Source organism: Shimia sp., from assembly GCF_049116215.1.
Taxonomy (GTDB): Bacteria; Pseudomonadota; Alphaproteobacteria; order Rhodobacterales; family Rhodobacteraceae; genus Shimia.
The window spans coordinates 115,344-229,456 of the sequence record NZ_JAGDZB010000007.1; the positions used below are offsets into that span (position 1 = coordinate 115,344).

The window sequence follows — 114,113 nt, forward strand, 5'->3', positions numbered from 1 at the left end:
GCATTGGGCGGAGCGTTGACCGCCGCCAGACTGTCCGCCTCTGCCTTCTCCGGCGGATGCAACAATTCCGCGCCATCCTCGACAATCACCCGACAGGTGGTGCAGCGCCCACGCCCGCCACACAGCGCCATATGCGGCACCCCGGCCACCCGCGACATCTCCAGCAACGTCATGCCTGGCTGGCCCGAAATCTCCGGCCCATCGACATAGCGAATACGCACCGCTCGACGCGCGCCAATAAACCGCCGCCCGTAATGTATCACCATGGTCAGCACCACGAGCCCGACAAATATGCCCAGCAAACTGCGGTTGATCTCCGCCAACCGGGCAAAGGTCTCCGCCGTCGGGAAGCCATAACTCTCCCGCAAGGCCGCGCCGCCTTCCGGATCAAACAACCGCATATTCTGCAACCGCCCCTGCACCAGAAACCCGGCCAGCGCAAAGGCCGGCACCAAGGTCGCCAGCGACAACATCACCGGCAACACCCGCCGCCACGCCGGCAGCACCCGCAACCACATATGCAGGCCAATACAGGCATGGATCCACACCACCAAAAGCAACGCCGCCTGCTGCCAGCCTGTGGGCGAATTCCAGATCAAACCGGCAATGAAGCCCATCTCCGGCTCGACCTCAAACCGGTTCTCCGCCACCCGCGTGTGCACAATATGGGTCATCAACAAGAGCGGGATCGTCAGCCCCAACAGCACCTGCCCCGCCTCTGACGCAGGCATCCGCAGCGTGCGCTTGCGCGCCAACCGATATAGCGCCAGCCCCATATGGGTCAGCAACGCGCCATAGAGCACCAGCCCGCCAAACGGACCCTCGGTAAGCTCCTCCAGAAGCTCCTGCCCGCCCTGCATAAGCTCGAGGGAAAACAACCCAAGCCCTACATTGGTGAAGTGCCACAACACATAACAAAACAAGATCAATCCCGACACAATGCGCGCCTTTGTGCGCCAATTGCCCTGCCACAATCTGTTCACCGGTACCGTCCTTTACCTGAGGTTCCTCAGTCAAAGACTGACCAACCCCATCCCCGCGGTCAAGGCGCAGCCTTCTGCGCATTTCCGCACAACCCAAAACGAAAACGGGGCCGCAAACACGACCCCGCCCCGATCTCACTTTCGCAAGAACTTATTCGTTTTCAGCGATAAACTTCTCCGCATCCAGCGCCGCCATGCAGCCCATGCCCGCCGAGGTCACCGCCTGACGGTACACATGGTCGGTCAGATCACCGGCTGCAAACACACCTGGAATGGAGGTCTTAGACGTGCCCGCCTCAACCTTCACATAGCCCCCGTTGTGCAGCTCCAGCTGGTCTTTCACCAACTCGCTTGCAGGCGCGTGGCCAATCGCAATGAACACACCTTTTGCCGGGATCTCTTTGATCTCGCCCGTCTCCACGTGCTTCACTTTCACACCGGTCACACCCTTGGGCATGTCGTCGCCAACCACCTCTTCCAGCTGGTGGAACCACAGCGTCTCGATCTTCTCATTTTTGAACAGGCGGTCCTGCAGGATTTTCTCCGCCCGAAGCTCGTCACGACGGTGGATCAAGGTCACCTTGGAGGCAAAGTTGGTCAAAAACAGCGCTTCCTCAACAGCGGTGTTGCCACCACCGACAACCACAATCTCCTGCCCCCGGTAGAAGAACCCGTCACAGGTCGCACAGGCAGACACACCAAACCCCTTAAACGCTTCTTCGCTCTCCAGCCCCAGCCACTTGGCTCGTGCGCCGGTCGCCAGAATGACCGCATCCGCCGTGTACAACGTGCCGCTGTCACCTTTGGCCTTAAACGGACGCTCGCTCAGATCCAGATCCGTGATGATATCGCCGATGATCTCACAACCCATGGCTTTGGCGTGCTCTTCCATCTTCTGCATCAGCTCAGGGCCCTGCACCTCCACAAACGACGGGTAGTTCTCCACCTCGGTGGTGGTGGTCAGCTGCCCACCCGGCTCAATACCTTGCACCAGCACCGGCTCCAGCATCGCGCGGCTCGCATAAACGCCCGCTGTGTAGCCCGCAGGCCCGGAGCCAATTATCAGAACCTTGGTGTGTTTCGTCTCGGCCATGAAAGGCACCTTTCCGCGTTGCAAAGTCTAAGTCGCTAGCCGATATAGCCCTCCACACACGTCAGGAAAAGCCCAAGACCAAAAACCAAAACGTGTGGTCCAAAAAATCAGCAGTCGGCAGAAAACCGTAAAAGGATATTGCGCTAACACGAAATATAATTGCGTGCCTGCCCTTTGATGCTATAACAACCGCAAAATTGACCAACGAGACGAGCTACATGCCCGGACACCGGCTTGATCCCATCGATCGCAAAATCCTCGCAGAGTTACAGGCCGACGGCCGCATGACCAATGTGGAACTCGCCAAGCGAGTCGGCATCTCCGCGCCCCCCTGCCTGCGCCGCGTGCGTACGCTGGAAGACGCAGGCTACATCCGCGGCTATCACGCCGACGTCGACAGCCGCGCATTGGGCTTTGAGGTGCAGGTCTTTGCCATGGTGGGCCTTGTCAGTCAGGCCGAAGCGGACCTGTCCGCTTTCGAGGAACGCTGCCGTGATTGGCCCTTGGTACGCGAGTGCCACATGCTCAACGGCGAGGTGGATTTTATCCTGAAATGCGTCGCCCCGGACCTCAGCACTTTTCAGACCTTCCTGACCGAAGATTTGACCTCCGCCCCCAATGTGGCCAGCGTTAAAACTTCACTGGTGATCCGCGGCGCCAAAGACACGCCGGGCGTGCCGTTTGAAGTGCTCGAAGAGCGGCTCAGCCGCGACGCCTAAATCCTCACATTCGGGTTTTGGGAACGCCTCACGTTGCAGCGAGGCGTTGTCCTTCTTATCGACCGCGGTTTAAGGCTGCCAGTCCTGAAACGGCGCGTGCACTTGCTCTGCCGCCGCTGCATAGCGCGCGTCAGATTTCGCTGCGACCACCGCCGCAGACAAGGCCGCGTTCAACGCATCCCCCTCAGCGCCTGTCGGCACAATCAAAGTTGAATCCCAAACGGCATACATGGCGCGGTGTAAATCGATCATGTCCCCGGCTTTGATCAATCCATCCACAGCATCCTGCTCCATGATGAAAGCATCGGTGCGCCCTTTGGCCAGTTTTTTAAGCCCAATTTCGATTGATGCGACCTCATCTACGGCAAAATCAAAGAAATGCGCATGTCCAATCATGGTCTCGACCCGCAATGCAGAGAAATCTGAGCCCGCATCCAAAGGCGCATCTTTACGCGAGTACACCACAAACGTGACATCCAAGAGCGGCTCATCAATATATTGGAATTCCGGCGGACTGCCTGCACCGGTATCTATCAACGGCGCATGTACATCTGATTTACGCGTGGCCACATTCTGGATGGACCGGCCGAACGGAAAAACTTGATAGCTAAAGTCGCCCCCGTCGTAGTGCTCGTCCACAATGCGCAACAGATGCGGCAACGCCCCTTCCGCCCCCCCATTGCCATCTGATGCGGCCAAGCCGGGAATCTCCGCCAAGCTGACGGACAACTCCGCTGCATATAGGGGGGTCATCAGGCACATCATGCCCAAAGTGGCTGCCAATTTTTTCATGATTTTTCTCCTTCTCCAGAAATCGAGAAGGAGGCTAGGGTCGAAAATCCTAACCAAGTTTAAAAGAAAAAACCTTCGCGTTGGTGCTTTTTCGCGGCATTTTAAACTGCTCACCATGCGATGCAAAAGCACCCCCAAAACTGACATTTTTAGCAGTCTAAATACCTTCCTGAATTTGGTCATTTACGTTTGGCCGCCTTCGACCTGGACCAACTATGAGCCGAATCATCCAATACACTCCATACAGGCGCCGCAATGCAAAATCTGGACAAATCACCTCCCATCGAACCCACTTAAATCGATTATCATATTGTTTTTAAATTATTATATCAATTTGCCTTCAAGATTACTTGAGATCTTAACCTACCTCAAACGACCTCAAGAGGCTTTTATGCACGTTCTCACCGTTATCGATCATCCCAACCCCAACTCTTTCAGCCACGCCGTCGCCACCCTCTTCATGGCCGGAGCAGAAGCCGCAGGGCACAGCACCGAGCTGGCCGACCTGCACGCCGAAGGCTTCAATCCTCTCTGGACCATGGCGGACAGTGAGAGCAACGGCGTGACCAACGTGCCCGCTGATGTGATCCGCGAGCAGGCGCGCATTGCCCGCGCCGATGCCATCTGCCTGATCTTCCCGCTGTTCTGGTGGGGCATGCCGGCCATGACCAAAGGCTGGCTCGACCGCGTCTGGAGCTGGGGCTGGGCCTACGATCAGCTCGACGACTCCGAAAAATCCCTGCAACGCAACCGCAGCGGTCTGCTGCTGATCCCAGCTGGTGCGCGCTCTGATGAAGTAGAAGGCAAAGGTTACCGCGCCGCGCTCGACACCTGCTGGACAAAAGGCACCTTTGGTTTCTTTGGCTTCTCGCCCCGCCGCATGGAATTGCTCTATGGCTCCAAAGGCTCAGAGCCTCGCCGCAAGGCCCTGCTCCAACAAAGCTATGATTGCGGCATTGCCCTACCTCCGCCAGCGACAGAATGAGGCCGCACGGCGGAAAACGTTAAGAGGTGCGGATGCTGGCATGAATCCCAGAACCGCACCTCCACATAACAGCCGTGATACCGACGCTATACCGACGTGCTTTTCAAAATGCGCAAAAGCAGCCGGGAAAAGTTAATCGCGCGTCACACGTGGCTGGTCAGCCCGCCATCCACACGCCAGTTCTGTCCTGTTACATAGCTGCCTTCTCCAGCCAGATAACTCACCAGGGAAGACACCTCCTCGCTGCGCCCATAGCGCCCCATCGGAATACGCGCCTTGCGATCTTCGGTTTCCGGCAGGCTGTCGATGAAACCCGGCAAGATATTGTTCATACGCACATTTTCGGCAGCAAACTTGTCGGCAAACAACTTGGTGAAACTCGCCAAACCCGCCCGAAACACACCAGACGTCGGGAACAGCGGGTCCGGCTCAAACGCTGCAAAGGTAGAGATATTGATGATCGATCCGCCCCCTTGCTTGGCCATAATCGGCGCCACAATCCGTGCAGGCCGGATCACATTCATCAGGTAATACTCCATCCCGAGGTGCCAATCGTCGTCACTGATCTCCAGAATGTCCCCTTTGGGACCATGCCCCGCAGAATTCACCAGAACATCCACCCGTCCCCACGTGGAAAGCGCTTTATCCACAAACACTTGCAGATCTTCCTGCACAAGATTGGACCCGGTCACCCCAACCCCGCCCAACGCGTCAGCCAAAGCTTCCCCTTTTCCGGAAGAGGACAAAATCCCCACCTCAAAACCGTCTGATTTCAATCTCTTAGCCGCATCCGCGCCCATGCCGCTGCCACCAGCGGTGATCAGTGCCACTTTGGTCATATCAAGCTCCTTTTAAGGCTCGACATTGCCCAATAAAACGACTTTTGACCAATCATGCTTCATCGCCTAGGGTGTAGAAAAGCTATATTCGAGACCAATGACCCGCATCAATCTCAACAGCCTGTCCATGTTTGTCGCCGCCGCCCGCCATGGCAGTTTTCGACGTGCAGCTGAGGCGCTGCATCTGACGCAAGGCGCCGTGGCACAACAGGTGCGCAACCTCGAAAAACAGACCCAGATACAGCTGTTTCACCGCTTGCCGCAGGGGCTGTCCCTGACTGAAGAAGGCCGTGCCTATCACGAGACTGTCTCTGCCGCATTACAGCAGATCGAAACCGCCACCCGTGCCCTGAAACCCGCGACACAGTCTATCACCCTGTCGGTGCCGCCCTCTTTGGCCTCAAAATGGTTGGTGCCTCGTTTGGCGAACTTCGCAGCTCAGCACCCGGACATCTCCCTGCACATCCATGCATCGGAAACCCGTACGGATTTTGCCAAAGACCCGGTCGACATTGCCATTCGACAAGGGGAGGCGCCCACAGTGCCCAACACACACTGCGAACCGCTGGCGCCCTTGGATCTGGTCGCCGTGGCGAGCCCTTCGACCAGCGCCACGTCGCTCTCTCTAACCGACACTGTGGCGCTCCCCTTGATCGAAGATGGACACAACCGTTGGAAAACCCTCTGTGAAGACAATGATTTACCGTATCCAGACACCGTACTATCCTTTAACCAAACCGCACTAGCCATTGACGCTGCGATCACAGGCCAAGGCGTTACCTTGGCCCCGCGCCTGCTTGTTCAAGACGCGTTAAATCAAGGCCACCTGATCGTTCTTTGGCACCCCACCGAAACCTCAGAGGCTTACCACCTGCTGCACCCCACGTCCCGTCACAGACACCGCAATGCGGTTGTGTCCTGGCTCAAACAAGAGGTCGCTACTGGGCCCAACACCACACCTCTTGCCTGAGGGCGCAAAAACCCCTTTCCCCATGATGCTTCACATGGCAATTTCCTGCCATGACGCAGACAATTTCCAGCCCCGACGGCACCCCGATCAGCCGCTTTGCATTCGGCACCATGCAGTTTGGCGGCACCGCCTCCGAGCGCGACAGCGCCGAGATGTTCGAGGCCTGCCTAGACGCGGGCATCACGCATTTTGACACGGCCTACCTCTATACCGACGGCGCCAGCGAAGAGATTTTGGGCAGGCTTATCGCACCACATCGCGAGCGATTGGTGATCGCCACAAAGGTTGGCTACCGTGGCGGCGCGGGTGCAGAAAATCTACGATCGCAATTTGATGCCTCCCGACAGCGGCTCAACATGGATCACGTCGACATTCTCTATTTGCACCGCTTTGATGCGGACACGCCAATTGAAGAAACCCTTGAAACTTTTGCGCAATTCAAAGCCGACGGGCAAATCTCTCACGTCGGTCTTTCCAACTTCGCAGCCTGGCAAGTTGTAAAAGCCGCCTGGGCGTCCTCAAAACTGAACCTCACAATCGACCTGTTGCAACCAATGTACAGCCTTGTGAAACGTCAAGCCGAAGTCGAAATTTTGCCAATGTGCGCCGACATTGGCATCCTGCCCGCCACCTATTCTCCCCTTGGCGGCGGGCTGCTCACCGGCAAATACAGCGCCCAAAACGCGCAGGGTCGCCTTGCCACAGATGAGCGCTACGCCGCCCGTTATGACGTGGACTGGATGCACAAAACCGCTTTCGATCTCGCCAATCTGGCCGCCGCACGGGACCTGCACCCCGCCACATTGGCCGCCGCCTGGGTCGCCAATCACAGCGCCGCGCCCAGCCCGATCCTCTCCGCGCGCAACCTCGCGCAGCTCGCCCCCTCGCTTGCCGCGACACGTTTTGACATCGATGACGCGCTCTACGCCGAGATCACCGCGCTCAGCCAAACACCCGCCCCCGCCACCGACAGATTGGACGAAGCATGATTGATTTCCTCATCATCGGCGGTGGCATCGGCGGCATCTCCGCCGCCGCTCGTCTGGCCCCTCTCGGCAAAACCGTTGTTTTGGAACGAGAATCTGCCCTCGGCTACCATGCGTCTGGACGGTCAGCGGCGATGTTTGAGCCCAACTACGGCTCCCCCAGCACCGTGGAACTCAGCCACGCCAGCGGCGATTTTTTCAAGCAAGAAGATGGTGGCTTCCTGTCACCACGCGGGGTGATGTTTCTCGCGGCCAAAGGCGAAGACGAGGCCTTCCAACGCTGCTGCGAGAGCTTTGACGCTGCGCAAATGGACCTACAGCAAGCCGTCGACATAGTGCCAATCCTCAACACGGATGCCATTGGCAATGTCGCGCATCACCACTCCGGTGAAGACATCGACACGGACCGGCTGATCCAATGGTTTGCCAAGTTGTGCCGCGCCCACGGTGGCGCCATCCACACTGGGCAAGAGGTGACAAAAATCACCAAACTTTCAGATGGCTGGGAGGTGCACACCAAAGATCAGGTGTTTCGTGCCAAAATGCTCCTGAACGCTGCGGGTGCATGGGTGGACGAGATCGCCAAGCTGGCAGGCATCACGCCTCTCAACGTCACGCCCCTGCGCCGCTCCATGGCGCGTATTCCGGCCCCGGGCGGGCATGACGTCAGCACCTGGCCCATGCTGCTGGACATCCACGAAAACTGGTATGCCAAGCCAGATGCGGGCAGCCTGATTGTCTCCCCCGCCGAAGAAGACCAAATGCAGCCGTTTGACGCCTGGCCGGACGATATGGTCATTGCCGAAGGTCTGGCGCGGTATCAGGAGTTTGTCACCGAAGAGGTCACCCGCGTCGAAGCCAGCTGGGCTGGCCTAAGGACGTTTTCACCGGATCGCAATCTGGTGATTGGCCCTGACGCGGCGGAGCCAAGCTTCTTTTGGGTCGCTTGCCAGGGCGGCTACGGCTTCCAATCCTGTCCTGCGGTCTCGCAACTGGTCGCGGACCTGGTCACCGGGCAAGCCTCCCCCATCGATCCAAAGGTCATCGCCGCCCTTGCTCCCGCGAGGTATGCCTGATGCCCCGCCGCCTCAACCTGCCGGACAGCGCCTCTGTCGCTACGCCAGACAGCGATGGCAAACTCTTTGCCCCCTCTGCCGCGCGCAACGTTGAACCACTGGCCAAAGCGCTGGCGCCTTTTGTACCACCCTCCGGCCGCGCCTTGGAGATCGCCAGTGGCACAGGGCAGCATGTGGTCGCCTACGCACAGGCGTTTCCAGACACTCATTGGCAGCCCACCGAGATCGACACCAATCGTATCACCAGCATCGCGGCCTATCTTTCAGAGGCTGCGCTCCCCAACGTGCAAGCGCCGATCCTGCTTGACGCAACCTCGCGGGGTTGGGGCACACAAACTGCCCCTGTTGATCTGATCCTGCTCAGCAATCTGCTGCATTTAGTCAGCCAATCCGAAGCCGAAGTGCTCATCTCAGAAGCCGCGCAAGCCCTGGCGCCCGGCGGATGCCTTGCCATATACGGGCCATTTTCGCGGGACGGCGTGTTGGTCAGCGACGGCGACGTGCAGTTTGACGCCAGCCTGCGTGCCCAAGACCCTGAGCTAGGCTACAAATCGGACTCCTCCATCCAAAACTTCGGCGCGTCCTGCGGCCTCACACAGAATGAACCAATCGAAATGCCCGCCAACAACCTGCTCCTGACGTGGCATGCCCCCACCTAGAACGCTACGTCACACGTTCTCTTTTTGCGCCACACCTGATCGAAATCAAATTCACATTCTCCAAGCGGAATATGATGCGCACAAACCAAGGAGATTCCCATGAGCTGGACCGACAAGATTTCTGAAACCCGCAACCAATTGCGCGGATTGAACAAAGCCATCCCCGACACCGCCCGCGCGTTTGGCGGTTTGAGCAAATCCGTGAAAGAAGGCGGTGTACTGGACGTTAAAACCAAAGAGTTTGTCGCCCTTGGAATGGCTGTGGTCAGCCGCTGTGAGCCCTGCATTTCGTTGCACTGTGACGCCTTGGTGCGCGCGGGTGCCACCAAAGAGGAAGTCGCCGACGTATTGGCCATGGCGATCCAGATGGGGGGCGGTCCCGCAATGATGTATGCCGCAAAAGCACAGGAATGCTTTGAGGAGCTTTCCGCGGGCTGACACTCTGCAACACGCCACTTATGGTGGGCTCAAATTGATCCACAACACATTGGACCCACCATGCGACGCACCCTTGTCTTGGCCAGCTTTCTGGCTTGCACTTCCGCTGTCTCCGCACAGGCTTCTGACATCTCAAGCTGGAACTTCGGCTCCGGCGACACCATCACTTGGGGCGATGTTGAAGAACTGCGCAAAACCATCTTTGAGACCTTTGACGCAGACGGTGACGGCGCGTTGAGCAACGAGGAGTACACCGCCTTTGACAAATCTCGCGCAGAGGCTGCTGGCAAAGACGCCTCCTCCCTGCTGCTCCGTGCGGTGTCCGGCTTGGGCCGTGAAAACACCGACTTGAACCTCGATGGCTCAGTGACACGTTCCGAGATGGAAACCGCCCTGCGCAGCTGGTTTGACCGGATCGACCGCGACAAGGACGGCGTGATCACCAAAGGCGAATACTAAACCCAAAAACGCCCCGCACATTGGCGGGGCGCTTTCTTTTGATCTGAGATACTTAGCCGTTTTGACGGATGGTCTCATTTTTTGGATCATAAGGGCTGTCGCAGGTCACGGTGGCATCCCACAACTGGTCCAGCATTTTCACTTTAAGCTTGGTGCCTTCCACCGCCAGCTCCGGCTTGACGTAGCCCATGCCAATGCTCTTCTCAAACGCCACCGAGTATCCGCCGGAGGTCAAACGTCCGACCCGCTCACCTTCCGGCGTATAAAGCACTTCACGGCCCCATGGGTCCGCATCTTCCGGCCCGTCGATCAGCAACGTACAACACTTCACCCGCACGCCCAGCGCTTCCATCTCGGCTTTGCCGTGGAAGTCTTTGGACAGGTCGATAAAGCGCGGCAGGTCAGCCTCAGCAGGCGTCGCATCACGGCCCAGCTCGGTGCCAAAGGCGCGGTAGCTTTTTTCCTGACGCAGCCAGTTCTGCGCCCGCGCGCCGACCAGCTTCATGTCAAACTCCGTCCCCGCCTCAGTCAGCAGATCCCACAGGTAGTTTTGCATCTCAATCGGATGGTGCAGCTCCCAACCAAGCTCACCGGTATAGGCCACACGGATCGCATTCACCGGACACATGCCCAGCTCGATCTGGCGCGCCGACAGCCAAGGGAAGCGCTTGTTGGACAGTGCGGTGTCCGGCTCCGCATCGCTGATGACCTTTTTCAGCACATCCCGAGATTTTGGACCGGCAATGGCAAACACACCCCATTGCGTGGTCACATCCTGGATCTCGATGTAGCCAAACTCCTCCATCTTGTCCTCGGCCGCCTTGCGCAGGAAATCCGCGTCATATTCGGTCCAAGCCCCTGCGGACACAAGATAATAGGTATTCTCGCCATTGCGCACGATGGTGTATTCGGTGCGCGTGGTGCCCGCCGCCGTCAACGCATAGGTCAGGTTGATGCGACCGACTTTTGGCAGCTTGTTACAGGTGAACCAATCGAGGAACTGGGTGGCACCGGGGCCTTTGACCACATGTTTGGTAAACGCCGTCGCGTCGATCAGGCCCACACCCTCACGGATCGCCTTGGCCTCATCCACGGCATATTGCCACCAGCCACCGCGACGGAAGCTGCGAGACTGCTCGTCAAAGTTGGATGGCGCGTCCAGCGGGCCGTAGTAGTTTGGACGTTCCCAGCCATTGACCCAACCAAACTGCGCGCCTTTGGCTTTCTGCCGGTCAAACGCTGGCGACGTGCGCAGTGGACGCGCCGCAGGGCGCTCCTCGTCTGGGTGGTGCAAGATGTAGACGTGCTCATAGCACTCTTCGTTTTTGCGCGCGGCAAATTCGGTGGTCATCCAGTTGCTGCTGTAGCGTTTGGGGTCAAGGCTTGCCATGTCGATCTCGGCTTCACCGTCGACCATCATCTGCGCCAAATAGTAGCCGGTGCCGCCCGCCGCAGTGATGCCAAAGCTGAACCCTTCTGCCAGCCACATATTGCGCAGACCTGGCGCCGGCCCAACCAGTGGATTGCCATCCGGTGTGTAACAAATCGGCCCGTTGAAATCATCTTTCAAACCGGAGTCGGCACAGGACGGCACACGCTCGGTCATCGCCATGTACTGTTCCGCAATCCGGTCGAGATCGAGTGGGAATAGATCGGCACGGAAGCTGTCCGGCACGCCGTGCTCAAACCGCGCTGGCGCACCGTGTTCATAGATGCCCAAAATCCAGCCACCACGCTCTTCACGCGCATAAGATTCAGAATCCGCATCCCGCACCACAGGATGTTCCGGATTGCCTGCTTCACGCCATTTCACCAGCTCCGGGTCCTGATCCATCACGATGAAAGTGTGTTCCACCGGGATCGCCGGCATCTTGATGCCCAGCATTTTGGCGGTGCGCTGCGCGTGGTTGCCCGACGCGGTCACAACATGCTCTGCCGTGATCACAACTTTCTCGTCGCTTTCAACCAGGTTGCCGCCTTTCTCCACCATCTTGGTGCAGCTGACTTCCCAGTTGGTACCGGTCCAGTGGAACGAATCCGCCTGCATCTTGCGCACGATCTCCACGCCCCGTTGACGGGCACCTTTGGCCATCGCCATGGTCACATCTGCCGGATTGATATAGCCGTCCTCGGTGTGGAACAGCGCGCCTTTCAGGTCGTCGGTTTTAATCAGAGGCCAGCGCGTCTTGATCTCATCCGGCGAGAGCCACTCGTAAGCGACACCACAGGTCTCCGCAGTTGAAGCATAGAGCATAAACTCGTCCATGCGCTCCTGTGTCTGCGCCATACGCAGGTTGCCCACCACGGCAAACCCCGCATTCAAGCCGGTTTCTTCTTCCAGCTGCTTATAGAAATCGACCGAATACTGGTGAATGTGGGTCGTCGCATAGGACATATTGAACAGCGGCAAGAGGCCCGCCGCGTGCCATGTGGAGCCGGACGTCAGCTCATCGCGCTCAATCAGCATCACATCATCCCAACCCGCTTTGGCGAGGTGGTAGGCGATCGATGTGCCAACGGCACCGCCGCCAACAACAAGGGCTTTTACGTTTGTTTTCATGAGACAGGCGACTCCCCTGAGCATAATCCTTTTGCGCAAACTGTACCGAAACGGCGCAAAAACGCACGGTCCAGCCGACGCTTGAATGCACAATTGCGACGCCACGTTGCCGCAAAAAGCCTTGCTGCATCGCAGCGGGGGCATTACACCCCACAACCACCTTGAAGGGAGACAGGCAAGAAATGCGTATTTGCCGCTCGATTTCGGATTGCCGCGCTGCAGTCAAAGAGCTTCGCGCCGCCGGTGACACCGTCGCGATGGTGCCCACCATGGGCTTTCTGCACGCGGGGCACATGTCGCTTGTGGAAACCGCCAAGGCCGAGGCCAACCATGTGGTGGTGTCGATCTTTGTGAACCCCACCCAATTTGGCGAAAGCGCCGACCTGGAAGCCTACCCCCGCGACGAAGAGCGCGACCTTGCAATGCTACGCGAGGCGGGTGTTGCGCTGGTCTTCCTGCCGGAAGTGACCACCATGTACCCGGCCGGTGACGAAACCATCGTGGAAACCACCCGGCTTGCCAACATGCTGCACGGCGAAGTCCGGCCCGGCCACTTTCGCGGCGTGACCACCGTGGTCTCCCGGTTGTTCAACATTGTGCAGCCCGACGTGGCTGTCTTTGGCGAAAAGGACTACCAACAGCTTCAGGTCATCAAGCGCATGGTCGCGGATCTGCACATGCCTTTGACCATTGTCGGCGCGCCAACTGTGCGTGAGACAGACGGTCTCGCCATGTCTTCGCGCAACGTACGCCTCTCTGCTGAGGATCGCCAAGCGGCGCTTGTGCTGTCTCAGTCCCTCGCCGCAGCCGAAGCCGCCGCGACGGGTGCCACCGTAGTCGACCTGCACAAGGTCATCACCAACACCATTGCATCCGAGCCCCGCGCCACTCTCACCGGACTGGACATCGTCGCAGCGGAAACGCTCAATGCCATTGAGGGGCCACTTGCCGGCCCCACCGCCATCATGATCTCCGTTGCCTTTGGCGACATTCTTCTGATTGACCAAAGGGTTGTCACACCATGAGCACACAGACCCCCATCCGCCGCACCACCGTGCCACAGATTGCCAGCCGCAAAGGCGGCGAGCCGATTGTCAGCCTCACCAGCTACCACGCGCACACCGCCGCGATTGTCGACAAATACGCCGACTTCATTCTGGTCGGCGACAGCCTCGGCATGGTCATGCATGGCATGGAAAGCACCGTCGGCGTGCCGCTTGATCTTATGATCATGCATGGCAAAGCTGTTGTGCGTGGCACCCAAAAAGCGCTGGTCGTGGTGGACATGCCGTTTGGCACCTATGAGGAGAGCCCTGCCGTGGCCTTCCGCAACGCCGCCAAAATTATGAAAGAGACCAGCTGCGGCGCGGTGAAGCTCGAGGGCGGCAAGCGTATGGCAGAAACCATCCGCTTCCTGACCGAACGCGGCATCCCGGTGATGGCCCACATCGGCCTCACCCCCCAATCCAGCCACGTCATGGGCGGTTTCAAAACTCAGGGCCGCGATGAAGGCACCTGGGCGATACACGAAGAAGACGCACAGGCGGTGGCTGAGGCCGGCGCATTTGCCATTGTGCTGGAAGGCATGGTGGAACCGCTCGCCGCCAAGATCACCAAACAGGTGCCCATCCCAACCATCGGCATCGGCGCCTCCGCCGAATGTGACGGCCAAATCCTCGTGCTTGAGGACATGCTGGGGCTCAATGAATGGACCCCGAAGTTTGTGAAAGTCTACGGCGACCTCGGCCCCGCCATCGAGCGCGCAGTGAGCCAATACGCGGACGAGGTCAAAGACCGCAGTTTCCCAAGCGAAGACGAGGTCTACCGCTAAAGACAACAAAGCCCCGGTCCTGCACCGGGGCTTTGCATTTCATCTCCAACCAACGCGGGCTTAGAAAATCTTCCCGGGATTCATGATCCCATCCGGGTCAATCGCCGTTTTGATCGCCGCCATCACATCCACGGCGCCGCCAAGCTCTTTGCGCAGATACGGCTTTTTGCCCTGGCCAATGCCATGCTCACCGGTACAGGTACCGCCCATCTCGATTGCCACATCATTGAGCCAGCTGACATAGCCCTGCGCCGCAGACACTTCATCCAGATTGTCCATATCCACCAACGGCAGCATGTGGAAATTGCCGTCACCAACGTGGCCCACCACGGTGGAGATCAAACCCAGCTCATCCGCCTTGTCCTTAGCCAATGTCACACATTCCGCCAGACGTGAGATTGGCACACAGACGTCTGTGGAAATGCCCTTCGCACCGGGGCGCAACGCCAGCGCCGCCCAATACATGTCATGCCGCGCCTGCCACAGCTTGTTGCGATCTTCGGCCTTTTGCGTCCATTCAAACCCGGTGCCGCCGACCTCTTCGGCGATATGGCCAAACATCTCGGCTTGCTCTGCCACGCCGGTTTCCGAGCCGTGGAACTCCAGCAACAGCAAATGCTGCTCCGGTAGATCGAGCTTCGAATAATCATTCGCCGCCTTCACCGCGAGCGTGTCCAAAAGTTCAATCCGCGCCACCGGGATGCCATACTGAATAGTCATCATCACCGCCTGACAGGCCGCATCAATGGTCTCAAACGAACAACGCGCCGAGGACATCGCCTCAGGAATACCCTGCAGCTTCAGCGTGATCTCGGTGATGATGCCCAATGTGCCTTCTGAGCCAATCATCAAGCGGGTCAGATCATAGCCCGCGCTGGATTTTTTGGCGCGGCTTGCGGTGCGGATCACCTCACCAGACGGCAGCACCACCTCAAGGCTCAGGATATTGTCTTTCATTGTGCCATAGCGCACCGCATTGGTGCCGCTGGCGCGGGTGGAGGCCATGCCGCCCAGCGACGCATTGGCCCCTGGATCAATTGGGAAAAACAGGCCCTGGTCACGCAGTTCCAGGTTCAGCTGCTCGCGCGTCACCCCAGGCTGCACCACACAATCAAGATCTTCGGCGTTCACCGCCACAACCGAGTTCATCTCGGTCAGATCAATACAAACGCCACCAGCAGGTGCATTCACATGCCCCTCAAGCGAGGTGCCCGTGCCATAGGCAATCACCGGCACCTTATGCGTAGCACAGGTTTTTACGATGTCGCTCACCTCTTGGGTGGTCTTGGCAAAAATCACCGCATCTGGTGCCTGTGTTTTGATCCAAGTGGTGGTGTGCCCATGCTGTTCCCGCATCGACTGGCCGGTGTGAAACGCCTCGCCAAATTGCTGTTTCAACACACCCAAAGCCGCCGCAATACCCTCTTCATTGCGCGGCAAATCCACTGCCAGTCCCATAGGCGCTCCCCCTTTTCCATGATGATTTGAGACATGGCTACGCGCGGCCTATCCCAAGGTCAAGCGCGGCTATTCGCCATAGGCAAGCCCCTCACGCCGGTTGTCCGCACCACCGTGCAAACGCCGCCCAACAGAGATCGCATGTAGTCCTGAATTGAGGTCGCGCGCGTTCACCTTGTAGCCCATTCCAGTGAGCGGCTCGCCAAACTCCATCGCGGCGCTTTCCGCCTCAATGTCATAAGTGCCAAAGCGGTTCACCAGATGTGGCAGATCAATCGCCTGCTGCACATCCATGCCCCAATCCACATGCGCGATGATGGTCTTGGCCACATAGCCAATGATCCGGCTTCCTCCCGGGCTGCCCACCACCAGCGATGGCTTGCCGTCTTTCAACACAATGGTTGGCGCCATGGAAGACCGTGGCCGCTTGCCCGGCTCTACCCGATTGGCCACCGGTACGCCGTCACGATGGGACCGGAAAGAGAAATCCGTCAGCTCGTTGTTGAGCAAGAACCCATTGGTCATCACCCGACTGCCAAAGCCGTTTTCAATCGTCGTCGTCATCGACAAGGCGTTGCCGTAGCTGTCGACAATGGAGATGTGCGACGTGGAGGGCTGCGCAAAGCTCTCTCCATCCGCATAGCGCAACGCATGGTCAAACTCAGGCGCGCCCGGCTCCACGGTCTCCAAAGCTGCACTGCCGTCCAGCAATTTTGCCCGCTCAGCCAGATAGTCAGACTCCAGCAGCCCCACGCTGGGCACCGGCACATAATCGCTGTCCGCCATATAGCGGCCCCGATCCGCAAAGGCGAGCCGCGAGGCATCCCCAATCAACCGCCAAGACTCCGCACTGTCCGACCCCAGTTCGGCAATGTCATAAGGCGCGATCAACCCAAGGATTTGCCCCACGGTCAAACCACCAGAGGACGGCGGCCCCATGCCACAGACATCATGCGCACGGTAGTCCATGCAAACTGCCGGCCGCTCCTTAATCTGATACAGCGCCAGATCCACACCACTCAGAACGCCAGGATTGTTGGCATCTTGCACGGCGTCCACAATGTCCGCCGCAATCTTGCCCGTATAAAACGGCGCGGCGCCCTCAGATGCCATCGCGCGCAAACTTGCCGCATACTTCTCATTCTTCAGAAGTTCTCCTTCCGCCACCGGCGTTCCATTGGGCAGAAAGTAAGCCGCTGTCACCGGATGGGACGCCAAGCGCTCCGCATCCCGCGCCACAGAGGCGGCCATACGTGGCGTGACGGTGAAGCCCTCCTCCGCATGGGTGATCGCTGCCTCAAACAGGCTTGGCCATTGGCTGCGGCCCCACTTGCGATGCGCCTCCTGCATCAACATCGGCGTGCCTGGCACGCCCACAGATCGCCCGCCAACAACCGCTTCAAAAAACTTCAGCGGCTCACCATCGCGCCCCAAAAACAGCCGCGGCGTTGCCGCTAAAGGCGCGGTCTCGCGCCCATCCAGCGTGGTCACTTCTCCCGTTTTGGCCTCATACCAAACCAAGAACGCCCCGCCGCCCAAACCTGAACTCTGAGGCTCAACCAGCCCCAGCACAGCCTGCACCGCCACCATCGCATCCGCCGCCGTGCCACCGTCGCGCAGCACTGCGGACCCGGCCTCCACCGCCAAAGGATGCGCTGCCGCAACCATCCAGTCTTTTGCTTTGGTGGGCTCGCCCTGCGTCTTGGACGCCAAGGCTTCTTGCAAGCTCACCGGCACACTCATACCGAGCGCAGAGCCTTCTTCCGGCGCCACACTGTCTGCTGCCTCCTGTGCCAGCGACATGGATGCCAACAGGCAAGTAACAGTAACCGCAGATAAAAATCGCTTCATGACCCACTCCCAAACCAAAAGACAATCCGGCAACCCAAGGTATTGGCCACCATTTAAAAATCAGCTTAGGTCAGGACAGCCCCTGCACCAACAGCGGATAGCTGCTCAGGATCTCATAGACCGCGCCCTCGGATGTCAAAGACGAACGATACAAGGCGATTTCGCTCACAAGAATGGGATCAATTTCCAGTGAGGCGCCCCGCGACAGCGCCGCTTGCACCCGCTCGGGCGGCTGCTTCCCATCGCGAAAGCGGCTCAGCGTCACATGCGGGCGAAACCGACGTTTCTCCAGTCCAATGCAGAGCCGCCGCGCCGCCTGCGCCACATCCGCCTGCAGTGCCATCAACACCGGATCAGGCGCGGCCAACAAACCCAACGACCGGCTGCGTGGCGCGCCAAAAATTTCCATGCCTTTGAGGTGCAGTTCAAACTGCGACTGCCGGATCAACTCCAGCTCTTCGTGCAACGCCTCCAGCATTTCAACCGGCTGATCGTCCAGAAACGCCAATGTCAGATGCAGATTGGCCACTGGCACCTCGCGCCCTACGGCAATCCGCCCCTGCACATCCAGAAGCGCTTCCGCTTCTGGCCCGTCCAACGGAATGCCAACGAAAGCGCGCATGATGGCTTAGAGCATCGCCGGAACCACAAGGTCCGGCGGACGGTGCCCATCATCAAAGGTCTTGATGTTGATGAGGACTTTCTCCCCCATCTCAATCCGCCCTTCCACGGTGGCAGACCCCATATGCGGCATCAGCACCACATTGGGATGGCCGCGCAAATCAGGATGCACCTCATGGCCGTGCTCATACACATCCAAACCCGCACCAGCGATCTCGCCTGACTTGAGCAGCCGCACCATGGCGTTTTCGTCAATCACTTCGCCGCGCGAGGTGTTGATGATCACCGATCCCGGCTTCATTAACTTCAACCGCCGCGCATTGAGCAGGTGGAAAGTTGACGGCGTATGCGGACAGTTCACCGACACCACATCCATGCGGGCCAGCATCTGATCGAGACTTTCCCAATAGGTTGCCTCATATTGCTCTTCGATTTCCGGGCGCAAACGACGGCGGTTGTGGTAGTGGATCTGCATGCCGCAAGCCTGCGCCCGGCGCGCAACGGCTGTGCCCACACGCCCCATGCCAAGAATGCCAAGCCGCTTGCCGCTGACCCGGCCACCCAAAAGCGCGGTTGGTGCCCAACCGTCCCATTCACCGGATTGCATGCGCTGCACGCCTTCGCCAACGCGACGGGTCACCCCAAGGATCAGGGCCAAAGCCATGTCAGCCGTGTCATCAGCAGACACGCCTGGCGTGTTGGATACCAGCACGCCACGCTGGCGCGCAGAAGCCACGTCAATATGGTCCACGCCGGCGCCGTAATTGGCAATCAACTTCAGTCGCTCACCGGATTGGGCAATCAGATTGGCGTCAATCTTGTCACTCAGCGTTGGAACCAAAACATCCGCCTCTTTCATCGCCTCAACCAGCTGTTCGCGGCTCATCGGCGTATCATCATGGCGCAGGCGCACATCAAAGAGTTCTGACAGTCGTGTTTCGACGGCTTCCGGTAAGCGTCGCGTAACGACAACACTCAGACGTTGCTTTGGCATGCAGGGCCTCCCAATGCTTTTCAATTCGGCGCGTTGCTGCCACACTGCCCCACAGGTCAGTCAGGCACAAGAACCTGCGAGCGCCACCAGAGCAGAAAAAATCAGGCAAAATGGTCACCTTGAGTCGAAAATCTCTCGTGAGCTTGGGCGCAGTTATGCTGTTGCTCTTTGCAACCTTCGCCGCCGCAGAGGCACCGGCGGAGAAAAAGCGTGGTCCGGTCACCAACCTGCCACTGCCGCGCTACGTGTCCCTGAAAGCCACCAAAGCCAACGTGCGACGCGGTCCCTCACGCACCCATCGCATTGACTGGGTGTTTACCCGCAAATCCATGCCTTTGCAGATCACCGCCGAATACGGCCACTGGCGCCGCGTGCGCGACATCGAAGGCGCGGGCGGCTGGATCCACTACTCCCTGCTTTCGGGTGTGCGCACTGTGATTGTGCAAAAAGACATGCTGCCTCTGGCCGTACGACCCGGTGAAAAGGTTGGCACAGCCGCTCATCTGGAACATGGCGTGATTGCAAAGTTGGAAGAGTGCAACCCAGACTGGTGCCGCCTCAATGCCGGAGGCTACAAAGGCTGGGTTTTAAAAGAAGATCTTTGGGGCGTAGAGGCCAACGAGATCCGCGACTGATCCCGCCCCAAAACCTTGCGTTTTATTGAGCTGCTTCAGCCGCCGCCCGGATGGCGCGGATGTTCTCGCCGTAGGCGTCGGCCTTATCAACAGAGCCGCCTTTGAACACAGCAGAGCCCGCCACCAACACGTCGGCCCCAGCTTCGGCCACCAAAGGCGCGGTTTCAGTGGTCACGCCACCGTCGATCTGAATGTGGATCTCGCGATCGCCAATCATCTGACGCAGACGGCGGGTTTTCTCAACACCGGAGTGAATGAACTTCTGACCACCAAACCCGGGGTTCACAGTCATGATCAACACCATGTCGACCAAATCCAGCACATGTTCAATGCTCTCAAGCGGCGTACCGGGGTTCAGGCTCACACCAGCTTTCACGCCCTGTGCCTTGATCGCCTGAATGGTGCGGTGAATATGTGGGCCCGCTTCAACATGCGCGGTGATCAAATCGGCACCTGCTTCCGCATAAGCTTCGATGTACGGGTCCACCGGCGCAATCATCAGATGCACGTCCATGAAGGTTTTGACGTGTGGACGGAATGCTTTCACCGCAGGGGGCCCAAAGGTCAGGTTTGGCACAAAGTGCCCATCCATCACATCCACATGCACCCAATCTGCGCCTTGATCTTCGATCGCACGGATCTCTTGGCCAAAGTTGGCAAAATCTGCAGACAGAATGGACGGGGCAATTTTGATTTTGCGATCAAAGCTCATGTTGGGCTCCTTTTCCGGACCTATGCCGGGCTTTGAATGCGGCCCCTGAAAGGCCACCAAACACCTGATGTCAGGCGATTCGAAACTGGCGGCAAAATGGCCTTTGAAAGCGCAAAACACAATTGGGCACGCGATACGGAAAAACCGCGGTTCTGGCTGGTGTGTCAAACGCTGCGCAACACAAGCGTTATTGGCACCCGCCGGGGCTTGGCAAAGCACGCCCCTCCGGTTCAGAGTGCCCGTATCGTTGCTCTGTCAAAGCCTAAGCATTGACGCAGCGCCCCTTTGACCATCCGGAGGCCCCATGCGCGCTGCCACTCTTGCTTTGTCCCTTTTTGCCACGCCGGCTTTTGCCCAATGCCCCACATTCGCGGACATGGACTCCGGTGTGCGGCTCACAGATCTGGACGGCATCACCGAGACCTACACGCGCGACGGTGCCCATTTCATTCGGGGCGAATGGGACGACGGCAAAGACTACGGCACGCGGTTCTTGCTGCTCAAAGGCCTCTATGTGGTGGAGCAATTTGACACCGAAGACGGCGACGTGGTCTCTGGCAGCCGCAGCACGCACGCTTACCCGCTCAAACCTGCCGACGCGCCCATTCCCGTGGCCGATGGCCGGTGGGACACCGAAGTGATCACGCTGGATTCGGAAGGCACGCTCACCACCCGCGAAAGCCACATCTTCGGCCCCAGCACCCAAGTCACCATTGGCGGCTGCACTTACGAGATGATGCCCGTCATTGGCATCTACCATGATGACGACGGCTATGAAGAAACGCTTCACTACCTGCCGGAACTTGGCTTTGCCTATCTGGTGGAAACCCGCCCGAAGGACGAAAAGGCGGAGCGTTACACCTACATCCGCATTGAATCTGTTGAAAAATAAACAAACTCTGACTCGCCTTGCAACAGATGCAAGACAGCTATGACAAATGACACACTGCACATGGCAACCGCTTTGACCCNNAGATCTACACAGAACTGAGGTTCAAAAATGGCACTGACAGCTACACACACCGAACACCACTCGCTGGGTCACATCCTGGCAACCCCTTTCCGCGCCATCGGCAACGGCCTGATCGCAATCATGGAAAGCAACAGCCGCGTGCAATATGTTGATCGTCTGAACGCGATGACCGACGCGCAACTGGAAGCCAAAGGCCTGAAGCGCGACGAAATCGTGCAGCACGTCTTCCGCGACCACATGCACCTGTAATCTGTGCACTTGGGGGGCGCCCGTTTTGAGCGCCCTTCCCACCACACACAACGACCACGCCTAAGGCCGCGCCCCGCAACAATCGCGCGTGCCCTTCGCAAACGACAAAATTGCCTCATCGACTTTTGCGGCCATCTTCGCTTGGATGCAGCCCGATACAAAGCACCAAAGGCTCTTTTGCACATGACCTGGCTCGCCACCTTCATCTCTGTCCTGCTGTTTGTCCCTGCCATGCTGCACCTGCTGTGGGCCATTGGTGCATGGGTGCCGATCCGCAACGAAGAAGCCCTTGCGCGCGCCGTGGTTGGCGCACCCGGCCTTACCAAAATGCCCGGCGCGATCCCCTGCTCTCTGGTGTTTGTCGCGCTCTCTTTTGCGGCGGCTATACCCCACCTGACAAGCTTCCCTCTGCGCACGCCGCTGCTTTTCGCCATGGCGGGCGTCTTTGGCCTGCGCGGTCTCGCCGCTTATCTGCCGGCCTGGCGCAAACGGGTCCCGGAAGAGCCATTCGCGACGCTGGATCAACGCATCTATGGCCCGCTCTGTCTCATCCTGAGCACAAGCTTCCTACTCTTCTCCCTCTTTGGTGCCTAATCCAGGTTTCCAGCCTCCAAGGGTGGACGTAACTGGCCGCATCGGGAAATTTTCCCACAGATACCCCTTTTATAGCTTTCACAGTCCCCAAATATCCCCGCCGAAGGCACCTGCCGCTTCAATCTGCATTTGTTTGCCGCTAAGAGCGCGCCAACAGCAACCAGCGGACCACCTTATGATCAAGCTTGAAAACGTCAGCGTTTCTTTTGGCAAACGCACCGTTTTGGACAATCTCTCTCTTGATCTTACCGAGCGCCGCATTGCGGTGATTGGGGCCAATGGCTCTGGCAAATCCACCTTCGCCCGCTTGCTCAACGGTCTCGCATTACCCACAACGGGTGAGGTGCTGGTAGACGGGTTCAACACCCGCAAAAAAGGCCGTGACGTCCGCCGCAAAGTTGGATTTGTGTTCCAAAACCCTGACAATCAAATTGTCATGCCCGTGGTAGAAGAAGACCTTGCCTTTGGCATGAAAAACCTCGGGTTCAGCAAAGCCGACATCGCCGCCAAGACCGATGAAATCCTGGCGCGGTACAAAATGTCGGACCTGCGCGAGCATCCTGCGCATCTGCTCTCCGGCGGTCAAAAACAACTGCTCGCCATCTCAGGCGTACTTGTGATGACCCCAGACATCGTGGTGATGGACGAGCCCACCACGCTACTGGACCTGCGTAACAAACGCCGCGTCGCCCGCGCAGTTGATGCCTTGGAGCAAATGGTCATCACCGTCACCCATGACCTGGATCTCATCACCAACTACGACCGCGTGATTGTCATCGACGAAGGCCGTATCTTTGCGGATGGCACGCCAGCCGGCGTCATTCCCGCCTATCAAGAGCTCATGGCCTGATGCTGGACCTCTACTCACCCGGCAGCTCGCTGCTACACCGCCTGCCACCGGCAGCCAAAATGCTGGCCATGCTGCTTGGCGCCACATTGCTTTTTCTCAATGAAAGCCTGCCAATCACTGTCGCTGCAACCCTTGGTATCCTCGCCCTCTATCCCATCGCACAGCTCACCCTGAAACAGGCCTTTGCGCAGATCCGCCCGCTGCTGATCATCTTTGTGCTGTTCTTCGCGGTGCAATGGTATTTCTCCGGCATTGAACTCGCCACCTATGTGGTCCTGCGCCTCGCCGCGCTGATCCTGCTCGCAAGCCTTGTGACCCTGACCACCAAATCCAGCGACATGATCGACACCATGACGCGCGGACTGGGTTACCTCCAACCTATTGGCGTGAACCCGGCAAAGGTCAGCCTCGCCATTTCCTTGGCGCTGCGGTTCATCCCGGTCCTCGCGCAAATCACCCGCGAAGTACGCGAAGCGCAAAAGACCCGCGGCCTCGAACGCTCCGTGATTGCTGTCGCCATGCCCATGGCAATCCGCGCGATCAAGATGGCGGACGAAATTTCCGACGCCATTGATTCCAGAGGATATCGTTCCTAAGATCACGCCAGTAACAAGGGCCGGGCTTGCTTCGAGCAGAACGGATTTCTACGCCGCGCCATAGTTTACATAACAAGCCCACACTCACGGAACGCACCATATGACCACCAAAGACACCGTCTACATCGCGCTCTTCGCTGCGCTCACAGCAGCCCTCGGACTGATGCCACCCTTACATTTTGCCGGCGCAGCCCTTCCCCCAATTTCGGCACAATCTCTGGGCGTCATGCTCGCCGGTTCTGTCCTGGGCGCCAAACGGGGTGGCTTGGCCCTGCTGCTGTTCATTGCGCTTGTGGCCGTTGGCCTACCACTGTTGTCCGGTGGCCGTGGTGGATTTGGCGTCCTGATGGGCACCTCCGGTGGCTTCCTGTTGTCCTGGCCGATCTGCGCAGCCCTCATTGGCTACCTTGCGGAACGGGATCGCGAAGGTGGTGCTCTGAAACTTGGCGCCTATATCGCGCTGGGTGGCATTGTCCTGATGTATGCCGTTGGCATTCCTTGGATGGCCTTTATCGGCAAACTCGGCATGGCCAAATCCCTGTCAATCATGGTGGCCTATGTTCCCGGCGACCTGATTAAGGTTGTGGTTGCCGCCATTCTCGCGGAAAATCTGCGCAAAGCTTACCCCAACCTCTGAGGACGCGTTTGCCCTTACGCCACGCATTAGATCACCACGCCCGCCAGCGCCCTGACGCGCTGGCGGTTGCCATTTGTGACACACGCCTCACCTACAGCGCGCTCTATGACCGGCTCAAACGCCTACACGCCGCGTTGGCCGCGCTGCCGCTGCAAGACCGCCCGGACCTGCCGCTGCCAGACGGCGCACGCAACTTCGCTCTCTCCATTGGCAACCACGCGCAGGCGCCAACCCTGCTGGCCACTGCCCTAGCCACCCCCCATGCCGTCACGCTACTAGACCCACATTGGCCTGACGCCCTTCACCAGCGGGTGTTGGCCAAACTGCCCCCGGACGCATTATTCTGCCTCTCAAGCCAAACCGGCCTGATCGACGCCGCCAAACGGCTCGGCATCCCGGCCATCACCGTGGACACTGACGCCTTTGAGGCCTTCCTCGCCGCGCCCGAAGACATCCCCTTCACCGATCCGCGCGCGATTTTCATGGTTGGCTTCACCTCCGGCACCACGTCCGAGCCCAAAGCCTTTGCCCGTGCACGACACAGCTGGCGCGCCTCGCTGGATGCCAGCCGCCTCGCCTTTGCCCTGACCGAGCAAAGCCACACCTTTGTGCCCGGCCCGCTCAGCCACGGCATCACACTCTACGCGCTGGCCGAAACCTTAGAGCTGGGCGCCGCTTTCCACGCTCTGCCAAAATTTGACCTTGCCGAAGCCCACCGCACCATGGCCCACACCCGCCGCATTGTGGCCGTACCCAGCCTGCTGGGCGCGCTCTGCCGCGATAAGCCTTTGGATCAGATTGTCGAGATCACCACCGCCGGCGCCAAACTTGATCCTGCCCTACTAGAGAAGGCCCGCGACTTCTTCCCCCGCGCCCGTATCCACGAATACTACGGCGCCAGCGAACTTGGCTTTGTCAGCCTCAACACCCACGGCCGAGACAGCTCTTCTGCACCAGCCCATTCGGTTGGGCGGCCTTTCCCCCACGTCGCACTCTCCCTACGCCAAAACGGACAGGAAGTGCCGCAAGGTGAGCCGGGCACCATTTTTGTCCGTGGTGATCTGGCCATTGACGGCTACCTCTGGGGCGGCCGCAACTCCGGCTTCCGCCGCGAAGGCCCCTGGGCCACTGTCGGAGACATCGGTAAGCTGAACTACGATGGCAGCCTTAGCCTCTTGGGCCGAGAAGGCGGCATGGTCATCACCGCAGGCCACAACGTCTACCCGCAGGAAATTGAAACCGCACTCGCAGAAATCCCTGGCATCACTGGCGCTGCGGTGCTCGGTGTCGCCCACCAATCGCGCGGCCAAGAACTGGTTGCCATCCTCAACGGAGACACCCCGCTCGCGGAAGTCAAATCGCAACTTGCCATCCGCTTGCCCCGCTACAAGCTGCCGCGCCATTTCTACCGCCTCTCCGAGTGGCCCCTGACCACCTCCGGCAAACCGGACCGGGGCCGCCTCATGTCGTGGCTGCACAAAAAGGACCCGCGCCTTGTCCCCACCACTGGTTGACCTGCTGCCTGAAGACCGCCAACCGGTGATCATCGCCGCCCGGCGCAGCGCCATTGGCCGCGCAGGCGGCATGTTTGCCAGCCTCGACGTGGAAGACCTCGCCGCCCCTGTCATGCAGGCCACGCTTGCCGACGCCAATGTCACAGCAGATCAACTAGATGACGTGATCCTTGGCAACGCCGCGGGCCCCGGCGGCAACATCGCCCGCCTGTCTGCCTTACACGCAGGCTTCCCAACATCCATCCCCGGCGTGACCGTGGATCGACAATGCGGCTCCGGCCTGGAAGCTGTAATGCAAGCCTGCCACCTGATCATGGCGGGCGCAGGCACCACCTACCTCGCGGGCGGCGTCGAAAGCCAATCCCGCGCACCGCTACGTATCTTGCCCGCCTGCGGCACCCGATCTGAGCACAGCTACAAACGCGCCCGCTTCGCCCCCGAGGCCATCGGCGACCCCGACATGGGTGCCGCCGCCGACACCGTTGCCAAACGATTCACCATCTCGCGCGATCGCCAAGACGCCTTTGCCCTGCGCTCACAACAGCGCGCCGCCCTAGCCCGCGACGCTGGAGCATTCGACGCTGAAATCGTGCCGATTGCAGGCCACGCCGCTGACGAATGCATCCGCGACACTATAACGGCTGACCGCCTCGCCCGCCTGCGCCCGGCTTTCGCCAAAGGTGGCACGATAACGGTCGGCAACGCCTGCCCGCTTAACGACGGTGCGGCCACTCTCCTCGTCACCACGGCAGCCAATGCGCGCAATTTGGGCCACCCCCGCGCTCTCGCCTACCTCGGCGGCGCATCGGCCGGCGTGGACCCAAACATCCTCGGCATCGGCCCCGTCGCCAGCACACAAAAGCTCTTGCGAAAAAACCCAAACCTGTCGCTCGACCAACTCACGCACCTTGAGTTCAACGAAGCTTTTGCCGCACAGGTTCTCGCCAGCCTGGATGCTCTCAACATCGACGAGCACCTGCCCAACCAGCAGGGCGGGGCCATTGCCCTGGGCCACCCCTTTGGCGCCTCTGGCACCATCCTCGTGACCCGCCTCTTCAGCCAAATGATCCGTCACGACACACCGGCAAATGCCCTTGCACTGGCCATGATCGGCATCGGCGGCGGTCAGGGTCTCACCGCGGCCTTCAAACCTATCGCCCTCTAACCCCATTCATAGTCGCCAAATATCCCGGGGAGGAGGCACTATGTGCCGGAGGGGCTGGCCCCTCCTGTCTAGGCCGCCAAAACGCAAAACGGGGCCGCCTCTGCGACCCCGCCTCAATCTCATACCGAGTGACTGACTTACTCGTCGTCTTCGTCCAACATCCGCACTGCACCCAGCGAGGCGTTGGACACATGCGCGGCATAGACTTTCAGCGCTTTGGACACCGCCCGAGGCCGCCCTTCCGCTTTCCAGAACTTCTTATCCGCCTGCGGGTGATTGGCCCGACGCTCCGCCAAAACCTCTTCACTCACGTCCAGGTGAATGGTGCGGTTTGGCACGGAGATTTTGATCTTGTCGCCATCTTCCACCAGACCAATCACACCCTTCTCTGCCGCTTCCGGCGAGGCGTGGCCAATCGACAGACCGGCGGTGCCGCCAGAGAAACGGCCATCGGTTAACAGCGCACAGGTGGTGTCGAGCTTCTTGGATTTCAGATAAGCGGTTGGATACAGCATCTCCTGCATACCCGGCCCGCCTTTGGGCCCTTCATAACGGATCACCACCACGGAATACGGCTTCACCTCATTCTGCAGAATGCCGTGCATCGCGTCTTCCATGCTCTCAAACACTTTCGCGGTGCCCTCGAACTCATACATCTCTTTGATCACACCAGCGGTCTTGAGGATACAGCCCTGCTCCGCGATGTTGCCAAACAGCACACACAAACCACCTTCTTGAGAATAGGCATTTGCAAAGTCGCGCACGCAACCGTCCTCAATATCCAAGTCCAACTCGGTGTACATCCGCGATTGGCTGAAGGCCTCAACGGTGCGCACACCACCGGGCGCCGCGATATACAAATCGCGCGCTTCATTGCCGGCGCTTTCACGGCGCACGTCCCATTTGTCGATGAACTCGCCCATGGTGCGTTCATGTACAGTCGCACAATCACGGTGGATTTTGCCTTCGCGCTCCAGCTCACCCAGAATGCGCGCAATGCCACCCGCGCGGTGCACATCTTCCATGTGGTACTTTGGCGTCGAGGGCGCCACTTTGCTCAGATGCGGGATCTCGCGGCTGAGGCGATCCATATCCGCCATGGTGAAATCCACGCCCCCCTCATGGGCAATCGCCAAGAGGTGCAGCACTGTGTTTGTGGAGCCGCCCATGGCAATGTCCAGCGCCATGGCGTTCTCAAACGCTTTGAAATTGGCAATCCCACGCGGCAGCGCGGTCTCGTCACCCTCTTTGTACCAACGATCACACAGTTCAATGATCTTGTGACCCGCGTCTTCAAACAGCCCACGGCGCTTGGAGTGGGTCGCCAGCAGCGAGCCGTTGCCCGGCAGCGCAAGGCCCAGCGCTTCGGCCAGACAGTTCATCGAATTTGCAGTGAACATACCGGAGCAAGAGCCGCAGGTTGGGCAGGCAGAGCGTTCCAGCTTGTCCACTTCTTCCTGGCTGCGGTCTTCATCTGTCGCACCCACGATCGCGGTCACAAGGTCGGCTTTGTGCTCACCGTCCTGCAGGATCACTTTACCAGCTTCCATTGGACCACCAGAGACAAAAATCGCGGGAATGTTCAGGCGCATCGCCGCCATCAACATACCCGGTGTGATCTTGTCACAGTTGGAAATACACACCAGCGCGTCGGCACAGTGCGCATTTGCCATGTATTCCACAGAGTCGGCAATCACTTCGCGGGACGGCAGGGAATACAACATCCCGTCGTGGCCCATGGCGATGCCATCATCCACCGCAATGGTGTTCATCTCTTTGGCCACGCCACCGGCTTTCTCAATCTCACGCGCCACCAACTGGCCCATGTCTTTGAGGTGCACGTGACCGGGTACAAACTCGGTGAAGGAGTTGACCACCGCCACAATCGGCTTGCCAAAGTCCTCGGTTTTCATCCCCGTCGCACGCCATAGCGCACGGGCGGCGGCCATACGGCGGCCAAAGGTCGAGGTTTTGGAACGAAGATCAGGCATCTTTTGCACTCCTGCGGATGGCTCGGGCGCCCCATCGCGCCCCTTGCGTGTCTGGACAGAACGGGTGCCACTCAAAAGGAGGGATTGCAAGAGAGTCCGGAAAGAATGTTACTCAAAATCGCGCACAAAGCTTTCACAAAGTACGATGCGCGCGACGTGCACGTAATCCATCCCTGACAGTCAGCCCAAAGCCACCGCCTGTGCGAGAAAACCTGCGCACCCCTTCGCCTTGATGTCTGCCACACTGCGCAACTTCACATGCCGCCGCGCCTTGCCTTTGCCTTCTAGGTGCCCATTCGGATCACTCAACCGTGCCCCGTGGGAGAATTCAAATGACACATGCGCATTGTAGCCAAAGTATCCTCCGACGGCTGTGGCCGCGACACCCGCCTCATGTTCCAACATCTGACCACCATACATGTGGCGGCCATGGAGCTCCGGCGCCACCTCAGCCACCATCTCTTCCAACGCATCTATGATCGCAGCTTGTGTGGTCTCGTCCATCTCAGCCTTCCAGGTTCATCGGCGTGGCAATTTCCACCAAACAGCCGTTTAAGTCGCGCACGTATGATATCGTTTGGCCCCACGGCACGCCATGCGGCTTACTCACCGGCGAACACCCCGCCACCAGCGCCTTCTCAAACGCAGCCTCCACGTCCTCAGTGACAAAGCAGATCTCCCATCCTGCCGGAATGGCGCTTTTCTCATTGGGCGCAAAGGCCAAGCCATCCAGCTCAATCACCTCTTCGGCAGAAAACGACAGCACCGTGTCCCCGGTCTCCATCTCCGCATAAAGCGTGCTTTCATGCATAAACCGCTGGGTCAGGCCAAAAGCGGTCTCGTAGAACGCCACCGTCTCAGGTACGTTTTTCACGTAAATAATTGTGTATCCAAGTTTCATAACAAGCCCCTCACATTGCTTGGCATAGACCTAAGCCCCCCAACACCAGAGCGCTTGAAGAAATCGGACATCACCTCTTAAGCCGCACGATTTCCCCACAACCCGCCGGACACGTCTGGCCGGATCAAACCCTCTGGAATGTCTGACGGCACAAACCCACCAAACCGCCGCATGGTCCGCGTCATATGGGCCTGATCGGCATAGCCTGCCTCAAATGCCGCATCCGACAAAGAGCCCCCCGCGTCACAGACCAGCCGCAACGCCCGATGAAACTGCACCAACGACGCATAAGCCTTCACCGACAGCCCCACCGTGCCTGCAAACATCCGGTTGAGATGCCGCGTAGAGCACCCCGCCCGCGCCGCCAATTCTGTCACTGAAAACCGCCCGCCTGTGATGTGTAACCGCCGAACAGTCTCTCCCACACGATGCCCCTCCGGCGTCAGCGCACACCCTTCCACAAAGCGCACCAAAGCTTGCCGCAGGTCTGTCGGCGATACGCCTGCTACACAAAGCCCCGCCAGTTCCGGCACCAAGACCTCCGCCTCACCCTCAAATGCCACCTGATCTTTCGCGCGCGCCAAGGCATCGCCCCACAAGACGCCTCCACGTTCCGGCCGCAACCGCACTCCGGTCCACCGATCTCCAGCCTCAAACGTGACCCAATAAGGCTGCGTCGCAGGCCCCGTCACCACCAACCGTGGCACCACCGCGCGATCAGCGTTGTAGCGCACAATCACGTCACAGCGCCCATCTGGCAGGATCAAACTGCGCCCGGCCCGCAGCTCCTCATGCCGCCACACCGCCTCCACGCTGCGTGCCTGCTGCGGCGTGTAAATCCGCTCCTGATATCCTTCTGGCAGACGCACGCTATTCCCTCACCCAATCGTCAACCGCGCCAACAGCTCGGTGGCATTCTTCACCTGAAACCGCTTGTGCAGCCGCGCCCGCACATCCTCAATTGTGCGCGGCGACAACCCCAACTCGCGCGCAATCTCCTTGCTGGTCAGCCCGCGCCCCAAGCCCCCCACCACCTGCCGCTCCCGCACCGAAAGCGACACTGGCGGCCCATCGTGAATGGCCGCAAAACTCATCACGAGTTGCGCCAATGGATCTTCCGGCGTCAGCGTCTGCGCCCGGAACCGACACCACACCTGCCCGCCGTCGCGCCGCCGCACCATGCGCTCATCACTATAGGCGTGATCTTGCTTCAACGGCGTCAAACCAATGTCACGCACTTGCTCAAACTCTTCGGTGCTGTCGTACAACACCCGGAACGATTGCCCCACCAGCGCGTCCTTTTCATAGCCAACCAACTGCGCAAACCCTTGATTGCACGCGCGAATAACCCGCTGCTCGGTCATCACAATGCCTACAGGCGCGGCTTCAAACGCCAACTGATCCCAATTCATTTACGCCTCCCCAACCGTAATCCTACGGTATTGATACCGTAGCCCGACGCAAGCCACTCTGTCGCCACACATCCAACCGCACAGATCAAAAAAATGTGCCGTTGGACACACTCAGAAACCGCTGCACCACTCAAGAGGCCCGCCACCATGTCCATCGACACAGATCGCCTGATGACCCGCATCGACTCAATGCGAGACGACCTGGTGCAGCTGACCCAAGACCTGATCCGCATTCCCACGCTCAACCCTCCCGGTGAAAACTACCGCGAGATCTGTGACTACCTCGACACGCGCCTGACCCGCCACGGCTTTGACACGCAACTGGTCCGCGCCCACGGTGCCCCCGGCGACAGCGACAAATATCCGCGTTGGAACATCGTGGCGCATAAATCCGGCCACCACCCCGGCGAATGTGTACATTTCAACAGCCACACCGATGTGGTCGAGGTGGGTCTTGGATGGACCTTTGATCCTTTTGGTGGCGAAATCAAAGATGGCAAAATTTACGGCCGTGGCGCCTGTGACATGAAAGGCGGTCTTGCCGCGTCTATTATCGCCGCCGAAGCCTTCATCGCTGAATTCCCCGACTTCCACGGCAGCATCGAAATCTCCGGCACGGCGGACGAAGAATCCGGCGGCTACGGCGGTGTGGCCTATCTTGCGGAGAAAGGCTTCTTTGCGCCAGAACGCGTGCAGCATGTGATCATCCCCGAACCCCTGCACAAAGACCGCATCTGCCTTGGTCATCGAGGCGGCTGGTGGGCCGAGATCGAAACTTTTGGCGAAATTGCCCACGGATCCATGCCCTTCCTCGGCGACTGCGCCGTACGTCACATGGGCGCGGTGATCGACAAATTTGAAAGCGACCTCTACCCCGCCATGGCTGCACGTCGCACCGACATGCCTGTGGTTCCCGAGGGCGCGCGCAGCTCCACCATGAACATCAACTCCATCCACGGCGGACAAGCCGAGCAGGCCGAAGACTTTGACGGCCTGCCCGCCCACTGCGTGCCAGACAGCTGCCGCATTGTGATTGACCGCCGCTATCTCGCTGAGGAAACCCACGCTGAAGTCAAAGGCGAGGTCGAAGGCCTGCTCGATGACCTCTCCGCCCAGCGCGATAACTTCCGCTATGACATGCGCGAGCTCAACCACGTGGCCCCGTCAATGACAGACCGCAAAGCCCCGGTTGTGACCACGGTCGACAAGGCCATTCAGGACATTTTGGGCAAGACTCCGGATTATGTCGCAAGCCCCGGCACTTACGACCAAAAACACATTGATCGCATCGGAAAGCTCAGCAACTGTATCGCCTATGGGCCGGGTATTCTTGAAATGGCCCACAAGCCTGACGAGTACATCGGAATCGACGATATGATCGACAGCGCCAAGGTCATGGCGCACAGCCTGACGCAGCTGCTTCTGCCTCAATAAAACAACCCGGCCTAAGGCCCAATAACAATAAAAAGCAAACAGTTAAGGGAGAGAGACACAATGACATTTTTCACGTCAAAGCTAGCCAGTGCCAGCGCCGCTGCTCTGATTGCCGGGACACTGACAGCACAAGCTGCACAAACCGACATCACGGTTGCCATGCAGCTGGAACCACCGCATCTGGACCCAACCTCGGCGGCTGCCGGGGCCATCGACAGCGTGCTGTATTCCAACGTCTTTGAGGGTCTGACCCGCTTTGCCTCTGATGGCTCCGTCACGCCGGGCCTCGCCAAAAGCTGGGAAATCTCAGAAGACGGGCTGACCTATACCTTCATGCTGAACGACGGTGTGACCTTCCACGATGGCTCTGCAATGGACGGCGAAGACGTGAAATTCTCGCTGGATCGCGCCCGCGCGGAAGACAGCGCCAACGCACAAAAAGCCCTCTTCGAAAGTATTGCAGACGTCACCGTGGTGGATCCACTGACCGTGAAAGTCACCCTGAATGGTCCCAACGGTGACTTCCTGTTCAACATGGCGTGGGGCGACGCAGTCATCGTTGCGTCTGAGAGCATCGATGACATCAAAACCACGCCCATCGGCACCGGCGCCTTCAAATTTGACAACTGGGTGCAGGGCGACAAGATCACTCTCACACGCAACGATGCCTATTGGGGCACGCCTGCGACGCTGACCGATGTGACCTTCAAATTCATCTCCGACCCAACCGCAGCCATGTCTGCGATGATGGCCGAAGACATCGATGTGTTTGCCGGTTTCCCAACCCCTGAGGCACTGCCACAGTTCGAAGCAGACCCACGCTTCCAAGTGCTCGTCGGCAACTCCGAAGGTGAAACTATCCTGTCGACCAACAACAAGATGCCGCCACTGGATGACGTGAAGGTGCGCAAAGCCATTGCCCACGCGATTGACCGTCAGGCAATCATTGATGGCGCGATGTTTGGCCTCGGCACCCCAATTGGCACCCATTTTGCGCCACATCACCCGGACTATGTCGATCTGACCGGCAACTCGGCCTATGATCCCGACCTGTCCAAGAAACTGCTGGCGGAAGCGGGCTATCCGGATGGCTTCACCACCACGTTGAAACTGCCGCCCCCCTCTTACGCCCGTCGCGGAGGCGAAATCATCGCCGCGCAACTACGCGCCGTCGGCATCAACACCGAAATCTCCAATTTGGAATGGGCGCAGTGGCTGGAACAGGTGTTCCGCGGCAAGGACTTTGGCCTGACCATCGTCAGCCACACCGAACCCAACGACATCGGCATCTACGCCCGCCCGGATTACTACTTCCAGTATGACAATCCGCAGTTCCAGCAGATCATGGACACCTTGAACAAAGCCACCCTCCCGGCAGAGCGCACCGCCCTGCGCAAAGTGGCCCAGACCATGATCGCCGAGGACTATGTCAACGGCTACCTGTTCCAACTGGCCTACCCAACTGTGGCCAAGGCGGGTGTGCAGGGCCTCTGGCTCAACGCCCCAACCCAAGCCACTGACCTAACCGCTGTGAGCTGGTCAGAGTAACACCCCCCCCGCGCTGGGGCCACACCCTGTGGCTCCGGCGCAAATCGCCTTACCGAAAGCCGCCGCCATGATTGACCACATCCCCGCTGGCACCCTGCCCAGCCGCAAAGCTCCGCCTGAATACTTCACCGGCGATGTCCGGATGGATCTGATCACGGAAAGCCGCCCCCCTTCCCAAGTTTTTGCCGCCCGCGTCACATTTGAACCCGGCGCGCGCACCGCATGGCACACCCATCCCGTGGGCCAAATCCTGCACGTTTTGTCCGGTGTTGGCCTGATTGCCCTGCGCGGTGAAGCCCCGCGCACCATCCGCCCCGGCGACAGCATCTGGATTGAGCCCGGCGTCGAACATTGGCACGGCGCCACGCCCGACACCGCCATGTCCCATATGGCCATCCAACAGGTCGAAGACGGCACCGGCGCCACGTGGCTCGAACACGTCACCGACACCGACTACCTGAAACCAGCGATCTGACCGCCCATGCTCCGCTACACTCTCAAACGCGCCCTCTCTCTGGGCCTAAGCCTGGTGGTGGCCTCGCTGGTGATCTTCTTCGTGATCGAAGTGGTGCCCGGCGATCCTGCCAGCTTTATGCTTGGCCTCAACGCCCAACCTGACACCATCGCCGCCCTGCGCAGCGAGTTGGGACTGGATGTCTCCAAACTGGAGCGCTACCTTTCCTGGGTTGGTGGCATGCTGCAAGGTGATTTTGGCACCTCCTACACCTACCGTACCCCCGTGACCGAGATGATCGGCGACCGCATCTGGGTGTCGCTGCCCTTGGCGCTCTACGCGCTCACGCTTTCAACCCTGATCGCCTTCCCCGCAGGCATCTACGCCGCCTCCCGCCGTGGCAAGCCCGGCGACATGGCCGTCATGGGCGCAACCCAATTGGGCGTCGCCGTGCCCAACTTCTGGTTTGCCATGATGTTGGTGCTGATCTTTGCCATCAACTTGCGCTGGTTCTCAGCGGGCGGTTTTGTTGGCTGGGAAAAAGGCATCCCGGCGGCGATGAAATCCCTGACCCTGCCCGCCATCGCGCTGGCCCTGCCGCAATCCGCGATCCTCGCCCGCGTGATGCGGTCCGCCCTGCTGGATGTTTTGGGCGAAGACTTCATGCGCACTGCCCGCGCCAAAGGCCTGACCCGCCGCCAAGCCCTGATGCGCCACGGCTTACGCAACGCCCTGATCCCGGTGCTGACCATCATCGGCATGCAGTTCTCTTTCCTGCTCGCAGGCGCCATCATTATTGAGCAGGTCTTCTTCCTGCCCGGCCTCGGCCGCCTGATCTTCCAGTCGATTTCCGCCCGCGACCTGATTGTGGTCGAAAGCGTGGTCATGCTTCTGGTCTTCATGGTGATCCTCGTGACCTTCCTCGTCGACCTCGCCTATGCCGCCGTTGACCCGCGCCTGAGGTCCCGCACATGATGCTTTCCCGCAATATCCTCTTTGGCGGTCTGCTCTGCCTTCTGGTGATCGCCGCAGCCCTGATCAGCTTCCTCTGGACCCCATTTGACATCACGCAAATGGACATCCCCAACAAACTGCAAAAGCCCAGCGCCACCCATTGGTTTGGCACCGATCACTTTGGCCGTGATATCTTTTCGATGATCATGGTTGGCGCCCGCACCTCGCTGGCTGTCGCGCTGGTGGCTGTCGGCATCGGCATGGGGCTTGGTGTCCCCCTAGGGCTCTGGGCCGCCGCCAACTCCGGCAGCTGGCTGGACGAGTTGATCATGCGCGGCAACGATTTGATCTTCGCCTTCCCAAGTCTAGTCATCGCCATCCTGATCACCGCCATCCTTGGCCCCGGCGCCGTGAACGCCATCCTTGCGATTGGCATTTTCAACATCCCTGTCTTCGCCCGCCTCACCCGTGCCGGTGCCCTGCCCCTATGGCAACGTGACTTCATCCTTGCCGCGCGGGTGGCTGGCAAATCTCACGCCCGCATCTCGGCGGAACACATCCTGCCAAACGTCGCCAATCTGCTGATCGTGCAAGGCACCATCCAATTCAGCCTCGGCATCCTCGCCGAAGCGGGCCTGAGTTACGTCGGCCTTGGCGCGCAACCACCCACACCCTCCTGGGGGCGCATGCTGGCCGACGCCCAAACCATGGTCGCCTTCGCGCCCCACCTCGCACTGATCCCTGGCCTCGCCATCATCACCTCTGTCCTGGGGCTCAACCTCTTGGGGGACGGGCTGCGGGACTTTCTTGACCCCAAAATTCGGGTGATGCGCTCATGAGCCTGCTCTCTGTCCAAAACCTGTCTCTCTCAATCGGCCCCTTATCAATCCTGAAAGACGTCACGTTCTCCATTGCACCGGGCGAGATCGTGGCTGTCACCGGCGAAAGTGGCTCCGGCAAATCCATGACGGCACTCGCGGTCATGCAGCTTTTACCAGACAGCGCCCACACCACCGGCCAAATCATGTTAGGAGACGAAGAGCTCACCGCGCAGTCGGAAAAAGCCCTTTGCGCCATACGTGGCAATTGTGTCGGCATGGTATTTCAGGAACCGATGACCGCGCTCAACCCGCTGCACACCATTGGCCAACAAGTGGCCGAAACCATCCGCATGCATACCGTCATGCCCAAAGCGGAGGCAGAGGCCCAAGCCGCTTCGATGCTGACCCGTGTTGGTCTGCCGCAAGACCGCTTCCCGCTGTCGCGCTACCCACACGAACTCTCCGGCGGACAGCGTCAACGCGTGGTGATCGCCATGGCCATCGCCCGCCGCCCCCGACTGTTGATTGCAGACGAACCCACAACCGCACTCGACGTCACCACACAGGCCAAGATCCTCGGCCTGCTCAAGGATCTGGTCGAAGAATTCGACATGGGCCTCTTGATGATCACCCATGACCTCGCCGTGGTGGCCGACATGGCGGATCGAATCGTCGTCATGCGCAAGGGCGAAGTGGTCGAGCAAGGTGACACCAAACACCTGCTCGCCCATATGCAACACCCCTACACCAAAACCTTGTTTGAAGCCTCCCGCCATCAAGTGGATTTGCCCTGTGCAGAAGACGGCAATGTCGCAATCCTGTCTGTGCAAAACGCGGTTCGCGACTACGCATTGCCGCGCACAAAACTCTTTGCGCCCCGCACGTTCCACCGTGCGGTCAAAGGCATCAGCTTTGACATCCACCAAGGAGAACGGGTTGGACTTGTGGGCGAATCCGGCTGCGGAAAATCGACCCTAACACGGGCGATTTTGGGTCTTGAGCCGCTGCAAGAAGGCAGCATCACGGCCTTTGGCACCGCCGTGGCCCCCGACATGCCGGCGCAGGCCCGCATCAAAACGCAGGTGGTGTTCCAAGACCCCTACAGCAGTTTCAATCCACGGCACAAAGTTGGGCGCATCCTGACCGAACCCTTCCATCTGGTCGACACGCCCCCCACCGGCGCGGCGCTGACGCAGATCATTGGCGAGGTGCTCACCGACGTTGGTTTGCAGCCATCTGACGCGCAGAAATACATCCACGAATTCTCCGGCGGTCAGCGCCAGCGCATCGCCATAGCCCGCGCCCTGATCACCAAACCCGAGCTGATCATCTTTGACGAAGCCGTCTCCGCACTGGACGTGTCCATTCGTGCGCAAATCCTCGACCTGATTGCCGAGCTCTCCCGCCGCCACAACTTGGCATATCTATTCATTTCCCACGATCTCTCCGTGGTGCGCTCTGTGACCGACCGCGTGCTGGTCATGCAAAACGGTGAAATTGTGGAGCAAGGCGAGACCGAAGCGGTCTTCACCACGCCACAACACCCCTACACCCAAACCCTGATCAACGCCGCGCCGGTGCTTCCAGACCTGACCGCGTTGAATGACAAGACTGAGACCGCCCATGCCCCTGCCTGACCTGTTTTTTGACCCGTCCAAATGCCTGATTGGCGGCACCTGGAAACCTGCTGCCTCCGGCGAAATACTGGAGTTGACCAACCCGTCGGACGGCACACATTTGGCCACCATCGCCCGTGGCACATCCGCTGACGTTGACGCCGCCGTTGCCGCCGCCCATGCCGCCCGTACCGGCGATTGGGGCCGCGCCACCGCTGTGGAACGTGGCCGCATCCTCACCCGCATTGGCCAGTTGGTTCTGGAGCACACCGACACGCTGGCAAAACTCGAAGCTTTGGATGTGGGCAAACCGCTGACACAAGCCCGCAACGACGTAATCGCGCTGGCCCGTTACATGGAATTCTACGGCGGTGCAGCCGACAAGGTACATGGCGAAACCATTCCCTATATGGACGGCTACACCGTCTACACCCTGCGCGAACCTTTTGGCGTGACCGGCCATATCGTGCCATGGAACTACCCCATGCAAATCATTGGCCGCTCGATTGGCGCAGCCCTCGCCATGGGCAACGCCTGTGTTCTGAAACCTGCGGAAGAAGCCTGCCTCACCGCACTGGCCTTTGCCGAGCTTGCACAACAGGCGGGTCTGCCCGCTGGCGCCCTTAACGTAGTGCCCGGCCTTGGTGCCGAGGCCGGCGCCGCGCTTGCGGGCCACCCGGAAATCCAACACATCTCCTTCACCGGCTCGGTGAACACCGGCCGACTTGTACAAACCGCCGCCGCGCAAAACGTTGTACCCGTCACGCTGGAACTGGGCGGCAAAAGCCCGCAACTTGTGTTTGCGGATGCTGACCTCGACGCGGCCCTACCTTTCCTCGTGAACGCAGGCATCCAGAACGCCGGTCAAACCTGCTCCGCCTCCTCGCGCATCCTTGTGCAGCGCTCGGTCTATGACGAAGTCACCAGCCGCATGGCCGCAGCCTACGCCGAAATGCGCGTCGCGCCAGCCTTGGAGGACGCTAACCTCGGCCCGCTGATCTCTGGCCGTCAAAAAGAAATTGTCTCCGGCTTCCTTGCCAAAGGCGCAGACCTGCACACCGCCGCCCAGGGCCAGATCGTCACCGAAGCCCCCGGCCACTACGTCGCGCCAACCCTATTCTCAGACGTCCCTCCGGAACACACATTGGCCCAGGATGAGATCTTCGGTCCAGTGCAGGCACTGATCCCGTTTGACAGCGAAGAGGAAGCGCTCGCCATCGCCAATGGCACCAAATACGGCCTTGTCGCCTCCGTCTGGTCCCAAAACGGTGCCCGCCAAATGCGCCTCGCCAAGTCACTGAAGGCGGGTCAGGTTTTCCTCAACAACTACGGCGCTGGTGGCGGCGTGGAGCTGCCCTTTGGTGGCACCGGACACTCCGGCCATGGCCGCGAAAAAGGCTTTGAGGCCCTGTTCCACTTCAGCCAACTCAAAACCGTCGCCGCCCTGCACGGCTAACGCAAAAGGACTTCATTATGCGTCTTCAAAACAAAACAGCCATCATCACCGGCGGCGCTCAGGGCTTCGGCGCGGGCATCGTCGACAAGTTCCTCGCCGAGGGCGCCAAAGTGCTCGTCGCCGACATTAACGGTGACATGGCCACCACCAAAGCCGCCGAACACACCGACGCCACCCCCTGCACCGTTGACGTCGCTGACGCCGCCAGCGTGCAGGCCATGATCGACACCGCGCTCTCCGCCTGGGGCCACATCGACATCATTGTCAACAATGCCGGTGTCACCCACCTGCCCGCGCCAATGGAAACAGTCACCGAAAGCGATTTTGACCGCGTCTTTGCGGTGAACTGCAAATCGATCTACCTCATATCCCAGTCGCTGGTGCCACACATGAAGTCCCGCACAACCGGCGCGATCCTCAACGTCTCCTCCACCGCAGGCCTCTCCCCGCGCCCCAACCTCAACTGGTACAACGCCTCCAAAGGCTGGGTGAACACCGCGACCAAAGCCATGGCGGTCGAACTCGCCCCCCACGGCATCCGCGTCAACGCCATCAACCCGGTGGCTGGTGAAACGCCGCTTCTGGCCTCCTTCATGGGCGAAGACACTCCGGAAATCCGCGCCAAATTCCTTTCTTCCATCCCTCTGGGCCGCTTCTCCCAACCCGAAGACATGGGCAACGCCGCCGCCTTCCTCTGCTCTGATGAAGCCGGCATGATCACTGGCACCCTGATGGAAGTGGACGGCGGCCGCTGCATCTAAAGCGCCCAAAAATCAAGCACAGCCACACCAACCGCCCAAAGTTTCATCACCTCGGGCGGTTGCGCCACGCCCTCCCCCCACGACCTCTCTGGCTCTTTGCCGCAGCGCAGCGTTAGCTCGATCCAACGCCAGCCAGCGGAGCCCAAAGAGCCGTGACCGCCCAGCTCACCATCCTGATTGTCGAGCCCGACAGATCCCGCGCCGATGCCATCATCGACAGCCTGATTGCCACGGGCGACCACCACATCCGCGTGCTGTCGGAATCCACAGGCCTCGCGCGGTCAGTTGCGGAACTCAACCCGGACCTCGTGCTGGTTGACGTCGCCAATCCCAGCCGAGACGCCATCGACGCGCTCACTCTGGCCTCTTCCCCGCTGGAACGCCCCGTCGCCATGTTTGTCGACCGCTCCGACGATGGCCTGACCAAAGCCGCGATCGAAGCCGGCGTCTCGGCCTATGTGGTCGACGGCATGCACCCGGACCGCATCAAACCTGTGCTGGATGCGGCCATCGCCCGCTTCCACATGTTCTCCCGCATGCGCTCGGAGCTTGAGGCCACAAAACGCGCGCTTGAGGAACGCAAGATCATCGACCGCGCCAAAGGCATCCTCATGCGCGCCCGCAACATGAGCGAAGACGAAGCCTACGCCCTCATCCGCAAAACCGCGATGAGCCAAAACAAAAAGATCGCAGACGTTGCGCAGGCATTGGTCACCGCTTCGGAGTTGCTGTCATGAGAACTCTGCCACTCTCCGTGGGCTTCATGCCGCTGGTGGACGCCGCCCCTCTGATCATCGCCCGCGAACTTGGCTTTGCCGAAGAGGAAGGCCTCGCGCTGAACCTGCAAAGCGCTCCCAGCTGGTCCACTCTGCGCGACCGCCTGATCTTGGGACAAATCGAAGCGGCCCATATGCTCTCTCCCGTACCGGTGGCCATGGCATTGGGCCTTGGCGGCCTGCCCACACAGCTCGATGCTCTCAGCGTTTTATCTATTAATGGCAACGTGATAGGCATCTCCAACGCGCTGGCCAATGAGATCGCCACCCACGGCACCATGCCGAATTTCCTCGACGCGCAAGCAGCAGGCAAAGCCCTCGCCGCTCTCAACAGGCCTCTGCGCATTGGCGTACCCTTTCCGTTTTCCATGCACGCAGAACTGCTGCATTACTGGCTTTCTGCCTCCGGTCTCAACGTCGCCAAATCGCTTGACCTACGCACCATCCCGCCGCTTCTGATGGCCGATGCCATTGCGGCAGGCGAAGTGGACGCCTTCTGCGTCGGCGAACCTTGGGGCTCGATCACCGTGGAACAAGGCGGCGGCAGCCTGCTCTTACCCGGCGCCGCGATCTGGCAATTCGCCCCTGAGAAAGTCCTCGCAGTGCGCCGCGACTGGGCAGCGTCAGAAGATGACCTCACCGGCCGCCTTATGCGTGCGGTCTGGAAAGCGGGGCGCTGGTTGGGTCGCCAAGACAAACGCGCCACCGCCTCCGAAATCCTGAGCTGGCCGGAATACCTCGGTGTTTCTACCGAAATCACCGAGCGCGCCCTGACTGGCAATCTGCTAATCAACGCGCGCGGAAAATCTCGCACCGTGCCACGCATGATGGAGTTCTTTGACGGCGCCGCCACTTTCCCCTGGAAAAGTCAGGGCGCCTGGATCGGCGCGCGCATGGCTGCGCGCTTTGGCTTGGACCGGGCGCAATCTGCCGCCAAGGCTGCCGCCGTTTTCCGCTCTGACCTTTACCGCCGTCACCTCGGACCACTGGGCGCAGACCTGCCTGCTGCTTCGGAGAAACTCGAGGGCGCGCTGGCTTCACCAACAACAGCGGGAACGGACTCTGGCACCCTGATTCTCGGTCCGGATCGCTTCTTTGATGACCAAGTTTTCGACCCGCGCCGCCCAGAATGCTAGTTTTTTGTGCAAACGCAGAGATCAACCGCTGCATCGCAGCATATGAACCGCTTCTGCCTTGTGACTCAGCCTCACAGCACGCCTAATGACCTCAACGCGCAGCAAGGACGCTACGCACACCGCCCCGAATGATTGGGGACCTATCTGAGCAAAGCCGCTCGACCCGCCGAAATTCCTCCTTCGGTGCTGGTCGCGCGGCTTTTTTCGTTTCCGCCCTCTCCTCCATCCAAAGGGCACAATATGAAGGACAGTAATATGAAACGCATTGCTTCGATCCTGGCAGCCACGACCGTGTTCGTGTCTCCGGCACTGGCTGAATTGGAACTCGAGAAAGATGAGCTGACCTTCGGCTTTATCAAGCTGACCGACATGGCGCCTTTGGCTGTTGCATATGAACAAGGCTACTTCGATGACGAAGGCCTGTTTGTCACGCTCGAAGCGCAAGCCAACTGGAAAGTGCTGCTGGACGGCGTGATCGATGGCCAACTGGACGGCGCTCACATGCTTGCCGGTCAGCCACTCGCCGCCACCATCGGCTATGGTACAGAGGCGCACATCGTCACCCCTTTCTCCATGGACCTGAACGGCAACGGCATCACCGTGTCCAACCAGATCTGGGAAGAAATGAAGCCGCACGTGCCGCTGATGGACGACGGCCGCCCACAACACCCGATCTCCGCCTCCGCCCTGAAGCCGGTTGTTGAAAAATACACCTCCGAAGGCAAGCCATTCAACATGGGCATGGTCTTCCCGGTCTCCACCCACAACTACGAATTGCGCTACTGGCTGGCCGCCGGTGGTCTGGAGCCCGGCTACTACTCCCCTGAAAACATCACCGGCCAGATTGGCGCCGATGTTCTCTTGTCCGTGACCCCACCGCCGCAGATGCCAGCCACCATGGAAGCTGGCACCATCTACGGCTACTGCGTGGGTGAGCCTTGGAATCAACAGGCCGTGTTCAAAGGCATCGGTGTGCCTGTGATCACCGACTACGAGCTGTGGAAGAACAACCCGGAGAAAGTCTTCGGCCTGAACGCCGAGTTCGCCGAGAAGTACCCAAACACCACACTGGCCGTGACCAAAGCGCTGATCCGCGCCGCTATGTGGCTGGATGAAAACGACAACGCCAACCGCGAAGAAGCGGTGAAAATCCTTAGCCAGCCGGAATATGTCGGCGCGGACTACGACGTGATCGCCAACTCCATGACCGGCACCTTTGAGTATGAAAAAGGTGACAAGCGTGAGGTTCCAGACTTCAACGTGTTCTTCCGCTACAACGCGACTTACCCGTTCTACTCTGACGCCATCTGGTATCTGACCCAGATGCGTCGCTGGGGTCAGATCGCCGAGGCCAAGCCCGACAGCTGGTATGACGAAGTCGCGAAGTCGGTCTACAAGCCTGCGATCTACCTCGAAGCGGCCCGCCTGCTGGTGGACGAAGGTCTGGCCAACGAAGCTGACTTCCCATGGGACAGCGACGGCTACAAAGCGCCAACCCCATCCGAGGACATTATCGACGGCATCGCCTACGACGGCAAAGCCCCAAATGCTTACCTCGACAGCCTGCCAATCGGCCTGAAAGGCGACCAACGTGTCGTGGGCACTGAGGTGCAAGGCTAACGCGCCTCGTCGCGGGAAGGACGGCTCCCCCCTTTCTCCCGCGACCTCCCGCGACGCAACGGACGGGCGGTTAATTCTCGCCCGTCCCGCCAAACCGCACCTCCGCGAAACAGTCGCGATACCGACACAAAACCGACGTCAAAATCAGCCGCTCCCCGGCATTAACCAATACCGCAACAGCGCCCAGAGCCACGGACACGCCAATGACCACAATCGACCCGCAAAACATCGCAGATGAAGAGCGCGAAGCCCGCCGCGCCCGCCTCTTCACCCGCATCAACAAGGCCGACGCCTGGTTTCAGGTCCTCGGTCTCAGCTTCATCACACCGATCCTCAAAGCTGCGGCTGGCGACAACCCAAAAGCGCAAGCCGCTGAAATCTGGCGCCTTTTGGGCGTACCGCTTTTGGCCATCACCATCTTCCTAATGCTCTGGGGCAGCCTTGCCCCCAAGGTGCAAACCTCCCTTGGCGCTGTTCCAGGCCCAAAAGAAGTCTGGACCGAGGCCGTGCTCCTGCACGAAGACGCTCAAGCCAAGGCCGCCAAAGAAGCGAAGTTCAACGAACGCGTCGCGGCGCGCAACGCCAAGTTCATCGCCAACGGCCAGCCCGGAAAAGTCAAAGATATTAAGTACACAGGCAGTCCCAGCTACTACAATCAGATCTGGACTTCGATCAAAACCGTGTTCTTTGGCTTCCTGATCGGCACCGCAATTGCCGTCCCAATCGGCATCATGGCGGGCCTGTCTCCTTACGCCAACGCCGCTGTAAACCCGCTGATCCAGATCTTCAAACCAGTCTCCCCACTGGCATGGCTGCCAATTGTAACCATGGTGGTCTCCGCCACCTACACTGTGGATGACGGCTTGTTCTCCAAGTCCTTCTTGACCTCTGCAGTGACCGTAACCCTTTGTTCTCTATGGCCAACTCTGATCAACACTGCGCTGGGTGTGGCCTCCATCGACAAAGATCTGGTGAACGTTTCCAAAGTTCTAAAGATGAACACCTGGACCAAAATCACCAAACTGGTGCTGCCGTCCGCCCTGCCGCTGATCTTCACCGGCCTACGTTTGTCCTTGGGTGTTGGCTGGATGGTTCTGATTGCGGCCGAAATGCTGGCGCAGAACCCGGGCCTTGGCAAATTTGTCTGGGACGAATTCCAAAACGGCTCTTCCAGCTCGCTCGCCAAGATCATGGTCGCGGTCTTCACCATCGGCATCATCGGCTTCCTGCTGGACCGTCTGATGTACGCGATCCAGTCACTCTTCACCTTCACATCCAACCGGTGATCGCCATGAGTGTTCTGAAATTTGACAATGTCTCCAAGAGCTTCGGCGAAGGCACCGCCAAGACCGACGTTCTGAAAAATATCAACCTTGAGGTTCAGGAGGGCGAGTTCCTCGTTCTCCTAGGCTTCTCCGGCTCCGGCAAAACCACGCTGATCAACCTCATGGCGGGCCTCGAAATGCCCACCTCTGGCAGCGTGACATTCAAGGGCGAAACCATCACCCAACCGGGCCCTGAGCGCGGCGTGATTTTCCAAAGCTACTCGCTGATGCCTTGGCTGACGGTGAATGGCAACGTGCGCCTCGCGCTGGACAGCGTGTTCCCCAACATGCCCAAAGCCGAAAAAGAAGATCGCGTTGACCATTACATCCAAATGGTTGGCCTCTCCCACGCAGCGACCCGCCGCCCGGCCGAGCTCTCCGGTGGCATGCGCCAACGTGTGAACGTGGCCCGCGCCTTGGCGATGAACCCCGAAGTTTTGCTGCTGGATGAACCGCTTAGCGCGCTGGACGCCTTGACCCGTGCCAACCTCGCAGATGAAATCGAAGCGATCTGGGATGCGGAGAAAAAGACCTGCGTTCTGATTACCAACGACGTGGACGAGGCGATCATTCTCGCCGACCGCATCATCGCGTTGAACCCCGATGGCACTTTGGGCCAAGAGTTCAAAGTCGACATCCGCCGCCGTCGCGACCGCATGGAAATGAACCACCACGATGGCTTCAAGAAACTGCGTGCGCGGGTCACCAAATACCTGATGGATGTGGGCATTGCCGCCAAAGCCGAAGGCACCAAGACTCTGCCCGATGTCACCCCGATCCACGGCGTCCCTGCTGCGGTCAAAGATGCTCAGAAGGGCATGATCGACCATAATTTCTTGGACTTCTCGCAACTTCACAAGATCTACCCGACGCCCAAGGGTCCGCTGACTGTGGTTGAAGATTTCGATCTGAAAGTACAGCGCGGCGAGTTCATCTCGCTCATCGGTCATTCGGGCTGTGGTAAGTCCACCGTTCTGACCATGGCGGCAGGTCTCAACCCGATCTCCAAAGGGGGTATCCGTCTGGATGGTCGTCACGTCGAAGGCGCCGACCCAGAACGCGCCGTGGTTTTCCAGTCGCCTAACCTGTTCCCATGGCTGTCTGCCAAGGAAAACGTGGCGATTGGTGTCGACAAGGTCTACCCGAAGGCCAGCCAAGGCGAGCGTCAGGATGTGGTGGAGTACTACTTGGAACGTGTCGGCCTCGCCGACGCCATGGACCGACCAGCGCATTCCATGTCCAACGGCATGAAACAGCGTGTCGGCATCGCCCGTGCCTTTGCTCTTTCCCCGAAACTTCTGCTTTTGGATGAACCCTTTGGCATGCTCGACAGCCTCACGCGCTGGGAGCTGCAAGAGGTTCTCATGGAAGTCTGGGACCGCACCAAAGTGACCGCGATTTGTGTGACGCATGATGTGGACGAAGCCATCCTGTTGGCAGATCGCGTGGTCATGATGACCAACGGACCACAGGCCACAATCGGCAAAATTGTGGATGTCGATCTCCCACGTCCACGCACCCGAAAAGCTCTGCTCGAGCACCCCGACTATTACCGCTATCGCCAAGATGTTCTCGATTTCCTTGAGGAATACGAACACGGCGCAAAGCCCAAACCAAAGCCATCCAAAGCCATCGCGGCAGAGTAAGCTATGACACAGAAACTTATCATCATTGGGGCTGGGATGGCCGCGGGCCGTGCCCTCGAACATCTCTTCGAAGCCGCCCCCGACGCCTACGACGTCACACTTTTCAACGCTGAGCCCCGCGGCACCTACAACCGGATCATGCTGTCCCCGGTTCTGTCGGGCGACAAGGCCTTTGACGAGATCGTCACCCACACAGCTGAGTGGTACGAGGAAAACGGTGTCGCCACGCGCTTTGGCGAAAAGGTTGTGAACATCGATCGTGCCGAACAGACCGTGACGTCTGATAACGGCGACGTGCTGGCCTATGACAAGCTCATCATCGCTACCGGTTCCAGCCCGTTTATTATCCCGCTTCCAGGGCATGATCTGGACGGTGTGATTGCTTATCGCGATCTCGAAGACACCAACACGATGATCTCGCTTGGCGACAAACCAGATGCCAAAGCCGTGGTGATCGGCGGCGGCCTTTTGGGGCTGGAAGCGGCCGCCGGCCTCGCGCTGCGCGGTGTGGACGTGACCGTGGTGCACATCATGGGCCACCTGATGGAACGCCAGTTGGACGAAGCGGCGAGCTACTTGCTGCGCAAGGCGTTGGTGGACAAAGGTATTACCGTTAAATGCTCTGCGAATTCCAAAGAAATCCTTGGCGAAAACGGCAAAGTCAAAGCGCTCCTGCTGGATGATGGTACTGAACTTCCTTGTGACTTGCTGGTCATGGCCGTTGGTATCCGCCCGTCCGTGGCCTTGGCTACAGACGCTGGTCTCGCAACAGGTCGCGGGATTCACGTGGACGATCAGATGGTAACATCAGATGCCAACATCCTGTCGCTTGGCGAATGTGTGGAACACAACGGCGACATCTTTGGTCTTGTGGCGCCGATTTATGACCAAGCAAAAGTCATCGCCAAGACACTGACTGGTGAAGCTGCTACTTTTGTGAACAAAGAAGTGGCCACCAAGCTGAAGGTCACTGGCTGCGATCTCTTTTCCGCAGGCGATTTTGCAGAGACAGAAGGTCGCGAAGACATCGTGTATCGCGACCCGGCACACGGAGTGTATAAACGCCTAGTCATCGAAGAGAACCGCATCGTCGGTGCCGTCATGTATGGCGACACGGCGGATGGCAACTGGTTCTTTGGCCTAATCAAAGACAAAGAGGACATCTCCAAGATGCGCGATACTCTCATCTTTGGTCCGGCTTTTCAGGGAGGGTCCCCCCTGGACCCTATGGCGGCCGTTGCAGCCTTACCGGATGATACCGAAATCTGTGGCTGTAACGGCATTTCCAAAGCTCAAATTGTTGCCGCGATCAACGACGGCGCCCACTCGCTAGACGATGTAAAAAACATTTCCAAAGCGGGCTCGTCTTGTGGCAGTTGCCTCGGCCTTGTTGGGGATATGTTGAGTGTCACACTCGGCGACGACTTCAAAATGCCCGAAAAAGAAGTCGTCTGTAAGTGTACCGACCTATCCCACAACGACGTACGTAAACTGATCGTCGCTAAGGAGCTCAAATCCATTCCACAAGCCATGCAGGAGTTGGATTGGAAGACCACCTGTGGCTGCCACGTATGTCGCCCGGCGCTGAACTACTACATGGTAGCTGCCTGGCCTGGCACGTACGAAGACGATGGCAAAAGCCGGTTCATCAACGAGCGTGTGCACGCCAACATTCAGAAAGACGGCACCTATTCCGTTGTGCCACGCATGCTGGGCGGGATCACCACGCCTGACGAGCTGCGCGCCATTGCGGATGCGGCGGATAAGTTTGATGTGCCGACGGTTAAAGTCACCGGCGGTCAACGCATCGACCTTTTGGGCGTAAAGAAAGATGATCTGCCGGAGATTTGGTACGATCTGGGCAAGGCGGGCATGATGTCTGGGCAGGCCTACGCCAAAGGGCTGCGCACCGTAAAAACCTGTGTGGGGTCCGATCATTGCCGTTTTGGAACGCAGGACTCAACCGGCCTTGGTATCAAAATCGAAGACGCGATGTGGGGCGCGTGGTCGCCACACAAGTTCAAGCTTGCCGTCAGTGGCTGTCCGCGGAACTGCGCAGAGGCTACCTGTAAGGATCTCGGCATCATCTGCGTCGACAGTGGTTATCAAATCCTTGTCGGCGGCGCGGCGGGTCTAGACCTCCGCGAAACCGAACTTCTGGTGCAAGTCGCCACCGAAGAGGAAGCCATCGAAGTCTCCTGTGCCTTCTACCAGCTTTACCGCGAAGGGGCGCAGTACCTGCATCGCCCTTACAAGTGGATTGCCAGAGTGGGGCTTGATTGGGTCAAGGAACAGATTGTCGACGATCTGGAAAGTCGCAAGGCACTGGCTGACCGGTTCCACTACTCGCAGACGTTCTACCAGATCGACCCTTGGGCAGAACGCGCTAAGCAAGGCAAAGACGCCCACGAATTTGCACCCATCGCGGATTTTACAAAGGTGGCCGCAGAATGACCGATTTTATCGATATTGGCAGCATAAACGACATCCCTTTGCGTGGTGCACGGGTTGTGCGCACGCATAACGGAGACATTGCCGTGTTCCGCACGGCCACAAACAACGTCTACGCTTTAGATGAATATCTACCGGGCAAAGCTGGCCCGCTGTCCAACGGCATCCAACACGACGAGAAAGTCACCGATCCAATGTACAATTGGGTCTTTGATCTCACCACCGGCGAAGCCCAAGGTGCGGACGCAGGTAAAGTTGCGACCTATAATGTCAAATGCGAAGACGACCGCATTTTAATATCCGCGGCGGCTGTGTCCCCATCGGTGGCAGCAGAATGACCACATCCATCTGCACCACTTGCCCGTATTGCGGCACCGGCTGCGGCGTGTTGGCAACGCCGAACGGTGCAGGTGGCCTTGCGGTCAAAGGCGATCCGGATCACCCGGCAAACTTTGGGCGCCTGTGTTCCAAAGGGTCGGCGCTAGGAGAAACCGTGGCTCTGGACGGTCGCTTGCTTGGTCCTTTGATCAACAAATGTGGCGCAACTTGGGATGACGCCCTCGACCTAGTGGCGGAACAGTTTCTTTCAACAATTGAGAAACACGGCCCGGATTCCGTCGCCTTTTATGTCTCAGGACAATTGCTGACCGAGGACTACTACGTCGCTAACAAACTGATGAAAGGTTACATCGGTTCAGCCAACATCGACACAAACTCGCGACTGTGTATGGCGTCGACAGTAGCTGGGCACAAACGAGCTTTTGGCACAGATACCGTACCAGGAACCTACGAAGACTTGGAGTTGGCAGACTTATTGATCATCACAGGTTCCAACCTGGCATGGTGTCACCCGGTGCTTTATCAGCGCATCGCGGCCGCAAAGATCGAACGCCCTGAGATGAAAGTGGTCGTGGTTGACCCCCGTCGCACGGCAACATGTGATCTGGCAGACCTGCACCTGCCCCTCAATCCAGGCACGGACGTTGCGCTGTTCAATTACCTGTTTAGTCAAACACACGCACAAGGTGCCCTCGACGCCGAGTTTGTAGCCAAACATACGGACGGCTTCATCGAAACTCTGGACGCGGCCAGTGCCTCAGATGTCTCCGCCACAGGGTTAAGCGAACAACAACTAAACGCATTTGTCCGGATGTGGTTGGCCAATAAAAAAACGGTCACCGTTTTCTCTCAGGGCGTCAATCAATCCGACCATGGCACCGATAAAGTAAACGCCATTATCAACTGCCATTTGGCCTCCGGCCGTATTGGAAAACCTGGGAGTGGTCCCTTTTCGGTAACCGGGCAGCCCAACGCGATGGGCGGACGAGAGGTTGGTGGCCTTGCCAATACCTTGGCCTGCCACTTGGACCTAGAGGATCCAACGCACCGCGACACGGTGCAGTCCTTCTGGCAGTCGCCATCAATACCGTCACAGCACGGGTTCAAAGCGGTGGACATGTTTGACGCCATTGGGGCGGGCAAAATCAAAGCACTGTGGGTGATCTGTACAAATCCAGCTGTAAGTATGCCAAACGCTTCCAAAGTCCGTTCTGCGATCGCGAACTGCGAGTTCGTCGTGGTCTCTGACATGTTTGCAACCACAGACACCGCAAAGCTGGCCGACGTGGTGCTGCCAGCGACGGGCTGGGGAGAGAAGGACGGCACAGTCACCAATTCGGACAGAACAATCAGTCGCCAGCGGTCTGTTTTTCCGCCCCCCGGCACAGCGCGTCACGATTGGAGTATCATATGTGACGTTGCCCAGCGCATGGGTTTCGGCGCGGGGTTTGAGTACTCGACTCCAGCCGAAATTTTTCGAGAACACGCGGCACTGTCAGGGCTTGCCGCCAATCTAGGCAAAGACTTCGACATTTCCGGACTAGCGGAACTGTCCAACCAAGAATATCAGAATTTAAAACCGGTCAGATGGCCGATAAAAGGACCAAATGTCTCCCAGGATCCCAGGTTCTTCACCGAGGGGCACTTTTTCACAAGCGAAGGCCGCGCCAGAATGGTCCCGATCAGCCAACCGGTTCTAGCCTCTCAAAATGAAGAGTTTCCATTGCGACTCAATACCGGCAGGGTACGCGATCATTGGCACACGATGACCCGGACCGGACGAGCACCGCGCCTCAATCAGCATTACGGCGAGCCCTTCTTGGAAATTCACCCCGAAAATGCCAATCAAATTGGTGTCAATGATGCGGATTTGGTTGTGGTCCAAAATGATAACGGCACCGTCATATTGAGAGCTTTAATAACCGAACGTGTGGCGCAGGGGAGCGTATTTGCTCCGATCCACTGGTCCAGTGACGTGGCGTCACGCGCCGTTGTGTCAGATTTGGTGCCCGCAATTGTTGATCCGGTCTCAGGCCAACCAGACAGCAAAGCCGCTCCTGTAAGAGTCACCAAATTCCGCGCGAAATGGTACGGGTTCGCGGTTGGGACCAATATGCTGACTGCCTCTACCAAATATTGGGCGAGAACCAAGTTATCCTCGGGTTGGCAGTTGGAACTGGCAGGCATCACGCGTCCTGAGAGCTGGGTGGATTTTGCGTCAGAATTGTTTGAAGCAGACGACGTGCCATGCACCAGCCTGATTGATACAACCGGAGGTCGGGCGCGCATGGCTTTTCATCGTAACGGAAAACTGATTGGCGCTTTATTTGTGGACCGCACTCCGGTGCAAGTATCTCGGTCTTTTGCCAGCGGGATGTTGGGGCAAGACGAAACCAACATTTTGGCCGGGCAACCAGGTGAAAATCAACTCGACCCTGGTCCAACAGTTTGTGCGTGTTTCAACATTGGCGTGAACACGATCTTGTCCAATATTGAGCAACAGAACTTAACTTCGGTTGAGCAAATTGGAAACGCGCTCTCAGCTGGAACAAATTGCGGCTCTTGTCGGCCAGAGCTGGCTGCTCTGCTGTCCAATGCGCGGCGGAAAATAGCGGCCGAATAGCCTCTAAAACCGCCATGAAAATCTGGTTTTTAGTTCTTTCTGGCCAAATCACTCCCAGAAGCTGCCGTCAGGTCATGCCTGCCTTTCCGCCACCTTAAGTATTTTCGATCCGCTAAATTCTCTCCCATGACGGGTTTCAAACCGTAGAAGCGGCCAATTTCACACATGCTCAAAAACGGCATGTTTGTCGCTTTTGAACCATGTTATGACGGTTTCCTGAAGGCACCGCTTTAGCGACCTCTTTCGCAAGCGGAGTCGACGAAAACTTTGTGGGCTTTGGCACATTTTCCTTGATTTGTGTCACGAGCGAGCCGCAGCATAATGAAAAACAAAAGATTCAACATGGGAGTTTCCAAATGAATGAAGAGCTTAAGTTCCTAAGTCGCCAAGCCGCTTTGGGCGCAATCACACGCCGTAAGTTCCTTGGCCGTGCCGGAGCACTTGGTCTTTCGGCTGCCGCAGCAAATACAATGCTCGCCGGCGCAGTACACGCTGAAGGCCCCCAGAAAGGTGGCACGCTGCGCATTGGTTTGCAGGGGGGATCCACCACCGACAGCCTGGATCCGGCGACAGCCGCAAACACAACTGCGGTCAACCTGATCCGCATGTGGGGTGAGCCGCTCGTTGAGTTGACCGATGATGGTGGCCTACAGGGCAAAGTTGCCGAAAGCTTTGAAGCCTCCGCAGATGCAACCACCTGGACCTTCACGATCCGCAAGGGCATCACCTTTTCCAATGGGCAAGAAGTCACCGCCGCGGACGCGGCTGCAATGCTTGACCGTCACGCCGGTGAAGAATCAAAATCTGGTGCTCTTGGCTTGCTGCGCGACATCAAAAATGTCAGCACCAACGGGCGCGATGTGATCATCGAGCTCAACAACGGCAATGCCGACTTGCCTTACCTGATGAGCGACTATCACCTAATCGTACAGCCAAACGGCGGCAAAGATGCGCCAGACGCGGCGATCGGCACCGGCCCCTATATCATGAAAGAAGTTGATATGGGTGTTCGCTTTGTGGCGGAGAAAAACCCGAACTACTGGGGTGACATCGGCTACGCTGAGACCATCGAAATGCTGGTGATCAACGACAACACCGCACGTGTTGCAGCCCTGCAATCCGGTCAAGTGGACATCATCGACCGAGTACCACCACGCACTGCTGGCCTTGTGGCCCGCGCGCCCGGTATCACTGTTGCGTCCACAGCTGGCCCTGGCCACTATGTGTTTATCGCGCACGTCAACACAGCTCCGTTTGACAACCCTGATCTGATGATGGCCCTGAAGTATGGCATCAACCGTCAGGAAATGGTCGACAAGATCCTGTTTGGCTACGGCTCTGTGGGCAATGACTCGCCAATCAACGCGGCCTACCCGATGTATTCGGAAATGGAGCAACGTGAGTACGATCCAGAGAAAGCAGCCGAATACTTCAAAAAGTCTGGCCACGAAGGCCCGGTGCTTCTGCGCACCTCTGACAACTCGTTCCCTGGTGCGCCGGATGCAGCCGCGCTGTTCCAGCAGTCCCTGAAAGCTGCTGGTATCGAGCTGGAAATCAAGCGCGAGCCGAACGATGGGTATTGGTCCGAAGTTTGGAACAACAAACCGTTCTGCACCAGTTACTGGGGGGGGCGTTCCACACAGGATCAGATGTTCACCACTGCTTACCTGTCGACAGCAGATTGGAACGACACACGCTACAAGAGCGAAAGCTTTGACAAGCTGCTGATCGCGGCACGTGCGGAACTGGATCAAGACAAGCGTAAAGCGATGTATGCCGACATGGGCATGATGGTCCGCAATGAAAGCGGCCTGATCTGCCCAATGTTCAATGACTTCGTTGACGCATACACCGACAAAATTGGTGGTTGGGTTGAAGGCGTTGCAGGCTTCTCCCTGATGAACGGCTACGCAGCACAGCGTATGTGGGTGACAGGCTGATATGTCGCTCCTTTTGAAACTGTTGGCCCAGCGCATTGCGCTGGGCCTCTTCTTGCTCTTCCTCGTCTCGATCCTAATTTTTTCTGGCACCATCATTTTGCCGGGAGACGTGGCCCAACAAATTCTTGGACAATCCGCCACGCCAGAAGCGCTTGCCAACCTACGCCGCGATCTCGGATTGAACGACCCGCCACTTCAGCGCTACTTCAGTTGGCTGAGCGGCCTGCTGCAAGGTGATCTGGGCACCTCCCTCACCAGCGGCAAAGACATTGCTGAATCAATCAGCAAACGTCTCGGAAACACCCTTTTCTTGGCCTTCTGGGCCGCGATCATCTCTGTGCCTCTTGCGATTTTGCTTGGTTTGATTGCCGTACGCTATCGCGAACGCTGGCCGGACAAACTGATCTCCGCGGTCACTCTGGCATCTATCTCCGTGCCTGAATTTCTCATCGCATATGTCGCCATCTTCTTTGTATCCGTGCGTCTACGCTGGGCCCCATCCGTGACCACAATCAACGACAGTATGAGCTTGGGTGAAAAACTGCATACCATCTCGTTGCCAATCGCCGTGCTGACGCTTGTTGTGCTGGCGCACATGATGCGCATGACGCGCGCGGCAATCTTGAATGTCATGCAATCCGCCTACATCGAGACCGCAGAGCTCAAAGGACTGCGAATGTTCACGATCATCTGGAAACATGCCTTCCCGAACTCGATTGCACCCGTTGTGAACGTGGTCATGCTCAACCTCGCCTATTTGGTGGTTGGTGTTGTGGTGATCGAAGTGGTCTTCACCTACCCAGGTATGGGACAGTTTTTGGTCGATCACGTGTCCAAGCGCGACATTCCTGTGGTGCAAGCCTGTGGTCTGATTTTCGCTGCGGTCTACATCGGCCTCAATATGGTTGCTGACATCGTATCGATCGTGGCCAACCCGCGCTTGCGGCATCCGAAATAGGGGAATTGTTATGAGAATACCCATAGCTGCCCTGATCGGGCTCATCTTCACCGCAGCGTATTTCTTCGTCGCAATCTTCGCGCCGTGGATCGCGCCCTACGGCATGGCCGACGTGGTCAGCCGGGATGTTTGGCTGCCACCATCCTCCGAGTTTTTGCTTGGCACTGACAACCTTGGCCGCGATTTGCTGAGCCGTATGATTTACGGCGGGCGGACAACGATCTTTATCGCTACCGCTGCCACAATCCTAAGCTTCACAACGGGGTCCATTCTGGGCTTCCTTGCTGCTGTACTTGGCGGTTGGGCGGATCAGGCCATGAGCCGGTTTGTAGACCTGATCATGTCGATACCATCTCTGATTTTTGCCTTGGTTGTGTTGTCGGTCATGCCTGTGACTGTACCTGTATTGATCCTTGTGATGGGACTTTTGGACAGCACCCGCGTGTACCGTTTGGCGCGCGCAGTGGCCGTCGACATAAATGTCATGGACTACGTCGAGGCCGCAAAGCTGCGTGGTGAAGGCCGAGGGTGGATTATCTTCCGCGAAATCTTGCCAAATGCCTTGTCACCTTTGATCGCAGAAATGGGGCTCCGGTTCATCTTTATGGTTCTATTTGTCTCCACCTTGTCTTTCCTTGGGCTGGGCGTTCAACCGCCACAAGCAGACTGGGGCGGCATCGTGAAAGAGAACGCCGATGGTATTGTCTATGGCATTGGCGCAGCGTTGTACCCAGCAGTAGCAATCGCAACACTGGCGATCTCAGTGAACCTCGTGGCTGACTGGGTCCTGAACCGCACAACATCGCTGAAAGGAGGCCGCGGATGAGCGATATGCTTCTCAAAGTTCGAGACCTCAAAATTGGTGCCACAGTTTACCCGCCAGGCGAACAGCCGCATGACATCGAAATTGTTCATGGCGTGAGCTTTGAGGTTGAGAAAGGCAAAGTGCTGGGCCTCATTGGCGAGTCCGGAGCGGGCAAGTCGACCATTGGTCTGGCATCTATGGCCTACGGCCGTGGTGGTGTGAAAATCACCGGCGGCGAGGTTTGGGTCAACGGACGAGACATCTTAAAGACGTCAAACTCAGATGTGCGCGCCTTACGCGGCGGCGAAGTAACCTATGTAAGCCAGTCTGCAGCAGCCTCCTTTAATCCTGCCAAAAAGATCATGGATCAAGTGACTGAAGCTGCGATCCTGCAGGGCAAGTTTTCCCGAAAAGATGCTGAGCGACGGGCAATTGAGCTGTTCCGGAAACTCGGACTTCCTGACCCGGAGAATATTGGCAATCGCTACCCGCACCAAGTGTCAGGAGGCCAATTGCAGCGTTGCATGACGGCGCTTGCCTTGTGCCCTGAGCCGGATCTTGTTGTCTTTGACGAACCAACAACCGCCTTGGATGTGACAACACAAATCGATGTGTTGATGGCTATCAAAGAGGCCATTCGTGACACTGGAGTCGCCGCACTCTATATCACCCATGACCTCGCAGTTGTCGCGCAGGTCAGCGACGATATCCTTGTGCTGAAGATGGGGGACATGGTCGAGTATGGTCCTGTGGATCAAATCATCAATGCCCCACAAGAAGACTACACCAAGGCCTTGGTCTCCGTGCGGTCCATCGAACATGAGGAAAAGGCACCAACACCGGAACCGGTGCTGAAAGTTCAGAACGTCACTGCCCGCTACAAGGGGACAAACTTTGACGTGCTCAAGAATATCAACGTCGAACTGCACCCGGGTCAAACCCTCGCTGTTGTTGGTGAAAGTGGATCGGGAAAATCCACTTTGGCGCGGGTGATCACTGGGCTATTGCCGCAAAAAAACGGAAGCGTCCATTTTGCCGGTCGCGACCTGAGCAAAGATCTCGCTGGGCGCAAAAAGGAAGATCTGCGCGAGTTGCAGATGATCTACCAGATGGCGGACGTCGCGATGAACCCGCGGCAAACTGTGGGCACAATCATCGGCCGGCCGCTGGAGCTCTACTTTGGCCTAGGTGGTGCCGAGAAACGCAAACGCATCATCGAGCTCCTGGATGAAATCGAAATGGGGGAGAGCTTCATCGATCGCTACCCAGCGGAACTGTCTGGTGGGCAGAAACAACGTGTGTGTATTGCACGTGCATTGGCGGCGAAGCCAAAAATGATCATCTGTGACGAGGTAACCAGCGCGCTGGACCCACTCGTCGCGGACGGCATTCTCAAGCTGCTACTGGATCTTCAGAAGATCGAGGACGTCGCCTATTTGTTCATCACACACGACTTGGCGACAGTGAAGGCCATCGCTGACTCGATTGCCGTGATGTATCAGGGCGAAGTTGTACGATATGGCGGCAAGACAGACGTGCTGTCTCCCCCATTTGACGACTATACGGACTTGCTGCTGAGCTCTGTGCCGGAAATGAAACTGGGCTGGCTGGAAGACGTCATCGCGAACCGAAAAATGGAAAGCGCAGGCAACTAAGTCTTTTTACCATCAAACAAATTGCGGTGCCGGTTAAGGGGCCGTTTTTTTGTCCGCAGCTTGCAAAAACGAACACTAGGATGTCGGTCTTGAACGTTCCGTCACCGTGCGCCGATTTAATACTCTTATTATTGAGGAGGAGCCCGGCATGGACAACAAACTACTATTGATCATTCTGGACGGCGTGCCCTGGCGCAACTGGAGCCGTCTTTTTGGCAATCTGGAAGGCTGGGTTGCGGATGGCACCGCTCAGAAATGGAAAATGACCTCCGTGCTGCCGTCCATTTCGGCAAGCTGTTATGCCTCAATCCACACCGGCGTCACGCCGCAACAGCATGGCTGCACCGGGAACGGCAATGTGTTCCGCATCAAACAACCCGACATTTTTTCCGAAGTCCGCAAGGCGGGCGGCAAAACTGGAGCCGTCGCGCATTCATTCTGGTCTGAGTTCTTCAACCGTCATCCGTTCGATTATGTACGTGATATTGAGTACGATGAACCGGAGAGCAAAACCATCAACCACGGGCGTTTTCATTCCATGACCGGTTATGGCGCGGCCAATCAGATGACGCCTTCTGATGTCGACCTGTTTGCCACGCTTACCAATATTTGCCTCAAGAATAGCCTTGATTACGGCATGTTACACACCTGCACGTTAGACAGCATGGGTCATCGCTTCCAGCATGAAAGCCATGAAATGGATCATGCCTGCTTTGTGATGGACGAGATGTTGGCCCCTTTCATTCCGCGATGGCGGCAGATGGGATATGAGGTGATAGTCACCGCGGATCATGGGCAAGATGCCAGAGGACACCACGGCGGCAACGATCCGCTGCAGCAAGAGTTCGCGCTTTATTACTTCGGGGAGGCCAAAGGACCTGCTACCGATGTGGTGCTGTCTCAGTTACAGTTGGCCCCCTCCATCCTGCATCGGCTTGGGGTTCAGGCGCCGAACACGATGAAGGCTGATCCGTTTTTGACTTGAGGTCTTCTACGGCAGGACCTTTTCAATCGCGGCCTCAAGCGTGCCAACAATGAGGTCAATATGAGATGTCTCCATGATAAATGGAGGCGCTAGAAGGATGTGAGCGCCTCGCATACCGTCGATCGTGCCGCCCATGGGATAACAGATCAGCCCCGCTTCAAACGCCGCCGCCTTGAGGCGCGGAGCCAAGGCCAACTCAGGGTCAAACGGCTCTTTTGTCTCTCGGTCTTTAACCAACTCCAATCCAAGAAACAGGCCGCGCCCACGGATGTCACCGATATGAGGATGCTGTCCAAAAGTGTTATTCAACTCCTGTTGCAGCTTTTCCCCCATTGGCGCGACATTGGCCACCACTTCATCATCGATCAACCGCTTGGTAACCGCCAGAGCTGCCGCCGCTGCAGTCGGGTGACCGTTGTAGGTGTGACCGTGTTGAAAAAAACCCGAGCCATCTCTAATCACGTCGTAAATCTCAGAGGTGCAGAGCATTGCGCCAATTGGCTGATACCCTGCCCCCAAACCTTTCGCGACGGCGCAGATATCCGGGCTGATATGTTCTTGCTCATAGGCGAACAAGGACCCCGTGCGCCCCATGCCGCACATGACCTCGTCAAGAATGAGCAAGGCACCATACTTGTCACAAATCTGTCGAATGCGTTTGAAGTAACCTTCCACCGGGGGTACGGCACCGGAGGTTGCTCCAACAACAGGTTCCGCAACAAACGCAAGCACCTCATCAGCGCCAAGTTCCAGGATTTTGTCCTCCAGTTCCTGTGCAGCCCGCTGACCATAATCGTGACTGGTTTCATCCGATTTTTGATCTCGGTATGCGTAGCAAGGTGCAATGTGGTGCGTTTCCATAAGCAAAGGAGAGAACGGTTCCCGGCGCCAGAGATTCCCGCCCGTAGCCAATGCGCCAAGGGTGTTGCCATGATAACTTTGACGTCGCGCAATCACATGCCGACGCTGCGTTTCGCCTTTTTCCAGCATGTACTGTCGCGCAAGTTTCAAGGTGCTTTCCATGGCCTCAGATCCGCCGGACACCAAATACACCCGATCCAAATTTCCAGACGCATTGGCAATGATTTTGTCTGCAAGGGCCTCGGCAGGTTCTGATGTGAAAAACCCAGTATGCGCAAAGGCGGTTGCATCAAGCTGGCTCTTGATCGCCTCAATCACGGATGGATCGGAATGCCCGAGGCAGCTAACAGCTGCGCCGCCGGAGCCATCGAAGTAGGCTTTGCCTTCAGTGTCGTAGAGAAACACGCCCTCACCTCTGGCAACGGTGGGAATGGATTTGCGACAGTGTCGAGGAAATACATGGCTCATGAAACTTGTACCTTTTTAGACAATGGACGCCCCAACTGGTTGGCGTGCTGCACCACAAGGGACACGCTTTCCGTGTTGTCACGGAGCAGCTTGCCATTTTCTCTGTATAAGTTGTTTTCGAATCCGACCCGCACATGGCCGTTCATGCGCAGAACAGCGCGCAAAACCTGTTGTTCGGTCGGCCCAAACGCGCAAACGGTCCAGGACGACATCTCTCTGTCGAGCGCTGCTAGCATTTGGGGAATTGTTTGGACCTGAGCAGTGGTTGGTGGGGCGTATTGACCTAAAACAAGCAACACATCTCGTTGTGTTTGCGCAATGACACCTTCAGCCAACCAAGCCTTATATGCGTAAATGTCGTTTTGATCGTAGAGGATATGCTGAATGTGCGTGCCAGCATCTTGGGCAAATCTGTAGACTTGGCGCGCAATGTCCTCATCGCGGGCCATTTCTCGTACTGAAACGCTTGCTGCGGTCGGAGCAAGCGTTTTGAGGGTCTCAAATTGCGCATCAACGCTGTAAATGCCGGCCGCTTCCGTGGTGATTTGTATCCGGAGATCCGGAGCCATCTCAGACACTGAGGACATGGCCTCTCGATACAACCCGGGATCAAGTGAGTGTTTTTGGTCTGAGTCGCGAACGTGCAGATGCAGTTCATGTGCTCCAGCGTCGGCGCATTTTTGTGCGGTGACCGCTATGTCGTCGATGGTTGTTGGCAGCTCCGGATGGTCTTGTGTTGTTTTATGGGCCCCATTCGGGGCAACCGTAACCTTCAGAGGCTGCAAATCCTCAGGTCTCTGATCTGACGTGATGCTGTCTTTTGGCATCTGTGAAACTTTCTAGATAGGACGACCACTGGGTCAGGCGTGAAACAAGTGTTTCGAATCTTGACCTGAGCTAAAACATCTGGATAAATCCTGTCAAGTGGAGGGATTCGTGAACAGATCAAACCGTCTTCAAGAGCGGGTTGCGGAGCATTATGCTGACCTAAGCATAAAGCTCCGGGCTGCCGCCGATTTTGTTTTGGAAAACGAAATGGATGTGGCTGCGCGATCCTTGCGCGCGATTTCCGCAGCGAGCGGTGTGTCGCCTGCTACGTTGTCAAGATTGGCACGTGCGTTGGGTTTTGAATCCTATGAAGAACTACGCGAACTTTGCCGTGACTCTGTTGGCGGACGTACGCATTCCTTTTCGGAACGTGCGCAACAGCTGCGGGACGGCTTGGATGCGGATTCCTCAGTTTTTGAACGACAAGCCTCGGCGTGTATCTCCAACATCACCAATCTCGTCGACACATTGGACACTGATCGCGTTCAGAATGCCGTGAACGCCCTGGCTGATGCTCAATCCGTGGTGCTTTTTGGCGCCTTTGGCTCGACTGGCATCGTTGAATACATGGCTTACCTCGCCAACTATTTTTCGCCAACTTGGACACTCGCGGGGCGCATGGGAGCCTCACTTGGCACGTCTCTTGCCTCCTTGGGACCAGAAGATGTTTTGTTTGTCGTCACGAAGGCTCCGTATGCTGCACGGGCTGTGCGGGCTGTCGAAGCGGCGCAAGAGATTGGGGCAAAAACCATCGTAATTAGCGACAGCCACGCCTGTCCGGCGATCAAATTCGCAACTTTTCCCTTTATTGTTCCATCAGATAGTCCACAATTCTTCTCGTCGTATGCCGCGACTCTGACATTGATGGAGTCGATGGTCGCCATGTTAGTGGCCCAATCTGGTGAAGGCACTAGTGAGCGCATCCGCGAGGTTGAACGGCACAATCAACGCCTGGGAGATTTCTGGGTGGACTAAGGACAAAAAGACTGAAATTTCAATACTATCATCAACTAGGGAGCCTAAGATGATTTCGAAACTGAAACTGGCCGGAGCGGCCATTGTTGCCTCCATGGGCATTTCCGCGGGTGCTTCCGCACAGGAGTTTATCTCCATCGGTACCGGTGGTGTGACCGGCGTTTACTACCCAACCGGTGGGGCGATCTGCCGTCTGGTCAACAAAGGCCGCAAAGAGCACGGCATCCGTTGCGCCGTGGAATCCACGGGCGGTTCCGTCTACAACATCAACACCATCAAAGCGGGTGAGCTGGAGTTTGGCGTTGCGCAGTCTGACTGGCAATATCACGCCTATAACGGCACCTCCAAATTCGCCGACAACCCGTTCCCAGATGTGCGCGCGGTATTCTCTGTGCACCCTGAGCCGTTCACTGTGATCGCGCGCTCTGATGCAGGTGTTTCCAGCTTTGCGGACCTCAAAGGCAAGCGTGTCAACGTCGGCAACCCAGGTTCCGGTCAGCGCGCCACCATGGAAGTGGTGATGGACGCTTATGGCATTGGCATGGACGACTTTGCTCTGGCGACAGAGTACAAAGGCTCCGAGATGGCCAAACAGCTGTGTGATGGCAACATTGACGCGATGATCTACACAATCGGTCACCCTGCCGCTGCGATCAAAGAAGCGACCACCACTTGTGACGCAACTCTGGTGAGCGTCACCGGTCCTGAAGTTGAAAAACTGGTTGCTGACAACCCGTTCTACCGTGTCGCAACCATCCCTGGTGGCATGTACAAAGGCACTGACGGCGACACCACCACATTTGGTGTTGGTGCAACATTCGTGACCAGCGCAACCATTCCTGACGAAGTGGTCTATGTTGTTGCAAAATCCGTGATGGAGAACGTGGAAGACTTCCGCAAACTGCACCCTGCGTTTGCAAACCTGGATCCAGCTGAGATGGTCAAAGACGGCCTCAGCGCGCCGCTGCACCCTGGTGCGGAAAAGGCCTACATGGAGCTGGGCCTGAAGTAAGTTCAGCCTGATCTAAAATTTTGGAAGCGCCCCGAAGAAAACTCGGGGCGCTTCTCACAAGGGGTTCAACGGGGAATATTATGGCTCAAGATCATCAGAATGATGGCACTGCCAAAGCCGACGCGCTTGTTGCGGAAGTTGATACTGGCGCACGCAACGCCGAAGGTTTTCAAGGTCAATTAATCATCGCGATCTGCATTATCTGGTCGCTCTTTCAACTTTATATCGCATCAAAACTTCCAGGTGTTCTGGCACAATCGACGGGTTTTACCGGGTTTGCCAACATCGTTGGTCAAGCGCGATACATCCACCTCGCATTTGCGATTGCATTGGCAATTCTTGCATTCCCGATGTTCAAATCCTCGCCGCGCGACCGCATTCCGCTCTATGACTGGGCGTTGATTGCGCTTGGTGTTGGTGCCTGTTTGTACCTTGTTGTTTTTCGCTATCAAATTGCCGACCGTCCGGGGCTTTGGACCACCACCGACATCACCATGTCTGCCATTGGCATGATGGTTCTGTTGATCTGCGTCTACCGTTCACTTGGCCTTCCCCTTGTGATCATTGCAGGTTCTTTTGTGCTCTTTGCCTTCTTTGGTGGCAATTCTGAGTGGGTCCGCGACATCACCAACTACGGTGGCGCGTCGCTTTCCAAGGCCCTTGGTCACTACTGGATGCAGACCGAAGGCGTGTTTGGCGTGGCCCTTGGCGTGTCGACCTCGATGATCTTCCTGTTTGTCTTGTTTGGTGCATTGCTTGATCGGGCTGGCGGCGGCAATTGGTTCATCAAAGTGGCGATTGCCTTGCTGGGGGCGCTGCGTGGCGGCCCTGCAAAAGCCTCGGTTCTCAGCTCGATGATGACCGGAATGATTTCCGGCAGCTCGATCGCCAACACGGTGACCACCGGCACCTTCACAATTCCCCTGATGAAGCGCATCGGCTTTCCGGCTGAAAAGGCTGGTGCGGTTGAAGTTGCCTCCTCCACCAATGGTCAACTGACCCCGCCTGTGATGGGGGCCGCAGCCTTCCTGATGGTGGAATACGTGAACATTCCTTACATTGACGTGGTCAAACACGCTTTCCTGCCAGCCGTCATTTCCTACATCGCGTTATTGTACATTGTGCATCTCGAAGCGTTGAAGATGGAGATGAAAGGCCTCAAGAAAGCTGGCCGTCACATTGGCCCCGTTATGATCATGGTGCTTTTCCTCACCGGTTTCTTGGGATTGGCGGCGATCACATTCCTAATGATTGGCGTGCGCAACCTGCTGGACCCAATTATGGGAGACAGCATCTATGCCGCGATTGTGCTGCTAGCGATCATGTATTTCGCCCTGCTCTATCTGGCATCCAAGTACCCAGATGTTGCAATGGACGACCCCAACGCGCCACTTGAAGCGCCACGTCTCACGCCGACTCTGTTGGGGGGCGCCTACTATTCCTTGCCAATCTTTATTCTGGTTTGGAACCTTATGGTGAAAACCGAAAACCTCGACCGCTTGTCGCCCGCGCTTTCGGCTTTCTGGGCCACGATCTTTATGATCATCGTTGCCCTGACACACCGCCCCATTAAGGCGTTCTTCCGGGGCGAAACCGCGCTGAACGCGGCCTTTTCCACGGGCTGGGCAGACTTTGTGCAAGGCTTGATCATGGGCGCGCGTAACATGATTGGTATTGGCGTCGCGACAGGTGCCGCCGGTATCATTGTGGGCACAATCAGCCTCACAGGTGCGCATCAGGTAATTGGTCAGGTCATCGAAGTCATTTCCGGTGGAAACCTGATCATCTTGCTGGTTCTGGTTGCAATCCTGTCGCTTATCCTCGGAATGGGCCTGCCAACAACAGCGAACTACATTGTGGTGAGCTCACTCATGGCGCCGGTGATTGTCAGCGTGGGCGCGCAAGCAGGCCTCGTGGTACCGCTGATCGCGGTGCACATGTTTGTGTTCTACTTCGGCATTCTCGCAGACGACACGCCACCTGTCGGCTTGGCGGCCTATGCTGCGGCGGCAATCTCTCGAGGCGACCCTATCAAGACAGGTATTCAGGGGTTTGCCTACGATATCCGCACCGCCCTGTTGCCATTCATGTTCATCTTTAACACCGATCTGCTTCTGATTGATGTTGGGTTGGGCAAGGCGGTTTTGGTCTTCTTCATCAGCCTGATTGCGATGTTGATATTTGCGGCGGCAACGCAGGGGTATTTCATCGCAAAATCCAAGCGTTGGGAAAGTGCCGCGCTTCTCTTCATCGCCTTCATGTTGTTCCGCCCGGATTTCTTCCTCGATCTGGTGACTGAGAAGTATCAGAGCGTGACAGGTCCCGCTGCAGTGCAGCTTGTTGGAGAGCAACCGGAAGGCAGCTTGATCCGCTTCAAAGTCGAAGGTCCGGACTTTGATACCGGAGACAACCGCGCAACCACTATCACTATGGTGTATCCAGGTGGCGAGCCTGGGGCCGCCATGGCGGACAATGGTTTGTCAGTTCTTGAAGAAGACGGGAAACTGCTTCTGGAGGAACCCTTCCCAGGCACACCTTATTTCGGCTCACTTGGCACAGAATATGATTACTACGGGGACAGCCCTGTGTTGATTTCGCAGGTCGAAGTCGAAAATGAGCGGATGCCTAAGGAGTTGTTCTTCATTCCGGCGCTGCTGCTACTTGCGGGCTTAATGCTCATCCAACGGCCACGCGCCACGCAGCCTGCGTTTTAGGGAGAATTGATATGTTTAAAACCCTACTCCTAACTGTAGACGTGAATGACCTGAAAGGGTCTGAGCGACCTGCCGAGGTGGCAAAAACCATGGCAGAGCGTGACGGTGCCGAGTTGCACATCATGAATGTAGTGCCTGACTACGGCATGTCGATTGTTGGATCGTTTTTTAGTGCCGATCACAACAAGGCCATCCTTCAGGAAGCCAAGGTTGCGTTGGAAACGTGGGCTGGTGAGCGTTTTGCGGACGTATCAAAGGTTCGCCTGCACGTTGACCAAGGCACCATTTACGATCTGGTTCTCAAAGAAGCGGAAAATGTGTCTGCGGATGCGATCATTGTTGGGGCCCACAAGTCACAGCTGAAAGATTACCTGATCGGGCCCAATGCCGCCCGAATATCTCGGCATGCCAAGCAATCGGTTTTTGTCGTGCGCTAAGAACACAGAAAGCCCGCCTCCGGCGGGCTTTCTTTTTCCGATCGTTCTTAAAGACGAGGGACAGTCACATCCCAGTTTTTCTGGAAGACCTGTTCGTCGTCTTCTTCTGCAACCAGACGCGCTTTGATGAAATAGTTCTGGTCATCTCCAGTCATTTCCAAATTTGCTTTCACCACCACCGACCATTCGCCGCGTGACATATGGCGTTCCCATGAGAATTTGGCCTGCGCAGACGTTGGCACATCATCAACAATGGAGAACACCTCCTGATGTTTTGTACCGCTGACCAAGCCGGTTTCCACATCTTTCATCAGGCCGTCATCGGAGTGGATTTCATGGGTTGTTAAGCGCGCACCGACATCGCGAATGACACGCTTGCTCTCACTAACCTTACTGAGCTGAGCAGTTTGCCGAGGCGGAGCCGCCTTTGGGCCATCAAACTGCCATTCATTGCCCTCAGACTGTGGGCGCACGGGAAGGTCTACAGTTCCCTCGATAAGCTGCAGCGTCGTCAGTTCAGGCTCTGGCCAAACAAACGGCCAGTAGCTTGTCGACAACGCTATCCGCAGACGGTGTCCCGCTGGCACATTGTAGGCGCATTGATCCAACGCCACCTCCACGGCCACGTCAGCATCCAGTGGCAGGTCTATTGGGACTTCATGCCCTGACCGGTGCCGGAGATTGAGGAACCCGTGTGAAATTAAAGTGCTTTCCCCATTGGGATGCACATCACATAGACGCACGGCAAGCTGAGCCTTGGGGGTTTTGGATCGAAGTGTCACGCGCAGTGTTGCTGCCCCGACCAGATCGACACCATCCTCCAGCGCAGCACTGTCAAAACAGGTACTGAGGAGGTCATCTTTGCGCTGGTCACCGGGCAACTCTCCGGGCCCGAAACCAAACGGGAAATATTCACCTGCCATTTGGCCACACTCTAAGTCCGGGCTTACGTCTCGAGCAGCACGCGCTGGCGTGCGGGTGAGTTTGTTCTCCACAAGATGCAGTGTCGTTGTGTCAACGCTGGCATCAGCGCTGTCCACAATCCAGCGGCCGGGGCGGTGGGTGTAGGATACTTCAGGCGGCACGCTCTCCATCAGCCATCGACGCATGTCAGGCAGCTTGTCAGCACCATTGTCTTCCCCCTTTAGCCAACGGTCCCACCAAGTGAGTAGCTCCCCCAAGAAATCAATTTGCGGGCCCGGCACTGCAAAATGCGGGTATTTGTGGTTCCAAGGTCCAAGCAGACCTTTAACCGGAGCCGTCAAATTTTCCACGAGGCGAGACACCGTGTTGCGATAACCATCATGCCACCCGCCAACGCTCAAAACTGCGGCCTCAATGGCATCGTAGTTCTCACAAACGGATCCATGCTTCCAATAGGCATCCCGATTTTGATGTCGAGTCCAGATTTCAGCCAAACAAGGCGTGTTTTCTAATCGGTGCAGCCACATGTCTCGCCAGCCTTCACCCACAATTTCCGGATCAGGCGGCAAGGCAAACCATCCCAATACGGTCGCCGCCCACGCGGGGTTTTCGCCAAGCATGATCCCGCCTTTGTAGTGGATGTCGTCAGCATAACGGTCAGTGGTGGAACAAAGGCTGGCAACGGCTTTCAATGCTGGAGGGGCAAGCGCTGCAATTTGCAGCCCATTGAACCCGCCCCAACTGATGCCCATCATTCCGACATTGCCGTTGCACCATTCTTGATCAGCCAGCCATTCGATAATCGTGACACCATCACTCAGCTCCTGCGGGGAATACTCATCGTCAAACAGCCCTTCGCTGTCTCCGCAACCTCGCATGTCGACGCGAACACAGACGTAGCCATGTCCTGCGAGGTAGGGATGGGTCAGGGCATCTCTTTCCGCAGTGCCGTCCCGCTTTCGATACGGGAGATACTCCAGAATTGCGGGCACGGGTTTGGAGGTTTTAGGACGCCAAATCCGCGCAGACAACCTCACGCCGTCCGGCATCTCAATCCACACATGCCGCTCTTCCTGAACCGCAAATGGAAACTCTTGAACAATCTGCATCACTCACCCCCTGTAAGATATTTCGATCATCAGGGAATTGTGACGGTTTGGCAAAAACTCCTTAGGCCAGGAAAGCCCGTATTGCATCACGAGCACGTTTTCGAACCTCGGTGTTGACGTAGTTCAAAACAAAGCTTCGAAAAAGCTGTTCCCCAACAAAGAAAGGCAAGGCTGTACGTCGCTCGTTTTCAGGGACCAAATCGGATGACATGAACGCACGCCAGTCGTCTTGACAAATCCCTAGCTTACGCAGATCGGAAATCGCAGGGTCGTGCATTTGTAAGTCTACAAGAAACCGAGCCGAAACACGTGAAATAGAAGTCCATTGAGCGCCACGAATGTTGATCCCGCACAAGGCGTCATTCCTAAAAATGAGATTCTCAGCGGAAAACCAATCTAGTCCCGCAAGTTGCGTAACTTCCATGCCTTCGATCAGCCTTGCTCTCTTGGTCAGGTTGGACAGTAAAAGTTCCAGAAGCGCGCAATCTTCGACATCTATGATGGCCTCCAAAGACCCGTCTGCAAAGGGCTTCAGCGTTTCGAAAGAAGCAAACTCGGTTTGCCGTTGGCAATTGAGAGAGGCAGCTTGCAACCACTTGGCCGCCAAGTTCACAAACTTTGACCGCCGATTGCCCGCCGCTCCCGCAATTTTCTGGCGCAGGGGCATTCCACGGGGGTGCGTTACGCACATCAAACCCAAAACTGGATCGATGAAGAGCACCTTTTCTGCCGTAAAACAGGCTGTAACCAACGCTACTTGTAGCCGATCTATTTCGGAGGCACGTTCGCGGACTTTTTGAGCTCCATCTGCAGACAAGTGGCGGCAGATACGCACTTTTTGATCACCGTAGCTGGCGAGAAACTCTTGGTAACTGCTGTCCACAAGCAACGACCGTTTGAGGAGGATGTTTTCACGCTGAGGCAAGCCGTCCAGCAGCCTTTGAGCGTCCAACATTGCCTGATTCGCACGTAACCTTTCCAAACTGCTGCTTTCTGCCTCACGGGCAGCTTGCAACCCCAAGTCCTCCGCCGAGAAACCTGCGCTCTCAAATTTTTTCAGCAACCTTTCGTTTAAGTCCCAGTCCTCAGTGGAAACCGCAAACTGGGAAAAATACCAATGCAAGTATTTCGCGTAGTCACTTTGGTTGGTCAGTGCAGAGTGCAGTGCGTCAGCGAAGTCGCATGGATATTCAACGGTTTCCGCCACATGATGGAAGTCTGACCTGCCAAACAGGATCGCGGGTTTGTTGTGCAGGAAGCCTTCGATGGCAACTGCGGAATTGTAACTCACAGTGACCGCGCATTGTTGCAAGATGTCATGGACATTGGCATCCGTTGCTACGAGCGGTAGCCCCTCTTGCAGCAATTTTAATATCAACTGGACATCATCCAATTGCTTGCTCATTGGGTGGGCTTTCACCACTATTTTCCGTTTGCCCGCGTGTTTCGCCACGGTCCGCAAAAGGGTCTCATTGTCACAAAAGGCCGTGCCCTGGCGATGCGGATTGTCGCCTTGCAAAAACACAGCAATACAATCCTCGGGTATTTTGGTGATGTCTTTTTTTGGACCGTAGCGAGAGCGCCTCTTCCTAACCAAACGGTCCTGCAGCACCAAAAAATTTGCTTGTGCCAGAACCGGGTTCACTTTGGCTTCGTCATAGATTTTCTGCGCTGCTGTGCTGTCAGCCAGAACACCCTGCGCGTCAAGGTGGAAGTAGGGCGGCAGATACGCCAGCGCCGCGTTCAGGGCATTTGATTGCTGCACCGTCCCGTTTTCAATGATGTGCAAGTTGTCGGCTTCTAGAAGGGCAGACCAGTCGGAACTATTGGCGCCACGCAGCGCCTCGTGGCGCCGCCGCACTTCAACGTGCCCGCCACGAGAAACGATTAGCTCATAAATTTTGTGGAACAAAGCAAGGTGCGTGAACTCAAGGAAATTGTCGCAAAATTGCTTTGGTAGGTGAAAAATGACTTTGGCGCCCAAACATGCCTCCATTTTTCTTGGTTATGTCAACGACTGGCGAAGTGTGCGCTCCGCATTCTAACCGGTTGCCAGATCGCGATGGAAAGCGGCATGCAATGCCGAGCATTATTTGGGGGAGCACATGCCCCCCCTTTTTCTGCCTGCCTGTCCATCATGTCGCTTCGCTAATCGGTATTCGCGTTTCGGCAAAGAGACGTTGTCCAAACTATAAGTGCACCGATTCGAATCCGTCAACCGGGCGATTCGGCAGAGCCAAAAAAGGCAGGCGTCTTCAGTGGTTCAAATAGCCACCAAACATCAGCTGTTCTCGCGAAGCACTGCCCCGGCAAGATAGAGCGAACCGCAAATCAAGATCCGGTCTCCCGGGGACCGTGTCACGATGTTCTGGATCGCCTCCAATACGTTAGCGCCTTCGGCCGCCTCTAGCCCCGCTTTCTGAGCTGCGTTCGCTGTTTCCTCAGCAGGCAACGTATTACTTTCACCTGGAATAGAGACCGCCGTCAAAGTTTCCGCAACCTGAGCAAGTGGCGTCAGATAGCCGAGAATGTCTTTGGTGTTTAGCATGCCGCAAATGAGATGGGTCGGCTGGCTAGGCAGTTTTGCAATCACCTCTGCCAGTGCTTTGCCTGCGGCAGCGTTATGCCCGCCATCAAGCCACACTTCCGCACCGGCGGCGGCCTTAACCAGAGGCCCATCTTTCAACCGTTGCATGCGCGCCGGCCATGCAACATTGGTCATCGCCGCCTCATAAGCCGCGTCGTTGCCACCTAAATGACGCAAGGCTGCCAGGGCCGCTCCTGCGTTTTGCACCTGATGCGCACCCGTTAGAGCTGGCAACGGTAAATCCAGAAGCCCCATTTCATCTTGAAAAACGAGTCGCCCACGTTCTTCGTAAACGTGCCAATGCTGACCATAGGCGATCAGCGGCGCACCAACACGTGCCGCTGTTTGCTCGATCACATCCATGGCTTCATCCGATTGCGGGCCTACGATGCAGGGCGCGCCGCGCTTTAGAATACCAGCTTTCTCTGCCGCGATTTCCGCGATGGTTTCCCCCAAAAATTGCTCGTGATCTTTGGAGATTGGCGTGATGACCGTCAGAGCAGGGGCATCAATCACATTGGTCGCGTCCAAGCGCCCCCCTAAACCCACTTCCAGAAGTGTGTAGTCCGCAGGAGTACGTGAGAACGCCAGTAGCGCAGCGCAGGTGGTGATCTCAAAATATGTGATGTTTTGCTTGTCGTTCGCCTCCCAGCATTCATCCAAAACCACCGAGAGATGGCTGTCGTCGATCAACTTACCTGCCAGCCGAATACGCTCGTGGAAGCGGGCCAGGTGCGGGCTCGTGTAAGCGTGGACCTGGTTGCCGCGACCTTCCAGACCAGCCCGGATCATGGCCTGCGTGCTGCCTTTGCCGTTAGTTCCAGCCAGATGCACAACCGGTGGCAGCTTTTCCTGTGGATTGCCCAGAGCCTCCAGCAATCGCCACATCCGATCCAAGGTCAGGTCGATGATTTTGGGGTGAAGCGCCAACATGCGCGCGAGGATCGCATCAGATGTGTTTGCGGGAGTGCCCATGGTGTGCTCCGGAAATCTAGGGGTTCTAAACAAAACGGGCCTCCGGTTTACATGCCGAAAGCCCATTTCCAACGCCGCATTCGCGACCGAATTATTCCGTTTTTGCCTCTTCGTGCTTTTCTTCTGACGCCTCAGGAGAATTCTCCTCTTTCTGAGGAGCAGGCAAATCTCCAGCCACCGCAGGCGGCATGCCCATAAGCATCCGGATTATAGACACAAGCTCGGCTTTCAGCTCGGTGCGCTTGGTCACGCGATCCAACATCCCGTGGTCCAGCAAATACTCTGCGCGCTGGAAGCCTTCAGGAAGCTTTTCGCCAATGGTTTGTTGGATCACACGAGGGCCAGCAAAACAGATCAAGGCGTTTGGTTCCGAAATCTGGACGTCGCCCAGCATCGCATAAGACGCGGTCACACCGCCCGTGGTTGGGTGTGTTAGCACAACAATGTAAGGCAGGCCAGCTTCTTTCAGCATTTGCACTGCAACGGTTGTGCGCGGCATCTGCATCAATGACAGGATGCCTTCTTGCATCCGTGCACCACCAGCAGCGGAAAACAGCACCAAAGGACGTTTGAGCGCGATAGCGCGTTCGGCTGCGGCGATAATCGCGTTGCCAACGTACATGCCCATGGACCCGCCCATGAAGGAGAAATCCTGGCATGCGGCAACAATCGGCGTCCGGCCAATTTCACCTTCCGCCACCAACATGGCTTCTTTTTCGCCCGTTTTTTTCTGCGCGGCCTTCATGCGCTCTGGGTATTTTTTCTGATCCCGGAACTGCAATGGGTCGGCGACCGGCTCCGGCACCACGACCTCAACAAACACACCACCGTCAAACAGTGCCTCAAACCGATCCCGCGGCGAAATGGACATATGGTGGTCACATTGCGTGCAGACGTTTTGGTTGCCCTTCAACTCACGGTGAAACAACATCGTTCCGCATTCATCACATTTGGTCCAGAGATTGTCTGGAACTTCTCTGCGAGAAAAGATCGAGTTGATCCGCGGACGGACGTAGTTGGTGATCCAGTTCATGTGATCAGTGTCCTCTGGTTCCAATTCGAGATGAAATAAGACGCCACGTTAGAAAATGCAATCGAAGTCGTGATTGGAAAGCATGTCCCGACGCCATTTCTTTTTGCGTTTCCACAGCGTCCCTTCCGCCTATTTGGCTACTGCTTTTGGCGTTAGGTCATTTAACACAATGCAACACGCTGAAATTTCATGGAGACGAAAACGAAAGTGCGTTTGTCCTATCGCAAGCATTTCGCTAAATAATCAGAACGAAGGCCGCAGATCGTTTCGCCGCCAGCAACAATGAGTCATGGTTTCAAGGCAAATGGCAAACAGCAGACGTTTCTTTCAACAGGCGCTTCAATCCGGACTTTCGCGCTATTGGGCCCGCAATGCGCGCTATGCCTCCAAGGCAGACCTGTCGACACTGCGACAGCAGCGCCGTCGCGCACGGACGCTGCGCCAGTATCTTGATACCGTGATTGCGATCTCTGAAAGTCGGTTGGCCCTACCTATCATAGGGTCAAACGCCTTCCCTAAACCTCATGGGACGGATTGGTCATGGCGTCCCGCCCTATGGCGCGAGCCGATTCCTGCCAAGGGGCGTGCGGCTGTGCAAAACAAAGAAATGCTGGGCGGGGAAGTCACGCTTTTCCATGATTGCAGAATTTCCGAGCTCACCTTGCGACAGCTCAGAAACCATCGCGAAAAGGATCTTGCCCCGTTTGGTTTGCGCATGGATGTTTTTCGATTTGACGGCTCATTCCTATCCCTCGTGATCGACTTACCACAGGAAGCCGTTTCCGGCCTAAAGCGCGAACATGTCGTGCGCATGGACACAATTGTTGAAATGGAAAAGCCGCTGGAGATTTTTGCGCGCCTGAACATTCGACATGGCCCAAACACCGAACAAATTGTGCGAGAACTTCCGCTCGAAGCGGAAGACATTCGCGTAGAGTTCGATCTTGCCTATTCAAACCTGAACGAAAAGCGGGTTGAAAAAATGTGGATCGACCTGATCTTCGAAGGCCCCGAAATGAACCAGGTTGTTCTACGTGATGTCACTTTCTCCCGACGCCCAAGGGCTGAGTTCTAAATACAATTGAGGATGGTCAAATGAGCGAACTCACATTGACAAAAACCCGCCTATTTGAAGGCGTCTGGGAAGGCGCACTCAAGTCGTCCGAGGCCTCTGCGACAAAGCCGCAAGTAGACGTCACATACTTGGGTGAGCCAGTTCCGGAAGTCTCGATTGATCCTAGTGAAGAAGCAGGCTTATGGCGCCTACGTTTTCAGGTTCCGAAGGAGAGCCTGTCGGACGGCGTGCAAACGGTTGTGATTTCTGATCGCGCAACCGAGGAACGCCTTGAAACAGTCAGCTTTATTGCTGGTGAAGCGCTGGCAGGCGATTTGCGGGCCGAGATTGACCTTCTGCGCGCAGAACTGGACATGCTGAAGCGTGCGTTTCGGCGTCACTGCGTGGAAACAATGTGACTTTGTGACCGGCTTGTGCCCTGCAGTCGCCCATGCCAGTTTGCCTCGACAATCAAGAGCGATGCCATGACCCCAGAGACACTGTTTATGAGCCAGCACGACCAATTGCTGTGGGGCTCTGTCGTGCTAAGTGCCTGTGCACTTATTCACGTGGGACTACTGGCTGGTATGATTGAAGTGTTGGCGCATATCGGTCGTTGGGTCAAAAACCGATCTCGCATGATTAGGACAACCGTTGCCGTTGGCGCGGCGTTTGTGATGATCGTGAGCTCACACACCATTCAAGTGTGGCTCTGGGCGGCGGTGCTGCTCTATATGGACGCCTTTGATTACTTGTATGACGCGCTTTATTTCTCGTTGGTCACCTACACGACCGTTGGATACGGCGACGTTGTTTTACCTGTAGAATTCCGGGTTTTTGGCGCTTTTGGCGGCGTAACAGGCATCTTGTGCTTTGGGATTTCCACTGCCTTTCTGGTGTCCCTGATCAACAAACTCTTGCCTAAGTCACTTGAGTGACCTTACGCGTTCCGTTCGCAATTGCTTTCCCAAAACATAGGCCTATCTTCTAGCTCATGATGAAAATTGCTTACACAATGGCCCACGGTCGCGGCGAACTGGATTTGTTGCTGTCCGATCTTGCGGAAAGGTTAGATGCACGCGGCCTCAAGACACGCGGTATTGTTCAAACCAACACAGAATGTGGTTCCTATCACGGATGTGACATGGATGTGCGTGTGCTGCCTGCAGGCCCCACCATCCGTATTTCCCAAAACCTCGGTAAGGAAGCCCAGGGGTGTCGCCTGGATCCTGATGCCATGGCCTCAGCAGTATCGGCCGTTGGGCAATCCATGCAGGCGGATTTTGACGTGTTTTTGCTCAATAAGTTTGGCAAGCAAGAAGCGGAGGGGCGCGGGTTTCGCGACTTGTTAGCGGATGCCTTGGAAAAAGACGCGACCGTTATTGCTGGCACAAACCCTTTAAACGCCGAAGTGTTTGAGGAGTTTTCCGGCGGCATGGCGACCAATGTGCCTGCTGACATTGAGTCTTTGCTGGCCTGGTATGATCAGGTGAACAAGTAAGCCAAGATCAAGCCTCTTCCTCACTTGCAATCTCCTCCAACCAGGGAATCTCTCCGTCGTTTGTCAGGAGAATTGCCAGAGGCCTGGTTGCACGGAAGAATGACATGATGGTCATAATGCCAGAGGTTAAAATCACCGACAGAATGGCACCGATCAGCCCCCAAACTGCCGCCCAAGACGCCAGCGAGACCATCACGATGACCGGGCTTAAATTCATGGACCGGCCCATCAGGCGCGGTTCCCAGAAGTAGCCGACCCCAAATTGCGCACTGCAGAGGGCGGCAAACAGCAGCGCGACATCCATGTTCAAGCCCCAATCACCCACGGCAAACAGCATGGGCAGCGCCATGGCGATCCATGAGCCGACATAGGGGATGTAGTTAAATATTGCGGTCGTGACGGCAAAAAAGGCCGCAAATTCGAGACCGAAAAACAGGAAAATCACCCAACACACGAGACCCAGGACCGCGTTGATCAGGGTTTTGGTTGTGAAGTAAGTGCCAATTTGGGCGGTGATCAGATCAATGGTTTGCCACACATTCGACTGCGCCTGCTGATCCGGGACAATGGCCGCCACTTTCTTGGGAATGCTGTCGCGTTCGATCAGAAAGAGAATGGCGTAGAGAAAGACAAGCGCAAGGTAGCCAGCAGAATAGCTAACCGAGTTCACCGTCATGCGGATGAGGCTTTGAATGTCGATGTTGTCAAAAACCAGACGATCTACTGATTGCCAGGTAAGCTCGAATTCAACATCAAAGCGGGCGGCCACATCAGACGTGGTTTGCGAGAGCCGTTGCAAGTAGTCGGGCATCGCGCGCACCACCGGATCCAAATTGCGGGCGAAGAAGCTGATCAAACCGGCCAATACCACAAACAGGACAACCGTGGTCAGCATCATCCGCAGCCAGTCAGGAATGTATTTGGCGTAGAGCGGAATACGGCTCATGGAGCGGGAAATCCCGTCCATCAGGAATGCAAGCAAAGCACCAAGCACAATGGGTACCAAGATGGCCTGGGCTGCGTTCAAGAACCAACCGGTGGCAATAGCGGCCAATACAGCAAGGCTTATCGAAGCCACGCGCAGGGATGCGTTGATTTGAGACACCGGTGTTTCCTCCTTGCGCGTCAAAGGCATCCTAACGTCAGGGAGGTCAGGGGCAAGTCGAGATGCTTCGTCAGAACAACGCGCGGCGGATCAGGTTAAGGGACGCCAACAGCAGCACCAAAAGTGTCATGCGTTGGAACATCTTCTGGTCAATCTGATCAGAGATTTGTGTGCCAACCCACATGCCCAATAACGCGGGCAGCACAAGGAATGCGGAGAGGCCAACGGTGGCTGCATTCAAAACGCCAGACCCAAGGTGCGCTGCAACCAGAAGCAGGGCACCTAAGCCATAAATGACGCCTTGGATGCGAATCTGCTCACCTTTTTCTGTGCCGATAGCGGTGAGGTACGTGACGGTTGGCGGTCCCCAAACACCAGACACTCCGCCAATAGCACCGGCAACAGTGCCAACGGCAACCTCACCTCGGGCGCTGGGTTTGGCAAGACGCACAGGTCGCCCTAGCAGTTGAGAGAGCGCAAAGAAGGCTACAGGCACGCCGATCAGCAATAAGAGCGTACTGGGCGGTACTATTCGCACAAACTGTGCGCTGATCACCATGGCGACGCCGCCAGCAATCAGGAAGCGGCGAAAACGCTTGAGCGACGACCAGGCCGCGCCTGCGCCGTGGCGAAAAGCTTGAAAGCCGTTGCTGAACACCGTTGGGAAGATCAAGCCGGCAAGGGCCACCTCCGGAGAAAGGAAAGTACTCAGCCCGGAAATCAACACCATGGGCATGCCAAAGCCAACCATGCCTTTGATAACGCCTGCGAGCATTGCAACGCACACACAGATAACCAAAGATTGAGGGGAATAGATCAAAAGCAGTGAGTCCATACACTTGCTATAGGCCTCAACACGCCCGCCCGCAAAGACTTCACGCGAAAGAAACGACCAAATGAAACGCTGGTTCGGTATTTTTGTTGCGCTGCACTTGCAAAGAGATTATGTCACAGTGCAGCATTAGAGGGCTTTTGACGTATGGCGCACGATGGACAGGACTTGGCTATGACAAACTCAGTGATTCTTCCTGATCTTCTGAAAATGACCGGAGCAGCCGTTGCGCCGGTGGAGAGTATTCTAGAAACCGCAATCGCGCGGGTGAAAGAGACCGTTTCTGAGGACGGCCGCGTGTCCGGCAAACTTATCGAACAAAATCAAACCGCTGCACATGGTTTGAGCTGGCTGGCCACCTATGCGCAGTCGCTGAAGCAGATGCAGGCATGGGCGGAGAAACTGAACGGCGAAGGCAAGTTTGGCGAGATCGAACAGATCATCCACCAGATCGCCTTTGGCGAGTATCTCTGGCAGGTCTACGGCGGCATTCCAATGAGCCAAGGCGAGATTGTACGCCTTCAGGATCTCGGCCTGACGCAAAATGAAACCCGCGGCCTGATGGCGCCAGAGGTCATGACGCTGTGTGACAAAGGCAACTCCCAGGCGGCGCGTATGCGTCTTGTGGAATTGATGCAGGAGCAGTCCGCCAACATCACAGTGGGTCAATCCGGCCTTGATGAAGAACTGGAAATGATCCGCGAACAGTTCCGCCGTTTTGCCGTGGATCGTGTAGAACCCAACGCTCATGAGTGGCACCTCAAAGACGAGCTCATCCCAATGGAAATCATTGAAGAGCTTGCGGAAATGGGCGTGTTTGGCCTGACCATTCCGGAAGAGTACGGTGGCTTTGGCCTCTCTAAGGCTTCCATGGTGGTTGTCTCTGAAGAACTGTCACGCGGCTATATTGGTGTTGGCTCTCTGGGCACCCGCTCCGAGATTGCAGCGGAACTGATCCTCTGTGGCGGTACGGAAGAGCAGAAACAGCAGTGGTTGCCCAAGCTCTCCAGCGCAGAGATTTTGCCAACGGCCGTCTTTACAGAGCCAAACACAGGCTCTGATCTCGGCTCTTTGCGCACACGCGCGGTGAAGACCGAGGACGGCAACTGGGAAGTGACAGGCAACAAAACCTGGATCACCCATGCAGCCCGCACCCAGGTGATGACGCTTCTGGCCCGTACCAACCCGGTCTCATCCGACCACCGCGGCCTGTCGATGTTCCTGGCTGAGAAAACACCGGGTTCTGAGGAGAACCCGTTCCCGACCGAAGGCATGACCGGCGGTGAAATCGAGGTACTCGGCTATCGCGGCATGAAGGAATACGAACTGGCGTTTGATGGCTTCAAAGTCAAAGGTGAAAACCTGCTTGGCGGTGAAGAAGGCAAAGGTTTCAAACAGTTGATGGAAACTTTCGAATCCGCCCGCATTCAGACTGCGGCCCGCGCGATTGGCGTGGCGCAATCAGCTTTGGACGTTGGGATGCAATACGGCATCGACCGCAAGCAGTTTGGCAAATCCCTGATCAACTTCCCGCGCGTGGCCGGAAAACTGGCCATGATGGCGGTGGAAATTATGATCGCCCGCCAACTGACCTACTTCTCTGCTTGGGAGAAAGACCACGGCCATCGCTGTGACCTTGAGGCTGGCATGGCCAAGCTTCTGGGCGCTCGAGTGGCTTGGGCGGCGGCGGATAATGCCCTGCAAATTCATGGCGGTAACGGCTTTGCGTTGGAATACAGCGTGAGCCGCATCCTGTGTGACGCGCGCATCCTCAACATCTTTGAGGGCGCAGCGGAAATTCAGGCGCAAGTGATTGCGAGACGTTTGCTGAGCTGACACCCGCTCTCAGTTAGACAGCAGACATTGCGCGGCTCCCTCGGGGGCCGCGTTTTTCTTTGCCTTACGGGAATATTTTAACAGGGAATCAGCGGCCAAAGTCCGCTCAAAAACCACGTCGGTATTGCGTCGGTATCACGACTGTTTTGCGGAGGTGCGGTTTTCAGTGCAGTCTGGTCCGGGAGATATGAACGCAACGTGCGCGGGTGCGGCGAGTTGCGCCCGAGGACACGCCCGATGAACAACGGAAAGGAAAGCCAAAATGCGCTGTATCACCATCACCTATGATTATGACGGCGATGACATGGTGTGGGTCGCCACATGCGAGGCCTTCATCAACGCCGTGGGAAACGACCCCGCTGCACAAGGATTCTCTTATCAAGTTGCCGTGGCCGGCAATGGCGTAACACGCATTCATTGGGGGCGCTGGGACAGTGAGGCCACGTTAAAGCACGTTCAAAGCCAAGAATACTTCGCGACCTTTGCTGCAAAGGTGAAAGAATTTGCAGACGGCGCGCCGGATGCGGTGGTCGCGACACTGCGCGACCACACTGCCAATTGGTGACGGTTAGGCGGTGACCTCGCGGCGTGCCGGTACTTTGTCCGAACGGATACCCATCGCCATAATGGCAGAGATCAGCCCAAAAATGATCCACTGCGGCATGACCGTGAGGTTGCCAAGCAATGTCATGCCGTAGCCTATGAAAAGTCCAACAAACCCAAGCTGCGTCGCAATCATGAGCCAGGCCATTGGAGCATTGGGATTGCGCGCAAGCCAAGCACAACCCGCGCCAAAGACCAACAACATCACGGTCACTGCGTGCCACACAACTGCTCCAACGGCGCGGACCGCAGGGTGCAACTCACTCTCTTGAATAGGCATATGGATCTCCGGCCCACCCAAAAACACATGCACGCCAGTTGTCAAAAACAACAACCCGGCGGCCGTCAGCATCCACTTGTTCATCACATTCTCCTAAATCCATACGCTATCGTATGGTCAGGCGTGACTCCTTTGCTTGCGAGAGTCAATACGGTGCCGTATGTTTAGGCATGGCAAAACGACTTTCAAAAGACGACTGGATCAAGGCTGGTTTTCTGGCTTTGACGGAAGCTGGCCCCAAGGCCCTCAAAGCGGAACCACTGGCACGACGCCTAGGCACCACAAAGGGCTCGTTTTATTGGCATTTTGATGATGTCCCGGCCTTTCAAGCTGCCATGATGGAGACCTGGGAAACACGTGCTTATGCGGAGATTGTCACCCTCTTGGACCAGCAAGGCACAGCCGTCCGGAAACTGCGGGAATTGGCACAAATTGCCGCAGCCGGTGCGCCGGAGGATTTTGGCGGGACTGCCGCGGAGCCTGCCCTTCGGGCCTGGGCGCGAGAAAATGCGAATGTTGCCGCAGCGGTGGCGCAGGTGGACGCCAAGCGAATGGCTTACGTGAAAGAGCTGTTTGACGATATAGGTTTAACCAATCCAGAGTTGACGCGGGTGCTATATGCCGCCTTTGTGGGCATGGAAGAGCTTTCCTCGCATGATGGCATCACAAACGGGCCGGCGCTGGGAACACTCGTTGATTTGATTTTGGCATTACACGAGGCGGATAGATGAGATTTGGTTTTGTTGCTGTAGCAACCGCATTGAGCATGGCGGCATGTGCCCCAACCGAAACAGTGACCCAATATGGTGGCACAGCCTACGATTGGAAGCTGGTCGAAATAGACGGAACCGCCGTGACCTACGACGCCCAACTTGCCTTTGCATCGGATGGGGGCGTGCATGGCGAGGGGCCGTGCAACGGATTTTCCGGCAAACAGAGCAAGCCGTACCCATGGGTCGACATTCAAATCGACTTTGTGGAGGAACTGTATTGTTCTGGTATCGACAGTGAAGAGGCGTACCTAGCAGCGCTAATGGAAATGACGCTGATCGAAGTGTCTGGTCCCAACATGGTCATGAGCACTGACTCTGGGCGCCAAATGGTCTTCAAAGGGATCTAAGTCGCCGCGCAAATAGGTCGACAAACCGCGCCCGCGCCTCTGGAAGCGGTTTAGATCCGAGGTCGGGAGCCAGCTTGTCCGACAGAAAATACCCTGTGGTGCGCAAAGCTTCGAGAACCTCTGCGTCAGGAGCCTCTCCTTCACCCCGCAAAATTGGCGGCAATGGCAGCAGGCGGTCCGCCCACTCCCCTGCCCCCTTGGCGGACACCGCGCGACCGGACTTGGGGGAGACATAGATGAGGTTCTCTGTGCTGCCGGTGACGGCACATTCCGTGAGATCAAGACCATAGCCAAGCTCTGTCAAAAGCGCCGTTTCCCATTTCAAATAGGCAAGTGGCCAAAGGTCGTTTTGCCCTAAGAGATCAAGCAGTTGGCTGCTATGGGCATAGAGATCTGGATGCGGTTCACGATCTGGCAAACAGAAAGCCAGCAAGGCTGTCACAGTATTGAGACCCGCAAGTGCAAACCTGTCAGATAGAGCTGCCGCACGCGACCGCATCGGCTCCACCGTGAAGCTGCCAATGTGATCTTCCAGGCGAGCACGCCAGGAAAGATCAAGCTGCCCCCCTGGTTGCAAAATGGGCGTCATCTTTCGACTCACACCGCCACGCACCACGCCCGCATGGCGACCGTGCTCCGCGGTAAACACCTCCAGTATCACAGAGGTTTCGCCATGTTTTCGGGTGTTGAGCACAAAGCCCTGATCGCGCCAGTCCATGGGGCCTCCTTTGGACTCAGAAAACCCCTTAAGCGGCAGAAAGAAAAGTCAATTATGGTTCATTCAGACAGGCCGGGTTCGTCCAGAAGGTGTCGACCCTGGCCGTCCTCGACTTCAATCACCCAAGCATCCGTGTCAAAACTGCGTTGGCGCGCAAGGGTGGCATCCACATCCGCCTCATCACCTTCTACTAGAACAACCCATTTGCGCGCGCCGCTCATCAGATCAAAACTGCGTTGATAAACAACAGCCTTGCCATCAAGCGTATTGAGTTTGACCAGCACCGCCCCGGCGGTGTCGTCACCGTGCGCTACGACAAAGGCGGGTATATCAGCCAGACGCAAACGCGCCAAATAAGCGTGCACCCAAAACTCCGCTGTTAATCGCATGACAACTTATTAAACCCATGGTAGTAGTCCGCACCCGTCTTGCGGGTAATTGGTATGCAAGGACTTGTTAAAATGCGCCCGGAACTCAGAATTCCATGGACGGTACGGCTCATGTTTTTGGCCGCCCTGGTACTTATTGGGCTTGAAGCCGGAGGTGTGATTCCCTCCGACAAGATGCCCGTCATCCACATTGCCATTGCGCTATTTGCTGTCGCAGCCGTGATCTGGGGGCTGCTCGCCGTCATGCGTTTCCGTCGCTGAAGTCGAGACCCATTTCCGAATAGCGCTCTTTTTCCTCGAGCCAGTTCGGACGGACTTTCACCTGTAGGAACAGGTGGATACGGCGCCCCATAAATTCTTCGAGCTCTTCGCGTGCAGCTTTTGAAACCGCTTTGATGGTCTCACCTTTGTTGCCAAGCACGATGCCTTTGTGGCCATCTCGCATAACGTAGATCATCTGATCCACACGGGCGGAGCCGTCTTTGCGTTCGTCCCAGCTCTCGGTCTCCACGGTCATCTGGTAAGGCAGTTCCTGATGCAGGCGCAGGGTCAGCTTTTCACGGGTGATTTCGGCCGCAATCATGCGCATCGGCAGGTCGGCAATTTGATCTTCCGGGTAGAGCCACGGGCCTTCGGGCAGCTCTTGCGCCAGCCATTTGCGCAGGTCAGAACAGCCAAAACCCTTTTCCGCTGAGATCATAAATGTCTCAATGAACGGAAAGCGTTCGTTCAAATCTTTGGTCAGCGCCAGCAGCACATCCGATTTCACGCGGTCGATTTTGTTGATCGCCAGCGCCACCCGACGGCCTTCGCCAAACTCTTGCAGGCGCTCCAGAATGGCTTCGACACCTTTGGTCACGCCACGGTGGGCCTCGACCATCATCACAATCACGTCGGCATCCGCCGCACCACCCCAAGCCGCAGCGACCATGGCGCGGTCCAAACGACGACGCGGCGCAAACAGGCCAGGTGTGTCCACAAACACCAGCTGGCTGTCGCCTTCGATGGCCACGCCGCGAATGCGGGCACGGGTGGTTTGCACCTTGTGTGTCACAATCGAGACCTTCGCCCCCACCATTTGGTTGGTGAGCGTGGATTTGCCCGCGTTGGGCTCTCCGATCAGGGCAACGAATCCGGCGCGTGTGGTCATGTGAATGCCTTTGTGAGTCAGCTTGGGCTGGTTAAAGGGCGTCTGTAGCGGAAAATATGCGCAGGGGCTAGAGGGAGGTTTGCAACGGAGATATGCACCAGAGTGCCTTCACAAGTGCACAGCAGCACTACTCACGCCAAAGGTCATCTGCTTCTGCTATGGCACGCGCCACTCCCCAACAAGATGCAGTGTCCAAGTCAGCGGGATCCAATCCCATCATGCTCCGCTCAGCAGAATCGAGATACTTCTCAACGTCCTCGACAGGTTTGCCATTTCTCAGCATACCTGCCGCACACTTTAGATACGTGTCATACTCATCCGCAATGCGCGCCATGGTCTCTGGATTGTCTTTGTCAAAGAGACCAATTGGGTCCCACAAACGCCAGCCAATTTCGCGAAGAACATCTAAACGGGGCTTCGGATGGCCGCGCCCACTCATTTCTTGGAAAGTTGATCCAAAAGAGCCTTGGCGGCGACTTGCTCCGCTTTGCGCTTGGAATTGTCTGTGGCTTCGGCACTGGCCCCGTTTTCAAGCTTTGCGGCAATGGTGAACACCGGCGCGTGGTCGGGGCCGGAGCGCTTTACCAACTCATATTTGGGCGGCGGCAATTTGCGCGCCTGCGCCCATTCCTGCAGTGAGGTTTTGGGGTCGCGGGCGTCGGCCTCTACGGTTTTCACGCGATTGCCCCACAACCGCAGGATCAACGCTTTGGCCACGTCAAAACCAGCGTCACGGTACACGGCGGCCAGAACGGCCTCCATGGCATCGCCCAACAGAGCCTCCTTGCGGCGGCCTCCGGACATCATCTCGGACCGGCCGAGTTTTAGCGCAGCGCCAAGATCAATCTCCCGCGCCACATCGGCACAGGCCTCTTTGCGCACCAAAGCGTTAAACCGTGGCGCCAGCGTGCCTTCAGCTGCGGATTTGTCGTGCTCCAAAAGGGCTTCGGACATCACCAAGCCAAGTACTCGGTCGCCAAGGAACTCAAGACGTTGGTTGTCTTCGCGTGTGGGGGACGACATCGAAGAATGTGTGACCGCGCGCACCAGCAGATCGGGGCGGGAAAACTTGTGCCCCAACCGCGCTTCAAGCGCTTTTAGATCGGCTGAGAGTTTCACGGGCTGCTTCACTCCACGCCTTTGAAGAACCGATCACTGCGCCAGGTCCAGAAGGCAAACATCGAGCGACCAGCAGAGGAGAACATGATGCGGTCGGCGCGGCCAATCAGGTTCTCGTAAGGCACAAAACCCACCCCACGCACGTCCTGTGGCACGCGACTGTCGGTGGAGTTGTCGCGGTTGTCCCCCATGAAGAAGTAATGACCTTCGGGCACAACGAAGACATTGGTGTGATCCGACTGCTGATCCTGGATATTCAGGGTACTGTAGCTCACCCCGTTCGGCAGGGTTTCGATGATACGAGATTTGGCACACACGCCACCATCGCCCACCGTGCCATTTTCACAGCGGGGTCGGTGACCTTGAGGCCCCTGCGGACCAAAGGTTTCACGGAAAACACCACCATCTTCACGTTTCACCGGCACGCCATTGAGGTGTACGACGCCGTTTTTGACTTGCACTTTGTCACCGGGCAAACCGATCAACCGCTTGATAAAGTCATAGCCGGACACCGGATGGCGGAACACCACAACATCGCCACGCTCTGGTTCGCCGCCCAAAAAGCGCTCGTTGCTGCCTTTGCCCATCCACCCGCAGAGGTCTTTGGCATCGACTTCCAAACCGATGGCAGGGATACGCACCGACGGGCAGGAGGAATACGAATAGCCGTAAGTCATCTTGTTCACGAACAGGAAATCGCCAATCAGGAGCGTGTCTTTCATGGAACCTGACGGAATCCAGAACGGTTGAAAGAACAAGGTGCGGAACACACCGGCGATCAAGAGCGCCCAGAAGATCGTTTTGATGGTCTCGACGATGCCGCTGTCGCTTTTGGCTTTTTCCGCCATAGGGTCTGTCTCCGCTCGATTTACAGCCATTTTTGGTCTGAGATTACATGCGGGCGCGGGCGCTTACTGTCAACCCGACGGGGCCGACTCTTCTGTGATTGGCCGGGCTTCGATCACGACAAAGGCCTGCGCCCAGGGGTGATCATCTGTGAGGGTGACATGAATGATGGCCTCATGCCCCGGTGGGGTCATCTTTTCCAAGCGTTCCTTGGCCCACCCTGTGACCTCCATCACCGGCTGACCGCTGCGCAGATTGGACACAGCCATGTCTTTCCAACTGATGCCCATGGCAAGACCCGTACCAAGTGCCTTGGAACAGGCTTCTTTGGCAGCCCAACGTTTGGCGTAGGTACCGACGGTGTCGCGGCGGCGTTCGGCTTTGGCTTGTTCTATTTCGGTGAAAACGCGATTTTTAAACCGGTCACCAAAGCGGTCAATGGTTCCTGAGATGCGGTCGATGTTGGCGAGATCTGAGCCAATGCCGAGGATCATGGCATGACCTCTATGTCGAAGACCATAATGCCCTCAGCGCCGCCGTTACACAGGCTGACCAGCGTGGCGCCCAACTGTTTGTGGCGTGGGTGTTCGGCGTAGGTGTTTAACGCGGCCTCGTTTTCAACATCAAACATGAAACCAAAAGGATGGTTGGGGGACTTGCGTTCAAAATCCCGGTTTATGCCTGCAACAAATCCGCTACATCCCTGCAATGTGTCCACAAGCTCCGCGAGCCCATCGAGTACTGGGGACAGTTTCTCTTGCGTATCGTCTTGCAGATTAAGCATTACGCAGTGGCGGATCATTGTAGTCTCGCGGTCAGGATTTTGTAGCCAGCAAAGCCGAAAAAGCCGGCAAAGGCGAGATCAAAAGCGCGGCTGGCGCGGCGGTATCCGCGCACGATGGTAGGCGACGAAAACAGAAAGGCGTAGCCGATGAAGATCAGGATAGAGCCTGCAAACAGGGCTGCGAAATAGGCAAACAACGTCGCCGGGGTGGCATCCGTTGGAGCAACAATGGCGTAGATTGACGCCCAACTGAGGATCGCCTTGGGGTTGGTGATGTGCACCGCTGCGCCTTTGGCAAAAAGACTGCGGAAGCTGCCTTTAAAGGGCGTGCCAGCCGCGGCATTTGTGTCTTTGGCAACCGCGCGCTTGAGGGCTTTAAGGGCCAGCCAGCCGAGATAGGCCGCGCCCGCGTAACGCAGAAGTTCAAACACCCAGACGTTGGCAAGCATGACGGCGGACAGGCCAAGCGCCGCAGCAATGCCCCAGCTGGCAGAGCCCGTCAGTATACCCAAAGCAAAAGCCAAGGCAGGGCGGCGGCCTTCGGACATAGCGGTGCCAGCGATGCCCATGGTGGCGGGACCGGGGGAGCCGCCGGCCATAAGCCAGGCAATCCATATGGCGACGAACTCTGGCGTGATCATGGTTTTGCACGGAGTTTTGCGGCGACTTTGATGCCGTTGCGCACGCCCATGCCAAGGAAAACGCGGTTTGTCAGGTAAACCAGCCCCACCATACCCACAAAGATCATCATCCAAACGGGGGCGCTAAGCATCGAAAGTACCGAGAACACGTCATACCCCAAGGCGGTCATCACGCCAATCGACACGCCGGCAAAGACCAGTTGAATGGCCGTCGCAACCATGGTGAGCGGCCAAGCCAATCGCCAAGCGGCCCCTTTGGGCAGCGCGGCTTCAGTGTTACGGCCGTGGCGCATACCCAGATCCTGCGCTGCGGTGATGGCAGGCAGCCAAACACTCATGCCAGCGGGCAGGTCGGTACTTGTCCATTGCGCCAACGCCAAATCAACCGCAATAACGCCCAACATGATGGCACCATAGAAGTAGGCGTAGCGGCGTAGGTTCAGTTCCATGGGAATCCTCTCAGAGGTTATGCCCGCGCGTCATCCATCAGGCGGCGCATTTCCTGGATCGCGGGATCCAGGCCACGGAAGATGGATTCACCAATCAGAAAGTGGCCGATGTTGAGCTCCATGACTTCCGGAAGGGCGGCGATGGGTTTCACGGTGTCGTAGGTCAGGCCGTGACCGGCGTGTACTTCGAGGCCGAGGGAATGGGCAAAGGTGGCCATCTCGGTCAGGCGTGCCAATTCGGCGTCCCGTTCCTCAAAGCGGCCTTCGTAGTGGAAGTCACAATAGGCACCAGTGTGCAGCTCGATGACTTGTGCACCAATGCGGTTCGCAGCCTCGATCTGTGGCTTATCTGCTGCAATGAAGATCGACACCCGGCAACCTGCGTCGCGAAGAGGCGCAATATAGTGCGCCAGCTTGTTTTCTTCACGTGCCACTTCGAGGCCACCTTCAGTGGTACGCTCTTCGCGCTTCTCGGGCACGATGCAAACCGCGTGTGGTTTGTGGCGCAGGGCAATGGCCTGCATCTCTTCTGTGGCAGCCATTTCAAAGTTGAGCGGCACCGTGAGGGCCTCCATCAGCGCGTCAATGTCTGCGTCGGCAATGTGGCGGCGGTCTTCGCGCAGGTGGGCGGTGATGCCGTCCGCACCAGCCTCTTCGGCCAGTTTGGCCGCTCGCACCGGATCCGGATAAGCCGAGCCGCGTGCGTTGCGCACGGTGGCCACGTGGTCAATGTTCACTCCCAAACGCAGCATCGCATTTCCTCCCGAGCAGGTTTGATCAAATTTGAGGCGAGACTACGGGCAGCAAGGCGCAAGGAAAACCGGTTTTTTGTGTGGATACAATTTCAGCCTGACCGAAGTGGTCAATTGTCTTGCTGGATATTGGCGGCTTGTTCTTCGGCCAAGGCACGGGCTTTGGCAATGCGTTTGGCAAACTTGGCGGAGCGGCGTTTTTGGTAGGCGCGGATCACCGGGACGGACAGGTAATACATCACGGTCGCGGTGATGATGCCCGGAATGATGCCGCCGATCATGTAGGGGTAGAACACTTCGTCAAAGAAAATGCGCAACCCGTGCCAATCCGCCACGTCATCGGTGAACATGGCCCAGAAGTTGTGCCAAAGATCCGCGCCCGCGTTGGCAAATTTCCCGGCAAGTGTGCCTTTGTCACCTTCTTCAAACTCGGTCCCGAGAATGAAGTGACCTGTTTTGAGCGACACCACTCCAATTGGCAGATAAGTCAAAGGGTTGCCAAAGAAGGTGGCCAGCAGGGCGGCCAGGAAATTGCCGCCGAGGATACGCGCTAACAGGGCCGCGACGACAAAGTGCATGGTGTAGAACGGCGTGAAGGTGGTGAAGACACCCGCCCAGATGCCCCGTCCGATGGTTTCCGCGGATCCTGGCAACCGATGCAAGCGGTGTTGCACGTATCGCGCCGCCCGTCCCCAGCCACCGCGGGGATAGAAAAACTCTCCGATGATACGGAGAAAGGGTCTTCTATCGCGGCGCTTAAATACCACGGAGGTTCCTCGAATTCGTCAGGTCGCGAGCGGGCTGCGAACCAAATCTGGGTTTCTGTAGCGTTCGATTTCGGCCACGTCGGTTTCCGCTTCCAATGCCAGCATCAGCTTGTGCAGATGTTCGGCGTCGCCAAGGTCCACACTGATCAGAAGTCTGTAAAAATCCGGTTTCCTGTCCAAGAACACCATGTCAGAGATATTGGCCTTGTTCTCGCCAATCAATGTGCAAAGTCGTCCCAGTACCCCAGCGTCATTTCCGATCGTGATCAGCAGCTGCACCGTGTAGATCGGCTTGTGTTTGCCCGCGTGCCAATGCAGATCGAGCCAGCGTTCTGGCTGATCCTCATAATTGGACAGGGCGTCACAATCGATCGCGTGCACTACCACACCTTGCCCACGGTAGGTGATGCCCACAATCCGCTCTCCGGGCAGAGGTTGGCAGCAGGGTGCGCGCTGGAAACTCTGGTCAGCGGACAGGCCAATCACGGCACGCTCAGAGGCCACTTCGTCTGTCTCAGCCGGGGCCAAATCCGGATACACCGTTTGCAGCACCTCTTGTGCGGTGAGTTCCGCAGAGCCGAGTCGGGCCAGAACTTCGTCTTTGTCTTTCAGGCGCAGATGTTTGGCAGCCAGACCAAGCGCTTTGTCAGAGGATTTTTTCCCGACATGTTCAAAGGCAGAGCGCGCCAGCTCCGCCCCCAAACGCACGTAGCGGTCTCGATCCATCTCGCGCAACGCGCGACGGATGGCGGTGCGGGCTTTGCCAGTTTTGGCGATGTCGAGCCAGGTGGCTTGCGGCATCTGGCCTTCGGCGGTGATGACCTCCACGGATTGGCCGTTCTTGATGCGGGTCCAGAGCGGCACACGGCGGTGGTCGACTTTGGCCCCCACGCAGGCGTGACCGATGCGGGTGTGGATCGCATAGGCGAAATCAATTGGTGTTGCACCCCGTGGCAGCTTCACCACTTCGCCTTTGGGCGTGAAGCAGAACACCTGGTCGGAATACATCTCCAGTTTGACGGCTTCGAGGAAGTCTTCGTGATCTTCTTCGGCGTCAAACTGTTCGGTCAGGCCCGAAATCCATTTGACCGGATCAACCGCAAACGGGTTTTCGCCACGCACGCCATCTTTGTAAGACCAATGAGCCGCCACACCTGATTCGGCCACATCGTGCATCTGCTGGGTACGGATCTGCACTTCGACGCGGCGACCATTGCGGCCTGACACGGTGGTGTGGATTGAGCGATACCCGTTGGATTTTGGCTGGCTGATATAGTCTTTGAAACGGCCTGGCACGGCCCGCCAACGCTGGTGGATCATGCCCAAGGCACGGTAGCAGCTGTCTTCGGTATCCGTGATAATACGAAATCCGTAGATGTCAGACAGACGCGAGAAACCCTGGTCCTTCTCCTGCATCTTACGCCAAATGGAATACGGCTTCTTGGCGCGTCCAAAGACATCCCCTTTAATGCCATGCTCGCCCAGCACCAGACGCATGTCTGCGGTAGTGCGCTCGATCACGTCGCCGGTCTCTTTTTGCAGCGTGATGAAGCGGCGCATAATGGAAGCGCGACCATCGGGGTTGAGCACTTTGAAAGCCAGATCTTCGAGTTCATCGCGCATCCACTGCATACCCATGCGCCCTGCAAGAGGCGCGTAGATATCCATGGTTTCGCGCGCCTTTTGCCCCTGCTTGTCAGGGCGCATGGCTTTGATGGTGCGCATGTTGTGCAGGCGGTCCGCCAGCTTGACCAGGATCACCCGCAGGTCTTTGGACATGGCCATAAACAGCTTGCGGAAGTTCTCCGCCTGTTTGGTCTCTGACGACGACAGTTGCAGGTTGGTCAGCTTGGTCACGCCATCCACAAGGCCCGCGATCTCACCGCCAAACAACTCTTCAACGGACTCATAAGAGGCTTTGGTGTCTTCAATGGTGTCGTGCAGAAGGGCTGTGATGATGGAGGCATCATCCAAGTGCTGTTCGGCCAAAATCCAGGCCACTTCGATGGGGTGGGTGTAATAGGGTTCGCCAGAGTGGCGGAACTGACCATCATGCATCTCGCGGCCATAGTCATAGGCCGCGCGAATCAAGTCTTCATTGGTCTTGGGATTGTAGGCGCGAATGAGATTTACGAGATCGTCCGCAGGGATCATGTGCGCCCACCCATAGTCATTGAGGGCTTAGCCCTGACCTTGCGCTTCCATCAGGGCGCGCAGCAGTTTTTCTTCGGACATGTCGTCCTCTTGAGGGGTGTCCGGCTCGGAACCCATCAGAAGCGCCATGCGGTCTTCTTCTGGTTCGTCAACTTCGATCTGGCTCTGGTTGGCCTCGATCAGACGCTCACGCAGCTCATCTGCTGTCTGAGTTTCCTCAGCAATCTCGCGCAGAGCAACAACCGGGTTTTTGTCGTTGTCACGATCCAGAGTGATCGCGGCGCCAGCAGACACCTCACGGGCACGGTGGGACGCAAGCATCACCAGCTCAAAGCGGTTTTGAACTTTGTCTACGCAGTCTTCAACGGTCACGCGGGCCATCGGGCACTCCAATTGTTATGGATCGAGTCAGAAATCGTGTGTGTAAGGGGGATTGTACCCCTTGACAAGCAGGTTTCAAAGGGGCCGCGGCTCTTTCTGAGCGAATTCCGGCAAATCCCCAAACATTTGGACAACAGAGCGTCCTGTGACCGGATGTTTCCAGTCCGGAGCGACGTCCATTAGCGGCGCCAACACAAATGCGCGGTCTTGCAATCGCGGATGTGGGAGAATCAGTTCCGAAGGGGCCTCCTTAGCCTGTTGCTCGGCAGGCAAGTCTCGCCAGCGCGTCCAAACCGAGGCATTTGGCATCACTTGCGACTCAAGCCCAATCAAGTCGATGTCCAGCGGACGGGTGCCCCATCGGGTCAAACGTTCCCGCCCAAAGGCACTCTCAATCTTGTGCAATTCCGTGAGCAATCCTTGCGCAGAAAGCGCCGTTTCAACAGAAACAGCCGCATTTATAAAATCAGGCCCCGCCCCCTTTGGGAAACAAGGGGTTTGAAAAAACCGGCTAACTGCGCGAATATGAACGTCATTCCGGCTCAAATGAATTAAAGATTCTTGCAGTGTTTGAATTGGTGAGCCAAATTGAGACGGCAAATTACCACCAAGAGCCAATAGACCAAAACTACTCACTTTAATCCCTATCTAATTTTCTAGTTGGACCGAACTTACCGCAAATGCTTGCGACCCCCGTAAATATGACTATTTTAAACGTGCTGTCACGCTCACTCCAAATTTTCACTCACGGGACATTCCAGGCGCGGCAGAGTTAGAAAGGACATTTTGATGTTTTACAAAGACGAACGGCTCGCGCTGTTCATAGACGGTTCGAATCTGTACGCGGCTGCGAAGTCGCTTGGGTTCGATATCGACTACAAGCTTTTGCGACAGGAATTTATGCGTCGCGGCAAGCTGCTTCGCGCCTTTTACTACACTGCGCTGCTGGAGAATGACGAGTATTCGCCAATCCGCCCGCTGGTAGACTGGCTACATTACAACGGCTTCACCATGGTGACCAAAGCGGCGAAGGAGTACACAGACTCCCAGGGGCGTCGTAAGGTCAAGGGGAACATGGATATTGAGCTGGCGGTGAACGCGATGGAACTGGCGCCACATGTGGACCACATCGTTTTGTTCTCGGGAGATGGGGATTTCCGTCCGCTGGTTGAAAGTCTGCAACGCCAAGGCGTGCGCGTTTCCGTGGTGTCCACCATTCGCAGCCAGCCACCGATGATTTCTGATGAGCTGCGCCGTCAGGCTGACAACTTCATCGAACTCGACGGCCTGCGCGAAGTGATTGGCCGCCCGCCACGTGATCCACTGCCGGAACACAACCGCGAGTCGGAAATGGCGGACGACTAAGTCACGCCAAACTGAGACTTGAAGAGCCGGGGCTGGCGCCTCGGCTTTTTTGTGCCTAGATCAGCCTTGCTGATCGTTCATGTCGTTGTGCATCTTTATCACCCGATCCGGCCACGTGCTCTTGATGTAGCCCAGCACGTTTAAAATCTCCTGATCGCTCAGGCTCGCTTCAAATCCGGGCATATTGCTTTCATACCCTTGCCCAACAACTGCGGCGCTGCCCTGTTTCGTGATCGCAAAGAGCATTGCATCAGGGTGGTGCCAGGTGTGACCGGTTTCGTCATGTGGAGGCGCCGGCATCAGGCCGTCGGGTGCGCGTTGTTTCCAGTTGGCCTCCCCTTCTAAATTGTCCCCATGGCAAGAGGCGCAGTTTTCCGCATACAGTGTTTGACCCTGTGCAACACCAGCAGGATCGTCATAAGGTAGGCGCAGGTCCGCCTCGGTGGTGTCAATCGGATTGACCACAGATTGCACAATAAACCCGCCGACAAGCGCGAAGCCAAGCGCCGCCCAACCTAGTTTTGAAAACGCCATGCTCTCTCCCATTTTGAAGTGCGTTGGCGTTACCACCCTGCCCCACTGGAAGGTCAAGCACTGGACGTTGGCGCGTGAAATCACTACCTGTTGCCGCAAGATCATCGTGGAGACCACAGTTATGAGCAAGCCGCCCCTGACCATTCATCTTGCGGCCCCGCGTGGGTTTTGTGCTGGCGTCGATCGCGCCATCAAGATTGTGGAGATGGCGCTTCTCAAATGGGGGGCGCCGGTCTATGTGCGTCATGAGATTGTACACAACAAATATGTGGTGGACGGGCTTCGCGACAAAGGTGCGGTGTTTGTCGAAGAGCTGGATGAATGCCCCGATGACCGCCCGGTGATTTTCTCGGCGCACGGTGTGGCCAAGATTGTGCCAGCCGAAGCGCAGCGCCGCGAAATGATTTATGTGGACGCGACCTGTCCGCTGGTCAGCAAAGTGCATATCGAGGCGGAGCGTCACAGCGAAAACGGGCTGCAGATCATTATGATTGGCCATGCTGGACACCCTGAGACCATTGGCACCATGGGACAGTTGCCCAACGGCGAAGTGCTGCTTGTGGAAACCGAAGCGGATGTGGCCACTGTCGACGTGCGCGACCCTAGCAAGCTTGCCTTTGTGACACAAACAACCCTGTCTGTGGATGACACCAAGGGCATTGTGGCTGCACTCAACACGCGATTTCCTGAGATTGTCGGCCCTCACAAAGAAGACATCTGCTACGCGACCACCAATCGCCAAGAAGCCGTGAAAGAGGTTGCGCCTAAAGTTGAGGCCATGTTGGTGGTGGGTGCGCCCAATTCCTCCAACTCCAAGCGGCTTGTGGAGGTGGGAGCCAAAAACGGGTGCCAATACTCGCAGTTGGTGCAAAGGGGCAAAGACATTGACTGGCGGGCCCTTGAAGGCATTACGTCGCTGGGCATCACAGCGGGCGCCAGCGCACCGGAAGTGCTGGTCAATGAGGTAATAGACGCCTTTCGGGACAAATTTGATGTGACGGTGGAAGTGGTCGAGACAGCGGTGGAGCGGGTGAATTTCAAGGTGCCACGCGTATTGCGAGATGTGACAGTTTAGGTAAGCTGCCTCGGGAAAACCAATTCACGCCACGCCGATGGTGTGAAGGATATCAAAGGTGAGGAGTATCGCGTGCTGTCTTTGCAATTTCTTGTGACCGCTTTTGTGGTGGTCATCGCGCCCGGGACCGGGGTGATTTACACGCTCGCTATGGGCTTGGGCCAAGGCCCACGTGCCGCGCTTTGGGCCGCTTTGGGCTGCACCTTTGGGATTGTGCCACACTTGTTGGCCGCCACACTGGGCCTCGCGGCGGTGCTGCACACGTCAGCTCTCTTGTTCAACGTCGTGAAATTCGCTGGCGTGGCGTATTTGCTGTATCTGGCATGGCAAGCGCTGCGCAGCGACGGAGCGCTTGCCGTCAAGGCCGAGCGACAGGCGCAAGCTGGTTTTGTGATTGCGCGGCGCGGTGCGTTGATCAACATTTTGAACCCGAAACTCTCGGTCTTTTTCCTTGCCCTGCTACCGCCGTTCCTGAGCGGAAATGCGGCGACGGCAACCCTTGAAATGGCTGTGCTAGGCGGGGTGTTTATGGCACTGACCTTTGGGGTGTTTGTGCTCTATGGGCTGTTCGCGGCCAAGGCACGTGACCTGTTGCTGGGCAATGAGCGGGTGATGAGCTGGCTGAACCGCAGCTTTGCCGCGATCTTTGTGGCGCTGGCAGGTCGGCTGGCGATGGAACGGGCATGAGCGACAAAGACACTCTGGCGGTCTATGCCAAAGCCGCCGGAGACTACGCGGATCGGTTTGCCCGGATTGAAGATGCTGATGTAGATCAGTTCAGCGATCTGACCGCGTTCTTTGAGTTATTGCCAGAGAACGGCCTTGTGTTGGATTTGGGTTGTGGGCCGGGACAATGGGCAGCCAAAATTCGCGATGCTGGCTATCGTGTTGAGGGTATGGATGCCTCGCCGGAGATGGCGGCACTGGCCAAAGAGCGGTTTGATCTGGACGTGACCGTGGGGACGTTTGATCAGCTCGAAGCCGTAGAGAGGTACGATGGCATCTGGGCCAACTTTAGCCTGCTGCACGCGCCCAAGGCAGAGCTGCCGGACCACCTCTCCCGTATTCACCACGCCCTAAAACCTGGTGGTGCGTTTCACATTGGCACCAAGCTGGGCGAAGGGGAGCAGCGCGACCATCTTGGGCGGTTTTACAGCTATTACACCGAAGATGAGTTAACCGGACTTTTGCAAGACGCGGGCTTTACCGTGGTGCGAAAAAGAACCGGGTCGGCGGTGGGATTGGCTGGCAGTGACGACACATTTGTCATACTGACCGCGCATGGCTGATTTGATTGCATATACCGATGGCGCATGTTCCGGAAACCCTGGTCCAGGAGGCTGGGGCACACTCATGCAGGCGAAGGACGGCGACACCGTCATGAAAGAGCGAGAGCTCAAAGGCGGCGCGGAGAACACCACCAACAATAAAATGGAGTTGATGGCGGCAATCATGGCGCTTGAGACGCTGGAACGGCCCAGCACCATCACAGTTGTGACCGACAGCACCTATGTGAAGAACGGCGTGACCGGCTGGATTTTTGGCTGGAAAAAAAACGGTTGGAAAACGGCCGCCAAGAAGCCCGTGAAAAATGTGGAACTGTGGCAGCGTCTGGATGCAGCGCAAGCGCGGCATCAGGTGACCTGGGAATGGGTCAAAGGCCACGCGGGCCATCCGGAAAACGAACGCGCGGACGAATTGGCCCGCGCAGGTATGGCACCGTTTAAATCTGGCAAGTAAAACGCGGGGCGCTTATTGCGCCGCCACGTCCGGGTCGGCACTTTCGGACCAGCGGTTTTGATAGTCGCTTTGGTAGACTTTACGTGAGCCACCACGCACCGACTTCATCGGTTTACGCACCGCATAGGATAGGATGATTGGCCCATCCGGCAGCTTGCCCTTCAGGCGCGGCCGGGACCCGGTTTCATTCGGGTTGGTCGTGGTCACCGCGCGATTGGCATAGACCGGCAAGATCGGCTGCAACACACATTCCAGCACCTCATAGCCGAGGGTTTTCTCCCAGAAGCCATACACCATCTCTGGTGTGATTTGGTAAAAGCCGTGGTTGATCCAGCCGTTACACGGGCTGTGTCCGATCATCACGCCACCGGGTTTCAACATGCGGTCAATGTTGCGATAGGCGGTGGGCAGGTCAAAAACATGCTCACAGGTGCCGCCGTCATAGATCACGTCAAATTTCTTGTGCAGCTTTTTGGGCACCCAATCGGCCAGGTCCTGCACAATGGTGGCGTTCTCAAAATCGGACACATCCATACTGTCGACGTTTTCAAAGCCAATCTTGTGAAAGAAGGTCTCTGAGTATTCGTCGTTGGGGTTGGCGAGATCGTCCTCAGAGAGGTTTGGAAAACGCTCTTCCAATGTGGCGGCAAACATTGCGGCAGAGCGTTTGCGGCGGCTGCCCATCCAGCGTTGTCGACCCAGCATCAGGAAATCCCCGCCCAGATCGTTGTCGCAGACAACATTCATTATCCGCATCGCCAAAGTGTCAGGAATCGCCATTGTCCACCCTACCCTGTTGCTCATATCCGACAGCCGGACGTGCCGTCTTATCGTTCTTTTAGAAACCCACGGCGCCTGTCCGTTCCAAGCGGAGGATCGCACCACCGGACATGTCTCTGATTGACGCGGGCACTTTCTCTGAGACTACCCGTAGGGCGCGCAGGACGTCTACAATTTTCGGCTTTTGCGCAAGCTTTGGTTAACGCTTTGGCGCGGCAGGCCGTTCAGCGTCTGAAATGGGTTGGCACGATGATCAAGGCCCCGACCGAGGACAAAATCGCGTTTAAGCCCGGGCTGCCAAACCCGATGTGAAACATGCGGCTGATCATGAAGAACAGGAACGCACCGCCGATACAGATGATGATCGACGGGAGATAGCCATTGCGGGTGAAACCGCTGCGCTCTGACAGGTAACCAACGATACCAGCGATGATGACGGTGCCGAAAAAGGAGAAAAACATTTGGAGGGCTCCTTACAGTTGCTGACCTTTGCTGAGCGGAAAGCCTCGCAGGAAGATGTCGGCATCTTGCGCGCCTTTGCCCGCACGTTGCAAGCGCAGGAGCTGCACTGCACCATCGCCACAGGCCACAGTAAGGCTATCATCCAGCAGTTCACCAGCTTGACCCTTGGCGTCAACGAGACGTGAGGCAAGCAGTTTCACCCGCTGGCCGTCAACTTCAGTCCAGGCGCCGGGGAAGGGAGAAAGACCTCGGATTTTCCGATCCACTTCGGCGGCAGGGGCGGACCAATCGATGCGGGATTCCGCCTTATCGATCTTTTCCGCATAAGTCACACCCTCGTCTGGCTGAGGTGTGGCGGTCAGGTTGGTTAGGTCTGCCAACGTGTCAACGATGGCGGTAGAGCCCAGCGCGGCGAGGCGATCGTGCAACTGCGCGGTGGTTTCTTCCGCACCAATCTCAAGCGAGCGCTCCATCAGCACAGGGCCGGTATCCAGACCGGCGTCCATTTGCATGATGCAGACGCCGGTTTCCTTGTCACCCGCCATAATCGCGCGGTGAATTGGCGCGGCCCCGCGCCAACGCGGCAAAAGGCTGGCGTGGATGTTCAGACACCCGTTGGTGGGCGTATCGAGCACATATTGCGGCAGGATCAAACCGTAGGCGACAACCACGCCGACGTCGGCGTCGATGCTGGCAATCAGCTCTTTGGATTCTTCGGTGCGCAATGATTTTGGGTGATGCACCGTCAGGCCGAGCTCTAGGGCGCGGGCATGAACCGGCGTAGGGCGGTCTTTCTTACCTCGGCCTGCCGGACGTGGCGGCTGGCTGAACACAGCAACGATCTCGTGCCCCGCATCAACCAGCGCGTCCAGGACGGAGACAGAAAACTCCGGGGTGCCCATAAATAGAATGCGCATGGTGAGGTCTCCTGCTCGTGAACTTAGCGGCGCTTCTGCGCCTTTTTGATCAGCATGGCGCGTTTGGTTTTGCTGAGGTGATCAAAGTACATCTTACCGTTGATGTGGTCGATCTGGTGCTGCACGGACGTAGCCCAAAGACCCACAAAGTCTTTTTCAACGATCTCACCATTCTCGTCCATGTAACGCACGGTCACGGCGCGGGGACGCGCGATCTTGGCGGAGACGCCCACCAGATTTGGGCTAGCCTCCTCATGCTCGCGCGGCTGCGCGGAGGCGTGCAGGATTTCCGGGTTGGCCATGCGGATGGCGGATTTGCCTTCTTCGGTGGCGTCCACCACGATCAGGCGCTTGAGCACGCCGATCTGGTTGGCGCCCATGCCAACGCCGGGCATAGCGTACATGGTGTCGATCAGATCGTCCCAGACCTGACGCACCTCATCGGTGATTGCGTCCACCGGTTCAGAGACTGTGCGCAGGCGCTTGTCAGGCCATGGAATACAAGTTCGAACAGTCATTTTATGTGCTCCAGCGACAAAGTGATCGGTGGCCTAACCGGCTAGTTCGGCCGCGCGTTATCCGCGGGCCAGCTCGCGTTTCATTTTCTGGCTCTTGCGCGTGATCATCTGACGTTTCATCGGGCCCAGGTAGTCGATGAACAGCTTGCCATTGAGGTGATCAATCTCGTGCTGCACGCAGGTCGCCCAGAGGCCGTCGAAGTCTTTTTCCTGAGGATTGCCTTCCATGTCGATCCAGCCAACTCGGACGGATTCAGGGCGGGTCACCTCGGCAAACTGTTCCGGAATCGACAAGCAGCCTTCTTCATAGACGTTCAGATCTTCGGAGCTGGACAGCACCTCAGGGTTAAACATCACCACCGGTTCAGGATCGCCGTCTTTGATGCAGTCCATCACGATCAAACGGTCCAGCACGCCAACCTGCGGCGCGGCCAGACCGATACCCGGCGCGTCATACATGGTTTCCAGCATGTCTTTGGCCAGATTGCGCAGATCGTCGGAGAGATCAGACACGGGTGCACAAACCTTTTTCAGGCGCGGATCGGGGTGGATGAGAATTGGTTTGATCATGGCCTCCATCTAGGACAGTCACGCCTTTTGCGCAACGGGGTAGCTTGCGGGCTTGCACCTGAGGCGCATTTCGCTAGCGTGCGGTTGCGTTGTTAAGCAAAGGACACCCGAAATGAACTTCGACGAGAACATCGACCGCTTTGGCTCCCATTCCGTGAAATGGGACATGATGGAAAAAATCTATGGTGTGTCCGCCGACGATGGGATCTCGATGTGGGTGGCTGACATGGATTTCCGTCCACCAGCCTGTGTTACTGACGCGATCAAAGGCATGATCAACACTGGCGTGTTTGGCTACTACGGCGACGATGCGGCCTATCGCGACGCGATACGCTGGTGGATGAAAGAGCGCCACAATTGGTCCGTCGAGCGTGACGAGATTTTCAGCACGCATGGTTTGGTGAATGGCACGGGCCTTTGTGTGGACACTTTCAGCGCGGTGGGCGACGGCGTTGTCCTGACCACGCCAGTGTATCACGCCTTTGCGCGGGTGATTAAGGCCGCGGGTCGCGAGGTTGTGGAGTGCGAGCTGGTCAACAACAACGGCCACTATGAAATGGACTTTGATGCCTGGGACGCGCAGATGAAAGGGCATGAGACCATGTTCATCCTCTGCTCCCCGCACAATCCAGGAGGCCGTGTGTGGACGCGGGAAGAGCTTCAGGGCGTGGCTGATTTCTGTAAACGCCACGATCTCATTCTGGTGAGCGACGAAATCCACCATGACCTTGTATATCCGGGCAAAACGCACATCCCGATGGTCAATGTCGACCCGAGCATTCTGGACCGTTTGGTGATGATGACTGCCACCACCAAGACGTTTAACATCGCCGGCGGGCTGACCGGAAATGTGATTATCCCGGATGAAAAGCTGCGCGCCAAATTCGCGGCACGGATGGCCGGACTTGGCGTATCCCCCAACAGTTTTGGCCTGTTCATGGCCGAGGCGGCCTATTCGCCGGAGGGCGCGGCTTGGGTTGATGGGTTGATTGAATACCTCGACGGCAACCGCAAGATTTTAGACACAGCGATCCAAAGCATTCCCGGCCTGTCATCCATGTCACTGGAAGCGACTTATCTGAGTTGGGTAGATTTTTCTGGCACAGGCATGAGCCGAGAGGATTTCACCAAGCGCGTGGAACAAGGGGCGCGCATTTGCGTGAACCACGGCCCGACGTTTGGCAAAGGCGGCGATGACTTTCTGCGCTTCAATATCGCCACGCCACGCGCGCGGGTGGAAGAAGCGGCCTCGCGATTGGCTGAGGCATTTTCAGACCTTCAGTAGGAATAAAGGTCGGGTAGTAAGAAACAAGGGCGGGGACTTCCCCGCCCTTTTGTTTGGTCATGAGGGATCCGATTAGTGCGGACGTCCCAGCAATCCGGCCGGGGTTGGCTCGCTCTGGTAATAGTCTACCGGCGCTTGATCCGTGACGGCTGTGGCGCGTTTGAACTCATAGTGCATTTCGCCGTCTTCTTCGTCGGTGGCAACCACCAGGCACTGCGAAATATGTTGGGAGCCGTCATAGAGATTCACGAGGCCGCGCAGGCGTGGCGCGGTTTCCGCATCCAGCGTAAATCCGTCATCCAGAAAACGCACGACCCGAACGCTGAAACCTCCAGCCTCAACACGCAGTCGATGGCGTTGCTTCAGCGCTTTTTTGCGCGCCATATCAAAACCAGCCTGCACTTCCGCAGAAAAATAAGTGCTCATGGGATTCTCCATCGTTCGTCTCACTGCATCTCACCATGCTGCACTGGTCAAGCGAAGATTTGGTAAACAGTCTGGTTCCTTAGCGGTAGCGTTTTAGGCGACGCCCGCTGTGCGTTGTGCAAATACGCGCAACACTCGCGCGGATGTGTTGGTTTTTTGAGAAGCAGCGCTGGCTTAGGTTGAGACCAACATAGACACAAAAGGAATGCGCGATGGGTTTGCTTGTAGACGGAAAATGGACCGACCAGTGGTATGACACCAAATCACATGGCGGCAAGTTTGTGCGCTCAGCAGCGCAGTTTCGCAACTGGATCACCGCTGATGGCAGTACCGGACCAAGTGGGAAAGCTGGGTTTAAAGCTGAGAGCGGGCGCTATCACCTCTATGTGTCGTATGCCTGCCCCTGGGCGCATCGCACGCTGATCTTCCGCAAGTTAAAAGGGCTTGAAGAGCACATCACCGTTTCTGCCGTACACCCGGATATGTTCAGCGAAGGCTGGACGTTTGAGACAGATGATCATGGCGCAACAGGGGACACGCTGTATGGGTTGAGCCACGCTCATAGTGTCTACACCAAAGCAGATCCGAGCTATTCCGGCCGTGTCACCGTGCCGATCCTCTGGGACAAGCAGCAGGAAACCATCGTGAGCAATGAAAGCTCCGAGATCATTCGCATGCTCAACAGCGCGTTTGACGCCGTGACCGGCAACACGTTGGACTTCTGGCCCGAAGGAGAGCGGGAGGCGATCGAAGAGGTCAACGAACGTATTTACGACACTTTTAACAACGGCGTGTACAAATGCGGGTTTGCGACCTCACAGGCAGCCTACGACGCCGCAGTTTATCCGCTGTTTGACACGCTGGACTGGCTGGAAGAACGTCTCTCTGAGACCCGCTACTTGATGGGGGATCAGATCACCGAGGCGGACTGGCGGTTGTTCACCACCTTGATCCGTTTTGATCCGGTCTACCACCTGCATTTCAAATGTAACCGCAAGCGGATTGTGGATTACCCAAATCTCTGGGCCTACACGCGTGAGCTGTACCAGGTATCCGGCGTGGCGGAGACGGTGAACTTCAAACACATTGTCGATCACTATCTGCGCAGTCACACCAGCATCAATCCAAATCAGATTGTGCCGATCAATCCGGTGATCGACTATGACGAACCACACGGGCGCGGCTAAATGGGTAAAACCTCACTGCGCTGGCAAGAAAGCTTGCGCAGTGAACATCATTTGCGGTACGCGCGCTTTGCAGCATCACAGCAGGGCGCGACATGACCACCTCCCCTCAATCGGCCACTCCGGAACAACGCGACCACGGCGGCGGGCTTGATGCCGCGAGGGATCAATGGGGCGGCAGCCGCGACAGTTGGCTGGATTTGTCAACCGGCATCAATCCAGTGCCTTACACCATGCCCCACATCCTCATGGACGATTGGGCGCGCCTACCCGACAAAGTGGCACAAAACGGTCTGCTGAAGGCAGCGCGTGCGTTTTGGAAGGTGCCGGATGGGGCGGCGATCCTCGCCGCGCCCGGCGCCTCTGCACTGATTGCGCGCATTCCGTCTTTGCTGGATCAAGGCAAGGTGCAGATTGAGACTCCAACCTACAATGAACACGCGGCCGCCTTTACAGCCCAAGGATGGCAACTGGGCAATGAAGCGCCCAATGCGCAGGTGGTTGTACATCCAAACAACCCAACCGGTCGCCTATGGTCCGTGGATGATCTCACCGCGCCCTTTGCCGTGATTGACGAGAGTTTTTGCGACGTCACGCCGGATTGGAGCATGATCCGTGTGACGGACCAACCTGGCCGGATTGTGCTCAAGAGTTTTGGCAAATTCTGGGGACTGGCAGGCGTGCGGCTTGGCTTTGCCATCGGTGCGCCGGAATTGATTGCGCAGTTGGCTGATCTCACCGGCCCCTGGGCTGTGTCCGGTCCCGCATTGACCATAGGCACCTCAGCTTTGCTCGAAACCGGCTGGGCACTGGAAACCCGCGAGCGGTTGCGCAAGGACAGTGACCGACTGGATCAATTGATGCAGATTGCCGGGGCAAGCCTGTCTGGTGGCACCAGCCTGTTTCGCTTGTATGAAGTGGACGATGCCGCCAAGTGGCAGAACCACCTTGCGCGATACCATATTTGGACCCGCATCTTCCCATATTCCAAAACCTATTTGCGGCTGGGACTGCCCGCGCCCGACCGTTGGGATCAAGTAGAACACGCATTGCGCATGATGGAGCATGAGTTTTGAGCACGGCAGGCATTCTGATAGGCGCGCTTCTTTTGGATGCCGTGTTTGGTGAGCCGCGGTGGCTGTGGCAAAGGGTGCCACACCCGGCCGTTCTCATGGGCAATGTGATTGGCCGCGCGGATCAGGACTACAACAACAGCATAAACCGCAAGGCCAAAGGCGTCATCGTGGTGATCGCACTTGTTCTTGCGGCATGGGTGGTGGGCGGCATCATCAGCCTATTTGGCTGGCTGCCGCAGATGCTTTTGGCGGCGGTTCTTTTGGCTCAGCGTTCGCTTGTGGAGCATGTAACAGCCGTTGGCGATGCCTTACGCCTGTCGTTGGGAGATGGGCGCATGATGGTGGCTCGGATAGTCAGCCGGGACACCAAAGCGATGGATCAAAGCGCCGTTGCACGTTCCGCCATTGAAAGCGGTGCCGAGAACCTGAGTGACGGGGTGATTGCGCCAGCATTTTGGTTCTTGATTGGGGGGCTGCCGGGGCTGTTGATCTACAAAATTGTGAACACCGCCGACAGTATGATTGGATACAAAACCGAGCACCACAAGGACTTTGGCTGGGCGGCAGCACGGCTGGATGATGTCCTCAACTGGGTGCCTGCGCGTCTCACAGCGGTGTTCATAGCCGCGACACATGCCGGATTGGGACAATGGAAGGCCATCAAGGCGGATACGAAATTGCACCGCTCTCCCAACGCAGGCTGGCCGGAAGCCGCCATGTCCCGCGCATTGGATTTGGCGGTGGCCGGGCCACGGTCATACCATGGCAAGATGCAGGACTTTCCCTATGTGAACCCCGAGGGCCGCAAGGAACTGGAGGCCGATGATGTGGATGCCTGTTGTCGCGCATTGTGGCTGACATGGGCCGCCGGATTGGCTTTGGTTGTGGGCCTGGCGCTGCTCTAGGTGCTTGCCCGAGGAGCAGGCTCTGGCTATGTCTGGGCAACATTTTGCACCATGAGGGTATTTGTATGCGTCTTTTGCCAGCGCTGACCGCGGCGTTCCTGACCGTCAGCACAGCCACCACAGCCGCCGCGCAATGCGGCGGGTCTTTTAACAACTTTGTCAACGGCCTAAAAAAAGAAGCCATGTCCAAAGCCTATTCTAAAGGCACCGTGGATAAGTTCTTTGCCAGCGCGCGACAGGACCCCAAAACCATCAAGGCAGACCGCTCCCAAGGTGTGTTCCAGATGCCGTTTCTGGATTTTTCCCAGCGTTTGATCAGCCAAAATCGAATTGATGTCGGCCGCAAAAAAGCCAAACAATACGCTTCGACCTTCAATCGGATCGAAAAGCAGTATGGCGTGTCGCGCGGTGTGCTTTTGGCCTTTTGGGCGTTTGAGACCGACTACGGCGCCTTCCAAGGCGATTTCAACACGCTGAATTCTCTGGTGACACTGGCGCATGATTGCCGCCGCCCCGACTTGTTCCGCCCGCAGGTGTTTGCCGCGCTGGAGCTTTACAAACGCGGCAACTTCAGCCCCACCAAAACAACAGGTGCTTGGGCCGGGGAGATTGGCATGGTGCAGATGCTGCCTGCGGACATTATTGAAAACGGTGTGGATGGCGACGGCGACGGCAAAGTCAGCCTGAAAACCTCGCCACAAGATGCGCTGATGTCCGGCGGCAAGATGCTGTCTCATCTTGGCTGGCGCAAAAATGAGCCGTGGCTGCAAGAGGTTGTGGTGCCGAGCAATCTGGATTGGTCCAAGTCTGGCTTGGACACCACTCTGCCTGCCAACCAATGGGCGAAGATGGGTGTAAAGCCACGCGAAGGCAAACTGGCCAACCTGCCGGCCTCGCTGCTGCTGCCACAGGGGCGCAAAGGTCCGGCGTTTTTGGCTTATCCAAACTACAGTGTGTATTTTGAGTGGAACAAAAGCTTCGTCTACGTGACCACGGCGGCCTATTTTGCCAACCGTTTGGAAGGCAAGGCACGCTACAATGCAGGCAACCCGGATCCCGGTCTGTCCAGCAACCAGATGAAACAGTTGCAGAAAAAGCTGAAGGCACGCGGTCATGACGTTGGCAAGGTGGACGGCATTCTGGGCAAACTGACCCGTCGTGCTGTTCAAGCAGAGCAAGTGCGTCTAGACCTGCCGGCAGACGCCTGGCCAACACCACAGTTGTTAAACGCGCTGTGAGTTTGGAAAACCTGCGCCCGCAGTACCACTTTCGAGAGGTTGGCGGGCGTATGCACATTTGGGACGTGCGCAAGCTGCTGCAGCGGGCCGAAACCTTGCCTGTCATTGACATCGCGCTGAGCGACATCCGGGAGCTGGATGAAAGCTATTGGTTTGATCCCACCAAACAGCTCGCAACCTGTCGGGCCGTTGGGGAACACCTAAAACTGGTGCAGGCGGCGGACCTTGCCTACCCGATCTTGCTCTGCACAGAACGCCGCGTCATGGATGGCATGCACCGGGTGGTAAAGGCTTATGTGGCAGGGCAAACCAGCATCACGGCGCGGCAACTCCCCCTGACGCCACCGCCAGATTACATCGACGTGTCGCCTGATGACCTGCCTTATGAATGAGCTTCGATCGCGCGCACTGGAAACCGCAGGCCATCTGCGGTCTGCATCACCAGTCGCCCACCATTCTCGACGATACGGTCACAGCGCTCCACGCCAGTGACAAAGGTCACACAAACCGTGCTGTTCTCGGTAACCTCCCAATGGCCATACCAGGTGCCGCCACCGCCATAGGTGTATTGGTACTGACCATTGCTTTCAAAAATCGACCGGCCGTCATCAAAAAACACCAAAGTCTGACCTGACAATTGCACCTTAAGCGATGGCGCATCAAATGGCACATCGCCCTTGTGCACCTTCCACTCCTGCGCCGCGCCGCTGGTGGCGACACTCAGCAATCCCAAAATCATCCATGTCCGCATCGCGCACCTCCTGCCCCACCCTAGACAGCGGTATGTTCACCTGCGCGTCACAATGCGGTGACTGCATTCTCATTCCCCAAATATTCCGGGGAGGAGGTCCACACCGTGGGCCGGAGGGGCTGGCTCCTCACCCTTACGCCACCAAAGTCTCTGCCGCTTTGAGATCTACAGACACCAATTGGCTCACGCCCTGCTCCACCATGGTCACACCAAACAGCCGGTCCATGCGGGCCATAGTCACCGCGTGGTGGGTGATGATCAAGAAGCGGGTGTTTGTCCGGCGGCACATCTCGTCCAACAGGTCACAAAAACGCGTCACATTGGCATCATCCAAAGGCGCGTCGACCTCGTCCAGCACACAAATCGGAGCTGGGTTGGCGAGGAAGACCGCAAAAATCAGAGCCATCGCGGTTAGGGTTTGCTCGCCACCAGACAACAGTGAGAGGGTGCTGAGCTTCTTGCCGGGTGGCTGGCACATGATCTCAAGACCCGCTTCCAGAGGGTCGTCACTTTCCACCAGCACCAGATTGGCCTCGCCGCCGCCAAAAAGGTGGCGGAACAACAGCGAAAAGTTGGAGTTCACCTGCTCAAAAGCAGTCAGAAGACGTTCGCGCCCCTCTTTGTTCAGACTGGCAATGCCATTGCGCAGGGTGCGGATGGCCTCCTCCAGATCGGCCTTCTCACTGACCAACCCGTCGTGCTCTTCCTGCACTTCTTTGATGTCCTCTTCGGCGCGCAGGTTCACCGCGCCAAGGCTGTCACGTTGGCGTTTCAGGCGGTTCACGTCATTCTCGACGGTCTCGGAATCCGGCATCTTGTCCGGATCCACGTCCAACCGCTCCAAAAGCGCGGCAGGCCCGACCTCCTGCTCTTCCATGATGCGCTCTGCCGCATAGGCCACTGTTTCACGGGCGGCATCCGCACGGGCTTCGGAGCGGGCGCGGGCCTCACGGGCTTCGCTGGCAAGACGCTCGGCGTCCCGTTCGTTGTGCTCAGCTTCCCGCAGGGCAGATTCGGCTTCCGCCAGCACATCGGAGGCGGCGCGACGGCGCTCTTCCGCAGCTTCAATGGCTTCGGTGAGTTCTTCGCGCTTTTCTGCAATTTCCTCCGGCGCTGCTCCGGCCTCGATCAGCTCTTCCTCGGAGGCGTCTTTGCGTTCCGCCAGCTCATTCATTCGTTTCTCGGCGGTTTCGAGACGGTGGCGCCAGCCGCTGACCTCTTTCATGACCTCTTGGGTGCGTTTTAGTCGGGCCTCACCTTCGCGACGCAGCTCGTCATGGGCGGAGCGACGGGTCATCATCATGATGCGTGCGCCTTCCACGGTCATCTTGATGTCTTCAACCTCTTGGCGCGCTGCGTCCAGATCACCCAGATCGGATAACGCCCGCTGCGCCTCTTGGAATTGCTGGCGGGCGGCCATGGCTTCTTCTTCGTGGCGCGTCACGGCCAAGCCGAGGCTTTCCAGCCGGCCTTCGGCCAGGTTCCGGTCGGCTTCAGCGCGAGACAAGGCACGATTGGCATCTGCCACCGCGCGATCCGCAGCGCGGCGGGCTTCACGGGCGGATTGGTCCACGTTGGCGAGTTCCCGCAGGCGGGTTTGCAACGTCTCATGGGCGTCAACAGCGCCATCTGAACGCGCAGTCGCGCGGGCCATGGCCTGTTTGAGTTCTTCCAATCGGTTAAGCTGTTGCAGCCGCAGCGCAGCTGCGCTTGGCGCATCTTCCGCCCATGCGCGGTAGCCATCCCAGCGCCAGAGGTCTCCCTCAAGCGAGACAAGCCGTTGGCCAGGCTTTAGGAGTGGTTGCAAGCTTAAGGCATCTTCGTTGGACACCAGTCCAATTTGGCTCATGCGACGCTCAAGCACCTCTGGCACAGAGACGTGCTGCACCAGTGAGGTCACCCCTTCTGGCAGCGGCTGAACCTCGCCATATTGCGGCAACACATACCAACCGGATGGGCCATCTTCCTCAACTTCTGGCGCACGCAGGTCGTCAGCCATGGCCGCGCCCAGCGCTTTTTCAAACCCCTGTTGCACTTGCAGACGGTCGAGAATTTGACCGCCTTCAGCTGTGTCACGTTCAACCAACTTGGCCAGTGCGGTGGTTTCGGCGCGCAGAGCGTTAAGCTCACCTTCGGCCTCGGAGCGTTCTGCGCGGGCATCGGCTTCACGAGATTGCGTTTCGGCGCGCTCTTCTTCGACCTCGGCCAAACGCTCCTCTGCGTCTTGCGCAGCCTCTATGGCTTCTTCTTCCGCCTCACGGGCCAGCTCAAGTTCTTCTCCGGCGCGGGACAACGCGTCGTTGGACTCCGCTACCGCGGCACGGGCTTTTTCAGCCTCAGCTTCGCTTTTGTCTTGGGTTTTTTGACTGTCATCCAGCAATCGCTGCGCCGATTGGTGACGGGCAGACAGCCGCGCCACATCTTCAGTCAGTTGAGACAGGTCGGCCTCGCGCTCTTGCAACACACTGGCTGCTTCGCGGCTTTCGTCCTGTGCGGCTTCAAGCTTGTCGTCATGCCCCTCGCTTGCCTTGGCAAGCTCACGTTGTTCCCATTCCAGGCGCTCAATGGTTTCTTCGGCGTCCCGGTTCAAACCTGCCTCGCGTTCCATGTCGCGGGCCAGCTGTAAAATACGGTTCTTAAGCGTTTCGATGACTTGAAGCGCATGGGACTCCTGATCGTTCAGGCTGTCGCGTTGCACCTGCAAGCGTTGCAAAACCGCTGAGGCAATGGCTTCTTCTTCGCGTTTACTGGGCAGCACCTCATCGCGGGCCTGACGTTCTTTTGCAGCGGTTCGTGCGAGCACTTCTGCCTGGGCCGCTTGCGTGGTGCGTGTTTTGAGCTCGTCATCCGCCGTGGCGCGGGCATCATCCGCTTCCCGCCACCGGCGATACAGCAACATGCCTTCGGCCTGGCGCAACTCATCGCCAATGGCGCGATAGCGTGCAGCTTGGCGGGCCTGACGGGAGAGCTGGGCCAATTGGCTGGCCAATTGCTCAATCACATCATCCACACGGGCCAGATTTGTTTCAGCTCCTTTGAGCTTTAGCTCGGCTTCGTGGCGGCGTTGGTAGAGGCCCGAAATACCAGCTGCTTCCTCCAGAATACGGCGGCGGGCTTTTGGTTTGGCGTTGATAAGCTCCGCAATCTGACCCTGACGGACCAACGCGGGAGAATGGGCACCGGTAGACGCATCCGCAAACAACATCTGCACGTCCCGGGCACGCACATCATTGGCATTGACCTTATAGGCGCTACCAACATCGCGGGTGATACGACGGACAATTTCCAACGCATCGTCATCGTTGAAACCCGCCGGTGCAAGACGTTCGGAATTGTCGATTTGCAAAGACACTTCGGCAAAATTGCGGGCTGGTCGGGTCGACGTGCCAGCGAAGATCACGTCCTCCATGCCACCGCCACGCATCGCCTTGGGGCGGTTCTCCCCCATCACCCAACGAAGCGCCTCCAGCAGGTTCGACTTACCGCAGCCATTTGGGCCCACAACACCGGTCAGACCATCCGCGATGATCAGATCCGTGGGGTCCACAAAGCTTTTGAAGCCTGTCAGTCTAAGTTTGGAGAAGCGCAAAGTGCGGGTGGTCCTGTGATTCTTTCAGATTAAGAGACTCTGCAAAGGGCTCTTGCGGTGAGTCAACGGCAAACCACAGGATATGGCTCTTGCAGTACAGTTATCCACAAGATATTGGCAATTTCGGTACAAATCCAAGGTTCACCGCCGCGCTGTGCGCCAAACAGCTGGCGGAGTTTCTCAATCAGCCCTGCATCGATCGCCTAATTCTTAGGCATTACTTGTGCAGTTTTACACCCCATGTGAGACGCATTGGGTTGGCGACTAGACAGTCCCTTTAGAGGGTGACACATCTTTTGCGGATCGATCGAAAGGAGGACGATATGAGCACCATCCGAGTGGCCTTAGGCAATCCACGTGACGCGCAAGCAACGGCGCTTCTGCGTGCCAGCCATGCCTTGATGCAGGCGCTGTTCAGCGCAGAGGACAATCACTTCCTGTCGATCGATGACCTTTGTGCGCCCAATGTGTGTTTCTTTGTCGCCAAGGAAGGTGACACCTCATTGGGGTGCGTCGCGCTGGCTTTGAAAGAGGACTACGCCGAGATCAAATCGATGTTTGTGCATCCGGATGCGCGCGGGAAAGGCATTGCCCATAAGTTGATGCAGGCGATTGAGGCCGAGGCGCGAGCCCATAGTATTGCCGAGATGAAGCTGGAAACCGGTGACACGCTGCATCAGGCGCACAGTCTGTATCGTGCGCATGGCTATATCGATTGCGGGCCGTTTGGCGACTACGAAGAGAGCCCCGCCTCTCTGTTCATGACCAAAACCTTGGCCTGATTGCTCTCTCCGCAGGGGCTTGCACGTTGGGACACCGCGTGGTCAAATTATGTGACCAGTTACGCGGGGCCAATTTCTATGCCATTTCAAAAAGTTCAGCCGGAAAAACTCTCCACCTCCGTGGTGCGCCAGATTGAGCTGTTGATTTTACGCGGCATTTTGCGCCCAGGAGAGCGTTTGCCTGCGGAGCGGGAACTCAGCGACCGATTGGGTGTGTCACGGCCCAGCTTGCGCGAGGCTATCTCGACTTTGCAGGACAAAGGCTTGTTGATCTCCAAAGCAGGGGCCGGGATTTTTGTGGCAGATGTGTTGGGCAGCGCCTTTTCAGAGTCGTTGGTACAGTTGTTTTCAGCACATGATGAGGCAGTGTTTGACTACATTGCGTTCCGTCGCGACATGGAAGGCCTTGCTGCGGAGCGCGCCGCAACCTTGGCCAGCGACACAGATTTGCAAGTGATCCAAGCGGTTTTTGACAAGATGGAAGCGGCGCATCCAAAGCGCAATCCGTCTGATGAAGCGCAGCTGGATGCGGACTTTCATCTCGCCATCATTGAGGCGAGTCACAATGTAATCATGCTGCATATGATGCGGTCGATGTATCAGCTGTTGCGGGAAGGCGTGTTCTACAACCGCATGATCATGTTCAAGCAACGCACCACGCGGGGCGAGTTGCTGGAGCAGCACCGGGCGATCAATACCGCGCTACAAGCGCGGGACGCAGAAGCATCCCGAAAAGCGGTGATTGAACATCTGGATTATGTGGAAACCGCTCTGACCAACTTCAAAAAGTCCACACAGAACGAAGCGATTGCCAAACAGCGCTATGAGCATGAATTGAGCCGCTAAAGACGCGGGCAGTTAGGCGGTGTAGTCTAGGATCACTTTCAGCAGGTCCACATCCTCAGCGGTCATGTTTTCCAAGATCACGGCCGGTTCCTGATCCAGCGTAACCACCGAGCCGTCTACCGTATGTGAGCCGGACAGCAGAATTGTGATGGTTTCGGTGTCGGCATCATAGCTGGCTTCCCATTCCATCACAGCATCATTGCCAAAATCGCTGGCCGAGAAGGTCACCGTTTCTGTTGCCGCATCGAGGTCGGCAATCACCACCTCTTCGCGAGTGTCGTCAAACTCAAAAGCCACGGCGAAGGCATCGACGCCATCGCCACCGACGAGGGTATCGCCATTGTCCCCAATCAGGACATCGTCCCCAAAGCCACCGTGTAGAGCATCCGCCGAGGCGTCCGCCAAACTTGGATGCGCGCCAACAAGGGTGTCATCGCCGGTGCCCCCCAACAACGTGTCAGCTCCCTCATAGTCGCGGATCAAATCGTTGCCAGCGCCGCCGCGCACCAGATCGTTCCCACTGTCCTCAAACCCGAGCTCCTGCGCGCCGATGCCATCGTAAATGTCGTCGTTGTCGCCCATGACAATGGTATCGTTGCCCGCGCCGCCTGAGATCGCATCTTCACCGGCCCCTCCGAGGACGTAGTCACCGCCTGCGCCGCCGCTCAACACATCGCTGCTGGCGCCGCCAACAATCGTGTCATCGCCATCGCCGCCATCGATCCAGTCAACACCATTGTTGCCGCGCAGATCATCGTTTCCGACCCCACCAATGACGGTGTCGTCGGCATCATCACCTTCAAATGTGTCGCTTGTGTCAGAGAGTGTCGCCGCATCTGCGGCGTCGAGGAGCTGTTGCTGACTAGGCATAAATCCGCTGTCGGCCTCATCCTCCGGCGTATCCGCAGTGGCCTCGTCTGGTATTGCGTAGCTGCCCAAAACATCCGCCATCATGCCCACGCCAAAAATCGCGGTAATTGCCAAAAGTCCCAACATTGCTCTTGTCCTCAATACAGCTCTCACGGCTTTGAGTAAGAGAATATTAACCAAGTTTGACGGGATTGAGGCAGGGGTGTGCTGCTTTCTGGCCACCACCGGCGCAACAAAAAAGGCCGCCGAAGCGACCTTTTTGTACGATAAATACGCCGATCAGGGTTTGTCTGTCCCGACATTCTCCGCAAAAGCTTTTTCGAAGTCCTTTTGCTTTTCCGGGCTGGCGTCGGTTTGATAGTTAGCCTTCCACTCGTCCATGGTCATGCCATAATAGATCTCGCGGGCCTCATTTTTGTCCATCTCGATACCACGCTCGTTGGCCGCTTCCTGATACCAGCGAGACAGGCAGTTGCGACAGAACCCGGCGAGGTTCATCATGTCGATGTTTTGCACATCCGTGCGTTTTTCCATCAGGTGTTCACGCAAAGTGCGAAAGGCGGCCGCTTCGAGTTCGATCTGAGTTTGCTTATCCATGGCTGTCCTCCGGGAGCAATTGCTTTGGGCAATGGGTAGCAACCGGAGGGGCGTTGAGCAAGCGTGTCACATGATCGTCAGAGCGAGCCAGGGAACCAGAGCAAACACAAAGATCAACAGCTTGTAGGTGCCAAGCCACTGGAAATAGAGCGGCGCCAGGGTGTCTTTCTCAACACCGGTGATCCGCGCGTGCACATCAGTGATCCAACCGCGCAGGCCGTAAATCATGCAGGTTGCAAAGAGCAGCACGCCGATGTGAATGACCGCGGTCCATCCAAAGAAGGCGGTAAGGGTTGCTTGGGTCATGTCAGCCTCCTTTCAGCTGTTAAATTTCCCACTGCATATATGGGCACTCAAGTACCGCATGACCAGAGCCCACACTTTGGAATTCGCGCCGAAACTTGCGTTTTTCAGCCAAGTTTCGCCAAAGTATTCTGCAAGATAGGCGCCAAGCGCTCAGCCCAGGTAGATTGCGTTTCCGGCGTATCAATTTCGTCGTGACGCAGCTCAATCAAAGCGTTCAAGCGCCCTGGCTGAAATGCGTGTTGATCGATGCTGTCTCCCGGCAGCCAACCGTTGTAGGGCTCGTTGTCTCCGACAGTCAGGTCACCCTCCTGCTCCAGCTCGGCAATCAGGGCTTTGCCAAACCGGTCTTCTTGCGGGGCGTGCAGGACGCCGATTTCCCACGGGCGCGGCGCACGGCCGTTGAGCTTGGGAGAAAAGCTGTGCATGGCGATGATCACCACATTGTCACGTTCGGCCGCCAGGCTTTCGAGCGCGTTATGATACGGCAGATAATGCGCGGCTTTGCGGCGTTCGATTTCGGCATCGTCAACGTCACGATTGCCGGGAATGATTGTGCCATCATAAAGACGCATGACCAGTGTTGGGTCATCCGCGCCACGGTTCGGGTCAATGCAAAGCCGAGACCAGTTGGTACAGATCACCGGCGCGTCCAACAGCTCGCCCAAACGCAAGGATGTCCCACGTGCGCCCACATCATAGGCGATGTGTCGGGACATATCGGAGGGATCAAGGCCCAGGTCTCCGCCACTGATGTCCTCAGGCACAAAATTGGAGGCATGATCCACGGTGATCAGCCAGCGCGAGCGGCGCTCTGCGCCGTAGATGGAAAACGGTGTATATGTCATGGGCCTGTCATTGCTTTCTGATCAGACTTAGGTCAGTTCTGGCACAAAGTGAATTGGGTACAGGTTCACCTTGTATTTGTTAGCGTTAACATGTAGCAGGTGACACGCAAGGTGCCTTCAGGTCATTTCCTGAATAGCCAGACGAGCAAAGGCAAAGAAAGACGGATCATGAGACGACTGAGAAACGTGAAAATCGTGGCCA

At 57.2% G+C, this 114,113-nt stretch carries 118 protein-coding genes (2 of these 118 cut by a window edge); 67 read left to right on the forward strand and 51 right to left on the reverse strand.

The window, feature by feature from the left end; genetic code table 11:
* Both JXR15_RS19290 and trxB read right to left on the reverse strand, forming a co-directional pair.
* On the reverse strand, positions 1–983 hold the 5' portion of the coding sequence (locus JXR15_RS19290; RefSeq protein WP_422054822.1) for an adenylate/guanylate cyclase domain-containing protein. It extends 700 nt beyond the left edge of the window; 983 of the gene's 1,683 nt are visible here — the first part of the coding sequence; its start codon is at positions 981–983; its stop codon lies beyond the left edge, outside the window.
* Between the two features lie 151 nt (positions 984–1,134).
* Positions 1,135–2,076 (reverse strand): thioredoxin-disulfide reductase, encoded by a 942-nt coding sequence (gene trxB, locus JXR15_RS19295; protein ID WP_422054823.1) that lies wholly within the window; start codon positions 2,074–2,076, stop codon positions 1,135–1,137.
* 218 nt (positions 2,077–2,294) lie between these two features.
* On the opposite strand from trxB, the gene JXR15_RS19300 reads away from it, so the two are divergent.
* Entirely contained in the window at positions 2,295–2,795 is a 501-nt protein-coding gene (locus JXR15_RS19300; RefSeq protein WP_422054824.1) for an Lrp/AsnC family transcriptional regulator, read from the forward strand.
* A 69-nt stretch (positions 2,796–2,864) separates the two neighbouring features.
* Here JXR15_RS19300 and JXR15_RS19305 read toward each other — a convergent pair whose 3' ends face one another.
* Positions 2,865–3,587, reverse strand: a complete 723-nt coding sequence (locus JXR15_RS19305; RefSeq protein ID WP_422054825.1) for a hypothetical protein — start codon at positions 3,585–3,587, stop codon at positions 2,865–2,867.
* A 391-nt stretch (positions 3,588–3,978) separates the two neighbouring features.
* Between JXR15_RS19305 and JXR15_RS19310 the strand changes: the two genes are divergently transcribed.
* Positions 3,979–4,572: an NAD(P)H-dependent oxidoreductase gene (locus JXR15_RS19310; protein WP_422054826.1), complete on the forward strand. Its 594-nt coding sequence runs from the start codon at positions 3,979–3,981 to the stop codon at positions 4,570–4,572.
* A 143-nt stretch (positions 4,573–4,715) separates the two neighbouring features.
* Here JXR15_RS19310 and JXR15_RS19315 read toward each other — a convergent pair whose 3' ends face one another.
* Positions 4,716–5,411, reverse strand: coding sequence for an SDR family oxidoreductase (locus JXR15_RS19315; RefSeq protein ID WP_422054828.1), 696 nt, complete (start codon positions 5,409–5,411; stop codon positions 4,716–4,718).
* Between the two features lie 97 nt (positions 5,412–5,508).
* Between JXR15_RS19315 and JXR15_RS19320 the strand changes: the two genes are divergently transcribed.
* From JXR15_RS19320 to JXR15_RS19345, 6 genes are all read left to right on the forward strand, one after another.
* Positions 5,509–6,381, forward strand: coding sequence for a LysR substrate-binding domain-containing protein (locus JXR15_RS19320; protein WP_422054829.1), 873 nt, complete (start codon positions 5,509–5,511; stop codon positions 6,379–6,381).
* 50 nt (positions 6,382–6,431) lie between these two features.
* Positions 6,432–7,370 carry an aldo/keto reductase gene (locus tag JXR15_RS19325; protein ID WP_422054830.1) on the forward strand — a complete coding sequence of 313 codons (939 nt, stop codon included), beginning with the start codon at positions 6,432–6,434 and terminating at the stop codon, positions 7,368–7,370.
* Entirely contained in the window at positions 7,367–8,443 is a 1,077-nt protein-coding gene (locus JXR15_RS19330) for an NAD(P)/FAD-dependent oxidoreductase (protein WP_422054831.1), read from the forward strand. Before JXR15_RS19325 ends, JXR15_RS19330 begins: the two co-directional genes overlap by 4 nt.
* Positions 8,443–9,102 (forward strand): DUF938 domain-containing protein, encoded by a 660-nt coding sequence (locus tag JXR15_RS19335; protein WP_422054832.1) that lies wholly within the window; start codon positions 8,443–8,445, stop codon positions 9,100–9,102. Before JXR15_RS19330 ends, JXR15_RS19335 begins: the two co-directional genes overlap by 1 nt.
* A 99-nt stretch (positions 9,103–9,201) precedes the next feature.
* Positions 9,202–9,540: a carboxymuconolactone decarboxylase family protein gene (locus tag JXR15_RS19340; protein WP_422054833.1), complete on the forward strand. Its 339-nt coding sequence runs from the start codon at positions 9,202–9,204 to the stop codon at positions 9,538–9,540.
* 60 nt (positions 9,541–9,600) lie between these two features.
* Entirely contained in the window at positions 9,601–9,999 is a 399-nt protein-coding gene (locus tag JXR15_RS19345; RefSeq protein ID WP_422054834.1) for an EF-hand domain-containing protein, read from the forward strand.
* Between the two features lie 52 nt (positions 10,000–10,051).
* Here the strand turns inward: JXR15_RS19345 and JXR15_RS19350 are convergent, their stop codons facing one another.
* Positions 10,052–12,559: a GcvT family protein gene (locus JXR15_RS19350; protein ID WP_422054835.1), complete on the reverse strand. Its 2,508-nt coding sequence runs from the start codon at positions 12,557–12,559 to the stop codon at positions 10,052–10,054.
* 182 nt (positions 12,560–12,741) lie between these two features.
* Between JXR15_RS19350 and panC the strand changes: the two genes are divergently transcribed.
* Both panC and panB read left to right on the forward strand, forming a co-directional pair.
* Positions 12,742–13,584: a pantoate--beta-alanine ligase gene (gene panC, locus JXR15_RS19355; RefSeq protein WP_422054836.1), complete on the forward strand. Its 843-nt coding sequence runs from the start codon at positions 12,742–12,744 to the stop codon at positions 13,582–13,584.
* Positions 13,581–14,390, forward strand: a complete 810-nt coding sequence (gene panB / locus JXR15_RS19360; protein WP_422054837.1) for a 3-methyl-2-oxobutanoate hydroxymethyltransferase — start codon at positions 13,581–13,583, stop codon at positions 14,388–14,390. Before panC ends, panB begins: the two co-directional genes overlap by 4 nt.
* 60 nt (positions 14,391–14,450) lie before the next feature.
* Here panB and JXR15_RS19365 read toward each other — a convergent pair whose 3' ends face one another.
* The 4 genes from JXR15_RS19365 to JXR15_RS19380 form a co-directional block, all read right to left on the reverse strand.
* A complete protein-coding gene (locus JXR15_RS19365; protein WP_422054838.1) occupies positions 14,451–15,848 on the reverse strand; it encodes an FAD-binding oxidoreductase in 1,398 nt (465 codons plus the stop codon).
* 69 nt (positions 15,849–15,917) lie between these two features.
* Complete coding sequence (gene ggt, locus JXR15_RS19370) at positions 15,918–17,699, reverse strand: gamma-glutamyltransferase (RefSeq protein WP_422054839.1); 1,782 nt, start codon at positions 17,697–17,699, stop codon at positions 15,918–15,920.
* A 70-nt stretch (positions 17,700–17,769) separates the two neighbouring features.
* Positions 17,770–18,321, reverse strand: coding sequence for an RNA 2',3'-cyclic phosphodiesterase (gene thpR / locus JXR15_RS19375; protein ID WP_422054840.1), 552 nt, complete (start codon positions 18,319–18,321; stop codon positions 17,770–17,772).
* 6 nt (positions 18,322–18,327) lie between these two features.
* Positions 18,328–19,314, reverse strand: coding sequence for a 2-hydroxyacid dehydrogenase (locus tag JXR15_RS19380; protein WP_299424893.1), 987 nt, complete (start codon positions 19,312–19,314; stop codon positions 18,328–18,330).
* A 155-nt stretch (positions 19,315–19,469) separates the two neighbouring features.
* On the opposite strand from JXR15_RS19380, the gene JXR15_RS19385 reads away from it, so the two are divergent.
* Positions 19,470–19,949: an SH3 domain-containing protein gene (locus tag JXR15_RS19385; protein ID WP_422054841.1), complete on the forward strand. Its 480-nt coding sequence runs from the start codon at positions 19,470–19,472 to the stop codon at positions 19,947–19,949.
* A gap of 22 nt (positions 19,950–19,971) precedes the next feature.
* On the opposite strand, the gene rpe is transcribed toward JXR15_RS19385, so the two are convergent.
* On the reverse strand, positions 19,972–20,661 hold the full coding sequence (gene rpe / locus JXR15_RS19390) for a ribulose-phosphate 3-epimerase (protein ID WP_422054842.1): 690 nt from the start codon (positions 20,659–20,661) through the stop codon (positions 19,972–19,974).
* Between the two features lie 304 nt (positions 20,662–20,965).
* Between rpe and JXR15_RS19395 the strand changes: the two genes are divergently transcribed.
* The 8 genes from JXR15_RS19395 (at position 20,966) to JXR15_RS19430 (ending at position 27,239) form a co-directional block, all read left to right on the forward strand.
* Positions 20,966–21,553, forward strand: coding sequence for a hypothetical protein (locus tag JXR15_RS19395; protein WP_422054843.1), 588 nt, complete (start codon positions 20,966–20,968; stop codon positions 21,551–21,553).
* Between the two features lie 108 nt (positions 21,554–21,661).
* Complete coding sequence (locus tag JXR15_RS19400; RefSeq protein ID WP_422054844.1) at positions 21,662–21,883, forward strand: DUF1127 domain-containing protein; 222 nt, start codon at positions 21,662–21,664, stop codon at positions 21,881–21,883.
* A gap of 183 nt (positions 21,884–22,066) precedes the next feature.
* Positions 22,067–22,477: a DUF3995 domain-containing protein gene (locus JXR15_RS19405; protein ID WP_422054845.1), complete on the forward strand. Its 411-nt coding sequence runs from the start codon at positions 22,067–22,069 to the stop codon at positions 22,475–22,477.
* Between the two features lie 175 nt (positions 22,478–22,652).
* Complete coding sequence (locus tag JXR15_RS19410) at positions 22,653–23,327, forward strand: energy-coupling factor ABC transporter ATP-binding protein (protein ID WP_422054846.1); 675 nt, start codon at positions 22,653–22,655, stop codon at positions 23,325–23,327.
* Positions 23,327–23,923: an energy-coupling factor transporter transmembrane component T family protein gene (locus JXR15_RS19415; RefSeq protein WP_422054847.1), complete on the forward strand. Its 597-nt coding sequence runs from the start codon at positions 23,327–23,329 to the stop codon at positions 23,921–23,923. The genes JXR15_RS19410 and JXR15_RS19415 overlap by 1 nt, the downstream gene beginning before the upstream one ends.
* A gap of 100 nt (positions 23,924–24,023) precedes the next feature.
* Entirely contained in the window at positions 24,024–24,560 is a 537-nt protein-coding gene (locus JXR15_RS19420) for a biotin transporter BioY (protein WP_422054848.1), read from the forward strand.
* 8 nt (positions 24,561–24,568) lie between these two features.
* Entirely contained in the window at positions 24,569–26,074 is a 1,506-nt protein-coding gene (locus tag JXR15_RS19425) for an AMP-binding protein (protein ID WP_422054850.1), read from the forward strand.
* On the forward strand, positions 26,055–27,239 hold the full coding sequence (locus JXR15_RS19430) for a thiolase family protein (RefSeq protein WP_422054851.1): 1,185 nt from the start codon (positions 26,055–26,057) through the stop codon (positions 27,237–27,239). Before JXR15_RS19425 ends, JXR15_RS19430 begins: the two co-directional genes overlap by 20 nt.
* 137 nt (positions 27,240–27,376) lie before the next feature.
* Here the strand turns inward: JXR15_RS19430 and ilvD are convergent, their stop codons facing one another.
* From ilvD to JXR15_RS19455, 5 genes are all read right to left on the reverse strand, one after another.
* Positions 27,377–29,230, reverse strand: a complete 1,854-nt coding sequence (gene ilvD / locus JXR15_RS19435) for a dihydroxy-acid dehydratase (RefSeq protein ID WP_422054852.1) — start codon at positions 29,228–29,230, stop codon at positions 27,377–27,379.
* Positions 29,231–29,410: 180 nt separating this feature from the next.
* Entirely contained in the window at positions 29,411–29,734 is a 324-nt protein-coding gene (locus JXR15_RS19440; RefSeq protein WP_422054853.1) for a DUF1801 domain-containing protein, read from the reverse strand.
* A gap of 1 nt (position 29,735) precedes the next feature.
* Complete coding sequence (locus JXR15_RS19445) at positions 29,736–30,131, reverse strand: VOC family protein (protein ID WP_422054854.1); 396 nt, start codon at positions 30,129–30,131, stop codon at positions 29,736–29,738.
* Positions 30,132–30,208: 77 nt separating this feature from the next.
* On the reverse strand, positions 30,209–31,000 hold the full coding sequence (locus tag JXR15_RS19450) for a helix-turn-helix domain-containing protein (RefSeq protein ID WP_422054855.1): 792 nt from the start codon (positions 30,998–31,000) through the stop codon (positions 30,209–30,211).
* Between the two features lie 9 nt (positions 31,001–31,009).
* Positions 31,010–31,543, reverse strand: coding sequence for a LuxR C-terminal-related transcriptional regulator (locus tag JXR15_RS19455; RefSeq protein ID WP_422054856.1), 534 nt, complete (start codon positions 31,541–31,543; stop codon positions 31,010–31,012).
* Between the two features lie 147 nt (positions 31,544–31,690).
* Here JXR15_RS19455 and JXR15_RS19460 point away from each other — a divergent pair, with 147 nt between their 5' ends.
* The 21 genes from JXR15_RS19460 to JXR15_RS19560 all read left to right on the forward strand — a co-directional run bounded on the left by JXR15_RS19460 (position 31,691) and on the right by JXR15_RS19560 (position 58,846).
* The gene (locus JXR15_RS19460; protein ID WP_422054857.1) at positions 31,691–32,977 is read left to right on the forward strand and encodes an acetylornithine deacetylase/succinyl-diaminopimelate desuccinylase family protein; all 1,287 of its coding nucleotides are present in this window, start codon (positions 31,691–31,693) and stop codon (positions 32,975–32,977) included.
* A 60-nt stretch (positions 32,978–33,037) separates the two neighbouring features.
* Positions 33,038–34,525, forward strand: coding sequence for an ABC transporter substrate-binding protein (locus tag JXR15_RS19465; RefSeq protein ID WP_422054859.1), 1,488 nt, complete (start codon positions 33,038–33,040; stop codon positions 34,523–34,525).
* Between the two features lie 67 nt (positions 34,526–34,592).
* The gene (locus tag JXR15_RS19470) at positions 34,593–35,000 is read left to right on the forward strand and encodes a (R)-mandelonitrile lyase (RefSeq protein WP_422054860.1); all 408 of its coding nucleotides are present in this window, start codon (positions 34,593–34,595) and stop codon (positions 34,998–35,000) included.
* Positions 35,001–35,006: 6 nt separating this feature from the next.
* Complete coding sequence (locus JXR15_RS19475; RefSeq protein ID WP_422054861.1) at positions 35,007–35,954, forward strand: ABC transporter permease; 948 nt, start codon at positions 35,007–35,009, stop codon at positions 35,952–35,954.
* Positions 35,951–36,772: an ABC transporter permease gene (locus tag JXR15_RS19480; protein WP_422054862.1), complete on the forward strand. Its 822-nt coding sequence runs from the start codon at positions 35,951–35,953 to the stop codon at positions 36,770–36,772. The genes JXR15_RS19475 and JXR15_RS19480 overlap by 4 nt, the downstream gene beginning before the upstream one ends.
* Positions 36,769–38,391, forward strand: coding sequence for an ABC transporter ATP-binding protein (locus JXR15_RS19485; protein ID WP_422054863.1), 1,623 nt, complete (start codon positions 36,769–36,771; stop codon positions 38,389–38,391). Before JXR15_RS19480 ends, JXR15_RS19485 begins: the two co-directional genes overlap by 4 nt.
* Positions 38,378–39,826, forward strand: a complete 1,449-nt coding sequence (locus JXR15_RS19490) for an aldehyde dehydrogenase family protein (protein ID WP_422054864.1) — start codon at positions 38,378–38,380, stop codon at positions 39,824–39,826. The genes JXR15_RS19485 and JXR15_RS19490 overlap by 14 nt, the downstream gene beginning before the upstream one ends.
* 17 nt (positions 39,827–39,843) lie before the next feature.
* Entirely contained in the window at positions 39,844–40,587 is a 744-nt protein-coding gene (locus JXR15_RS19495) for an SDR family oxidoreductase (RefSeq protein ID WP_422054865.1), read from the forward strand.
* 152 nt (positions 40,588–40,739) lie between these two features.
* Entirely contained in the window at positions 40,740–41,324 is a 585-nt protein-coding gene (locus JXR15_RS19500) for an ANTAR domain-containing response regulator (RefSeq protein WP_422054866.1), read from the forward strand.
* Positions 41,321–42,499 carry an ABC transporter substrate-binding protein gene (locus JXR15_RS19505; protein ID WP_422054867.1) on the forward strand — a complete coding sequence of 393 codons (1,179 nt, stop codon included), beginning with the start codon at positions 41,321–41,323 and terminating at the stop codon, positions 42,497–42,499. The genes JXR15_RS19500 and JXR15_RS19505 overlap by 4 nt, the downstream gene beginning before the upstream one ends.
* A gap of 255 nt (positions 42,500–42,754) precedes the next feature.
* Positions 42,755–44,119 (forward strand): CmpA/NrtA family ABC transporter substrate-binding protein, encoded by a 1,365-nt coding sequence (locus JXR15_RS19510; protein ID WP_422054868.1) that lies wholly within the window; start codon positions 42,755–42,757, stop codon positions 44,117–44,119.
* A gap of 203 nt (positions 44,120–44,322) precedes the next feature.
* Positions 44,323–45,405 (forward strand): ABC transporter permease, encoded by a 1,083-nt coding sequence (locus JXR15_RS19515; protein ID WP_422054869.1) that lies wholly within the window; start codon positions 44,323–44,325, stop codon positions 45,403–45,405.
* Positions 45,406–45,410: 5 nt separating this feature from the next.
* Positions 45,411–47,090 carry an ABC transporter ATP-binding protein gene (locus tag JXR15_RS19520; protein ID WP_422054870.1) on the forward strand — a complete coding sequence of 560 codons (1,680 nt, stop codon included), beginning with the start codon at positions 45,411–45,413 and terminating at the stop codon, positions 47,088–47,090.
* Between the two features lie 3 nt (positions 47,091–47,093).
* Positions 47,094–49,544, forward strand: a complete 2,451-nt coding sequence (gene nirB / locus JXR15_RS19525; protein WP_422054871.1) for a nitrite reductase large subunit NirB — start codon at positions 47,094–47,096, stop codon at positions 49,542–49,544.
* On the forward strand, positions 49,541–49,879 hold the full coding sequence (nirD, locus tag JXR15_RS19530; protein ID WP_422054872.1) for a nitrite reductase small subunit NirD: 339 nt from the start codon (positions 49,541–49,543) through the stop codon (positions 49,877–49,879). Before nirB ends, nirD begins: the two co-directional genes overlap by 4 nt.
* On the forward strand, positions 49,876–52,503 hold the full coding sequence (locus JXR15_RS19535; RefSeq protein ID WP_422054873.1) for a molybdopterin-dependent oxidoreductase: 2,628 nt from the start codon (positions 49,876–49,878) through the stop codon (positions 52,501–52,503). The genes nirD and JXR15_RS19535 overlap by 4 nt, the downstream gene beginning before the upstream one ends.
* Before the next feature lie 356 nt (positions 52,504–52,859).
* Entirely contained in the window at positions 52,860–54,443 is a 1,584-nt protein-coding gene (locus JXR15_RS19540) for an ABC transporter substrate-binding protein (protein WP_422054874.1), read from the forward strand.
* 1 nt (position 54,444) lies between these two features.
* Positions 54,445–55,401 (forward strand): ABC transporter permease, encoded by a 957-nt coding sequence (locus tag JXR15_RS19545; protein WP_422054875.1) that lies wholly within the window; start codon positions 54,445–54,447, stop codon positions 55,399–55,401.
* Positions 55,402–55,411: 10 nt separating this feature from the next.
* Positions 55,412–56,227: an ABC transporter permease gene (locus JXR15_RS19550; protein WP_422054876.1), complete on the forward strand. Its 816-nt coding sequence runs from the start codon at positions 55,412–55,414 to the stop codon at positions 56,225–56,227.
* Complete coding sequence (locus JXR15_RS19555; RefSeq protein ID WP_422054877.1) at positions 56,224–57,861, forward strand: ABC transporter ATP-binding protein; 1,638 nt, start codon at positions 56,224–56,226, stop codon at positions 57,859–57,861. Before JXR15_RS19550 ends, JXR15_RS19555 begins: the two co-directional genes overlap by 4 nt.
* A 148-nt stretch (positions 57,862–58,009) precedes the next feature.
* Positions 58,010–58,846: an alkaline phosphatase family protein gene (locus JXR15_RS19560; RefSeq protein ID WP_422054878.1), complete on the forward strand. Its 837-nt coding sequence runs from the start codon at positions 58,010–58,012 to the stop codon at positions 58,844–58,846.
* A 6-nt stretch (positions 58,847–58,852) separates the two neighbouring features.
* On the opposite strand, the gene JXR15_RS19565 is transcribed toward JXR15_RS19560, so the two are convergent.
* A complete protein-coding gene (locus JXR15_RS19565) occupies positions 58,853–60,175 on the reverse strand; it encodes an aspartate aminotransferase family protein (RefSeq protein WP_422054879.1) in 1,323 nt (440 codons plus the stop codon).
* A complete protein-coding gene (locus JXR15_RS19570) occupies positions 60,172–61,002 on the reverse strand; it encodes a 3-keto-5-aminohexanoate cleavage protein (protein ID WP_422054880.1) in 831 nt (276 codons plus the stop codon). The genes JXR15_RS19565 and JXR15_RS19570 overlap by 4 nt, the downstream gene beginning before the upstream one ends.
* Positions 61,003–61,111: 109 nt before the next feature.
* Between JXR15_RS19570 and JXR15_RS19575 the strand changes: the two genes are divergently transcribed.
* The 4 genes from JXR15_RS19575 to JXR15_RS19590 all read left to right on the forward strand — a co-directional run bounded on the left by JXR15_RS19575 (position 61,112) and on the right by JXR15_RS19590 (position 66,141).
* Positions 61,112–61,978, forward strand: a complete 867-nt coding sequence (locus tag JXR15_RS19575) for a MurR/RpiR family transcriptional regulator (protein WP_422054881.1) — start codon at positions 61,112–61,114, stop codon at positions 61,976–61,978.
* Between the two features lie 49 nt (positions 61,979–62,027).
* The gene (locus JXR15_RS19580; RefSeq protein ID WP_299424953.1) at positions 62,028–62,990 is read left to right on the forward strand and encodes a TAXI family TRAP transporter solute-binding subunit; all 963 of its coding nucleotides are present in this window, start codon (positions 62,028–62,030) and stop codon (positions 62,988–62,990) included.
* An 80-nt stretch (positions 62,991–63,070) separates the two neighbouring features.
* Positions 63,071–65,704, forward strand: a complete 2,634-nt coding sequence (locus tag JXR15_RS19585; protein ID WP_422054882.1) for a TRAP transporter permease — start codon at positions 63,071–63,073, stop codon at positions 65,702–65,704.
* An 11-nt stretch (positions 65,705–65,715) separates the two neighbouring features.
* Positions 65,716–66,141: a universal stress protein gene (locus JXR15_RS19590; RefSeq protein ID WP_422054883.1), complete on the forward strand. Its 426-nt coding sequence runs from the start codon at positions 65,716–65,718 to the stop codon at positions 66,139–66,141.
* A 47-nt stretch (positions 66,142–66,188) separates the two neighbouring features.
* Here the strand turns inward: JXR15_RS19590 and JXR15_RS19595 are convergent, their stop codons facing one another.
* The 4 genes from JXR15_RS19595 to accD all read right to left on the reverse strand — a co-directional run bounded on the left by JXR15_RS19595 (position 66,189) and on the right by accD (position 72,769).
* Complete coding sequence (locus JXR15_RS19595) at positions 66,189–68,174, reverse strand: CocE/NonD family hydrolase (protein ID WP_422054884.1); 1,986 nt, start codon at positions 68,172–68,174, stop codon at positions 66,189–66,191.
* A 61-nt stretch (positions 68,175–68,235) separates the two neighbouring features.
* Positions 68,236–70,158, reverse strand: a complete 1,923-nt coding sequence (locus JXR15_RS19600; RefSeq protein ID WP_422054885.1) for a hypothetical protein — start codon at positions 70,156–70,158, stop codon at positions 68,236–68,238.
* 297 nt (positions 70,159–70,455) lie between these two features.
* Entirely contained in the window at positions 70,456–71,736 is a 1,281-nt protein-coding gene (locus tag JXR15_RS19605; protein WP_422054886.1) for a bifunctional folylpolyglutamate synthase/dihydrofolate synthase, read from the reverse strand.
* Between the two features lie 91 nt (positions 71,737–71,827).
* Positions 71,828–72,769, reverse strand: coding sequence for an acetyl-CoA carboxylase, carboxyltransferase subunit beta (accD, locus tag JXR15_RS19610; RefSeq protein ID WP_422054887.1), 942 nt, complete (start codon positions 72,767–72,769; stop codon positions 71,828–71,830).
* Between the two features lie 304 nt (positions 72,770–73,073).
* On the opposite strand from accD, the gene JXR15_RS19615 reads away from it, so the two are divergent.
* From JXR15_RS19615 to JXR15_RS19630, 4 genes are all read left to right on the forward strand, one after another.
* Entirely contained in the window at positions 73,074–73,844 is a 771-nt protein-coding gene (locus JXR15_RS19615) for a DUF6478 family protein (RefSeq protein ID WP_422054888.1), read from the forward strand.
* Positions 73,845–73,864: 20 nt separating this feature from the next.
* The gene (locus JXR15_RS19620; protein WP_422054889.1) at positions 73,865–74,242 is read left to right on the forward strand and encodes a hypothetical protein; all 378 of its coding nucleotides are present in this window, start codon (positions 73,865–73,867) and stop codon (positions 74,240–74,242) included.
* A gap of 66 nt (positions 74,243–74,308) precedes the next feature.
* Complete coding sequence (locus JXR15_RS19625) at positions 74,309–74,761, forward strand: potassium channel family protein (protein WP_422054890.1); 453 nt, start codon at positions 74,309–74,311, stop codon at positions 74,759–74,761.
* 56 nt (positions 74,762–74,817) lie between these two features.
* On the forward strand, positions 74,818–75,324 hold the full coding sequence (locus JXR15_RS19630; protein ID WP_422054891.1) for a DUF2478 domain-containing protein: 507 nt from the start codon (positions 74,818–74,820) through the stop codon (positions 75,322–75,324).
* Positions 75,325–75,331: 7 nt separating this feature from the next.
* Here the strand turns inward: JXR15_RS19630 and JXR15_RS19635 are convergent, their stop codons facing one another.
* Both JXR15_RS19635 and JXR15_RS19640 read right to left on the reverse strand, forming a co-directional pair.
* On the reverse strand, positions 75,332–76,429 hold the full coding sequence (locus JXR15_RS19635) for an AI-2E family transporter (protein ID WP_422054892.1): 1,098 nt from the start codon (positions 76,427–76,429) through the stop codon (positions 75,332–75,334).
* A gap of 70 nt (positions 76,430–76,499) precedes the next feature.
* Positions 76,500–77,264 (reverse strand): sulfite exporter TauE/SafE family protein, encoded by a 765-nt coding sequence (locus JXR15_RS19640; RefSeq protein ID WP_422054893.1) that lies wholly within the window; start codon positions 77,262–77,264, stop codon positions 76,500–76,502.
* Between the two features lie 144 nt (positions 77,265–77,408).
* Here JXR15_RS19640 and JXR15_RS19645 point away from each other — a divergent pair, with 144 nt between their 5' ends.
* On the forward strand, positions 77,409–79,097 hold the full coding sequence (locus JXR15_RS19645) for an acyl-CoA dehydrogenase family protein (protein WP_422054894.1): 1,689 nt from the start codon (positions 77,409–77,411) through the stop codon (positions 79,095–79,097).
* 262 nt (positions 79,098–79,359) lie between these two features.
* Entirely contained in the window at positions 79,360–79,662 is a 303-nt protein-coding gene (locus JXR15_RS19650) for a hypothetical protein (protein ID WP_422054895.1), read from the forward strand.
* A 3-nt stretch (positions 79,663–79,665) separates the two neighbouring features.
* Here the strand turns inward: JXR15_RS19650 and JXR15_RS19655 are convergent, their stop codons facing one another.
* Positions 79,666–80,064 (reverse strand): hypothetical protein, encoded by a 399-nt coding sequence (locus tag JXR15_RS19655; RefSeq protein ID WP_422054896.1) that lies wholly within the window; start codon positions 80,062–80,064, stop codon positions 79,666–79,668.
* 86 nt (positions 80,065–80,150) lie between these two features.
* On the opposite strand from JXR15_RS19655, the gene JXR15_RS19660 reads away from it, so the two are divergent.
* Both JXR15_RS19660 and JXR15_RS19665 read left to right on the forward strand, forming a co-directional pair.
* Positions 80,151–80,711 (forward strand): TetR/AcrR family transcriptional regulator, encoded by a 561-nt coding sequence (locus tag JXR15_RS19660; protein ID WP_422054897.1) that lies wholly within the window; start codon positions 80,151–80,153, stop codon positions 80,709–80,711.
* Entirely contained in the window at positions 80,708–81,100 is a 393-nt protein-coding gene (locus JXR15_RS19665) for an META domain-containing protein (RefSeq protein ID WP_422054898.1), read from the forward strand. The genes JXR15_RS19660 and JXR15_RS19665 overlap by 4 nt, the downstream gene beginning before the upstream one ends.
* On the opposite strand, the gene recO is transcribed toward JXR15_RS19665, so the two are convergent.
* Both recO and JXR15_RS19675 read right to left on the reverse strand, forming a co-directional pair.
* Positions 81,087–81,818, reverse strand: coding sequence for a DNA repair protein RecO (gene recO, locus JXR15_RS19670; RefSeq protein WP_422054899.1), 732 nt, complete (start codon positions 81,816–81,818; stop codon positions 81,087–81,089). The two genes, JXR15_RS19665 and recO, sit on opposite strands and share 14 nt — an antisense overlap.
* Positions 81,819–81,877: 59 nt before the next feature.
* Entirely contained in the window at positions 81,878–82,207 is a 330-nt protein-coding gene (locus tag JXR15_RS19675) for a DUF1491 family protein (protein ID WP_422054900.1), read from the reverse strand.
* 72 nt (positions 82,208–82,279) lie between these two features.
* On the opposite strand from JXR15_RS19675, the gene JXR15_RS19680 reads away from it, so the two are divergent.
* Positions 82,280–82,468 (forward strand): hypothetical protein, encoded by a 189-nt coding sequence (locus tag JXR15_RS19680; RefSeq protein ID WP_422054901.1) that lies wholly within the window; start codon positions 82,280–82,282, stop codon positions 82,466–82,468.
* On the opposite strand, the gene era is transcribed toward JXR15_RS19680, so the two are convergent.
* From era to folK, 12 genes are all read right to left on the reverse strand, one after another.
* Complete coding sequence (era, locus tag JXR15_RS19685; RefSeq protein ID WP_422054902.1) at positions 82,449–83,357, reverse strand: GTPase Era; 909 nt, start codon at positions 83,355–83,357, stop codon at positions 82,449–82,451. The genes JXR15_RS19680 and era overlap by 20 nt on opposite strands.
* A 435-nt stretch (positions 83,358–83,792) precedes the next feature.
* Complete coding sequence (rnc, locus tag JXR15_RS19690) at positions 83,793–84,476, reverse strand: ribonuclease III (RefSeq protein ID WP_422054903.1); 684 nt, start codon at positions 84,474–84,476, stop codon at positions 83,793–83,795.
* An 8-nt stretch (positions 84,477–84,484) separates the two neighbouring features.
* A complete protein-coding gene (lepB, locus tag JXR15_RS19695) occupies positions 84,485–85,324 on the reverse strand; it encodes a signal peptidase I (protein ID WP_422054904.1) in 840 nt (279 codons plus the stop codon).
* A gap of 69 nt (positions 85,325–85,393) precedes the next feature.
* Positions 85,394–85,816, reverse strand: coding sequence for a holo-ACP synthase (gene acpS, locus JXR15_RS19700; RefSeq protein ID WP_422054905.1), 423 nt, complete (start codon positions 85,814–85,816; stop codon positions 85,394–85,396).
* Complete coding sequence (locus JXR15_RS19705) at positions 85,813–86,124, reverse strand: Dabb family protein (RefSeq protein ID WP_422054906.1); 312 nt, start codon at positions 86,122–86,124, stop codon at positions 85,813–85,815. The genes acpS and JXR15_RS19705 overlap by 4 nt, the downstream gene beginning before the upstream one ends.
* Positions 86,121–86,747: a LysE family translocator gene (locus JXR15_RS19710; RefSeq protein WP_422054907.1), complete on the reverse strand. Its 627-nt coding sequence runs from the start codon at positions 86,745–86,747 to the stop codon at positions 86,121–86,123. Before JXR15_RS19710 ends, JXR15_RS19705 begins: the two co-directional genes overlap by 4 nt.
* Positions 86,744–87,196: an ABZJ_00895 family protein gene (locus JXR15_RS19715; RefSeq protein WP_422054908.1), complete on the reverse strand. Its 453-nt coding sequence runs from the start codon at positions 87,194–87,196 to the stop codon at positions 86,744–86,746. The genes JXR15_RS19710 and JXR15_RS19715 overlap by 4 nt, the downstream gene beginning before the upstream one ends.
* Before the next feature lie 17 nt (positions 87,197–87,213).
* A complete protein-coding gene (locus JXR15_RS19720; protein WP_422054909.1) occupies positions 87,214–87,948 on the reverse strand; it encodes a pyridoxine 5'-phosphate synthase in 735 nt (244 codons plus the stop codon).
* A gap of 110 nt (positions 87,949–88,058) precedes the next feature.
* Positions 88,059–88,715, reverse strand: a complete 657-nt coding sequence (locus JXR15_RS19725) for a DUF2062 domain-containing protein (RefSeq protein WP_422054910.1) — start codon at positions 88,713–88,715, stop codon at positions 88,059–88,061.
* An 18-nt stretch (positions 88,716–88,733) separates the two neighbouring features.
* Complete coding sequence (locus JXR15_RS19730) at positions 88,734–90,869, reverse strand: RelA/SpoT family protein (protein ID WP_422054911.1); 2,136 nt, start codon at positions 90,867–90,869, stop codon at positions 88,734–88,736.
* A gap of 27 nt (positions 90,870–90,896) precedes the next feature.
* A complete protein-coding gene (rpoZ, locus tag JXR15_RS19735) occupies positions 90,897–91,250 on the reverse strand; it encodes a DNA-directed RNA polymerase subunit omega (RefSeq protein ID WP_164645922.1) in 354 nt (117 codons plus the stop codon).
* 75 nt (positions 91,251–91,325) lie between these two features.
* Complete coding sequence (gene folK, locus JXR15_RS19740) at positions 91,326–91,886, reverse strand: 2-amino-4-hydroxy-6-hydroxymethyldihydropteridine diphosphokinase (protein WP_422054912.1); 561 nt, start codon at positions 91,884–91,886, stop codon at positions 91,326–91,328.
* 153 nt (positions 91,887–92,039) lie between these two features.
* Here folK and JXR15_RS19745 point away from each other — a divergent pair, with 153 nt between their 5' ends.
* Entirely contained in the window at positions 92,040–92,615 is a 576-nt protein-coding gene (locus JXR15_RS19745; RefSeq protein WP_422054913.1) for an NYN domain-containing protein, read from the forward strand.
* A 60-nt stretch (positions 92,616–92,675) separates the two neighbouring features.
* Here JXR15_RS19745 and JXR15_RS19750 read toward each other — a convergent pair whose 3' ends face one another.
* Entirely contained in the window at positions 92,676–93,149 is a 474-nt protein-coding gene (locus JXR15_RS19750) for a c-type cytochrome (RefSeq protein WP_422054914.1), read from the reverse strand.
* A 121-nt stretch (positions 93,150–93,270) separates the two neighbouring features.
* On the opposite strand from JXR15_RS19750, the gene ispH reads away from it, so the two are divergent.
* From ispH to rnhA, 4 genes are all read left to right on the forward strand, one after another.
* Complete coding sequence (gene ispH, locus JXR15_RS19755; RefSeq protein ID WP_422054915.1) at positions 93,271–94,224, forward strand: 4-hydroxy-3-methylbut-2-enyl diphosphate reductase; 954 nt, start codon at positions 93,271–93,273, stop codon at positions 94,222–94,224.
* Positions 94,225–94,296: 72 nt separating this feature from the next.
* The gene (locus JXR15_RS19760; RefSeq protein WP_422055034.1) at positions 94,297–94,911 is read left to right on the forward strand and encodes a LysE family translocator; all 615 of its coding nucleotides are present in this window, start codon (positions 94,297–94,299) and stop codon (positions 94,909–94,911) included.
* Positions 94,908–95,513 carry a class I SAM-dependent DNA methyltransferase gene (locus JXR15_RS19765; protein WP_422054916.1) on the forward strand — a complete coding sequence of 202 codons (606 nt, stop codon included), beginning with the start codon at positions 94,908–94,910 and terminating at the stop codon, positions 95,511–95,513. The genes JXR15_RS19760 and JXR15_RS19765 overlap by 4 nt, the downstream gene beginning before the upstream one ends.
* Positions 95,506–95,964, forward strand: coding sequence for a ribonuclease HI (gene rnhA / locus JXR15_RS19770; protein WP_299425004.1), 459 nt, complete (start codon positions 95,506–95,508; stop codon positions 95,962–95,964). Before JXR15_RS19765 ends, rnhA begins: the two co-directional genes overlap by 8 nt.
* A gap of 12 nt (positions 95,965–95,976) precedes the next feature.
* Here the strand turns inward: rnhA and JXR15_RS19775 are convergent, their stop codons facing one another.
* From JXR15_RS19775 to def (JXR15_RS19795), 5 genes are all read right to left on the reverse strand, one after another.
* On the reverse strand, positions 95,977–96,744 hold the full coding sequence (locus JXR15_RS19775; protein WP_422054917.1) for a methyltransferase domain-containing protein: 768 nt from the start codon (positions 96,742–96,744) through the stop codon (positions 95,977–95,979).
* A gap of 224 nt (positions 96,745–96,968) precedes the next feature.
* A complete protein-coding gene (locus tag JXR15_RS19780) occupies positions 96,969–97,205 on the reverse strand; it encodes a hypothetical protein (RefSeq protein WP_422054918.1) in 237 nt (78 codons plus the stop codon).
* 12 nt (positions 97,206–97,217) lie between these two features.
* Positions 97,218–98,123, reverse strand: coding sequence for a methionyl-tRNA formyltransferase (gene fmt, locus JXR15_RS19785; RefSeq protein WP_422054919.1), 906 nt, complete (start codon positions 98,121–98,123; stop codon positions 97,218–97,220).
* Between the two features lie 23 nt (positions 98,124–98,146).
* Positions 98,147–98,641 carry a peptide deformylase gene (def, locus tag JXR15_RS19790; RefSeq protein ID WP_422054920.1) on the reverse strand — a complete coding sequence of 165 codons (495 nt, stop codon included), beginning with the start codon at positions 98,639–98,641 and terminating at the stop codon, positions 98,147–98,149.
* A 57-nt stretch (positions 98,642–98,698) separates the two neighbouring features.
* A complete protein-coding gene (def, locus tag JXR15_RS19795) occupies positions 98,699–99,211 on the reverse strand; it encodes a peptide deformylase (RefSeq protein WP_422054921.1) in 513 nt (170 codons plus the stop codon).
* Positions 99,212–99,323: 112 nt separating this feature from the next.
* Here def (JXR15_RS19795) and JXR15_RS19800 point away from each other — a divergent pair, with 112 nt between their 5' ends.
* Positions 99,324–100,496: a MalY/PatB family protein gene (locus JXR15_RS19800; RefSeq protein WP_422054922.1), complete on the forward strand. Its 1,173-nt coding sequence runs from the start codon at positions 99,324–99,326 to the stop codon at positions 100,494–100,496.
* Between the two features lie 72 nt (positions 100,497–100,568).
* On the opposite strand, the gene JXR15_RS19805 is transcribed toward JXR15_RS19800, so the two are convergent.
* The gene (locus JXR15_RS19805) at positions 100,569–100,922 is read right to left on the reverse strand and encodes a hypothetical protein (RefSeq protein WP_422054923.1); all 354 of its coding nucleotides are present in this window, start codon (positions 100,920–100,922) and stop codon (positions 100,569–100,571) included.
* A gap of 212 nt (positions 100,923–101,134) precedes the next feature.
* Between JXR15_RS19805 and JXR15_RS19810 the strand changes: the two genes are divergently transcribed.
* From JXR15_RS19810 to JXR15_RS19830, 5 genes are all read left to right on the forward strand, one after another.
* Entirely contained in the window at positions 101,135–102,109 is a 975-nt protein-coding gene (locus JXR15_RS19810; protein ID WP_422054924.1) for a glutathione S-transferase family protein, read from the forward strand.
* 92 nt (positions 102,110–102,201) lie between these two features.
* On the forward strand, positions 102,202–103,182 hold the full coding sequence (locus JXR15_RS19815) for a threonine-phosphate decarboxylase (RefSeq protein WP_422054925.1): 981 nt from the start codon (positions 102,202–102,204) through the stop codon (positions 103,180–103,182).
* On the forward strand, positions 103,179–104,087 hold the full coding sequence (gene cbiB / locus JXR15_RS19820) for an adenosylcobinamide-phosphate synthase CbiB (protein ID WP_422054926.1): 909 nt from the start codon (positions 103,179–103,181) through the stop codon (positions 104,085–104,087). Before JXR15_RS19815 ends, cbiB begins: the two co-directional genes overlap by 4 nt.
* 65 nt (positions 104,088–104,152) lie before the next feature.
* Entirely contained in the window at positions 104,153–105,325 is a 1,173-nt protein-coding gene (locus JXR15_RS19825; protein ID WP_422054927.1) for a lytic murein transglycosylase, read from the forward strand.
* A complete protein-coding gene (locus JXR15_RS19830; protein WP_422054928.1) occupies positions 105,322–105,717 on the forward strand; it encodes a hypothetical protein in 396 nt (131 codons plus the stop codon). The genes JXR15_RS19825 and JXR15_RS19830 overlap by 4 nt, the downstream gene beginning before the upstream one ends.
* Here the strand turns inward: JXR15_RS19830 and JXR15_RS19835 are convergent.
* Positions 105,708–106,076 carry a hypothetical protein gene (locus JXR15_RS19835; protein ID WP_422054929.1) on the reverse strand — a complete coding sequence of 123 codons (369 nt, stop codon included), beginning with the start codon at positions 106,074–106,076 and terminating at the stop codon, positions 105,708–105,710. The two genes, JXR15_RS19830 and JXR15_RS19835, sit on opposite strands and share 10 nt — an antisense overlap.
* Before the next feature lie 133 nt (positions 106,077–106,209).
* On the reverse strand, positions 106,210–109,665 hold the full coding sequence (smc, locus tag JXR15_RS19840) for a chromosome segregation protein SMC (RefSeq protein ID WP_422054930.1): 3,456 nt from the start codon (positions 109,663–109,665) through the stop codon (positions 106,210–106,212).
* A 323-nt stretch (positions 109,666–109,988) separates the two neighbouring features.
* Here smc and JXR15_RS19845 point away from each other — a divergent pair, with 323 nt between their 5' ends.
* Both JXR15_RS19845 and JXR15_RS19850 read left to right on the forward strand, forming a co-directional pair.
* Complete coding sequence (locus JXR15_RS19845) at positions 109,989–110,447, forward strand: GNAT family N-acetyltransferase (protein WP_422054931.1); 459 nt, start codon at positions 109,989–109,991, stop codon at positions 110,445–110,447.
* Positions 110,448–110,525: 78 nt separating this feature from the next.
* Entirely contained in the window at positions 110,526–111,293 is a 768-nt protein-coding gene (locus JXR15_RS19850; RefSeq protein ID WP_422054932.1) for a FadR/GntR family transcriptional regulator, read from the forward strand.
* A gap of 12 nt (positions 111,294–111,305) precedes the next feature.
* On the opposite strand, the gene JXR15_RS19855 is transcribed toward JXR15_RS19850, so the two are convergent.
* The 4 genes from JXR15_RS19855 to JXR15_RS19870 form a co-directional block, all read right to left on the reverse strand.
* On the reverse strand, positions 111,306–112,289 hold the full coding sequence (locus JXR15_RS19855) for a calcium-binding protein (RefSeq protein WP_422054933.1): 984 nt from the start codon (positions 112,287–112,289) through the stop codon (positions 111,306–111,308).
* A gap of 153 nt (positions 112,290–112,442) precedes the next feature.
* Positions 112,443–112,760, reverse strand: a complete 318-nt coding sequence (locus JXR15_RS19860) for a DUF1244 domain-containing protein (protein WP_422054934.1) — start codon at positions 112,758–112,760, stop codon at positions 112,443–112,445.
* A 66-nt stretch (positions 112,761–112,826) separates the two neighbouring features.
* Positions 112,827–113,066: a DUF6868 family protein gene (locus JXR15_RS19865; RefSeq protein ID WP_299425032.1), complete on the reverse strand. Its 240-nt coding sequence runs from the start codon at positions 113,064–113,066 to the stop codon at positions 112,827–112,829.
* A gap of 104 nt (positions 113,067–113,170) precedes the next feature.
* On the reverse strand, positions 113,171–113,911 hold the full coding sequence (locus JXR15_RS19870) for an N-formylglutamate amidohydrolase (RefSeq protein WP_422054935.1): 741 nt from the start codon (positions 113,909–113,911) through the stop codon (positions 113,171–113,173).
* Between the two features lie 168 nt (positions 113,912–114,079).
* Between JXR15_RS19870 and pyk the strand changes: the two genes are divergently transcribed.
* Positions 114,080–114,113, forward strand: partial view of a pyruvate kinase gene (gene pyk / locus JXR15_RS19875; protein WP_422054936.1) — the 5' portion only. It continues 1,412 nt past the right edge of the window; 34 of the gene's 1,446 nt are visible here — the first part of the coding sequence; it begins with the start codon at positions 114,080–114,082; its stop codon lies beyond the right edge, outside the window.

Coding starts and splice junctions, on each gene's coding strand:
- trxB (WP_422054823.1), bottom strand. CDS start 2,076: ATGGCCGAGACGAAACACACCAAGGTTCTGATAATTGGCTCCGGGCCT.
- JXR15_RS19300 (WP_422054824.1), top strand. CDS start 2,295: ATGCCCGGACACCGGCTTGATCCCATCGATCGCAAAATCCTCGCAGAG.
- JXR15_RS19305 (WP_422054825.1), bottom strand. CDS start 3,587: ATGAAAAAATTGGCAGCCACTTTGGGCATGATGTGCCTGATGACCCCC.
- JXR15_RS19310 (WP_422054826.1), top strand. CDS start 3,979: ATGCACGTTCTCACCGTTATCGATCATCCCAACCCCAACTCTTTCAGC.
- JXR15_RS19315 (WP_422054828.1), bottom strand. CDS start 5,411: ATGACCAAAGTGGCACTGATCACCGCTGGTGGCAGCGGCATGGGCGCG.
- JXR15_RS19320 (WP_422054829.1), top strand. CDS start 5,509: ATGACCCGCATCAATCTCAACAGCCTGTCCATGTTTGTCGCCGCCGCC.
- JXR15_RS19325 (WP_422054830.1), top strand. CDS start 6,432: ATGACGCAGACAATTTCCAGCCCCGACGGCACCCCGATCAGCCGCTTT.
- JXR15_RS19330 (WP_422054831.1), top strand. CDS start 7,367: ATGATTGATTTCCTCATCATCGGCGGTGGCATCGGCGGCATCTCCGCC.
- JXR15_RS19335 (WP_422054832.1), top strand. CDS start 8,443: ATGCCCCGCCGCCTCAACCTGCCGGACAGCGCCTCTGTCGCTACGCCA.
- JXR15_RS19340 (WP_422054833.1), top strand. CDS start 9,202: ATGAGCTGGACCGACAAGATTTCTGAAACCCGCAACCAATTGCGCGGA.
- JXR15_RS19345 (WP_422054834.1), top strand. CDS start 9,601: ATGCGACGCACCCTTGTCTTGGCCAGCTTTCTGGCTTGCACTTCCGCT.
- JXR15_RS19350 (WP_422054835.1), bottom strand. CDS start 12,559: ATGAAAACAAACGTAAAAGCCCTTGTTGTTGGCGGCGGTGCCGTTGGC.
- panC (WP_422054836.1), top strand. CDS start 12,742: ATGCGTATTTGCCGCTCGATTTCGGATTGCCGCGCTGCAGTCAAAGAG.
- panB (WP_422054837.1), top strand. CDS start 13,581: ATGAGCACACAGACCCCCATCCGCCGCACCACCGTGCCACAGATTGCC.
- JXR15_RS19365 (WP_422054838.1), bottom strand. CDS start 15,848: ATGGGACTGGCAGTGGATTTGCCGCGCAATGAAGAGGGTATTGCGGCG.
- ggt (WP_422054839.1), bottom strand. CDS start 17,699: ATGAAGCGATTTTTATCTGCGGTTACTGTTACTTGCCTGTTGGCATCC.
- thpR (WP_422054840.1), bottom strand. CDS start 18,321: ATGCGCGCTTTCGTTGGCATTCCGTTGGACGGGCCAGAAGCGGAAGCG.
- JXR15_RS19380 (WP_299424893.1), bottom strand. CDS start 19,314: ATGCCAAAGCAACGTCTGAGTGTTGTCGTTACGCGACGCTTACCGGAA.
- JXR15_RS19385 (WP_422054841.1), top strand. CDS start 19,470: ATGCTGTTGCTCTTTGCAACCTTCGCCGCCGCAGAGGCACCGGCGGAG.
- rpe (WP_422054842.1), bottom strand. CDS start 20,661: ATGAGCTTTGATCGCAAAATCAAAATTGCCCCGTCCATTCTGTCTGCA.
- JXR15_RS19395 (WP_422054843.1), top strand. CDS start 20,966: ATGCGCGCTGCCACTCTTGCTTTGTCCCTTTTTGCCACGCCGGCTTTT.
- JXR15_RS19400 (WP_422054844.1), top strand. CDS start 21,662: ATGGCACTGACAGCTACACACACCGAACACCACTCGCTGGGTCACATC.
- JXR15_RS19405 (WP_422054845.1), top strand. CDS start 22,067: ATGACCTGGCTCGCCACCTTCATCTCTGTCCTGCTGTTTGTCCCTGCC.
- JXR15_RS19410 (WP_422054846.1), top strand. CDS start 22,653: ATGATCAAGCTTGAAAACGTCAGCGTTTCTTTTGGCAAACGCACCGTT.
- JXR15_RS19415 (WP_422054847.1), top strand. CDS start 23,327: ATGCTGGACCTCTACTCACCCGGCAGCTCGCTGCTACACCGCCTGCCA.
- JXR15_RS19420 (WP_422054848.1), top strand. CDS start 24,024: ATGACCACCAAAGACACCGTCTACATCGCGCTCTTCGCTGCGCTCACA.
- ilvD (WP_422054852.1), bottom strand. CDS start 29,230: ATGCCTGATCTTCGTTCCAAAACCTCGACCTTTGGCCGCCGTATGGCC.
- JXR15_RS19440 (WP_422054853.1), bottom strand. CDS start 29,734: ATGGACGAGACCACACAAGCTGCGATCATAGATGCGTTGGAAGAGATG.
- JXR15_RS19445 (WP_422054854.1), bottom strand. CDS start 30,131: ATGAAACTTGGATACACAATTATTTACGTGAAAAACGTACCTGAGACG.
- JXR15_RS19455 (WP_422054856.1), bottom strand. CDS start 31,543: ATGAATTGGGATCAGTTGGCGTTTGAAGCCGCGCCTGTAGGCATTGTG.
- JXR15_RS19460 (WP_422054857.1), top strand. CDS start 31,691: ATGTCCATCGACACAGATCGCCTGATGACCCGCATCGACTCAATGCGA.
- JXR15_RS19465 (WP_422054859.1), top strand. CDS start 33,038: ATGACATTTTTCACGTCAAAGCTAGCCAGTGCCAGCGCCGCTGCTCTG.
- JXR15_RS19470 (WP_422054860.1), top strand. CDS start 34,593: ATGATTGACCACATCCCCGCTGGCACCCTGCCCAGCCGCAAAGCTCCG.
- JXR15_RS19475 (WP_422054861.1), top strand. CDS start 35,007: ATGCTCCGCTACACTCTCAAACGCGCCCTCTCTCTGGGCCTAAGCCTG.
- JXR15_RS19480 (WP_422054862.1), top strand. CDS start 35,951: ATGATGCTTTCCCGCAATATCCTCTTTGGCGGTCTGCTCTGCCTTCTG.
- JXR15_RS19485 (WP_422054863.1), top strand. CDS start 36,769: ATGAGCCTGCTCTCTGTCCAAAACCTGTCTCTCTCAATCGGCCCCTTA.
- JXR15_RS19490 (WP_422054864.1), top strand. CDS start 38,378: ATGCCCCTGCCTGACCTGTTTTTTGACCCGTCCAAATGCCTGATTGGC.
- JXR15_RS19495 (WP_422054865.1), top strand. CDS start 39,844: ATGCGTCTTCAAAACAAAACAGCCATCATCACCGGCGGCGCTCAGGGC.
- JXR15_RS19505 (WP_422054867.1), top strand. CDS start 41,321: ATGAGAACTCTGCCACTCTCCGTGGGCTTCATGCCGCTGGTGGACGCC.
- JXR15_RS19510 (WP_422054868.1), top strand. CDS start 42,755: ATGAAACGCATTGCTTCGATCCTGGCAGCCACGACCGTGTTCGTGTCT.
- JXR15_RS19515 (WP_422054869.1), top strand. CDS start 44,323: ATGACCACAATCGACCCGCAAAACATCGCAGATGAAGAGCGCGAAGCC.
- JXR15_RS19520 (WP_422054870.1), top strand. CDS start 45,411: ATGAGTGTTCTGAAATTTGACAATGTCTCCAAGAGCTTCGGCGAAGGC.
- nirB (WP_422054871.1), top strand. CDS start 47,094: ATGACACAGAAACTTATCATCATTGGGGCTGGGATGGCCGCGGGCCGT.
- nirD (WP_422054872.1), top strand. CDS start 49,541: ATGACCGATTTTATCGATATTGGCAGCATAAACGACATCCCTTTGCGT.
- JXR15_RS19535 (WP_422054873.1), top strand. CDS start 49,876: ATGACCACATCCATCTGCACCACTTGCCCGTATTGCGGCACCGGCTGC.
- JXR15_RS19540 (WP_422054874.1), top strand. CDS start 52,860: ATGAATGAAGAGCTTAAGTTCCTAAGTCGCCAAGCCGCTTTGGGCGCA.
- JXR15_RS19545 (WP_422054875.1), top strand. CDS start 54,445: ATGTCGCTCCTTTTGAAACTGTTGGCCCAGCGCATTGCGCTGGGCCTC.
- JXR15_RS19550 (WP_422054876.1), top strand. CDS start 55,412: ATGAGAATACCCATAGCTGCCCTGATCGGGCTCATCTTCACCGCAGCG.
- JXR15_RS19555 (WP_422054877.1), top strand. CDS start 56,224: ATGAGCGATATGCTTCTCAAAGTTCGAGACCTCAAAATTGGTGCCACA.
- JXR15_RS19560 (WP_422054878.1), top strand. CDS start 58,010: ATGGACAACAAACTACTATTGATCATTCTGGACGGCGTGCCCTGGCGC.
- JXR15_RS19565 (WP_422054879.1), bottom strand. CDS start 60,175: ATGAGCCATGTATTTCCTCGACACTGTCGCAAATCCATTCCCACCGTT.
- JXR15_RS19570 (WP_422054880.1), bottom strand. CDS start 61,002: ATGCCAAAAGACAGCATCACGTCAGATCAGAGACCTGAGGATTTGCAG.
- JXR15_RS19580 (WP_299424953.1), top strand. CDS start 62,028: ATGATTTCGAAACTGAAACTGGCCGGAGCGGCCATTGTTGCCTCCATG.
- JXR15_RS19585 (WP_422054882.1), top strand. CDS start 63,071: ATGGCTCAAGATCATCAGAATGATGGCACTGCCAAAGCCGACGCGCTT.
- JXR15_RS19590 (WP_422054883.1), top strand. CDS start 65,716: ATGTTTAAAACCCTACTCCTAACTGTAGACGTGAATGACCTGAAAGGG.
- JXR15_RS19595 (WP_422054884.1), bottom strand. CDS start 68,174: ATGCAGATTGTTCAAGAGTTTCCATTTGCGGTTCAGGAAGAGCGGCAT.
- JXR15_RS19605 (WP_422054886.1), bottom strand. CDS start 71,736: ATGGGCACTCCCGCAAACACATCTGATGCGATCCTCGCGCGCATGTTG.
- accD (WP_422054887.1), bottom strand. CDS start 72,769: ATGAACTGGATCACCAACTACGTCCGTCCGCGGATCAACTCGATCTTT.
- JXR15_RS19615 (WP_422054888.1), top strand. CDS start 73,074: ATGGCAAACAGCAGACGTTTCTTTCAACAGGCGCTTCAATCCGGACTT.
- JXR15_RS19620 (WP_422054889.1), top strand. CDS start 73,865: ATGAGCGAACTCACATTGACAAAAACCCGCCTATTTGAAGGCGTCTGG.
- JXR15_RS19625 (WP_422054890.1), top strand. CDS start 74,309: ATGACCCCAGAGACACTGTTTATGAGCCAGCACGACCAATTGCTGTGG.
- JXR15_RS19630 (WP_422054891.1), top strand. CDS start 74,818: ATGATGAAAATTGCTTACACAATGGCCCACGGTCGCGGCGAACTGGAT.
- JXR15_RS19640 (WP_422054893.1), bottom strand. CDS start 77,264: ATGGACTCACTGCTTTTGATCTATTCCCCTCAATCTTTGGTTATCTGT.
- JXR15_RS19645 (WP_422054894.1), top strand. CDS start 77,409: ATGGCGCACGATGGACAGGACTTGGCTATGACAAACTCAGTGATTCTT.
- JXR15_RS19650 (WP_422054895.1), top strand. CDS start 79,360: ATGCGCTGTATCACCATCACCTATGATTATGACGGCGATGACATGGTG.
- JXR15_RS19655 (WP_422054896.1), bottom strand. CDS start 80,064: ATGAACAAGTGGATGCTGACGGCCGCCGGGTTGTTGTTTTTGACAACT.
- JXR15_RS19660 (WP_422054897.1), top strand. CDS start 80,151: ATGGCAAAACGACTTTCAAAAGACGACTGGATCAAGGCTGGTTTTCTG.
- JXR15_RS19665 (WP_422054898.1), top strand. CDS start 80,708: ATGAGATTTGGTTTTGTTGCTGTAGCAACCGCATTGAGCATGGCGGCA.
- recO (WP_422054899.1), bottom strand. CDS start 81,818: ATGGACTGGCGCGATCAGGGCTTTGTGCTCAACACCCGAAAACATGGC.
- JXR15_RS19675 (WP_422054900.1), bottom strand. CDS start 82,207: ATGCGATTAACAGCGGAGTTTTGGGTGCACGCTTATTTGGCGCGTTTG.
- JXR15_RS19680 (WP_422054901.1), top strand. CDS start 82,280: ATGCGCCCGGAACTCAGAATTCCATGGACGGTACGGCTCATGTTTTTG.
- era (WP_422054902.1), bottom strand. CDS start 83,357: ATGACCACACGCGCCGGATTCGTTGCCCTGATCGGAGAGCCCAACGCG.
- lepB (WP_422054904.1), bottom strand. CDS start 85,324: ATGGCGGAAAAAGCCAAAAGCGACAGCGGCATCGTCGAGACCATCAAA.
- acpS (WP_422054905.1), bottom strand. CDS start 85,816: ATGATCCTCGGCATTGGCTCAGATCTCGCCAACATCGACCGCATCTCA.
- JXR15_RS19705 (WP_422054906.1), bottom strand. CDS start 86,124: ATGATCCGCCACTGCGTAATGCTTAATCTGCAAGACGATACGCAAGAG.
- JXR15_RS19710 (WP_422054907.1), bottom strand. CDS start 86,747: ATGATCACGCCAGAGTTCGTCGCCATATGGATTGCCTGGCTTATGGCC.
- JXR15_RS19715 (WP_422054908.1), bottom strand. CDS start 87,196: ATGGAACTGAACCTACGCCGCTACGCCTACTTCTATGGTGCCATCATG.
- JXR15_RS19720 (WP_422054909.1), bottom strand. CDS start 87,948: ATGCTGCGTTTGGGAGTGAACATTGACCACGTGGCCACCGTGCGCAAC.
- JXR15_RS19730 (WP_422054911.1), bottom strand. CDS start 90,869: ATGATCCCTGCGGACGATCTCGTAAATCTCATTCGCGCCTACAATCCC.
- rpoZ (WP_164645922.1), bottom strand. CDS start 91,250: ATGGCCCGCGTGACCGTTGAAGACTGCGTAGACAAAGTTCAAAACCGC.
- JXR15_RS19745 (WP_422054913.1), top strand. CDS start 92,040: ATGTTTTACAAAGACGAACGGCTCGCGCTGTTCATAGACGGTTCGAAT.
- JXR15_RS19750 (WP_422054914.1), bottom strand. CDS start 93,149: ATGGCGTTTTCAAAACTAGGTTGGGCGGCGCTTGGCTTCGCGCTTGTC.
- ispH (WP_422054915.1), top strand. CDS start 93,271: ATGAGCAAGCCGCCCCTGACCATTCATCTTGCGGCCCCGCGTGGGTTT.
- JXR15_RS19765 (WP_422054916.1), top strand. CDS start 94,908: ATGAGCGACAAAGACACTCTGGCGGTCTATGCCAAAGCCGCCGGAGAC.
- rnhA (WP_299425004.1), top strand. CDS start 95,506: ATGGCTGATTTGATTGCATATACCGATGGCGCATGTTCCGGAAACCCT.
- JXR15_RS19775 (WP_422054917.1), bottom strand. CDS start 96,744: ATGGCGATTCCTGACACTTTGGCGATGCGGATAATGAATGTTGTCTGC.
- JXR15_RS19780 (WP_422054918.1), bottom strand. CDS start 97,205: ATGTTTTTCTCCTTTTTCGGCACCGTCATCATCGCTGGTATCGTTGGT.
- fmt (WP_422054919.1), bottom strand. CDS start 98,123: ATGCGCATTCTATTTATGGGCACCCCGGAGTTTTCTGTCTCCGTCCTG.
- def (WP_422054920.1), bottom strand. CDS start 98,641: ATGACTGTTCGAACTTGTATTCCATGGCCTGACAAGCGCCTGCGCACA.
- def (WP_422054921.1), bottom strand. CDS start 99,211: ATGATCAAACCAATTCTCATCCACCCCGATCCGCGCCTGAAAAAGGTT.
- JXR15_RS19800 (WP_422054922.1), top strand. CDS start 99,324: ATGAACTTCGACGAGAACATCGACCGCTTTGGCTCCCATTCCGTGAAA.
- JXR15_RS19805 (WP_422054923.1), bottom strand. CDS start 100,922: ATGAGCACTTATTTTTCTGCGGAAGTGCAGGCTGGTTTTGATATGGCG.
- JXR15_RS19810 (WP_422054924.1), top strand. CDS start 101,135: ATGGGTTTGCTTGTAGACGGAAAATGGACCGACCAGTGGTATGACACC.
- JXR15_RS19815 (WP_422054925.1), top strand. CDS start 102,202: ATGACCACCTCCCCTCAATCGGCCACTCCGGAACAACGCGACCACGGC.
- JXR15_RS19825 (WP_422054927.1), top strand. CDS start 104,153: ATGCGTCTTTTGCCAGCGCTGACCGCGGCGTTCCTGACCGTCAGCACA.
- JXR15_RS19835 (WP_422054929.1), bottom strand. CDS start 106,076: ATGCGGACATGGATGATTTTGGGATTGCTGAGTGTCGCCACCAGCGGC.
- JXR15_RS19845 (WP_422054931.1), top strand. CDS start 109,989: ATGAGCACCATCCGAGTGGCCTTAGGCAATCCACGTGACGCGCAAGCA.
- JXR15_RS19850 (WP_422054932.1), top strand. CDS start 110,526: ATGCCATTTCAAAAAGTTCAGCCGGAAAAACTCTCCACCTCCGTGGTG.
- JXR15_RS19855 (WP_422054933.1), bottom strand. CDS start 112,289: ATGTTGGGACTTTTGGCAATTACCGCGATTTTTGGCGTGGGCATGATG.
- JXR15_RS19860 (WP_422054934.1), bottom strand. CDS start 112,760: ATGGATAAGCAAACTCAGATCGAACTCGAAGCGGCCGCCTTTCGCACT.
- JXR15_RS19865 (WP_299425032.1), bottom strand. CDS start 113,066: ATGACCCAAGCAACCCTTACCGCCTTCTTTGGATGGACCGCGGTCATT.
- JXR15_RS19870 (WP_422054935.1), bottom strand. CDS start 113,911: ATGACATATACACCGTTTTCCATCTACGGCGCAGAGCGCCGCTCGCGC.